This window comes from Bradyrhizobium sp. USDA 3240, assembly GCF_054063295.1.
Map to the genome: position 1 here is coordinate 1 of NZ_JBSSGD010000002.1, position 111,245 is coordinate 111,245.

A 111,245-nucleotide genomic window follows, 5' to 3' on the forward strand; every position below is an offset into this window, starting at 1 on the left:
TACTCCGCGGGTTGCAGGTTCGACTCCTGCCGGGATCGCCAGTTTTCAGCGCCCGAAATTCCTTAGATTTCAAAGGCCTTTAGCTGGCTTGCAACGCAAAGCAAATTCACGGTTTGTGGAGCAGATGCCGATCAATGCAGCTGTTTGTCGCCGAATGCTGCACCAAATCCCCGGACCTATTCCGCACAGCGAATCGATTGTTTGATATTGAACGACCCAATGACAAAAAGGCTCATTTACTGAGGAGCTTGAAAAAACCTTTCGAGAAGGAGTGAAGCGGGTCGGAACGGCGCTCGAGTTTGGCGCGCAGGACCGCGCCCTCCCAGCCGATCCAGAAGAATTCGGCAAGCCAATCGCAATCGTGGCTGGAAGAGATCGCACCCGTGGCTTGAGCAGACCTCAAGCACTTGGCTGTGCGCTGCTGCCAGTCGATGAACACGGCGAATAGTTGCTGACGAAAAGATTGTGGAAGTGCGCCCATCTCCTGGCCAAGGTTGCCGACCAAACAGCCGCGCGTATAACGGAAGCGCTTCATGGCAAACGCAGCATCGTCGGTGAAACCCCTAAGCCTCTCCAGCGGGGGGTGTTGCTCGTTCAGGAAGAAGCCGTCGAGTTTCCGCGAAAAATAGGCAGCGTAGCTGTCGATCAGTTCCGCTCCAAATGCTTCCTTGCTCGGAAAGTAGTGGTAGAACGAACCCTTCGGCACGTCGACGCTACGCAAGACTTCCTCGATTCCCGTCGCGCAATAGCCCTTCTCCGTCAGCATGACGACACCTGCACGGACCAGCGCGTCACGGGTCGCGCTAAAGCCGGCAAGTTCTTTCGGCGGGCGCCCGCGACGGCGAAGAGGCAACGTCTTGCTCATAAAAAGTCAAATAGACCGGTCGTCTAGGAGAAGCAAGCGCCAGGCGGGAGATCTGTTTTTAGCCCCGGCAACGGACATCTTCGCCCGTTCAGTTCGAAAGTGCCGCTAACAATCGTCATACTCGTCGAGATATCGCACGTGATCCGGGCGTCCCTCAGCGTGGCGCGTCATTCGCGGGGGCGGGCGCGAACAGTTTGCTCGACGCGGCTTCCTGAACGATCACCGCCGCATCTTCCGGCAGCACGAAGCCTCGCCTCACGAGGTCCAGCGCGGCGATCCGGATCCGGTTCACATAATCGTCGCGGCCGTGGTAGCGCTCCTCGATCGACGGGCGGGCGTCGCCGGTGCGTTCCCGTTCGGCTTTCGTCGCTGCGAACGGGGAGAAGGTCCCAATCAGCATGCAGGTGAATGTCTGCGGCGCGTTCTGTCCGCCATTGGTGCCGGTCGGCACGGCGACATCCGGCATCCGCACTCCGCCGAGCGCGTTGCCGTCCTGATCGCGCTTCGGCACCTGGATCACGGCAGCGGAAAGCGCGGTCGGTGCGCGCAGCGCGGGCGGATCGCCGCTCGCGGTATCGAGCGGCATCAGTTCGCTGGCGGGCGGCTCGGCGTTGCGGCTCACCCAGTCATCGAGATGCAGCAACAAGGCCCGCGACAAGGGAGCCCAATCGAGACGGCCGGGCGATTGCGTGCACGTGGGCGCCTTTAGAACCACCAATGCGAGCCGCCGGCGACATCGTACATCCGCACATTGGCGGGGAGCGGCTGGTCCGCGGTACCGGACGCGCCGGTGCGGCCGAGCGAAGCGCGCAGCGAGTAGTAATCCGTGGTCGAGTTGATCAGCACCATCTTCGGCGGCACCTCGCCGCGCGCCGCGACCATGGCGGTGATCTCGCCGATCGTGAGCGGCCCGTCATTCACGCCGGGAAAGTCCGGATTGGCGAAGGTGGGAGCTCCCTCACCGCTCGACATTGGTCCAAGGCCGGTCTGCAGGATCGGAAGAAGACCAGCAGCCGAGACGAACACATGCATGCCGTCGAATACGCGCCGGTTGCCCACCATGTTGAAGCCGTTCAAGAGAAAGGACTTCAGGAAGCGTCCGTCCTGGGATTTGCCGCTCGCGAGCACGCGGCTGATAGCGCCCTTGAGCGGGTTCGGCGTTCCTCCGGCGTCAGTGGCTGCGTGCGCGAGGAAATCCGCGGCATCGCGCACGATCGCAAAGCCTACCCCCTCGACGTAGCGCGTCTTGCCGTCGCTGTCGGCGAACGAAGGTAGCTCCGCGCCCTGTCCGAGCTCCCAATGCACCTCGGCGATCGCAAAACCGTGGTCCTGGAGAAAGCCGGTGCCCTGCTCCAGCGTGCCGGAGAGAAACGGCGCGTCGCGCGGCGAGTTGTAGAGCGCCTCGGCGTAGACGCGACCGCGGTTGGGCACATCCACCAGCAATGCGCCGTTGCCGGCGCGCAGAGCTGCCGGCATCATGAGAATGATCTTTGCCGCGTAGTCGACGCGCCCGCGTTCATTGCGCGCCGCCTTGTCGATGCCCGGAATGGCCTCTTGCGGCGCCAGGTCGCCATGGATCATGCCCTGCCAGATCACATAGTCGCCGGTGCGAAACGTGCCGTACGGCTGTTTCGAGGTGAATTCGATTTTGGTGATTTCCGCAGTTGCAGATCGCGTCACAGCGATGAGGCCGAGCAGGCAGAGCAGAAACGACACGATGGGCCTGTTCAGGTGCAACATTGGAATCCTCCCGGCTTGATCGCCATGACGTTTTTGGTGTTGCGGTGCCCAGATATCGTCACTGGGGAGACATCATGGAAACGGACATAATGGACTGGCAATTTCTCACCGGTCCATCGCCTGTGGCGAAGACCTTCTCACTCCATCCAATAATCGATGTCGGTCTGATTGGCATTGACGCCGGCTTTCGGCTCGGACGGCCCATGGCTGCTAATGATGCCACGAATCCTGGCGAGGCTACCTGTGCCTCCCGTAATGACGCCCGATGTCATGTTTGTAAGCTTGCCGTCTCCACTGCTTTGGGCGACCAGAGATGTCCTGACGAAAAACTTGTCGCCATTCTCCAGTATCCAGACGTTGTAGATGAGGGCCGGACCATTGTTATCGATGTAGTCCGACATGCCGCGCGTCCACTGCTCCTTCAACCTCGACCCGTTGATGAGGGGGGCATCGTTCCCATAGATCCGCCGGATTTCGAAGAGCCGAGCTTGATGTCCCGGAATATCGCCAACATCGATGACGTGTTGTTGGGTGTATGTCGTCTGAGTTGCCGGGGTATCATAGCTGACATGGTGCTTCTGCTGGGCCATGGCCACCGGAGCGGTCAGAGCCATTGCGAGAGCGATCGTCATTCCAAGCGCGATCTTGCGAACCATACGTGACCTCTCATGTTGGAAACCAGCCAACCGCGTAGGAGTCGGCGGACGTTGTTCATTGGAGATGTCTCGATCAATCCGTCAGCGCTCGAACTCCGCCAAAGCCGAGATCACTGCATTTTACCGAGACCATTAAATTAGACCGGTCGTCTAATACTTGGCTGCGAGCGATTTCGCTATTCACTCTTTATTGACGACGCGCGTTGTCGGGACACGTTTCCTGCCGCGAAGGCAGCGTCTCGATGCCCGACGTCAACGACGAAGGCGAGCGCCACGCGCGGATCAAATATCAGGACGTCTACGGCACCTGACCTGCGGACGCGCGAGCTGCAGCAAGAGCGACGCGCGCCGCGAGCGTGACCGGGCATGGGCAGCGCGCCAGGCGCGGCAGCTCAATGCCGATTGCGAGGAGGAGATCGCGCGGCGGCACGGCGCCCGATCCCCGGAAAAATCACCGGGCCGCACGGACGATGCGCGCTAACGATTGGAGGTGTCGCGACAATCGCCGCGGCGCCCGGGTTACTCCGCGGGTTGCAGGTTCGAATCCCGCCGGGATCGCCACCCCACTCCCCTTCGATGAAGCCATTTTCCGGACGCCGCGAAGCCGGCCGGAAACAAACCCGGTCTAGCGTCCCGCCATTGCACCAAAAGGGGATTCGGTCATGTGGGATTTCATCAACGAATTGTATCGGGATTTCTGCCTGGCTCGCCTGCAGGAGATGCGGAAGCTGGAGCATCATATCTGAACGGGCGCCGAGCATGGACAACGATCGGCCCCTGGCCGGCGCCATCCTGACGGCGATCGTGATTGCCGCGGTGGTCTGGGTCACCATCGGACCGCCACCGGGGCACAAGAGGGTCAGCAGCCAACCCCAGACTTTCGCGAGACGCTAACGCCCGTATGAATACGGGTTACTCGAACCTCGACGCCAGTCTCGCAGACAGAACATGAATGGGATTGCGGGCCCAGATTGAAACAGGCCGCCGTCGGGACAATTCATTTCGAGCCCGGCGGCGTAGTTTCGTTGGCCGCCCCAATTCTAAGGATCCCTTAACCACGAGCGAAGGCCGCACGCGAGAGCGTGGACCGATTGCGCTTCCCTCCACGTTGTACAGCGCCATGCGTACAAAGGGTCATTGGATCATCGTTGCGGTGTGTAGCGCGGCCGTTCTCGCCACGCCCGTCGCAACCGCCGAGGCACAACAGGTGCAGGCCGGAACGCTCGCCTGTCGTGGCGGCCCCGATACCGGTTTCACCCTGGGCCCGGTTACCAATCTCGATTGCGTGCTGCAGGCCGATAGCGCACCGGACGGTCACTACGTCGCAGCCATTCCCAACCTCGGCATTTTCATCGGCGACGAGGAGGTCGCACTGGCCTGGAAGGTGATGGCGCCAGCGCCGTGGCTCGGGCTCGACCAACTCGCCGGCAGCTACACCCACGAAAGCGGCGCGCGCGACAATGTCCTCACCGGCGGCACGACTACGCCGATCACGCTGCATCCGTTGAACGAGGATGCGTTCTCGAGTCCGCCGGTCAAAATCGAGAGCCTGGAAATTCGGCCGATGGATCGCTGATCCTGATCGAAGCCGCGTACCTGCCGCCGAAACGCACAACGCCGCCCGCTTGAAATGTGTGCGGACGGCGTTGCTCTAGCCCCAGGAAGGTGATGCAAAATCCTGACAGCTCCAAGCTTGCACGTCTTGTGCCAACGATCATGGCCCATATGGGCCATTTGGCTGGAGAGAAACGAAGGTAGGTTAAGCACCGAGGCATCGGTGACGGTGCCTCACGACCAAAGTGTCAACTTGGCCTCAGTGTGTCCCACGCGCTGAGGCCTTTCTTTTTCTGATGTTCACGATCTGCTCTGAAATCGCGTCTTGTTCCTTATCAATCAGCGCACGCAACGTTTCCGTAGTTCTCCGTGCGTGAACAAAGTTCCGACGGCGCCTGAGATGCCGAACGTATTCTGTTCGTCACGTTGCAGGTTCCGATTCTCGCGATCTTGCGCGGCGTGCTTCGTGATTTGTTAATCCGGAATTGCTTCCTTGAAGAGATTGTCAGCGCTCTCATTGTTCGTCGATATTTGGGGTCGATATGGAAGACTCCGTCCAGATCCGTTGCACACGCTGCAAGAACGTCTTTCGTGATCGCGCCAAGCGGCTGCAGAACGGTTACTCGCGCCAGTGCCCGAGCTGCGAGATCGTCCTCTTCTTCGACGAAGACTCGCATGATTCAAACATCAAGCGAGCGATGCGAACCGCGCGGCGCGCACGGAAGGAACTGCGTGAGAGCGAGGGCGTGAGCGCGAGAAGGGCCGCGGGCGTGCCCCGGCAATACAGCGGGCGCTCGGCATCGAACGCTCGGGGAACCGAGGACGACGGCGCCGATTGAGCTTGGCTCCGGGGAGTTGCCGCACTATCCGCCTCGGCCGGCATTTTCCGACGCGCGGTCGAGCCATTGCCGCGTCGATTCGTCACTCCAGCCGGGAACGGCGAAGCGCCCAGACGGCGGCGCATCCGCGGGCGCACGAACAGTTGCGGGTTGGCGTGCGTGGGAGTGACGCCGTGTTGCGGCGTTCGCAGACACGCACAGGATGACCAACAGGCCAAGTGCCAAGACACAACGCATCGCATTTGCTCCTGACGACTATTGCGACCGCGCCGAGAGAACGATCACCTCGCCCGTTTGCTCGGCCGGTGCGCCATTCCCATATAGACCCCGCCGGCCTTCAATTCTTCCAGCATCTGGTCGATCCGCTTGCGCCTGGTGGCAGCCCGCACGCTGCGTTCGATCCAGTGCAGATAGTCGTTGCGTTGATACGGCGGGCGCTCCTTGAACGCCTGCATCAGGCCGCTCGCGTCGAGCTCGCGACGGATCCCCGCCGGCATGGTCGCGCGCGGTCGTTTCAGCATCACGCCTTCCGCTCGCGCGGAGCTGCGACCTGGCCCCGCGGGCGCTCCGCCTCCGGTACCAGCCATTCGGTGACGAAGTGGTCGGAGGCATGGACGTCGACCTGCGGGAGGCGGCCCGGCCCGGGATTGATGAAGGTGTGAGCCGCATGCGCCGGCGCCACCACGACCGAGCCGGCGGAAGCCTCGACGTCCCTGCCCTCGATCGTGAAACGTGCGCGCCCCTCGAGCACGATGAAGGTTTCAGCATAGGGATGGCGGTGCAAGGCCGGTCCCGGCCCGGGCGGCATGTCGACGACGATCACCGAAGTCTCGGATCCGGTGGTCCGTCCCTCGATCTCGCTGGCAGCGCCAAGCTGCCAGACCCTTGCTGCATCGATCACGTCGCCTCCGATGGCCGGATCAGGACCGCCGCTTTGCCTCGACGTAGCGCTTGAAATTATCCAGGATCGCCTGCCAGCCGCCGCGCTGCTGCTCGACCGAATGGGTGTCCTCGCCGTCGAAGGAGACCTCCACCTTGACGCCGCCCGCCTCAGGAGCGAACGCAACCTGCGCGGTGCGGTCGCCGAACGAATATTCGAGCAGGCGGGGCGCCTCGACCTTGGTGTAGGTGCCGGCGAAATCGAACCCCATGCTGCCGTCCTTGGCTTCCATCCGCGACGAGAATGCGCCGCCGGCGCGCAGGTCCACCGTCGCAGCAGTGGTGTGCCAATCGTCGGACGCCGCATTCCACTGCTTGATGTCCTCGGGCGTGGTGTAGGCGCGCCAGACATCGGCGATCGGCGCGGCAACGATCGTTTCGACGGCAATCCTCATATGCGTTCCTTCGTCGTTTCTTGAATGAAGCAGATGGGCGCATGGCGCCCAGCCCATGCGCCACTCTACTAGGGCTATTCGCCCTGATCCACAAATCGCTCCGCCGGAAGACAGCGCCTTCCCGGGCCGCCGGGACCATGAAGAGACCGGCGACGCGGTGCAACGAACCAGATGGTGTGTGGCCGGCACAAGAATTTCGTCAGGAATGACCGTGTATGGAAGACGGGTCCGACGGCCGGAGAGGACGACATGCGGAACCTGAATACTGTGCTGAGCAAGCTGAACGACCGCCTGCTGCGGTTGGAGGGCGAGCTGTTCGTGCTGAGATCGATCGCTCGCGCCGCCCTCACCTCCGGCGACGAGTCCGCCATCCGCACCCGCAAACTGCTCGAAGGCGCCAAGCTCGCGCTGGCAGACGAAGCCGAACGGCCGCTGGACGCCGCGACCGGAAAATACGTTGCGGCCGCGATCGCCATGGTCGAAGAGCTGCTTGAAAATCCTCGCGAGGCGGCGCCGCTGTTCAGGGTGATCGACGGCGGTAAGCGGGACGATTAGCCCGCACTCAAGGATTGCGGACCCGGCCTAGCTCGCGCCCTGCACGGCGCTGTCGTACGCCTCGATCGTGACTTTCGCCCTGACCGCAACGTCCGCGGCCGACATGCCCGGCTTGTAGAGGCTGCTGCCGAGACCGAAGGCGCGAATACCCGCCTTCACATACTCCGCGAAATTCTGATCCGAGACGCCGCCGACGGCGGCGAGCATCACATCCGGCGGCAGCACGGCGCGGATCGCCGAAATGCCGGACGCGCCGAGCACGCTTGCCGGAAAGAATTTCAGGCTCGAGGCGCTCGCGCGTGCGGCGAGCAGCGCTTCCGTCGGCGAGAACACGCCGGGCATCGTGATCATCGCGTGGTGCCGGGCGCGCGCCAGCACGTCGACATCGACGTTCGGCGACACCATCAGGCGCCCGCCGACGCCATGGAGACGATCCACATCTGCTGCGGTCAGCACCGTGCCGGCGCCGATCAGGACATCAGCCGGCGCCCGCTTCGCCGCGATCTCGATCGAACGGAACGGCTCGGGAGAGTTCAGCGGAATCTCGATCGCGGTCATGCCGGCCTCGAGCAGCGCGCTCACAATCTGCAAAGCCTCGTCCGGCTTGACGCCGCGCAGGATCGCGACCAGCGGACGCTTCATCGGCGGAAACGGAATGCTCATGCGTTGATCCCTCAATGGTTCCAGATCGCCGCCGCGGCACCGGCGAGGCCGCGGCGAACCGCCTCCTCCGCATCCATCACGCGGAGCGGAATCGAAAGGCTTTCGAGCGCGATCTGATAGAGCCGCTGCAAGCGGCCCGATGCGATCAGCGTCACCGGCGTTGCTTGCTCCCGCTCCGCGAGGCCGGCCGCCAGTTCGGCACCGATCAACGTGCCGGAGATCGTCTCACGGCCCGCCTGCGCACTGCCGCCGAACAGCAACTGCCGGGATCGCACCCGAAACAGCAAATTGGCGGATAGCGCCGGCGCGGCGAACGCCGCGGCGACGGCCAAGCGAAACGCATCGGCATCAACTGCCTCGTCCGCGCCGGCAACAGCGTGCGACAGGATGGTGTCGCGCGCAACCACGCTGAACAACTCGCCGGTCATGAAGGTCGCAAATCGCGCGACGGTTCCACCGCGCAGGCGCACCCATTTGGAATGGGTTCCCGGCATGCAAACGAGGGCCTCACCCGACGCATCCAGACCGAGCGCGCCGAGCAACTGGGTTTCCTCGCCACGCATCACGTCGGGGGCCGCGGCATCGCACTGCGCAATCCCGGGCAGGATGCGGATATCACGCGGCTGCCCGCTGACCACGACGGCGCCCTTGAGGATCTCGGAGAGATGCGCCGGCGTGTCGACATAGCCGGCCTCGACCCAGCCCTGCCGCGCCCCCGCCATGCCGCAGATCACGACCGGCAGATTGGCCGCCACGCCCAGCGCGTCGAGATGCGATTGCAGCACGGACGCGAAGCCGGCCCTGGCGGCCACCGTCATGCCCTCGTCACTGCGCCGTTCGCCGAACACCTCGCCGCCGGCGCTCATCAGCCAGAGCCGGAAGCTGCTGGTGCCCCAATCGACCGCGACATAGGAAGGCCGGCTCATCGCGCTCTGTTCCACGCTCTGGGTTTCCGGCGCTGCGATGGCGCCGCTGACCAGACGCGATAACGGCGTTCATCACGCCGCGCAAGGCGCGGCAATATCGCGAGGCCACGCGATCCACGCGAGCGAGCGTACGGCCGCTTAGCCCGGTTCGCGTCAGTGAATGCGCGATCGATTACCGCGCGCCCTTCAGCGTGCACGAGGTCGTGCAGGTCGTGACGTTGCCGTGGTCACACTTGATGCAGGCGTTGACGCACTGATCCATGACCTTGGGATTGTACTGGCTATAAAGATTGGCCGCGCAGCTGTTGGTCGATCCCGTGACCTCGGGGTCGGACCAGCAACCGGACAGTAAAAACGCTGCGGCACTCAAAATGGCGACCTTGCGCATAAGGCCTCCTGCCACGCTCTATCGATGTAAACCCTGCAAGTAACCTTGATAGGTTAGGTTAAATTCCGGTTTCAATTGCGACCTTACCTAGAAGCAGTATTGCTTATCCACCGGACATTTCCCCAAGGTCCGGGCCCACACCGGCAAGGCCGTCAGGCGTCCCCGCCTGGCGGCTTTGTTGCCCAGCAGTGCACAAGGATACCAACAAGATGGCCCGAAAGCCGCGGTGGTCGTTCAAGGAGGACCGACGACTGATGGAATTGGCGCGCTCCTCCAAGTCGCTGGAGGAGGTCGTGAAGGCGACCGGCCGTTCGCCGGAGCGAATCAAGAAGATGGCGATGCGCCTTGGCCTCTCCATCAAGCCGCGCGGCGCCACCAAGAAATAATTTGAAATGCGGCCGCGGGCGCAGCCCGGCCGGAGCGCTCTCGAGCGAAGTGGGCCGTCGTCAGCCTGAAGACCATACCTCAGAAACCAGAAATCTAGGGTTCCGGCGGACAGTCGTCCCTGGCGCGCACCGGGATCGCCTTGACCTCGCCCTCGGTCTTGACCTCGCGCTCAGCGTTGACCTCGCGCTCAGCCTTGGCCTCTTGCTCATCCTCGCCCGCCCGCGTGCAGGTGGTCAGCACGAAAGCCACCCGGCTGCACTGCCACGCCGGCCCGAGCGCGGCGCTGGACACCGGCTCTGGCGACGCCAGCGTCAGGGATAGATACGCTACCAAAACGGCACCCGCCGCGGCTGCGGCAGCCAGTGCCGCGCCCGTTCCGGACCACAGCTTGGACATCATGGCCTAGGTTCCCGCCGATCTCTGGGAGTCGAGGCAGCCCGCCTGTCCGCGTGTGACCAGAATCACAACCGGGACCAAACAGTTCAGCCCGAATCTTTGGGGTTGATGTGGGAGCTATATTGCACTGCCGCAAGGCAGGGTCAGCGCGCCGGCTCGATCACATTACAGTTGGTCCTGCCCGACATCAGGCAGTCCTGCATCCTGCTCGCCGCCGTCAGGTCATGCGCAAGCCAGAGACCGACCGCGAGCATGACCACCGCGACCAGCAGTCCGATCAGCGCCCCGCGGCGGTTGCCTCCGTCTTCGGATTCGCTCATGGCCGCTTCGGTTCCCTGTTGCCATCGCCCGCATCATGACCTTTTGCACGGTTGCGTGCGATCAATTCTGCAACAGTCGCACAACGAAATGCGCGCCGGCAGCGATCGGCGATGCAATTCCGTTGCGGGCTCGCGCGACTCGCGAAAAACTGCTCGCTGAAGTGGAGCGCGTGTGCGGGGCGTGCCGGTGAGCGAACACGAAGCGAATTACGATTATCAGCGTTACAGGCAGCTGCTCTCGGAGGCTGTCGACGAGACCAGCAGACTGCGGCTGATCAGCCTCCTGATCACCGAAAAGGCGCGCGACAGGCTGGAAGCCCAGCGCGCCTCGGACCGCAGCGCGATGACCGCCGAGACGGTCGCCAAGGTCCTGGGCACAAAGCTCTCGGGCAACGGCCGGCGCGAGCAGTTTCAGCGCGGCTAGGCGTATCTGCAGGTTCGGTGACCAACCACTCACCACGCCGGTCGCCAGCCGGGCAACCACTGCCGTCGGCCGTTTGCTCTCCGCTCATATCTCCTTTGCTCCACAGCCCCCCGTTCGCCACTGGCCTTTTCGCCGCTATTCACTTATTGAACGCCGAACCGAACCCCATCCATCAACGAACAGAAAGCAGCAGGCTTCCTCTATGAGTGGCTTCAAGGAACCGGGTTTTGCCGACCGCCAGAAAGCGGCCCTGCAGGCGCGGCAAAACCTCCTCAACAAGTTTCGTACCCAGCCGGGCGCTGACGATCCGACCGTGAAGGCACGGGCCGAGGAGCGCGCGGCGATCGCCGAACGCCGCGCCAAGGCCAGGGAATCCCGTGAGATCGAGAGGGCCGAGCGGAAGCGCCGCGAGGAAGAGGCCGCCGCAGCCGAGGCCGCCCGGATCGCGCGGGAGACAGAGAAGGAAGAGGAAACCGAAAGACTGGCTGCGCTCGAGGCCGAGCAAAAGGCCAAGCGCGACGCGCGCTACGCGGCGCGCAAGGAGCGCGGCAAGAAGAAGCGCTGAGGCGCAATCAGGCCCGCCACGACGGCGGGCCTGTGAAGGATGAGCGGTGGCGGCGGTCAGTTCTTCTTCATGCCGTCGTCTTTCTTCATCATCGCGCCGCCGTCCTTCTTCATGGCGTCGTCCTTCTTCATCATGCCATCGTCCTTCTTCATGGCATCCTTGGACATCGTGCCTTCCTTCTTCATTGCGTCGTCCTTGCCCATCTTGTCCTGAGCGAAGGCGGCGGGCGCCAGCGCCAGGCTGAAGGAAAGCAGCGCGGCGGAAAGGCCGAGGCGGGTCTTGGTGGTCATGATGAGTGATCCCTTGTGTGGTCAAATGTGAGCGCGACGACTTGCCGCTCTCTCCTCGACGCACTTGCGCGGCCGGTTGTTACCTCCAATAACGAATTCTTGAAGCATGCCGCCGCGTACGCCCGTCGCTCATCACGCGAGGCCCGAACGACGACGCTGCTTCAGCGCAGTGTGCGCCGCAGCAACGGCAAGACTTGAATGACAAGAGTTGCGACCTCGTGTCGGCCCGCACTATCAGGGCGCCTCGAACTATCAGACTAGAGAAGTTTCACGCTAAGACCGGCTAAACTAAAGCTCCGCGCCGGCCTAACAGCCACCCAAGAAGCTCTTCAGGGGAAGAACCATGCTCACACGCCGCCACGTCCTCGCTTCCGCCCTCGCCGCGCCCGCCGTCCTGCGGATGGGTGTCGGGACCGCGCATGCCGCGACCACGCTGAAGATCTCGCATCAGTTCCCGGGCGGCACCATCGACAAGGGCGACTTCCGCGACAGGCTGTGCCGGATGTTCGCGGCCGAGGTCGCCAAGCGCTCGGGCGGCGACCTCACCGCCGAGATCTATCCGAACTCCTCGCTGATCAAGACCAACGCGCAGTTCTCTGCGATGCGCAAGGGCGCGCTCGATCTCAGCCTCTATCCGATGCCCTACGCCGGCGGCGAGTTGCCGGAGACCAATATCGGCCTGATGCCGGGCCTGGTCACGACCTACGACCAGGGCCTGCGCTGGAAGAAGGAGCCTGTCGGCAAGGCGCTGAGCGACTTCCTCGCCGACAAGGGCATTCTGCTGATCTCCTGGGTCTGGCAGGCCGGCGGCGTCGCCAGCCGCTCCAAGGCGATCGTGGCACCCGAAGACGCAAAGGGCCTCAAGGTGCGCGGCGGCTCGCGCGAGATGGACATGGTGTTGCAGACCGCCGGCGCCGCCGTGCTGTCGGTGCCGTCCAACGAGATCTACGCCGCGATGCAGACCGGCGCCTGCGATGCCGGCATCACCTCCTCCACCAGCCTGATCTCGTTCCGCCTGGAGGAAGTTGCGAAGTCGCTGACCTCGGGCGCCGGCGCGTCCTACTGGTTCATGCTGGAGCCGCTGATGATGTCGAAGGCGATCTTCGACAAGCTGCCGAAGAACCAGCAGGACATCATCCTTGCCGTCGGCGCCGAGCTCGAGGCCTTCGGCCGCAAGGGTGCGCAGGACGACGACATCGAGGTCACCAAGGTCTATGAGAAGGCCGGCGCCAAGGTCAGCGCGCTCGATGCCGCTATTGTCGGCAAGTGGCGCGACATCGCGCGCGATACCGCCTGGAAGGACTACGGCGCCAAGACAGCGACGGCCGCCAATTTGCTGAAACTCGCAAGCGACGTCGCCGCATGATCCATGGTCCGGTCCCGGATCAAGGTGAAAGCGCAAGCATAGCCGCGGGCAATACGGCCGTGGCGATGCTCGCGCGTGCGCTGTCCGTCTGCAACAATATCATCGTGGTGTTCGCCGCACTTGCCTTGATCGCGGCCTGCGTGATCCTGAGCTACAGCGTGCTCGGCCGCGCCGTGTTCCACAGCCCGAACTACTGGCAGGACGAGGCCGCCGTGTTCCTGCTGGTCGGCGCCACCTTCATGTCCTCGGCCTATGTGCAGAGCCAGCGCGGTCACGTCAGCATCGAGGCGTTCGTCGGCCTGCTCTCGGCGCGCGCCAACAGCATCAGGCTGTGGCTGGTCGATGTCGCGAGCTTCGCGTTCTGCACCTTCTTCGCCTGGAAGTCCTGGACCCTGGCGCACGAGGCCTATGTCGACGGCCAGGTGTCCAACTCGATGTGGTCGCCGCCGCTCGCCATCCCCTACGGGCTGATGGCGCTCGGCATGACGCTGCTCTGCGTGCAACTCCTCTTGCAAATCCTCATTCCGCTGACCGGTGGCCCGCGCCGATGACCGTGTTTGGTATTGGCATCTCCTACGGGCTTGCCACCCTGTTTGCGATGTTCTCCGGCATGCCGATCGCGTTCGCGCTCGGTGCGGTCGCCGTCGTGTTCATGGCGATCTACATGCCGGCGGCCTCGCTCGATACGGTGACCCAGAACGTCTACGAGGAGATGGCCTCGATCACGCTGCTGTCGATCCCGCTGTTCATTCTGAAGGGCGCGGCGATCGGCAAATCCCGCGCCGGCCAGGATCTCTACTCGGCGCTGCATGCCTGGCTGCACCGCGTGCCCGGCGGCCTCGGCGTCGCCAACGTGTTCGCCTGCGCGTTGTTCGCGGCGATGGCCGGCTCCTCGCCCGCGACCTGCTCGGCGATCGGTTCGGCCGGCATCCCCGAGATGCGCAAGCGCGGCTATTCCGGCGGCTTTGCCGCGGGGATCATCGCCGCCGGCGGCACGCTCGGCATCCTGCTGCCGCCCTCGATCACGATGATCCTGTTCGCGGTTGCGGCCGAAAAATCGCTTGGACGGCTGTTTCTCGCCGGCATCGGCCCCGGACTGCTGCTGGTGTCGTTGTTCGGCGTCTACGCCGTGTTCCGCTTCCGCAAGGAATACGCCATGGCCAAGGCCGCCTATGACGCGACCGGCAAGGATGCGGCGATCCTGCAGCGCGACGAGTTCACCATGGCCGAGCGCTTCAGCGCGCTGCCGCGCGTGATCCCGTTCGTGCTGCTCTTGACCGGCGTGATGATCGCGCTTTATGGCGGCTACGCCACGCCGTCGGAAACCGCCGGCCTCGGCGGCCTGCTGGCGCTCGGCCTGATTGCCGTGATCTACAGCGTGTGGAAACCGAGCGACCTGTCGCCGATCCTGAAATCGACCATCCGTGAATCCACGATGCTGATGCTGATCATCGGCATGTCGCTGCTCTATTCCTATGTGATGAGCTATTTGCACATCTCGCAGTCGGCAGCGGAGGCGATCGTCGCGATGCATCTGCCGCGCTGGGAGCTGTTGTTTGCGATCCTCGTGATGGTGATCGTGCTCGGCTTCTTCCTGCCGCCGGTCTCGATCATCCTGATGACCGCGCCGATCATCCTGCCGCCGCTGCGTGCCGCCGAGTTCGACATCATCTGGTTCGGCGTCGTCATGACCATCGTGATGGAGATGGGCCTGATCCACCCACCGGTCGGCCTCAACATCTTCGTCATCCGCAACGTCGCACCCGACATCCCGCTGAGCGAGGTGATCTGGGGCACGCTGCCCTTCGTGCTGCTGATGATGTTCGCCGTGCTGATGCTGTGCTTCTTCCCGGAGATCTCGACCGGGCTGCCCAATCTGGTGATGGGGCCGGACGGCGGGCGTTAGAGCGGTCCTGAAGCTATCGCGTCAACAGGAGCTTCAGGCCGCCTCCTGCTCCCGTGCCGCCAGGGCCTGCTCGATCCGGCGAACCAGCAACGCCGTCGGACGTCCCTCGCGCTGCAGACGGCGGAGCTCATTCCATAGCCTGATGATTTCGCGGTCTCGCTCGGCGTCCATGGCAGCATTCTCCGGGAGAGCCTCTCTATGAACGAAACAAGAACAAAACTCAAGTCCCAGGATGCCGTGGCTGGCGCTGGAACCCGGACGACACAACGCAACTGGCGCCGTCAGGGATAGCCGTCACCCGGTGTCTCGACCTCGACCACATCGATCCGCGATACCGATTTGCCCTTCCGCAGCTCCTCATAGGACGTCTCCGCGCTCAGGCAGAACAGCGTCCTGCGGTCCGCACCGCCGAGTGCACAAGCGAGCGCACGGCGGCCGGGGACCGCGACGCGTGCACGCTCCACACCATCGCGATCGATCCGGACAAACGCGTCTTCGGTGAACGACGCGACCCAGACTGCGCCGTCGCCATCGAGACAGATGCCGTCGGGTTCATTGACGCGACCGAACCGCCCGCGGAGGCTCAAGCCGCCGTCCGGCGCGATGTCGTAATCGGCGAGACCGGCACCATCCATCTCCGCGACGACGAGCCGGCGATGGTCGGAGGAGACGGCAATGCCGTTGGGAAAGCGCAAGCCGTCGGCGACGACGCGGGCGCTGCCGTCGGGCATCACCAGGATAATGCGGCCGACGGCGCCGCGGCCCTCCGGCGGCGGCAGATTGAAGCCGAGATCGCCGACATAGGCCCGCCCCTGCCCGTCGACGATCATGTCGTCGATCGTGCCGGTCGCAATCCCGGAGAGATCGGCATACAGCGACAGCGCTCCGCCGGAGAACCGCAGCAGCCGCTTTTTGAACATCGTCAGCACGACGATGTCGCCATCAGGCAGCACGCCGAGACCGCACGGCGTGTCGTCGGTCACCACCGCATGCTCCTGACGGTCGCCTGACGGGCTGATGCTGATCAGCGTCCGCGCCATGCAGTCGACGAACCAGAGCCGCCCGCGATGCCAGCGCGGCCCCTCGAAATAGCGGCCGCCATCCAGGATGGTTTTGAGTTGATCTGACATCAGAGTGCCCCGCTGCCGCACGTTTCAACGAGGATATATCGCCGCTGGAACCGGTCAAACTGGACCCTCAGCCCCACAAAATGGCCGCCAAATCCTCGGTTCCCGCGGGTTCCACACGCATTGTGCCTTATTTTGTCGTGTTTTCCCTGTTGAGTTGCGCCAGCATTAACACTCGAGAATCGAGGGTAGTGGTAATCTGCGGCGATTGTGCCGCCGTATGACGCGTTCTGTTTGTGCCTCGTGGTTTCTCAGGGGGGACCAGGGAATGAACCGGTGCCTACGTCCGCTGGCGTGTTTCGCCACCGCCGCCGCGCTTGCGCTGCTTCCCGTTCAGGCAGCCGCTAAACCACATCACCAGCACCAGGCCAAGAGCGGCCACGGGGACAAGAATGTGCATGGCGCCAAGGCCGGCATCAAGGCCGGCACGAAGGCTGCGCGCGAAAACGCCTCCGGCAAGCGCCGGCACGCCAGGCACGGCGCCGACAAACACAAATCCGCGAAGGCCAAATCCGCTCCGTCCAAATCGGCTGAGACCTCGAAGGCGTCCGAGGCTGAGAAGTCCGCCGGGCCGCAGCTGTCGGGCGATCTCGCCGCGGTCAGGGACGCGATCACCGCGGCGCGCCGGGGCAAGACCAGCGACGCCACCGATATCCAGGCAAAGATCACCGATCCAGTCGGGCGCAAGCTCGTCGAGTGGTATCTGCTGCGCCACTCCGAGTCGAATGCGCCGTTCAGCCGCTATGCGGCGTTCGTCACGGCCAACCCGGACTGGCCAAGCGTCACGCTGTTGCGCAAACGGGCTGAAGCGCGGATCTGGCAGGAGCGCAGCGATCCGGCCACAGTGCACGCTTTCACGCTCGACCAGCCGATCAGCGCCAAGGGCAAGTTCGCGCTCGCACGCACGCTGCTCGCCGAAGGCGATCGCGACGGCGCCACGCGGCTGGTGCGCGAGGCCTGGCGCTCGGAAGAACTGCTGGACCGAACCGAGAGCGACGCCTACGACGCGTTCAAGGACCTGCTGACGCGCGACGATCATCGCGCGCGCATGGACAAGCGGATCGGCGCCAAGGATCTCGCCGGCGCCAGGCGCGCGGCACAGCACCTCGGCAGCGACGAGCTGGCGATCGTGAAGGCCTGCGGCGCGGTCCGCGGGCAATCCAGCAAGGCGGAGGACACGCTCAACGACGTGCCGGCGGACGCCCGCGGCGACCTCGGCTACACACTGTGCCGCATCCAGTGGCTGCTGGCGAAGAACAGGATCGACGATGCGGCGCGCGTGACGATTGCGGCGGCGCCCGAGACGATGGCGCAGCAGGACACCGACCAGTGGTGGCGCGAGCGCCGCGTCCTCTCCCGCAAGCTGCTCGACCAGGGCGAGTACCAGGCGGCCTATGACGTCATCCGCGCCGCGGCGGCGCCGGACAATCCGTATTACCGCTCCGACATGCACTTCATGCGCGGCTGGATCGCGCTGCGCTATCTCGACGATGCCAGGACCGCGGCGGCGCATTTCGCACGGATCGACGAAGGCCAAACCAACCCGACCGTGCTGGCGCGCGCCGCCTATTGGCGCGGCCGCGCCGCCGAGGCGCTGGGCAACAGCGTGGCGATGCGGGCCGACTACCAGGCCGCGGCGCGCTACCCGACCGCCTATTACGGTCAGCTCGCGCTCGCCAGGCTCGGCCGTGACGGCATCGAGCTGCGCGCGCCCTCGCCTGCGGCCAGCGCCGGCAGCATCGCTGCCGACGAGCGCGTGCGTGCCGCGGACATGCTCTACGCGATCGGCGAGCCCGATATCGTGCTCTATTTCGCTGCCGACCTCGCCGAGGAAAGCGCAGATGTCGGGATGCTCGAGGCGCTCGGCGAGCTCACCGGCCGCCATAACGATGCCCGCGCCATGCTGCAGATCGGCAAGATCGCGCTCGCGCGAGGCTTTGCCTTCGACCATTACGCCTTCCCGGTCATCGGCATTCCCAAGCACACCCCGATCGCCCCCGATATCGGGCGCAGCATGACCTACTCGATCGCGCGCACCGAAAGCGCGTTCGATCAACGCGACAAGTCGGCGGCCAATGCCGTCGGCCTGATGCAGGTGACACCCGAGGCCGGACGCGACACCGCCAAGCGCTTCGGCGTCGGCTATGACTGGAGCCGGATGGTCTCCGATCCGGTCTACAACACCCAGATGGGCGCGGCCGAACTGAGTGCGCTGCTGGCGGAATATCGCGGCTGCCACATCATGACGTTTGCCGGCTACAACGCCGGCCGCGGCCGCGTCCGCGACTGGATCAAGGCCTATGGCGACCCGCGTGATCCCAAGGTCGATCCGGTCGACTGGGTGGAGCGGATTCCGATCTCGGAGACGCGCAACTACGTCCAGCGCGTGATGGAGAATTTCGCGGTCTATCAGGCGCGGTTCGAGGACGCAGGCACGGCGTTGGCGGCAAAGAGCGGCGAGCGCGTCGTGACCCAGGAGAGCAACGCGGCGCCGGCGCAGACAATGCCGTCGCAATAATGCCGCGTAATGGGCAATCGGCTCGACGATTTGCGGACATACTACAGCGGTGGCTATGGGTCCCGGCCTTCGCCGGGACGACGTGGAGGGACCCGCCTTCACTCCACCTTCACATTAGCGGCCTTGATCATCGGCCACCATTTTGCGATCTCCGCCTTCTGCCAGGCGCCGAGCGCGTCCGGCTTGAGCTGGTCCTTTGGCGGCATCTGCAAGCCGAGATTTTCGAGCTGCTTCTTCACGGCAGGATCGTTCATTGCCTGGATCGCCGCGACGTTGAGCTTGTCCACGATCTCCTTCGGCGTGCCCTTCGGCACCCAGAGGCCGGACCACAGCGTCATGTGGAAGCCCGGCAGGCCGGCCTCATCGACCGTCGGGACCTCAGCCGCATTCGCGACCCGCTTGGAATCGGTGACCGCATAGGCACGGATGTTGCCGGCGCGGACCTGGTTGATCGAGTTCGACGTCTGATCGACGATGATATCGATCTGGCCGGCGACGAGGTCGTTCAGCGCCGGCCCGGTGCCGCGATAGGGCACGTATTGCAGCTTGATTCCGGAGACGTTCTCGAAATAGAGCCCGGCGATGTGGCTGCCGCTGCCGGCACCCGCAGTGCCCGCGGTCGGCGGCGCCGGTCGCGACTTCAGCCACTCCAACAGCTCCTTCAGCGACTTCGCCGGCACGGCGTTCTTGCTGACGATGATCATCGGATTGCTCGGCAGCAGCACCACCGGCTCGAGATCATCGACGAGGTCGTAGCCGAGCTTGTAGATCGCGCCGTTCGCGACATGGGTGCCGAGATGGCCGAACGAGACGGTGTAGCCGTCGGGCGCGGCGCGCACCGCGCGACCGACGCCGAGCGAGCCGCCCGCTCCGGTCACGTTCTCGATCAGAACCACTTCGCCGAGCGACTGCTTCATGCGCTCGGCGAGGATGCGCGCCATCGCATCCGACGGACCGCCGGCGGCGAACGGCACGACGATGGTGATCGGGTGCGCGGGCCAGGTTTCCGCACGCGCAAAACCCGCAAGTGCCAGCATCGCCAACACAGTCACAATTGCTCTACGCATCATTCCCACCTCTCCAAAGATTTCTGGCCGTCATTGCGAGGAGCGAAGCGACGAAGCAATCCATGCTTCAGCGCAAGCGGTGCAATGGATTGCTTCGCTACGCTCGCAATGACGACGCAGCAGCAGCGTCAGAACTGCGAGAAATCGATCGGCTTGTGCCTGTCGAGCGCGCGGGTCACCGGCGGCAGCGGGTATTTCAGGCCGCTGGCGCAATTGAACAGCATCACGCGGTCGGCCTTGGTGACGCGGCGGTCGGCAAGGCTCTGCTTGTAGGCTGCATAGGTCGCGGCCCCCTCGGGGCACAGCAACAGTCCCTCCTCGCGCGCGACCTCGTTGAGGGCGGCGGTGATCTTGTCGTCATCGACCGCGATCGCAAATCCCTTGCTCTCGCGCACCGCGCGCAAGATGAGAAAGTCGCCGACCGCCTGCGGCACGCGGATGCCGGAGGCGATGGTGTGAGCGTCCTCCCAGCGCACCGCATGCTCGGTGCCGGCCTCGTAGGCGCGCACCATCGGCGCGCAGCCGGAGGCCTGCACCGCGACCATCCGCGGGCGCTTCGAACCGATGAAACCGATCTTCTCCAGCTCGTCGAACGCCTTCCACATGCCGATCAGGCCAGTGCCGCCACCGGTCGGATAGAAGATCACGTCGGGCACGTCCCAGCCGAGCTGCTCGGCGAGTTCGAGGCCCATCGTCTTCTTGCCCTCGATCCGGTACGGCTCCTTCAGGGTCGAGGTATCGAACCAGCCGACCTTGGCCTTGCCCTCGCCGACGATCTTGCCGCAATCGTCGATGTAGCCGTTGACGCGATAGACGGTGGCGCCCTGCAGCTCGATCTCGCTGACATTCACCTCCGGCGTATCCGCCGGGCAGAAGATCGTGGTCTTGATCCCGCAGGAAGTCGCGTAGGCCGCGAGCGCCGCGCCGGCGTTGCCGTTGGTCGGCATCGCCATGTGCTTGATGCCGAGCGCCTTGCCCATCGACACCGCCATCACAAGGCCGCGCGCCTTGAACGAGCCGGTCGGCAGCCGCCCCTCATCCTTGACGATGATCTCGCCGCCGCCGAGCCTTGTGGAAAGCTTCGGCAGCCGGATCAGCGGCGTCGTGACCTCGCCGAGGCTGACGATGTCCTTGCACTTGCGCACCGGCAGCAGCTCGCGGTAGCGCCACAGGTCGGCGGGGCGCTCGGCCAGCGCGTCCTTGGTCAGCGCCTTCTTCACCCCGGCGAGATCGTAGCGCACCAGTAGCGGCTTGCCGGCCTTGGAGAGGTTGTGCACCTGATCGGCCGCATAATGATCGCCCTCCATCGCGCATTCGAGATGGGTCACGAAGGTCGGGCGTTCGATGGTGAGGTTGTCGTTGTCTTTCACTGGCTCTGTTCTTTCTTGCTGTTCATTGTGACCGGTGTTTGAGCCGTCACCCTGAGGAGGCCGCAAAGCGGCCGTCTCGAAGGGCGACAGGCCCCGCTGCTTGATCTCGGCCGTGCATCCTTCGAGGCTCGCTGCGCGAGCACCTCAGGATGACGGGGCTGCTATGGGTACGCGGCCTTCCGTGTCTCACTCGTTAGATATTCAGCACGCGCCCGTAGGCGTCGAGCACAGCTTCCTTCATCATTTCCGACAGAGTCGGATGCGGGAACACGGTGTGCATCAGTTCCTCTTCCGTGGTCTCCAGATTCATCGCCACGACATAGCCCTGGATCAGCTCGGTGACCTCGGCGCCGATCATGTGCGCCCCAAGCAGCTGCCCGGTCTTCTTGTCGAACACCACCTTGACGAGACCCTGGTCCTCGCCGAGCGCAATCGCCTTGCCGTTGCCGACGAACGGGAAGCGGCCGACGCGGATCTCGCGGCCGCCTTCCTTGGCCTTGGCTTCGGTGAGGCCGACGGAGGCGACCTGCGGGTTGCAATAGGTGCAGCCCGGGATCAGCAGCTTGTCCATCGGATGCGGATGCAGGCCCTTGATCGCCTCGATGCAGATCACGCCCTCATGCTCGGCCTTGTGCGCGAGCATCGGCGGTCCCGCGACGTCGCCGATCGCGTAGATGCCGGGGACGTTGGTCTTGCCGAGACCGTCGATCATGATGCAGCCGCGGTCGGTCTTGACGCCGAGCTTCTCCAGCCCGAGATTCTCGATGTTGCCGACCACGCCGACCGCCGAGATCACGCGCTCGAATTCCTTGGTCTGCGGCTGGCCCTTGCCGTCGTCGATGGTCGCGACCACGCTGTCGGCCTTCTTCTCCAGCTTCGTCACCTTGGTCGAGGACATGATCTTGATGCCCATCTTCTCGAACCGCTTGCGCGCCAGTCCCGCGATCTCTGCGTCCTCGACGGGCAGGATCTGCGGCAGCACCTCGACCACGGTGACGTCGGCACCCATGGTGTGGAAGAACGAGGCGAACTCGATGCCGATCGCGCCGGAGCCGACCACCAGCAGCGACTTCGGCATCCGCTCCGGCACCATCGCCTCGAAGTAGGTCCAGATCAGCTTCTTGTCGGGCTCGAGCCCGGGCAGCACGCGCGGCCGCGCGCCGGTCGCGACGATGATGTGCTTGGCTTGGTAGACGCCCTCGCCGCTCGCGCCCTTCGGCGCCTCGACTGCCGATTTCTTCACCGTGATCTTGCCGGGCGCATCGATCGTGGCATCGCCCCAGATCACCGTGACCTTGTTCTTCTTCATCAGGAAGCCGACGCCGTCATTGAGGCGCTTCGAGACCCCGCGCGAGCGCTGCACCACGGCCTTCGGATCGAAGCTGACATTGTCCGCCGACAGCCCGTAATCCTTGGCGTGCTGCATGTAGTGGTAGATCTCGGCGGAGCGCAGCAGCGCCTTGGTCGGGATGCAGCCCCAGTTCAGGCAGATGCCGCCGAGATAGGATTTCTCAACGATCGCAGTCTTGAAGCCGAGCTGCGCGGCGCGGATCGCGGTCACGTAGCCGCCGGGGCCCGAGCCGATGATGATGACGTCAAAGGATGTATCGGCCATGGCGGCTCCCGTTCAACTCAATGTGTGGTGCCGCGCCCGCGGCTTCTTGCGATCAACGACCTGACCAGCCATTCGAGCCCGACCACCAGGGCCATGATGGCCAGGGCGGTCAGCACGATCGGCTGGGCGATGTTCCGCGCCAGCTGTTCGCCGGCGAAGAACGCGGAGTGCAGAAAATCCAACCCGACCGGACTGAACACCAGTGCGGCCGACAGCATCAGCGAGATCCACGGCCAGCGCGTGCGAGCCGTGCCGGCCATCTATCTGTACTCCTGCCATACCGCACCGAGGAACACGGTCCACGCCAGTGTCAGCACGGCGGCGCCGATCAACATGCCCCTGAACTGGATCGTCGAAATCAGGTCGCGGTTGACCGCGACGAGCAACGCGACGGCGATGGCGGCGAGCAGGACGTACGGACCGTAGATCGCGTACATGGCGGATGCCCGTCACACCATCATCATCACGGGGTTTTCAATCAGCTGCTTGAAGGCGCCGATCAGCTCGGCGCCGAGCGCGCCGTCGATCGCGCGGTGATCGCACGACAAGGTCACGCTCATCATGTTGGCGATCTCGATCTTGCCGCCGCGCACCACCGGGCGTTCCTCCGAGGTGCCGACCGCGAGGATCGAGGCATGCGGCGGGTTGATCACGGCGGTGAAGTGATTGATGCCGTACATGCCGAGGTTGGACACCGCGGTGGTGCCGCCCTGATATTCTTCCGGCTTCAGCTTGCGGGCGCGGGCGCGCGCGGCAAAATCCTTCATCTCGTTGGAGATGGTCGAGAGCGTCTTGGTCTCGGCCTTGCGGATGATCGGCGTGATCAGGCCGCCCGGCATCGCCACCGCGACGCCGACGTCGGAATGCTTGTGCTTAAGCATGCCGCCCTCGGTCCAGCTGACGTTGCAGTTCGGGATCTTCTGCAGCGCGACCGCCATTGCCTTGATGACGAAGTCGTTGACCGAGATCTTGTAGAGCGGCTTCTTCTCCTTGTCCTTCGGCGCAGCCGCGTTGATCTCCTCGCGCGCGGCGAGCAGCTTGCCGATGTCGCAGTCGATCGTGAGGTAGAAGTGCGGAACGTTCTGCACCGAGGCGGTGAGACGCTGTGCGATGGTGCGGCGCATGCCGTCATGCGGCACGACCTCGTAGGAGCCCGGCTCGAACAGCGCGAGAATCTGCTTGTCGGACATCGACGGCGCGATGCTCGGCCCCGCGGCAGCGGGCGCAGCCGCCGGCGCCTTCAGGCCCTTGCCGGACTTGGCGTCGTCGACGTCGCGCGCGATGACGCGGCCGTGCGGACCGGTGCCGGTGATGCGTCCGAGATCGATGCCGGCTTCCTTCGCCAGACGGCGCGCCAGCGGTGACGAGAACACGCGGGCATGGCCGTTGGCCTGCGCGGCCGGTGCAGCAGCCTGAGGCGCCGCTGCGGGGACCGCAGCCGGTTTGGGCGCAGGCGCAGCCGCCGGTGCGGGAGCCGCGGCAGGCGCGGCCTGGGCGGCAGGCTTCGGGGCCTCGGCGGCCGGTGCTGCGCCCGCTCCGGCGCTGGCTGCCGCCTTCACATCCTCGCCGTCACCCGCCATGACGGCGATGACGTCGTTGACCGGCACGTCCTGCGTGCCCTCGGGCACCAGGATCCTGGCGATTGTGCCTTCATCGACCGCCTCGACTTCCATCGTCGCCTTGTCGGTCTCGATCTCCGCGATCACGTCGCCGGACTTGACCTTGTCGCCCTCTTTCTTGAGCCACTTGGCGAGGTTGCCCTTTTCCATCGTCGGCGACAGCGCGGGCATGAGAATATTGATCGGCATTGTCAGTGACCTTGTTGCGACCGCGGTTTGGTTTGGCCCATGTCGGTCGGCCGGGCGATTTCGGCTTCGAACATCTCGACGACGCGCGCGAGCGCCTCGTCTTCAGTGAACTCGCTCTCGCGCGAATAGGCGCGGGCAGCGTGGCGGGCGATGTCGACGAGCATCAGCCCCCACATGTCCGGCTCCTCGAAGGCACGCTGGAACGCGATCGACAGGCCGCCGTCGACGACAAAGGCGCGCAGCACCTCGACGGCGTCGTCGCGGCCCATCACATCAGGCGGCAGCGGCTGCTCCTTGGGACCGGCCATCGGCGTTACCGGTACGACACGGCCTTGGCGGCCGCGACCACCTCGGCGACGGACGGCAGAGCGAGCTTTTCGAGGTTCGCGGCATAGGGCATCGGCACGTCCTTGCCGGAGACGCGCGCGACCGGCGCATCGAGATAGTCGAAGGCATGCTCCATGATGCGCGAGGCGACCTCGGAGCCGACGCCGCTCTGCTGCCAGCCCTCCTCCACCGTCACCGCGCGGCCGGTCTTCTTCACCGAGTTGATGATGGTCTCGGTGTCCATCGGACGGATGGTACGGAGATCAATCACCTCGGCCTCGATACCCTCCTTGGCGAGTTCATCGGCCGCCTTCAGCGCGTAGGACATGCCCATCGCCCAGGAGACGATGGTGACGTCCTTGCCGGCGCGCGCAATCCGCGCCTTGCCGATCGGCACCACGAAATCGGGCAGCTTCGGCACCTCGCCGGTGTGGCCGTACAGCATCTCGTTCTCGAGGAAGACCACCGGATTGGGATCGCGGATCGCGGCCTTGAGCAGGCCCTTGTAGTCGGCGGCCGAGTACGGCGCGATCACCTTGAGGCCCGGGATCTGCGAGTACCAGGCGGCGTAATCCTGGCTGTGCTGGGCGGCGACGCGCGCGGCGGCGCCGTTCGGGCCGCGGAACACGATCGAGCATCCCATCTGGCCGCCGGACATATACAGCGTCTTGGCGGCGGAGTTGATGATCTGGTCGATCGCCTGCATCGCGAAATTCCAGGTCATGAATTCGACGATCGGCTTCAAGCCCGCCATCGCCGCGCCGACGCCGACGCCGGCAAAGCCATGCTCGGTGATCGGCGTGTCGATCACGCGCCGGGCGCCAAATTCCTGCAACAGGCCCTGCGTCACCTTGTAGGCGCCCTGATACTCGGCGACCTCCTCGCCCATGATGAAGACGTCGCCGTCGCGCCGCATCTCCTCGGCCATCGCATCGCGCAGCGCCTCGCGAATGGTCTGGGTGACCATCTCGGTGCCCGCCGGAATTTCCGGGTCGGGCAATGCTTCGCTGACCGGCGCGGCCGGCGCCTTCGCCGCGGGCTGCGGCGCTTCCGCCTTTGCATCCCCCTTGGCTTCCGCAGCAGGAGCCTCCGCGGCCTTCGGCTGCGGCGCCGGTGCCGCAGGCGCCTTGGCGAGGTCGGCGGCGCTTTCGCCGTCGGCCAGGATGGTCGCGATCGGCGTGTTCACCGCGACATCGGCGGTGCCTTCCGGAATCAGGATCTTGCCGAGCGTGCCCTCGTCGGTCGCCTCGACCTCCATCGTCGCCTTGTCGGTCTCGATCTCGGCGATGACGTCACCGGACTTGATGGTCTCGCCTTCTTTTTTCAGCCATTTGGCGAGGTTGCCCTTCTCCATGGTGGGCGACAGCGCAGGCATGAGCACTTGAATGGGCATATCAGCTCCCGAAATCGGTCTTGAGATTCTTCTGCGCGGGTGGGATCAGCGGTAGATGTCGGTGTAGAGCTCGGACGGATCGGGCTCCGGATCGTGCTGCGCGAAGTCGGCGGCTTCGTTGACGATCTCGCGCACCCCGGCGTCGATCGCCTTCAGATCCTGCTCGCTCACGCCTGCCGCCAGCAAGCGGTTACGCACCTGCTCGATCGGGTCCTGGTCGTGGCGAACCTTCTCGACTTCCTCTCGGGTGCGGTACTTCGCCGGATCGGACATCGAATGGCCGCGGTAACGGTAGGTCTGCATCTCGAGAATGATCGGACCGTTGCCGCCGCGGCACCATGCCACGGCCTCATCGGCGGCGGCCTTGACTGCGCGCACGTCCATGCCGTCGACCTGCTTGCCGGGAATGTTGAAGGAGACGCCGCGCTTGGAGAAGTCCTGCTGCGCCGAGGCGCGCGACACCGCGGTGCCCATCGCATAGCGATTGTTCTCGATGACGTAGATCACCGGCAGCTTCCACAGCTCCGCCATGTTGAAGCTTTCGTAGACCTGGCCCTGGTTGGCCGCGCCGTCGCCGAAATAGGTCACGCTGACGTTATCGTTGCCGCGATAGCGGTTGGCGAACGCAAGGCCGGTGCCGAGCGAGACCTGCGCGCCCACGATTCCGTGACCGCCGTAGAAATGCTTCTCCTTGCTGAACATGTGCATGGAGCCGCCCTTGCCGTGGGAATAGCCGCCGCGGCGTCCGGTCAATTCCGCCATCACGCCCTTGGCTTCCATGTCGCAAGCCAGCATGTGGCCGTGGTCGCGGTAGCCCGTTATGACCTCGTCGCCCTGCTTCAATGCCATCTGCATGCCGACCACGACGGCTTCCTGGCCGATATAGAGATGGCAGAAGCCGCCGATCGCACCCATGCCGTAGAGCTGACCGGCCTTCTCCTCGAAGCGCCGGATCAGGAGCATGTCCCGCAGTGCCTTGAGCTCCTGCTCCCTGGAGAATTCGGGGGGAGAGCCGGCCGTCTCGTGCCCTGATTCTTTTGCGACGGTTTTCTTGGGTGCGGCCATGGCAATTCCGGGTGAGAGAAGTCGAAGAACCCTCTCTAACCCAACTCAAATCGCCTTGAAAGGATTGCGTTCGCCCGATGGAATTTTGCTATGCCGCACTGCAGCGCGGCGCGACACTTTTGTGATAGTGCGCGAACGTTTTTGAAATTTGCGAACGCGTCAGTTCGGCTTGTTGACCCGAACGAGATCGCGCGGGTTGGCGTAGTCGAGTTGGAAGCGCGCACGCTCGTCCAGCATGTCGGGATCGACCCGGTCCGACCGCAGCAGTGACACCCGCTGCTCGCCCTCGGCCCGTTCCTTCTTCAAGCGCGCCAGCTCCGAGGTTAGCGCGATGATTTCCTGGTCGAGCTCCTGCCGCGCGTTCAGACCGTATTTGCCGGTGTAGGCGTTGACGCCGAAATAGCCGACCATCAGCGCCGCCAGCGTGTAGAGGGCGAGCCCGGTCAGAATCGATTTGAGGCGCGTGCGCGAGACCATGGCCGCGAAGATGCGGCCATGGGGTTAACGAACGCTAAACTTGCTCAGCCGTTCTGCTTCGCGACGAAAGCCGCGAAGGCGTCGAGGTACTGCTGCAACACTGTCTTGAGCGACTCCTTGGTCAGTTCGCCCTTGTCGTCGAAGGCATCGCCGATGCCGTTGAGATAGGTTTCCGGCTGACCGAGGATCGGGCCGGAAATGCCCGGCAGGATGTTCTGCAGGTGCTTCGCCGCGCTGACGCCGCCGAGCGGGCCCGGCGAATTGGAGATGATGCCGACCGGCTTGCCGATGAACGAGCTCTTGCCATAGGGCCGCGAGGCGACGTCGATCGCGTTCTTCAGCACGCCCGGGACCGAGCGATTGTATTCGGGAGTCACGAACAGCACGCCGTTCGACTTCTGCAGCTTCTCGCGGAAGGCAAGCCAGTCGGCCGGCGGCGCCGCCTCGAGGTCCTGGTTGAAGAAGGAAATGCCCTCGAGGGTCGTCACATCGAGCTTCAGCGAGGCCGGCGCGAGCTTGGCCAGCGCATTGGCGATCTTGAGCGAGAAGCTCTGCTTGCGGATGCTGCCGACGATGGCGACGATGTTATAGGCCATTGCAAAATTCCCCTCGGGTTGCGCGTAAGACTGGTGCACATCACCTACCGGCACGCCAAGAAAGATGCAAGTGCATGGATCGCTCAATTCCGGAAACGCAGCGTTCGCGAATCTTGGACGAACGGCCCTGAGGCCCCGCGGCTCGAGCGCCGTCAGCTCGCCGCCGGACAACGCCATTCCGCCCGAAAGCTGCGCCGAGCGCAACCGGCGGCAAATTGTCGACACGTTCCTCGCAACATACTGTACCGGTTCCACGCAGCATCGAGCCGACCGAAGAGCAGCTGATGGCAGAGCGCAAGATCCGGGTTGCAATCCTGTTCGGCGGGCGATCGGCCGAACATGACGTCTCGCGGGCGTCAGCCGCGAACGTGCTTCGCTCGCTCGACCCGGATCGCTATGACGCCACGGCGATCGGCATCACCCGCGATGGCCGCTGGCTCGTCACCGATGCGGGAAACGGCGCCGGCACGGGAAGCGGCGCGCTGATCATTCCGGACAACGCACCGCAACTCGCTCTGCTGCCGGGCGGACAGGGCCGCGTCGTGGTGCTTCAGGGACCGGCGGCGGGGCCAGCGGAATTGCCGGCGTTCGACGTCGTCTTCCCGGTGCTGCATGGACCGAACGGCGAGGACGGCACGGTGCAGGGTGCGCTGGAATTGTCCGATGTCGCCTATGTCGGCTCGCGCGTGATGGGCTCGGCGGCCGGCATGGACAAGGACATAGCCAAGCGCCTGATGCGCGAGGCCGGATTGCCGATCGTCCCCTTTGTCGCGATGTCGAGCACGGTGCCGATCGGCTATCACGACGCGGTCAGCGCCCTCGGGTCGCAGGAGGTCTTCGTCAAGCCCGCCAACATGGGATCATCGGTCGGCGTGTCGAAGGCACGCACCGCAGAGGAGTTCGAGGCTGCTTGCAGACTGGCATTCCGCTTCGACAGCAAGATCCTGATCGAGCGCGGCGTCGCACCGATCCGCGAGGTCGAGTGCTCAGTGCTCGAGGATGCCGAGGGCCGCATCCGGGCCTCCCAGCTCGGCGAGATCGTTCCGTCCGACAAGCACGGATTCTATTCTTACGACGCCAAGTATCTCGATGCGGATGGCGCGTTGCTACAGGTGCCGGCCAACGTGCCGGCTGCCGTCGCCGAAACAATCCGGGAGCTCGCCATCAAGACCTTCCGCGTGCTCGGCTGCGAAGGCATGGCGCGGATCGACTTCTTCCTGCACGGCGAGCAGGCGTTCGTGAACGAGGCGAACACCCTGCCCGGCTTCACCAACATCAGCATGTATCCACGGCTGTGGGAGGCCAGCGGCCTGCCGCAATCCGAGCTGATGGATGTCCTGATCGGCCACGCCCTGGAGCGCCACAAGCGCTCCAGGAAGCTGGCATTCGAACGCGAGTAGAGCGTTTTCGAGCGAAGTGGGTACCGGCTCGCGTGAAGAAAACGCGTCAAAACAAGAAGCAAGAGCGTCGGTTCTGATTCAATCAGAACCGACGCTCTTGACGAGGCTGCGTTACGCGCCCTTGTTCGGGTTGATCAGGAATTTCTCACCGGTGGCGCGCTTGCCGTAGACCGCGATGTTGTCGAGCTGCAGGGTCTCCTGCAACGACACCACCTTGGTGTAGTGGCTGGCGAAGGTCGTCTTCAGCTCGGCGACCACGCGCTGGCGCAGCTTGTTGCCGGCCTCGGGACCGATCTTCATCAGGAACGGGAACAGCAGCCAGCCGCCGATGCCCCAGGCCATGCCGAAGCCGCGCGGCAGCTCGATGTCGCGGGTATCGAGGCCGCCATAGACGTAGACCTGCTTGTGCACGTTCGAGCCGTAGCGGCTGTAGACCTTGGCGGTCTTGTTGATCGCGGTCTCCATCGCGACCAGGATCTGGCCCGCGAGCTTGCCGCCGCTGATCGCATCGAAAGCGATGGTCGCGCCGGTCTCGACCAGCGCGCCGGTGAGCTTGTCCATGAAATCGGACGCACTGGAATCGACGACATGCTTGGCGCCGATCTTGTGCAGGATGTAGGCCTGCTCCCTGTTGCGCACGATGTTGACGAGGCCGATGCCGTCCTTGAGGCAGATCTTGTTGAGCATCTGGCCGAGGTTCGACGCCGCCGCGGTGTGCACCAGCGCCTTGTGTCCCTCGCGCCGCATCGTCTCGGTCATGCCGAGCGCGGTCAGCGGATTGACGAAGCAGGACGCGCCTTCCGCCGGCGTGGTGCCGTCGGGCAGCGGCAGGCATTCGCCGACGCGCAGCGTGCGGTATTGTGCATACATCGCGCCGCCGATCATCGCGACGGTGCGCCCCATCAGCGCTTTCGCCGCGTCCGACGAGCCGGTCCTGATCACGACGCCGGCGCCTTCATTGCCGACCGGCATCGACTCGTCGAGCCGCGCGGCAAGGCCAGGCAATGCCGCTTCCGGCACGCGCGCGGTCACCACGGGCAATTCCTTGCTGCCGGTGACCTTGGCCGCCGCCATGTTGGCCGGGCCGATCAGCAGCCCGAGGTCGGACGGATTGATCGGGCTGGCCTCGACCCGGACCACGACCTCGTCGGGACCGGGCTCGGGGGTCGGGACATTGACCAGCGATATCTCCAGTTCGCCATCCTTCTTGAGCAGCGAACGCAGCTGCAGACCGCTCTTGCCGTCACTCATCCCGACCTCCCTTTTTTGCGTTTGTTCAGTCCCGATCAGTTGGGGCGCTAGGCTAGCGCCTTCAAGGCCGCCCTGCCCGCGTATTTCGCCTGGGTGCCGAGCTGCTGCTCGATGCGCAGCAGCTGGTTGTACTTGGCGGTACGGTCGGAGCGCGCCAGCGAGCCGGTCTTGATCTGCCCGCAATTGGTCGCGACCGCGAGGTCGGCAATCGTGGAGTCCTCGGTTTCGCCGGAGCGATGCGACATCACGGCGGTGTAGCCGGCCTTGTAGGCCATCTCGATCGCCGCAAGCGTCTCGGTCAGCGTGCCGATCTGGTTGACCTTGACCAGGATCGAATTGCCGCGGCCGTTCTTGATGCCGTCGGCAAGCCGCGTCACGTTGGTGACGAACAAATCGTCGCCGACCAGCTGGCACTTGTTGCCGATCGCATCCGTCAGTTCCTTCCAGCCGTCCATGTCGTCTTCCGACATGCCGTCCTCGATGGTGACGATCGGATAGCGGCCGACGAGATCGGCGAGATACTTCACCTGCTCCGAACGCGAACGGGTCTTGTTCTCGCCGCCATAGACGTAGGCGCCTTCCTTGAAGAATTCGGTGGAGGCGCAGTCGAGGCCGAGCACGACGTCGTCGCCCGCCTTGTAGCCGGCCTTGCCGATCGCGTTCATGACGAACTCGAGCGCGGCGTCGGCTGACGGCAGGTTCGGCGCAAAACCGCCCTCGTCACCGACATTGGTGTTGTGGCCGGCCTTCTTCAGCTCGCCACGCAGCGTGTGGAAGATTTCCGAACCGCAACGCAGCGCTTCGGCAAACGACGTGGCGCCGACCGGCAGGATCATGAATTCCTGGAAGTCGATCGGGTTATCGGCATGCACGCCGCCATTGATGATGTTCATCATCGGCACCGGCAGCGTCCGCGCCGAGGTGCCGCCGACATAACGATACAGCGGCATGTCGAAGGACTCGGCTGCGGCCTTGGCGCAGGCCAGCGAGACGCCGAGGATGGCGTTGGCCCCGAGCCGGCTCTTGTTCGGCGTGCCGTCGAGCTCGATCATGATCTGGTCGATCGCGACCTGCTCCTCGACCGCCTGGTCGCTGAGCGCCTCGAAGATCTCACCATTGACGGCGGCGACCGCCTTTTCGACGCCCTTGCCGAGATAGCGCGACTTGTCGCCGTCGCGCAGTTCGACCGCCTCATGGGCGCCGGTGGAGGCGCCCGATGGCACCGCCGCGCGGCCGATTGACCCATCCTCCAGCACCACATCGACCTCGACCGTGGGATTGCCGCGGCTATCCAGGATTTCGCGGCCGATGATGTCGACGATGTCAGTCATGAGAACCTCTTGTGGCAGTCAGGGGGGCGGATGGCGGTGCTTCTAGCGCAATGCATCGAGGGGGAAAAGGCCGCGTGACGGGCCCCCCGGCATTGGCTAAGAGAGCGCCACGGAGACCCCGAATGGCGAAGAAATCCAGCAAATCAACGACCTCCCCCGGCCTGCAACTCGGCCGTGCGGTGGAATGGCCCGACGCGCCGGAAAAGGCGCAGCTCGACCGCGTGCCCAATCCGCAGGCTGGTACCGATTATCTGGTACGCTTCACAGTGCCGGAATTCACCTCGATCTGCCCGGTGACGGGCCAACCGGATTTCGCGCATCTGGTGATCGACTACGTTCCGGGCCGCTGGCTGTTGGAATCCAAATCGCTGAAGCTGTTCGCCGCGAGCTTCCGCAACCACGGCGCATTCCATGAGGATTGCACGGTCATGATCGGCAAGCGGATAGCAGACGAGATCAAGCCGAAATGGCTGCGCATCGGCGGCTACTGGTATCCGCGCGGCGGCATCCCGATCGACGTGTTCTTCCAGACCGGCCGGCTGCCGAAGGGCCTCTGGGTTCCCGACCAGGGCGTCGCGACTTATCGCGGGCGGGGTTAGGCTGGGGCCCCTTCAGTTCGCCACGTCTACTGACCCTCGAAGGCGGCGCAGAAGCCAAAATGCATGTTCGGCCTTAGACCAGGAACCGACGTGGCGCCCCCTTCGATGTATGATATGTTCGATGATGGCTGCTCCGATAATGGCTGCGCCAATGTGGTCGAAGCGACCACGATCGACGACGATCGGCACGCTCGTTGTAGGCGGCACGTAAGCTGGCCGGCCATGAGCAATCATTTGAAGAAGTCAGGCTTAGTCAGCAGACGCGGGAATTATCGTGAGTGGAGTAGTTCAGCACGGCGAATAGTTTACTCGTATTGATGGAGGCAGATTTGGGTAGAATGTTTGTAGATTGCCGAGATTACCCAAGCGAGATGAACTGCACGATCGCGATTTCGGCTGATACTCAAAAGGAACTTCTGGAAGCGGCGGTGCAACACGCTGTCGCGGTGCATGGCCATCACGATAGCCCGGAATTGCGCCATGAATTGGCGAAGATGATAAAGGCCCAGTAGGCAGGCCAATCGATCTGTGACCGCCGCGAAGCGGAAGTGAACGCATGCGCTTTCAACTTGCGCGCCCCACGTAAGCGCGCTTCCTCTAGCGTCTCAGTGCTTTGGGAGAAGACGGTGACCGCTTTCAATGCTGTGCGTTTTCGAGTGAAGCCGGGGCGCGATCAAGAGTTCCTGGACGCTCACAAGACAATTGGAGCAACCTGGCCGGGTCTATTGCACGCCAGCATCATTAAAACCGGTGACCGCTCCTACTGCATCATCGCCGAGTGGCAAAACATGGACGCGTGCATCGAGGCGCGGCCAGCCATGATCTCCACTCTAAATTCATTTCGCGACACGCTCGAAGACCTCGGCAACGGTCTCGGCGTGACCGATCCGGTTGCGGGTCCGGTCATCTTATCTTTGAAATAGGTTGTGGGAGTCCGCGGACCGAGATGACCTGGGATCGCTAGGGCTCGACATCCGGCCGCGCGGCGGCATCGGCCGGTCGCGTCTGCTTCAGGAATCTCGCACAGATAAATCCGAGCACCACCATCACGGCGGCGGCCGAGACCAGCGTCGCGGTCTTGCCGGCGTGTTGCAGGCCGAAGCCGTAGGCGATCGGGCCGACGGTCTGGCCCATGAAGAAGAAGAACGAGTGCAGCGACAGTGCGGTGGCGCGCGCCTCGACCGATAGCTCGCTGGCGAACACCTGCAGGCAGCCGTGGATCATGTAGAAGCCGAGGCCCATCACCAGGAGGCCCGCCATCTGCAGCTTCCAGTGCGGCCCGAAGGCGACGCCGACGAGCTGGATGCCGACCAGCGTGGCGCCGACGATCATCATGCCCCTCACCCCGATCAACGGCAGCAGGCGCGCCACCGTCAGCGTGTAGAGCAATCCGCCGATCGCAAAGCCCGCAATCACGATGCCGGCGATCGACAGCGAAGTCTCGCCGAGTTCGAACAGGAACGAGGCGATGAAGGGGAACAGCCCGAGCACGCAGCAGCCTTCGATGAAGACCGCCGAATAGCAGATCCGCGCGTTCGGATTGGTGAAGATGGTGCGATAGCCGTGGCGAAGCGCCTTCAGGCTGGTGCGCGGCGGACGGTTCAACGCGGCGCCGCGGAAGCCCGCCGCAACCGCCACCGCGACGATGATCACGAGGCCGCCAAGCACCGCGAGCACGCCGCGCCAGCCGAGGAAGTCGCCGATCAGGCCGGAGGCCGTGGCGCCGAGCAGATTGCCGGTCATCGAGCCCGCGAGCGTTCGCCCGATCGCAAGCTGCCGCTTGTCGGGGCCGACCAGATCTGAGGTCAGCGACAGCGCCACCGGAAACACGCCGCCCGAGCCGATGCCGGCGAGGATACGGGTCACGAACAGCATCGGAAACGAGGTCGAGAGCGCGCCGAGAATGCTGGCGACGCCGAGCAGGCCGAGGCAGATCGTCATCAGACGCGCCTTGCCGAACAGATCGGCGGCGGCGCCGATCGCCGGCTGGATGATTGCGAAGGTGAAGGCGAATACCGCGGCAAAGCTCGCTGCGGTCGCGATGCTGACACCGAAATCCTCGGCGACATGCGGCAGCACCGGATCGAGCGCGCGCACCGACAGGCTCGCCGCGAAGGTCGCCAGCGTGATGACGTTGAGAACCGGCGGCATGCCGCTCTTTGCGGTCATGTCGTCGTCACCCCGTCAGGCTGCGGTCTTGGCGAGCGCGTCGAACTGCATCAGGCGCTTGACGAGGGCTTCGAAGTCGCGAAGCGGCACCATGTTGGGGCCATCCGACGGCGCGTGATCCGGATCGGGATGGGTCTCGATGAACACGCCGGCAACGCCGACCGCGACCGCCGCGCGCGCCAGCACCGGCACGAATTCGCGCTCGCCGCCCGAGGAAGTCCCCTTGCCGCCCGGCTGCTGCACCGAATGAGTGGCGTCGAAGATCACGGGCGCGCCAGTGGTGCGCGACAGGATCGGCAGCGCGCGCATGTCCGACACCAGCGTGTTGTAGCCGAACGATGCGCCGCGCTCGGTGACCAGCACATTGGCATTGCCGGCACCGGTGATCTTGCTGACCACATTGGTCATGTCCCACGGCGCCAGGAACTGGCCCTTCTTGACGTTGACGACCTTGCCGGTCGCAGCAGCAGCCAGCAGGAGATCGGTCTGCCGGCACAGGAAGGCCGGGATCTGCAGCACGTCGACCGCCTGCGCCGCTTCAGCGCACTGGTCGGGTTCATGCACGTCGGTCAGCACCGGCAGTCCGAGCGAAGAACGGATCTCGGCGAAGATCGGCAGCGCCTGCTTCAGCCCGATCCCGCGCGCGGCCGACGCGCTGGTGCGGTTCGCCTTGTCGAATGAGGTCTTGTACACCAGGCCGATCTTGAGCCGGGCCGCGATCTCCTTCAGCGCGGATGCCACTTCAAGCGCGTGTGCGCGGCTCTCGAGCTGGCAGGGACCAGCGATGATCGAGATGGGCAAGGCATTGCCGAATTTGGCCGATCCGATGGCAACGATCGGCGCGGCGGCGGCCGCGGAAACCTGATTGGTCAAAATGCTGCATCCTTTTGCCGGCGACCATGCAATCCCGCGCTGGATGGATCAAGCCATCCCGCACGATGAGGGGGTTGCGCTGACGCCGTGGGTGCGCCGTGCTATTACAATCCCGCCCCAACCGCCCCTTCTAGAGCGTTTTCGAGCGAAGTGGGTACCAGTTCGCGTGAAGAAAACGCGTCAAAACAACAAATCTAGAGCCCCGTTCCGATTCAATCGGAACGGAAATGGCTCTAGACTGGCGCGGACCAGATTCCCATGAGGGACGAAATGCACATTTCGCTGATGATTGGAGCTGTGGCCGCGCTGTCGGCGATGTCGAGCCTGGCACACGGCCAGACCAGCAGCCAGCCCAGGGTCGTCACCAGCGGCGCCGCCGGCGTCACCGTCAACGGCAAGCCGGCCGCGCGCAGCGGCGACACCACCAGCAATGGCGGTGCGCTGGTCGAGGGCGTGCCCAACGTCCTGATCAACGGCAAGCCGGCCGTGGTGATGGGCGACCGCACGCATTGCGGCGGCAAGACGACCTCAGGCAGCCACGGCGTCTTCATCAACGGCAAGCCGATGGTGACCCAGGGCGATCAGACCTCAGGCTGCCCGCAATAACTGCCCGGTGACCGGGCGCGACGAGGCCTCGTCATCGCGCCCCGATCGCTACCGCATCACTTGACCGCTGAGAACGACGTCGGCACCAACAGCTGGTTGACGATGTTGAGAACGATCTGGCCGTCCTCTTCAGTCTTGGCGCGCGCGGTGATCCATTCCGGATCGGTCGCGAACGCGGTCCATTTCTTCTCGCGCTCGGCAAGCGATTCCCAGGCCAGCAGATAGGTCAGTTCCTGGTTGGATTCGCCGACCAGCGTCGTGAAGAAGCCAGCCTGCCTGATGCCGTGCTTGTCCCAGAGCTTCAGCGTAACGGTCTCGAAGCGCTTCAGCAGCGCCGGCAGCCGGCCCGGCAGGCAGCGATAGACGCGGGTCTCGTAGATCATTGGCAGTCCTCCCAGATCCAGTTGTGCGGGCGGTTATAGCCAGCGGGTTCCAGACTGTCTTGAGGGGGCGACAACATGGCACCCCTGCTCGTCGGTAGCGGCCATTTCCGCAATGTTGTTGCAATGTTACCTGCCCAAAGCATGTCCCCGGAAAAGTGCGAAGCGGCTTTCCGAAATGGGGCATGCTCAAGCAAATGGCTAAGGCGCGCCTCATAGCGCTTTAGCACCGGCCGTACGGGATCTGGACCCAAAAGCACATGCGGATACTGCTGGTTGAAGACGAGGCCGAAATGGCGGCGGCGCTGGCGCAGGCGCTGAAGGGCTACGACATGGTCGTCGATCATGTGCCGACGCTTGCCGAGGCCGAGGAAGCGATTTCCGCCGACGTGCATGGCGCCGTCCTGCTCGACCGCCAGCTGCCCGACGGCGACGGCCTCACGCTGATCCCGAAGCTGCGCGCCAAGGCCGCCGGCGTGCCGATCATCGTGCTGACCGCGCGCGGCGAGCTCGCCGACCGTATCACCGGCCTCGACAGCGGCGCCGACGATTATCTGGCCAAGCCGTTCGCGGTCGAGGAGCTATTGGCGCGGCTGCGCGCCGTGCTGCGGCGGCCCGCCGGCGTGCAGTTCGAAATCATCAAGGCCGGCCGGATGGCGTTCGATTGCAGCCATCGCGAGGCCAGCGTCAATGGCCGGCCGTTCGACCTGCCGCGGCGCGAGCTGCTGGTGCTGGAGACGCTGTTGCGCCGCATGGGCCGCACCGTACTGCGCGGGACGCTCGAGGAAGCCGTCTACAATTTCGAGGACGAGATTCAGTCGAACGCGCTCGATGCCCACGTCTCGCGGCTGCGGCGCAAGCTCGCCGACTCCGATGCCGGCGTCGAAATCCATAGCATCCGGGGCGTGGGCTACCTGCTGAAGCAGGTATCATGAGCGAGCCCGCCGACCACTACTGCCTGCACTCGCAACTGAGCTGGCGCCTGGTTGCGCTGCAGGCGGCCCTGCTGGCCGGACTCGTGCTCACGGTGCTTGGCGCTCTGTGGGCCTCGGGCTTCCTGCTGGTCAATCGGGATGAAGATCGCGTCATCGACGTCGTGCAATCGGCCGTCGCGCGCGACGCCCAGGGCGAACTCGTGCTGCGTCCGACCGACGATCTCAACAAGCTGCGCGCCGAGATTCCCGATCTCTGGTTCGCCGTGCGGGACCGCGACGGACACACGCTCTCCGAAGGCGACGTGCCCTCCGATTTCGCGCGGATCGGCAATGCCCTCGATCATATCAGCCAGGCGCGGCTCGGTTACCAGATGCTGGAGGACAGCCCGAGCAAGCCCGCGGCGCGGCTGAAGCGCGTCAACACGGATGCCGGGAACGTCCAGATTCTCACCGCGACGCAAGGCCGGATGACCGGAACCAAGGCGCTGCTGGTGATGGCGGCGACGTGCCTGGGCTCTACCCTGCCCGGCCTGTTGCTGATGGCGTGCGCCACCTTCATCGCGACGCCGATGGTGGTGCGGCGCGCGTTTGCCGGCATCGAGTCCGCGTCCGACGAGGCCCGCCGGATCGACTTCCGCCAGCGCGGCAGCCGGCTGTCGGCCGACCATCTGCCGCTCGAAGTCGCGCCACTGGTGAGCGCCGTCAACGACGCGCTGAAACGGCTCGACGACGGCTATTCGCGCCATCAGCGTTTCGTCGCGGATGCCGCGCACGAACTGCGCACGCCGATCGCGATCCTCAACACGCGGCTGGAGTCGCTGCCGCCGGGGCCGGAGAAGACCCGCCTGCTCGAGGACTCGGCGCGGCTTGCGACGCTCGCCGAGCAGCTGCTCGACATCCAGCGCTTCGACCAGTGCCGCAATCCGTTCGGCCGCGTCGATCTCGTAGCGGTCGCGCGCAGCGTCGCCGCCGACCTCGCGCCGCTCGCAATCGCGGCCGGTTACGAATTGTCGCTCGATACGGCAACCGATCGGGTCGAGACGCTGGGCGACCGCGCCGCGCTCGAGCGCGCGCTGACCAATCTCGTGCAGAACGCCATCCAGCATGGCGGCCGCCGCGGCACCATCACCATCCATGTCGGCAGCGCCGCCACCGTCGACGTGTCAGACGAAGGCGACGGCATTCCGAAGGACGAGCGCACACGGATCTTCGATCCATTCTACCGGCTCGCGCCGCTCGATCGCGGCGCCGGCCTCGGACTCAACATGGTGCGCGAGATCGCAAGGTTGCATGGCGGTCACGTCTCCGTGCTCGACGGACCGAAGGGCGGCGCGAGCTTCCGTCTCACGTTACCGCCGGCACCGTTCGCGTCGTAACACACGCAACATCGCGCAATGTTGTCGCAATGCAGACCCCGCAAAGAAGAGATCGCGCCGCGCAATCGAGTCGCGGCGCTGCGACACTTTGCTGGGAATCCCAATGGCACATGATCTCCTGTCTTTCTTCACGGCGTGGATGGCGGCCCCCGGCCGCGTCGGCGCCATCGCGCCCTCGGGCACAGCGCTCGCCGAACTGATCACGCGCGACATCAGCGCCAACACCGGTCCGGTGCTCGAGCTCGGTCCTGGAACGGGCGCCTTCACCTATCAACTGCTGAAGCGCGGCGTGCGCCAGCAGGATCTCACGCTGATCGAATACGGTTCGGATTTCATGCGGCTGCTGCAGCTCCGCTTTCCCGGCGCGCGCATGCTGTGGATGGACGCCGCACGGCTGGCCTCGGAACGGCTCTACGAGGGCGCGCCGGTCGGCGCCGTGGTAGCGGACTGCCGCTGCTCAACATGTCGCCGCGCAAGGTGATCTCGATCGTCAGTGGCGCCTTCAGCTACATGCGTCCCGGCGGCGCGTTCTATCAATTCACCTACGGCATGCGCTGCCCGATACCGCGGCCGATCCTCGACCGGCTCGGCCTGCGCGCCACGTTGGTCGATCGCGCCATCCTCAATGTGCCGCCCGCCGCGGTTTACCGGCTGACGCGACGCCCGCAATACAAGCTGATCACGCGCGACGTCACGCCCGCGGCCGATGCAGGCGTCTCACCGATCAAGAAGGAACGCCGGGCCAACGAGGACTGCGCCGTCTGACCGCGCAGTCGATGGCGGCCTACATCAGCCGGCTCTGCTTCGCTGCCGCCTCGATGAACGACGCAAACAGCGGGTGCGGCTCAAACGGCCGCGACTTCAGCTCGGGGTGGAACTGGACGCCGATGAACCAGGGATGGTCCTCGTATTCGACGATCTCGGGCAGCACGCCGTCGGGTGACATGCCGGAGAAACGCAGGCCGTGCTGCTCGAGCCGGTCCTTGTAAGCGGTGTTCACCTCATAGCGATGGCGGTGCCGCTCCGAGATTTCGGTCGCGCCGCCATAGACCTGCGAGACGCGGCTGCCCCGGTTCAGCGCCGCGGGATAGGCCCCGAGCCGCATGGTGCCGCCGAGATCGCCGCTCTGCGAGCGCTTCTCGAGCTCGTTGCCGCGCAGCCACTCGGTCATCAGGCCGACCAGCGGCTCCTTGGTCGGGCCGAATTCGGTCGAATTGGCCTCCTCGATCCCGACCAGATTGCGCGCCGCCTCGATCACGGCCATCTGCATGCCGAAGCAGATGCCGAAATACGGCACATCACGCTCGCGCGCGAACTGCGCCGCGCGGATCTTGCCTTCGGCGCCGCGCTGGCCGAAGCCACCAGGCACCAGGATGCCGTTGACGTGCTCGAGGAACGGCGCCGGGTCCTCGTTCTCGAACACCTCGCTCTCGATCCAGTCGAGATTGACCTTCACCTTGTTGGCGATGCCGCCGTGCGAGAGCGCCTCGATCAGCGATTTGTAGGCGTCCTTCATCCCGGTGTACTTGCCGACGATCGCGATCGTCACCGCGCCTTCCGGGTTGCGGACGCGCTCGTTGATCACGTTCCAGCTCTGCAGCGCCGGCGGAATCTTCGCCGTGATGCCGAACGCGGCCAGCACTTCGTCGTCGAGGCCGGCGGCGTGATAGGCCTCCGGCACGGCGTAGATGTTGTCGACGTCGCGCGCCTCGATCACGGCGCTCTCGCGCACGTTACAGAACAGGCCAAGCTTGCGCCGTTCTTCCTTGGGGATTTCGCGGTCGGTGCGGCACAGCAGGATGTCCGGCTGGATGCCGATCGAACGCAGCTCCTTGACCGAATGCTGCGTCGGCTTTGTCTTGAGTTCGCCGGCACTTGGAATGTACGGCAAAAGCGTCAGGTGAATGTAGACGGCGTGCTCGCGCGGCAGCTCGTTCTTGAGCTGGCGGATCGCCTCGAAGAACGGCAGGCCCTCGATGTCACCGACGGTGCCGCCGATCTCGACCAGCACGAAATCGTACTCGTCGTTGCCCGACAGCACGAATTCCTTGATCGCGTTGGTGACGTGCGGGACCACCTGGATGGTGGCGCCGAGATAGTCGCCGCGGCGCTCCTTGGTGATGATGTCCTGGTAGATCCGCCCGGTCGTGATGTTGTCGGCCTTGGTGGCCGGACGACCGGTGAAACGCTCGTAATGGCCGAGATCGAGATCGGTCTCGGCGCCGTCGTCGGTCACGAACACTTCGCCGTGCTGATACGGCGACATCGTTCCGGGATCGAGGTTGAGATAGGGATCGAGCTTGCGAAGGCGGACTTTGTAGCCCCTAGCCTGCAGCAAAGCGCCGAGCGCCGCTGAAGCCAGACCCTTGCCGAGCGAGGAGACCACGCCGCCGGTGATGAATATGTACCGCGCCATGGGACTTTACCTTTAAGCCGCTTCCTGCGATTCGCAAAACGAATCGGCTGTTCCCGGCAAACAAATCACCGGGCTGTGGGTTACGTTAAACTGAGAGCGATTTCAGAGCATTAATGGGGGTTTCGGATGCAGGATGCCAGCGCTGCATCCTGCATGGCGCCCCTGCTTTATTGCGACCGTGGTGCCTGCGGGCCGCTCGGAGCCTGCTGCCCCTGCTGCTCGTCCGTCTTCTTCAGCGAATCGAGGATGCCGCCGGAGGTCGGAGGCGTCAGCGGCGTGCCGCCGGCCGGCTGGGTCTGCGCCGGTGCGCCGGTGCCGATGATCGAGCTCGGCTTGCGGTCGTAGCCCGCATACCAGGACAGGAACAGGCTGGTGAGGAAGAAGCCCGCCGCGAGGATCGCGGTGGTCCGCGACAACAGATTCGCGGTGCCGCGGCTGGACATGAAGCCGGCGCCGCCGCCCATACCAAGGCCGCCGCCTTCGGATTTCTGCAAGAGCACTGCGCCGATCATGACGGCGACGATCATGAGATGGATAATGATAACGACAGTCTGCATCGCAAGCCTTCCGTCACAAGCCGCCAAGCGGCCAGACAAACGGCGCTATCGGCTTTGCGGTTTTTCGTGAAGTCGCGCCCTGTTACACGATTGGACCGGGCATTGTCACCCCCGAGATAGTCGCAATGGCCGACATCTCAAGCGGTGCCGTTGGCATCAGTCCGAGGCTTGATCGGAACCCGGAATTTCCATTATAATAGACATATGGATACTTTGATAGACGATCTGAGCCAACGCCTGGCGCAGCGGATCAGGCTCGAGCGCGACGGCCGGGGCTGGTCACTGGCCGAGCTCGCCGAACGCGCCGGCGTCTCGAAGGCAACGATCAGCAAGATCGAGCGCGCCGAGGTCAGCCCGACCGCGGTCGTGCTGGTGCGCCTCGCGTCGGCCTTCGACCTCACCCTGGCCGGGCTGATGTTGCGCGCAGAAGACCAGGGCGAGCGGCTGTCGCGCGCCGCCACCCAGCCGGTCTGGCGCGATCCAGAAACCGACTATCTGCGCCGCCAGGTGTTCAGCCGCCCCGATCATCCGGTCGAGCTGGTGCGGGTGGACATGCCGCCGAAGCAATCCGTGACGCTACCCGCCTCGTCCTACGCCCATATCCGCCAACTGGTCTGGGTGCTGAGCGGCAGCCTCGTCATCACCGAGGGCGGCGCGCGCCATGTGCTCGGTGCCGGCGATTGCCTCGGCTTCGGCCCGCCCGCTGAGACTACCTTCGCCAACGAAACCAATGCCGGCTGCACCTACGTGGTCGCACTGGCCCGGAGCTGATGCATGTCGCAGTTTGCCATCAAGCCGCTCGCCGATGGGCCGGCGATTCGCAGTACGCTCGGCGAGCTGTTGATCGAGACCGTCGCCAGCGGCGGCTCTGTGAGCTTCATGCATCCGCTGTCGCCGGATGACGCCGAGGCGTTCTGGCAGGATTCGCTCGGCGCCGCCGCGCGCGGGGAGCGGGTCGTGCTCGGCGCGTTCGACGGCAATGATCTGATCGGCACCGTGACGCTGCTGCTGAAGATGCCGCCGAACCAGCCGCACCGCGCGGAGATCGCCAAGATGATGACGCGCGTGAGCCACCGCAACCGCGGCGTCGCCACCGCATTGCTGCGCGCCGCCGAAGCACTCGCGATCGGGCACGGGCGCACACTGCTGGTGCTCGACACCGCCGTCGACGACGGCGCCGCGCCGCTTTACGAAAAGCAGGGCTTTCAGCTCAGCGGCATCATCCCGGACTACGCACTGAAGCCGCATGGCGGCCTCACAGGGACGTTGATTTATTGGAAGCGGATAGGAGCGGCCGCTGCCTAACCCGCCCCGTCATTGCGAGGAGCGAAGCGACGAAGCAATCCATCGATCCGCATATGCGGTGAAATGGATTGCTTCGCTTCGCTCGCAATGACGTGGATAGCGTGGCGGCTGAGGCCTCCTAACAGCCCGCCGCGATCGCCAGGAAGTCAGCCGCCTTCAGGCTGGCGCCGCCGACCAGCGCGCCGTTGACATTGGCGACGGCCATCAGCTCGGCGGCGTTCGACGGCTTCACCGAGCCGCCATAGAGGATCTTGATCCGGTTTCCCTCGCCCTTGAAGCGATCGGTGAGCTGACCCCGGATAAACCTGTGAACTTCCTCAACATCCTTGGCGGTCGGGGTCAGGCCGGTGCCGATCGCCCAGACCGGCTCATAGGCCACCACCAGATTGGCCGCGGTCGAGCCGTCGGGCAGCGAGCCCGCAAGCTGGGTGCCGCAGACATCGAGCGTCTTGCCGGCGTCGCGCTGCTCGCGCGTCTCGCCGATGCAGACGATCGCGGTCAGGCCGGCACGCCAGACGGCCTCCGCCTTCTGCCGAATCAAGCCGTCGGTCTCGCCATGGTCGGCGCGCCGCTCGGAGTGGCCGACGATGATGGCGACCGCGCCGAGATCCCTAAACATTTCCGCCGAGAGGTCACCGGTGTGCGCGCCCGACGCCTTCGGGTGGCAATCCTGGGCGCCGACGGCGACCTTCGAGCCGCGCGCCTTGTCGGCAAAGGCCCCGACCAAAGTCGCCGGCGGACAGACCAGGAGATCGGCCTTCCCGGCGACAGCGCCGGCACCGGCCAGCATCGCGTCGAACTCTGCAAAAGAGGATTTCAGGCCGTTCATTTTCCAGTTGCCGGCGATCAGCGGCCGGATGGCGTCGGTCATGTCGGATTTCCCATCGTTCAAGCGTGCCCCTGCGCTATCAGAGCCGGGCGGCGACTTCCAGAGTGCGGCTTCGCGCCTGCCGTGCGACGCTTCCGCCCGCGCGCTCGAGGTTGCGGGGGGACACGAGCCACTTTATAAGCGTTTTCAATTCGGTGACGCCCTGCTGCCGGACAAAAAGTCCCCACTTTTGGTCCGATTTGGGCACGACCCGGTTCCCCTCCTGTAAAACAAGTTGGACCCATGCTTCGAGGAATGCGGAAAGCCTCATCAAACTGGCTCGGCAAGACCATTATGGCCGTGGTGATGGGCGTTTTGATCGTCAGTTTCGGAATTTGGGGCATTGCCGACATCTTCAAGGGGTTTGGCCAATCGACCTTCGCGAAGGTGGGCGGGACCGAAATTTCGGCCGAGCAATTCCGCCAGATCTATACCGACCGGCTACAGCAGCTTGGCCGGCAGTTCGGCCGGCCGCTGACCCCGGACCAAGCGCGCGCCTTCGGCATTGATCGCCAGGTGCTGCAGCAGACGCTCGCGGAGGCCGCACTGGACGAGGAAGCGCGCCGCATGGGCCTCAACCAGTCCGATGCCGAGGTGCTGCGCACGATCTACAACGATCCGAACTTCAAGGGCCTCAACGGCCAGTTCGATCCGCAGCGCTTCCAGTCCGTGATCCGCAACTTCGGCTACACCGAGGGCCGCTACATCGCCGAGCAGCGCCGCGTCGGCCTGCGGCGGCAGATCGCCGGCACCATCTCGTCCGGGATCGAGCCGACCAAATCGATGGTCGAGGCACTGACCCGTTTCCAGAACGAGCAACGCTCGATCGACTTCGTCACGCTCGGCGCCGCGCAGGCCGGCACCATCGATCCGCCCTCACCCGAGGCGCTGGCCGCCTATTTCGAGGACCACAAGGTCCAGTTCCGCGCGCCCGAGTACCGTAAGATCGCCTTCGTCGCGATCACGCCGGAAGAAATCGGCAAGTGGGAAACCGTGTCCGACGAGGACGCCAAGAAGATCTTCGAGGAGCGCAAGGACCGGCTCAGCACGCCCGAGAAGCGCGAGGTCTCGCAGATCGTGTTTCCGGACGCCGGTGAGGCGCAGGCCGCCCGCGCCCGCATCACCTCGGGCGCCTCGTTCGACGACATCGCCAAGGAGCGCAAGCTCAATCCCGCCGACGTCAATCTCGGGCTGGTCGCGAAATCTGCGATCCTTGATCCGGCCGTCGGCGACGCCGCCTTCTCCCTGCCCACAGGTGAAGTCAGCCAGCCGGTCCAGGGCCGCTTCGGCGTGGCGCTGGTCAAGGTCGGCAAGATCGAGCCCGGCGTGACCCCGAGCTATGAGAGCCTTGCGCAGCAGGTGAAGAACGAGATCGCGACCGAGCGTGCCCGCACCAAGGTCGCCGAGCTCCGCGACAAGATGGAAGACGAGCGCGGCGGTGGCTCCAGCGTCCTCGACGCGGCGCAGAAGCTGAAATTGACCGCGGTCACCGTCGACGCGATCGATCGCTCGGGGCGTCTGCCGAACGGCCAGGTCGCTTCAAACATCCCGCGCGGCCTCGACGTGGTGTCGCAGGCCTTCAACAGCGACGTCGGCGTCGACAACGACCCGATCCAGTTCAACAACGGCTATGTCTGGTACGACGTGCTCGGCATCACGCCGTCGCGCGAGCGCACCCTCGACGAGGTCCGCGACCAGGTCGAGGCCAAATGGCGCGAGGACCAGATCTCCGCCAAGCTGCGCGCCAAGGCGACCGAGATCGTCCAGAAGCTCGACGGCGGCGCCAAGCTCGCCGACGAGGCCGCCGCGGCCGGCGTCAAGGTCGAGACCGCTGCGAACTTCCGCCGCGAGGCCACGCTGCCCAACGTGCCGGCCGGCGTGCTCGCGGCCGCATTCCGCACCGCCAAGGACAGCGACGGACAGACCTCCGCGGCCGGCGGCAGCCAGTGGGTGGTGTTCCGCGTCACCGACGTGACGGTGCCCCCGGTCGACTTCGCCTCCAATGAGGTCAAGCAGCTCACCGAGGCGCTGCGGCGCTCGCTCAGCGACGAGCAGGTCGCGCAATATGTCGCGAAGATCGAGACCGACATCGGTGTGACCGTCAACCAGGCAGCCTTCGCACAGGTGACAGGCGCGAATAATTGAGCATGATCGGGACAGCGCGACAACGCGCTGCGCGGCGATCAAGCTCCAACAACAGACCCTGAGCCAGCGAATGGACGACCTGAAATCGATCATCGGAAAAGTCGCCACCGGCGCCACGCTGACGCGTGAAGAAGCGGCGTCAGCCTTCGACAGCATGATGTCGGGCGAAGCCACGCCCTCGCAGATGGGCGGGCTGTTGATGGCGCTGCGGGTGCGTGGCGAGACCGTCGAGGAGATCACCGGCGCGGTGACCCGCGATGCGCCGCAAGATGCTGCCGGTCACCGCACCGGCGGAGGCCGTCGACATCGTCGGCACCGGCGGCGACGGCTCCGGCTCGGTCAACGTCTCGACCTGCGCGGCCTTCATCGTGGCCGGCGCCGGCGTGCCCGTTGCCAAGCACGGCAACCGCGCGCTGTCGTCGCGTTCCGGCGCCGCCGATGTGCTGGCCGCGCTCGGCGTCAAGCTCGACCTGACGCCCGCGCAAGTCGGGCGCTGCGTCAAGGAAGCCGGTATCGGCTTCATGTTCGCGCCTTCGCATCATCCGGCCATGAAGAATGTCGGCCCGACCCGGGTCGAGCTCGCCACCCGCACCATCTTCAACCTGCTTGGGCCGCTGTCGAACCCGGCCGGCGTCAAGCGGCAGATGGTCGGCGTGTTCTCGCGGCAATGGGTGCAGCCACTGGCGCAGGTGCTGAAGAACCTCGGCTCCGACAAGGTCTGGGTCGTGCACGGCTCCGACGGCCTCGACGAGATCACCCTCACCGGCCCGACCTTCGTTGCAACGCTCGAGAACGGCGAGATCAGGACATCAGAGGTGACGCCCGAAGATGCCGGCCTCGGCCGCGTCGGCGGCGAGGCGCTCAAAGGCGGCGATGCCGATGCCAATGCGATCGCGCTGTCGAGCGTGCTCCAGGGCAAGCCGAGCGCCTATCGTGACGTCGCTTTGCTCAACGCGGCCGCAGCCCTGATCGTGGCCGGCCGTGCCAAGGATTTGAAGGAAGGCGTGGCGATCGGCGCCCAGTCGCTCGACAGCGGCGCGGCCGCGGCGCGGTTGAAGCATCTGGTCGCGGTTTCCAACGGCTGAGAGCGCGAGACATGTCCGACATCCTGACCAAGATCGAGGCTTACAAGCGCGAGGAGATCGCCGCCGCGAAGCGCGCGCGTCCGCTTGCCGACGTCGAGGCGCAGGCGAAGGCGGCCTCGGCCCCGCGCGGCTTCGTCCGTGCGCTGAAGGACAAGCATGCACGCGGCGACTACGCGCTGATCGCGGAGGTGAAGAAGGCCTCACCCTCGAAGGGGCTGATCCGGGCCGACTTCGATCCGCCCGTGCTCGCGAAAGCCTATGAGGCGGGCGGCGCGGCGTGCCTGTCGGTGCTGACGGACGCGCCCTCGTTCCAGGGCCATCTCGACTTCATGGTCGCGGCCCGCGCTGCGACCAATCTGCCGGTGCTGCGCAAGGATTTCATGTTCGACACCTACCAGGTGGCGGAGGCGCGTGCCCACGGCGCCGACTGCATCCTGATCATCATGGCCGCGCTCGACGACACGGCGGCAAGGGAGATCGAGGATGCCGCGCTCGGCTACGGTATGGACGTGCTGATCGAGATCCACGACCGCGCCGAGCTCGACCGTGCCCTAAAACTTCGCTCGCCGATGATCGGCGTCAACAACCGCAATCTGCGCACCTTCGAGACCACGCTTGCGACCAGCGAGACGCTGGCGCCGCTGATCCCGGGCGACCGGCTGATGGTCGGCGAAAGCGGCATCTTCACGCCAGAGGACCTCGCACGGCTCGAGCGCGTCGGGATGTCGACCTTCCTGGTCGGCGAGAGCCTGATGCGCCAGCAGGACGTCACCGCGGCCACCCGCGCGTTGCTGACGCGGCAGACGGCACCGCGCGCCACCGGCACGCGCTGACGCGATGGCGCGCAAGGCCAAAGCCGGATCGAAGGGACCCGGCACCGCCCTCACCCATATCGACGCCAAGGGCGAGGCGCGCATGGTCGACGTCTCGGCCAAGCCGGCAACCGAACGGACCGCGGTCGCCGAAGGCCGCGTCCTTATGAGCAAGGCAACGCTGGCACTGATCGAGTCTGGACAGGCCAAGAAAGGCGACGTGCTGGCGACCGCGCGGATCGCAGGCATCATGGCGGCAAAGCGGACCTCGGAATTGATCCCGCTTTGCCATCCGCTGGCGCTGACCAAGGTTACGATCGATATCGCAACGGACGACAAGCTGCCCGGCTGCATCGTCCGCGCCGGCGTCAAGGTGACAGGCCCGACCGGCGTCGAGATGGAGGCATTGACCGCGGTTTCGGTTGCCTGCCTGACGATCTACGACATGGTCAAGGCGGTCGACCGCGGCATCCGGATCGAAGGCATTCACCTGGTCGAGAAGATCGGCGGCAAGTCCGGGCACTATCGCGCGGGCAAGTGATCGCGAGTGCGTTCGATCACTTCAGTGAACCGCTTATCGTATTGAAGGTGCCCGAGAGCTTGGTACCGACGCCCTTGACCGCGGCAATGATCGCGATCGCGATGCCGGTTGCGATCAGCCCGTATTCGATCGCGGTCGCGCCGGTTTCGTCGGCGCAAAAATTCTGCACAAGCTTCTTCATTATGACAACACTCACGTACTGAATCTTGCGAGACGACACGCAAACAATGTGCCGACGATGACGTCGAGTATGGTCATGGACTTAGATCGTAAACGGATGATTACATCGACTTCGTACGCGGCAAGAGATTCCGTGTAGCCGCACCGACCGGCAAAAATTGCAGTTCCGTTTCGGGAACTAATTGTCCCGTTGTGGATTATCGACGACGTGCCGCACCGATCTCAGGACGATAAGCGGTGGCGATTATCCGTTGTTCGAATCCAATCAAGGTGAGTGCGGTCTACCGCACTTGGAAATCCCAAATCGGAACACACAGAACTTCCGCCGGTTATTGCCAGAGCGATGATGACGAGGAGGGTCTGGTGAAAGGGCTGCTTATTGCCGTCGGAATTATCTTTGTTCTTTACATAGCCGATCAAAAATTTTCCCAGGGTCGATATACCGATGCTGTCCAGCGCATGACTACTCAGATGCGACATTCTTTCGGGGTCTAGTCGCGTTGGCTCCACCTCTTTCGGATTCACTTCCGGATCATCCAGAGAACATGACTTCTCGCGGCCACCCGCAAGCATTCGTTAACCAATCTCGCTAACCGGCGCTCCACTTCGTTTGGATACGACTTTCGCGGGCCGGAGGTGCGTGAAAGCTACTTCCGGGTGAAACGCCTGGAAGCGATAGCGTCAGATGAAGCAAAACGGCAGCGCCTCGTTCAACGTCACCTCAGTGATCGGCAGCGGTCCGATCCGCTGGCTGATCCTTGGCGGCGCGGTGCTGATGGCCGCGATTGCGATCGGCGCCACCTTGATGGCGGAGAATTTCCGCGAGCGCGCCCTGCACAACAGCGAGCGCGAGCTGGAGAATACCGTGCTGCTGCTGGCGCGGCATTTCGACCAGCAGCTCGACGACCTCGAGGTGGTCCAGCGCGACCTGATCGCATTCATGCGCGACAACGGGATCGCGACGCCGGAGAACTACAAGCGCCGGATGTCCGCCGCCGACATCCATGCGATGCTCAAGTCCAAGATGGACGCGCTGTCCAATGTCGGCAGCCTCAACGTGTTCGACGCCGACGGCGCGCTGATCAACAGCTCGGGCGCCTGGCCGCTGCCGCAGGCCTCGATCGCCGATCGCGACTACTTCAATATCTTCAAATCCAGCCCCTACTCGCCCGACATGATGGTCGCGCCGGTGGTCAGCCGCGTCAGCGGAAACTGGACCACCGCGATCGTCCGCAAGGTCACGGGCCCGCATGGCGAGTTCCTCGGCGTGGTCGGGCGCGGCATCGAGCCGGCGACCTTCGAGAAATTCTTCTCGACCGTTGCGCTCGGCGAAGGCGCCGCGATCTCGATGCACCATCGCGACGGCACGCTGCTGGCGCGCTATCCCCATGTCGAGGAGATGATCGGGAAGAATTTCCGCACCGGTCCGGCCAATCAGCAGCAGGTGTTCGAGCAGCCCGAGAGCACCTCGCGCATGACCAGCCCGGTCGATGGCAAGGACCGCCTGGTGTCGTCGCGGGCGCTCACCAAATTCCCGATCGTCGTCGTCGCCACGACCACTACGGAAGCGGCACTCGCCAACTGGCGCGAGCAGATCGGCATGCTGATCGCGGTGACCGCAGCATCGGTGCTGGCGATCGCGATCCTGCTGACGCTGGTGGTGCGCAAGCTGTTGCAGCAGCACCGAACCCAGCAGCAGCGCCTGACGCTGGAGAAGCTCCGGCTCGACACCGCCGTCAACAACATGACGCAGGGGCTGTTGCTGTTCGATGCCGCGCAGCGGCTGGTGATCTGCAACAAGCGCTATATCGAGATGTACGGATTGTCCGCCGACATCATCCGGCCTGGCTGCAGCTTCCGCGACGTCATCGTGCATCGCCACCTGACCGGTTCATTCCAGGGCGACGTCGAGCGCTACGTCAACCTCGTGCTGCGCGACGTCGGCATTCGCAACACCATGGTGATCGCGACGCCCGACGGGCGCTCGATCCAGGTCGTCAACGAGCCGCTGGCCGATGGCGGCTGGCTTGCGACCCACGAGGACGTCACCGAACGCCGCCGCGCCGAGGAGCGCATCACGCATCTTGCCCACTATGATGCGCTCACCGACCTGCCGAACCGCGCGCTGTTCCACGAGGAGATCAAGCGCGAGCTGCCGCATGTCGCCCCCGACAGCCAGCTCGCGGTGCTCTATATCGACATCGACGAATTCAAGGGCGTCAACGACTCGCTCGGTCACATGGTCGGCGATGAGCTGCTCAAGTCCGTTGCGCGGACGCTGAGCGGCGTGATCGGCGACGGCGATTTCGTCGCCCGGCTCGGCGGCGACGAATTCGCGATCGTGCAGACCGGCGTGAAGAACGACATCGAGGTCACCGACCTCGTTGCACGCATCTACGAGGTGATCCGTTCGCCCTATCAATGCCTCGGCCACCAGGTCACGACCGACGCCAGCATCGGCATTGCGCTGGCGCCGAGGGATGGCACCGATCTCGACCAGATCATGAAGAACGCCGACCTTGCGATGTATGCGGCGAAGTCAGCGGGCCGGCGCGTCGCGCGTTTCTTCGAATCGGCGATGGACGCCGATGCCCGCGCCCGCCGCGAGCTCGAGGTGGAGCTGCGGCAGACCATCGCCGCGGGCAGCGGGCTCGAAGTGTATTACCAGCCCTGCGTCGACCTGCGCAGCAACGAGATCACCGGCTGCGAGGCGCTGGTGCGCTGGCGCCATCCGGTGCGCGGCATGATCTCGCCGGCTGACTTCGTGCCGATCGCCGAGGAGACCGGCCTGATCAACCAGCTCGGCGAATGGGTGCTGATGACGGCCTGCAAGGAAGCCGTGAACTGGCCCGATCACGTCAAGCTCGCGGTCAACGTCTCGCCGGTCCAGTTCCGGACCGGCACGCTGGCGCTCAAGGTGATCGGCGCGCTGGCGGCATCAGGCCTGTCGGCGGGCCGGCTGGAGCTCGAGATCACCGAGGCCGTGCTGATCCGCGACGACGAGACGGCGCTGGCCGCGCTGCACCAGCTTCGCGCCATCGGCATCAGGATCGCGCTTGACGATTTCGGCACCGGCTATTCGTCGCTGAGCTATCTGAAGCGCTTTCCGTTCGACAAGATCAAGATCGACCGCTGCTTCGTCACCGATATCGCCGATCCGCAAGGTTCGGCCGGCATCGTCGAGGCCGTCGTCAATATCGCCGCCGAGCGCAGCATGACCACGACGGCGGAAGGCGTCGAGACCGCACAGCAGCAGCAATTGCTGCGCGAGCTCGGCTGTTCGGAAATGCAGGGCTATCTGTTCAGCCCGCCGAAGCCGGCCGCCCAGATCCGCGAGCTCCTGGCCGGGCATCGCCGCGGCCCCGCTGCGGGTCCAACCGCCACGCGCCGGCGCAAACCCGTCGCCGGCGCGGCGTGACCGCCTGATCAGGAGACCCCCCGCGCTTGGCTCCGTCGAACACCGACCTCGATGCGGTTGCCGCTGCGGAGCACGCACTTGCCGCGGCGCACCTGACGCTCGACCTGGATGTGATCGATCGATTGATCCACCCGGACTACGTCATCGTGCAACCCGGCGGGGCGATCGAGACCAAAGCGGACGTGCTCGCCTCGTACCGGAGCGGAACGCGCCATTGGGACGCCGCGCGCGTCGACGAGCTTGATATCCGGCTGTACCAGGACACGGCGGTCGTCGTCGGACGCTGGCTGGCGTCAGGCCGCAACGGTCCGGCCTCGTTCGATTATCGAGCGCGATTTCTGTCCGTTTGGGTCAGGCTCGGCGGCCGCTGGCAAAATCTCGCCTACCAGGCCACCGAGATCGCGCAAGATCACGGACGCGCAGTACCCAATTGACGCGCAAGGTGTCGGGTCGGATCCAGCCGGCAAGGTCCATGGACCTTGCCGCAGCGAGCGGCTTCGACCGGAAAACGACGGCGCCTAGTTCGGCACCGGCCGCTTCTGCGCGGCCTTGGTGTCCGCGTTCTTGGCGTCGGCGTTCACGGTGACGCCGCGCAGCTGGTTGAACGCCGCGGCCAGCGCCTTGTCGTTCTTCTCGTCCGGCGGCACGTAGGATTGCGAACCGGTCTGCTCGCCGCCTTCGGCCGCGAGGTGGCCGCGCATCGAGGCCTCGCCCTTGATCTCGGAGCGGGTCTTGAACTCGTCCGGCACGTCCTGCAGCACCTCGATGTCGGGCTTGATGCCAAGCGCCTGGATCGAATGGCCCGACGGGGTGAAATAGCGCGCCGTGGTCAGCGCCAGCGCGCCATTGCCGGCGCCGAGCGGAATGATGGTCTGCACCGATCCCTTGCCGAACGAGCGGGTGCCGATCAGGGTCGCGCGCTTGTGGTCGTGCAGCGCGCCGGCGACGATTTCGGAGGCCGAGGCCGAGCCACCATTGATCAGCACCACCAACGGCCTGCCCTTGGTCATGTCGCCGCCATGGGCGGTGAAGCGCTGGGTCTCTTCCGGATTGCGGCCGCGGGTCGAAACCACCTCGCCGCGCTGCATCAGCGTCGAGGTGACCGAGACCGCCTGGTCGAGCAGGCCGCCCGGGTTGTTGCGGAGGTCGACGACATAACCGTCGAGCTTGTCCTGCGGGACCTGCTTCTGGATCTCGCCGATCGCCTTGCGCAGGCCCTCGGTGGTCTGCTCGTTGAACGAGGTGATCCTGATGTAGCCGATGTCGCCGCCCTCTACGTGATACTTCACCGGGCGGACGCGGATGATCTCCCGTGTGATCGAGACCTCGATCGGCTTGTCGGCGTCCTTGCGGATGAGCTTCAGCCGGATCGAGCTGTTGGGCGCACCCTTCATCTTGTTGACGGCCTGGTCGAGCGTCAGGCCCTGAATCTGCTCATCGTCGATCGAGGTGATCACGTCGCCCGACATGATGCCGGCGCGCGAAGCCGGCGTGTCGTCGATCGGCGCCACCACCTTGACGAAGCCGTCCTCCATCGTGACCTCGATGCCGAGGCCGCCGAACTCGCCATGCGTGGTCTCCTGCATCTCCGCCCAGCCCTTCTCGTTCATGTAGCGGGAGTGCGGATCGAGCGAGGAGATCATGCCGTTGATCGCCCCTTCGACGAGCTTGGAGTCCTCGGGCTTCTCGACGTAGTCGGTCTTGATCTTCTCGAACACCTCGCCGAACAGATTGAGCTGCGAATAGGTGTTGTCGGCATGCGCGGCGGCATTGGCGACGGCGAACAGATGCGCCCCCTGCGGCGAGGCCACGAGCAGGGTGAGACACGCTCCCGCAACCGTCCCGAGGAAGAAGCCAACATGTTTGCGCATTATCCGCGATCCTTTTTCGTATCGGCCGGCAACGTTCCGCAACGTTCGCCTGCCCCACCCCGACGGGGGCACCACACAACGGCTTTTTGGTCGGATCAAGGCCGCCACGTCACTAGACCATTACGGTCCTGTCACGATGCCCTGGTCAGCCCCAAATCAGCATTTAGTCACCCCAAAGCCGGCCTCAAGTCAGCTCCCGGTCGGTCTCTGGCCCAGCCTCCCGCAACCCGTTCTGCCAGGTCGATGGCCGAGTCCCGAATCCGCGCTTGGCCCGAGTGCCCAGCCAATAGCCAAACTGCGGAGGAACATTGCGAAATGGCCCTTCAACCCCGAGTTTTAGCGCGGCATCCATCGGCCAGTTCGGGTTATTGAGGATCTCCCGGCCGACCGCGATCAAATCTGCTTGTTTATTGCGCAGGATTTGCTCGGCCTGGTCACCATGGATGATCAGGCCGACCGCCATGGTCATGATATCGGCATGCCGGCGCACATATTCCGCCAGCGGCACCTGATAGTTGTATTTGATCTCCTTGCCCAGGATCGGCGCCATCTCGCTGATTCCCCCCGACGAGCAGTCGATCACGTCGACGCCCTTCCCCTTCAGGATCGCCGCCAGCCGCGCGCTCTGCTCCGGACCCCAGCCGGCATTGTCCTCGACCGACAGCCGCACGAACAGCGGCTTGTGATCCGGCCAGTGCGCGCGCACCGCCTCGGTCACCTCGATCAGGAAGCGCATCCGGTTGGCTTCCGAGCCGCCATATTCATCGCTGCGCTGGTTGGAGCGCGCGGAGAGGAATTCGTGCACGAGATAGCCATGGGCGCCGTGCAGCTCCAGCACCTCGAACCCGGCCTCATGCGCGCGCCGCGCCGCCTGCCCCCAGGCCGCGACGAGATCCTTCACCTCATGCGTTTCCAGCGCGCGCGGCGCCGGCCAGCGCTCGCTATGGGCGATCGCGCTCGGCGCCACCGGGGTCCAGGCGTCCCAGTCCTCGATCGCGGCGCTGCGTTCGAGCGGACGGTCGCCTTCCCAGGGACGGCTTGCGCGCGCCTTGCGGCCGGAATGGCCGAGCTGGATGCCGGCCACCGCGTTCTGCTGCTTGATGAAGCTGACGAGCCGGCTGAGCGGCGCGACGAACTTGTCGTCCCAGATACCGAGATCGCCGATCGTTCCGCAACCGCGACGCTCGACCTTGGTCGATTCGACGATCACGAGGCCGGCACCGCCGGCGGCGAACTTGCCGGCATTCATCAGATGCCAGTCGGTCGGAAAGCCCTTCTCGGCGGAATACTGATGCATCGGCGGCACCACGATGCGGTTCTTCAGCGTGACGCCGCGGATGGTCATCGGCGAAAACAGCAGCATATCGGACATCGCTTCCTCACCTCACGTCGTTACCCGGCACGCGGGACCGATCTTGTGTTTGCCGCCAACGATATACGCGCCGCGCGACGGCCGATAGAGGCGCGCGGCGCGCACCACCGAGGCGACATCGGTCAACGGGCTGTTCCTATTGTGCGGGCTTCCGGTTCGCCGACAGGTCGGTCGGGCAGTCCAGCCCGCATGCGATCGCCTTCTTCTGGTCGGCGACACGCCAGACCAGCAGCGCGACCAGGACGATGATGGTGACGGTGAGCTTGGCCAACGTGTCGTGATTCAATTTCGGCTCCGGGCAACAATCAGCATGAGCGACAATCATCCGCTGCAAACAAAACTGGCCCGGCCCCTCGGAGGCCGTGCCCGGCCCGTTGACCAGACCCGCATTCGAACCGCCCACTATCATGGTACGGACCTGGCGCGGCCCGCAAGCTTTCCGGCCTGCATGGCAGCACGGCACAAGCCGGCGGCGATCGCGCTGGAACTTTCTCGTCTGTTTTGCGACGAAGAATGCCGCGATCTCCGGGAACCTGCCCGTCGATCACCTAGCCCATATGGGCTACATCCTCACGACGGCCGTCAACTCCGCGCGAGCTTTGCTGCGCCCGCAGCGATCGCGTCGTTGAAGCTCGTATCCCAGAATTTTCCGACCTCCGCGCGCGCGTCGAGCACGCCGAGCTTGAGGAAGGTGTCGGCGACCTTCTGGTGGGTCTCCGGCACGTCAGGGCTCACGCCGGCGAGCGAGAAGTCGTCGCTGCGGCGGGCGAACTGGTCGAGGATGTCCTGCAATGGCAGATGGGTTTCGGCCACCTGCGCCGCCGCATAGAGAGGAAAATTCTTGTTGGCGAACGCATAGGCGCGCTGGATCCGCAGCAGCAGATCGCTCACGGCCGCGTGGCGCAGCGGATCGTCGACCGCCTTCGGATTGGCGTAGATCGGGAAGTTGCCCGAGAGATAGCCGACGCCGGTCTTGAGCAGCCGCGCGCCCTGCTTGGCGATGGCGAGCTGGCCGTTGTAGCCGTAGATCGCCCAGGCATCGAGCTTGCCGGAGGCGAACGCCGAGTAGCCGTCCGACGGTGTCAGATTGATGGCCTCGATATCGCCGAATGCAAGCCCTGCTTCCTCGAGCTGCTTGGCGAGGAAGTAGTGCGCCGTTGTCGCGCGCACATAGCCGACGCGCTTGCCCTTGAGATCGGCGATCGAATGGATCGGCGCATCCTCCGCCGCCACGGTGACCTGGATATTGAGATCCTCATGGGTGACGGCGATGAAGCGCACCTTGGCGTTCTGGCGCGCGGCAAACATCGCCGGAATCTCACTGCCCGAACCGACGTCGAGCGCATCGCCGTTCAGTGCCTCGATGTGGAGCACGCCATTGTTGAGCTCCTTCCACTCGATCCGGTAGGGCGTCTTGTCCTCGCCGGCGGCCTGCAGCAGCGGACGCCAACCGCCTTTGTAATACGCCACCCGCAACGTGACGCCGCCGAGATCGGGACCCGCGCCCGCCCCGCCCTCTGCGCGAACGCCGCTCACAACCAGACTTCCGGCAAGAACGCCGAGCACAGAACGTCGAGAGAGAGGTGGCGTGGTCACCGGCGCAGGCTCCTGATCAGCAGTCAAAACTGGTGCAAGATTAGGAGAAAACCCGCCGATGTATATGAGGCGCTATTTCGTTTTTGGCCGCGCGCGCGAAAAGCCGTTCCAAAGATTGACGGCCTGGCGCGGTGATCTGTTCTCCGGTTGCACTATTGCGCCTCGGCGTAGCCCGGATGAGCGAAGCGACATCCGGGGGCCGCTCCGTCAGCTCCCACGATTGACACCCCGCATATCGCATCGCTCATGCGGGCTATGGTAACCGCGCTACTTCGCAACCTCGTACACGTCGGGATCGAAGCTCGAGCTCGGATGGGCGAACGCATTGCGCAGCGCCGGCGAGATCGGGACGTTGTAGTTGATGCCGTTCGGCGGGGTCGGCTGCTCCAGCCACTTCTTGTACATGACCTCGATCTCCGGGCTCTTGTAGAGCTCGGCCGGCGCGCGGTCCGCGAGCGCCTTGAACGGCGCGTCCTCCCGGCGCAGCATGATCCCGAACGGTTCGGCCTTCGAGAACGCCTCCTCGCTGATCATGTAGAGCGAAGGCTGCTTGGATCGCGCAATCGCCACCGCAAGCTGGACGTCGTCGAGTGCATAGGCTTGGGCGCGATCGGTCTCCAGCATCAAAAACGCCTCGGCCTGGTCCTTGGCCGGCAGAACGTTGATGCCGAGCTTGCGTTCGGTGTTGACCTTGACGAGCTGCGTCAGGTTCACCGAGCCTGCAACGGCGGTGACCGACTTGCCCTTGAGGTCGTCGATGGTGTTGATGCCGGCGGACTTTTTGGCGGCAAATCGCGTCGCGCTCAGGAAGTGCGAGTTGGTGAAGGTCACCTGCTTCTGGCGCTCGGCGCTGTTGGTGGTCGCCGAGCAATGCAGGTCGATCGTGCCGTTGACCATCAGCGGGATGCGGTTCGACGAGGTCACCGGCAGATAGTCGACCGCGATGTCGGGCAACCCCAGCTCCTTCTTCACGGCATCGACGATCTTGAGGCAGATATCGAGCGCGAAGCCGATCGGCCGCTGATTGTCGTCGAGATAACTGAAGGGAACGGAGGCTTCCTGAAAGCCGAGCGTGACCTTCCTGGTCTCCTTGATCTTTTGCAGCGTACCCGACGGCTCTTCGGCCGCCACGGGGCTTGCAGCGAGCGAGAGCGCGAAAAGGACGGCGGGCAAACGCATCGGCGGCTCCTGTGCGGTGATCGGATGGCGGTGATAGCCCACACACAGGCCCGGCGATAGAAGATGATGTGTCTATCAGCTATCGCGCTTTGCGATGGTCCGGATCGCTACTGCTGCGCCCCGCCCGCGAGCAGGCGGTCGCCGACCAGGTGAACCGCGCCGCGGGTCCAGGAATAATCGGCGCCCATCCGCAAGCCGCTGTCGCCGCGCGAGACGACCACGCCGCTGCGAGCGTCGCGCACCTGGAAGCCGACCGTGTATTCGGTTCGGCTGACCCGCCTGATCACGCCGATCAGCGATTGATCGGCGCCGAGCTTCTGCGCGATCGCCGCCTCGCAGCCGTCGCAGTCGCGCAGCGCCCGCACCTTGGCGGGCTCAGCCATTGCGCCGGCGGTATCGACCAGGCGGTAGCGGCCCGATTGCGCAAGCCGGTCGCGGACGCCCTGGGTGACATCGGCCAGCGTGGCGGCGTCCGAGCCTGCAAGGCCGGATGACGGTGCCGCGGAATTATCCTCGAGCTCGAACGCGAACACGGCGAGCCCGATCGGCGCCACGGCGGCGGCCGGTGCAGTCGGCAGCGCAGCCGCAAGAACGGCGCGCACCTCGCGCGACACGAACATCCGCGCATGGTCCCATGCCTCGTCATTGTCGCCGCGAAACGTGTAGAGCTTTTCGTACAGCACACGGCTGGCGCCGACATCGATGACGGCCACCTTGGCCCACTGCACCAGCGTGCTCATCTTCTGCACGCCGCCGACCACCTTGATCCGGGCCTCGCCTGTGGGCGCCGTGGGCGCGACCAGGCGATAGCGCGGCTCGGCGGCGACGTCGGCGCGCAGCGCGGCCATGAACGCATCCAGCCGTTTCCGATGGGTGGCGGTCTGATCGATCACCTCGCCCGAGGTGTCGGTATAGCTGAAATCATCGATGCTGACGCCAAGCGGGGAAGCCGCAGCGGCACCGGTCTCGGCGCGCAGCGGACAATATCCGGCCAGAAGGCCGATCAACGCGAGGACGTGCAAGACGAGGCGGGACTGGCGCATGATCGAAGCCTTTCAGTGCTGGTGCGGGTTCGATCGCAGCCTAGGCCGGCAGGCCGCCGCGCCGCAGCGGAACGCCTCCCGGCCGCTGCCGGGAAATTTTCACGACCGAGGTCCGCACCCAAGGCAGTGCTTCTCGCTGCTTCCGTTCTGCCGTTTAATGGGCATGACGGCCCTGCCCGCAACCACGCGCCGAAGGTCGTCTGCGACCTCTGAGGATACGCCAATGTGGAATTGGTCCGGAAGCGATCTGAAGCTGCGGCTGACGTTGCGTGTGGCTGCGGTGTCGATGCTGTGCTTTGCAGCGATCTCCGGCTACTTCCTAATCGAGGCCGACCGCTCGGTGCGCGCCAGAATCGCTGCCGTTGCCGATGTCGCCGCCAGGACGCTGGAGCTGCAGCAGAGCAAGATCCAGTGGCTGAACAATCCGCGCTCCGATTTCCCCGATCTCGACAGCGTGGCCGCCTCGGTCATGGCGCCCGGCCTGTGCCTCGCGTTTCGCAGCAACAGCGGCGAGATCAGCCAGCGCTTCTGCGGCGGCACGCAGACCGATACGGCCGCGCCGCCGCAGGCCTTTGCGGCGCTCTATCGCCGCCTGTTCGATCCCGGCCGGGAGACCGTGCGCCCGGTGATTGCGCGCGGCCAGGCGATCGGCGAGGCCGTGGTCTGGGTCGATCCGGCGGTGCTGACGGCGGAAGCCTGGCACGACGCCGGCCGGCTGATGGCGGTGCTGATGATCGCGCTGCCGCTGCTCTGTGCGCTGGTTTATGCGGCGCTGGCGCGTGCGCTGCGTCCGACGCGGCTGATCCGCGACGGGCTCGAGCGGATCGCCGCAGGCGACCTCGCCGCGCGGCTGCCGCCGTTCGACCTCGCCGAATTGTCGGCGATCGGCGACGTCTTCAACCATCTCGCCGAACGCCTCGCCACCGCGCTGTCCGACCGCAACGCGCTGACCCAGAAACTGATCGTGGTGCAGGACGAGGAGCGTCGGCATCTTGCGCGCGAGCTGCATGACGAGTTCGGGCAATCGCTGGCCGCGATCCGCGCGCTTGCTGCCTCGGCGCGTCTGACCGCGGTCCAGGATTGCCCGCCTTTGCTCGCCGAATGCGACGGCATCGCGCGCACCGCGACCGACATGATGGAGACGTTGCGCGGCGCCCTGTTCAGGTTGCGGCCTCCCGATGTCGACGAACTCGGCCTTGCGGCGAGCCTGGAGGGCCTGATCGCCGGCTGGAACGGCCGCAGCCGGGGACGTCAGCGGTTCGAGATCGCCATAGCGGGATCGTTCGAGCGCATCCCCGCCTCCACCGGCGCCAACCTCTACCGCATCGTGCAGGAGGCGCTCACCAACGCGGCCAAGCACGCCGGCGCCACCCGCGTCACGCTGCGGCTTGAGATGCGCGAGACGGCGTCAGACGGCGGCGGCAGCGAAATCGTGCTCGCGATCGACGATGATGGCAGACCCGGCGATCCCCAGGGCGATCCTCACGTGAAGTCCGGCATGGGACTGCTCGGCATGCGCGAGCGGGTCGCCGCGCTCGGCGGGCGGCTGAGCTTCGAGGCCGGACAGCCCAACGGCGCTTCGCTCCGTGTCAGCGTTCCCGTCGCGGCCGGTCGAGAGGCCGCATTCGTGGAACGCGCGGCATGAGCAATACGGCGCGAACCATCATGCTGGTCGACGACCACGCCGTCGTTCGGGAGGGTTATCGAGCGATGCTGCAGAAGCAGCCGGGCCTCGCCGTCGTGGCCGAAGCCTCCGACGGCGTCGAGGCCTATCGCCTCTACAAGGAGACCGGACCCGACCTCGTCATCATGGACCTGTCGATGCCCGGCATCGGCGGCATCGAGGCCATCCGGCGCCTCAGGCAGTGGGACAAGCGCGCAAAGATCCTGGTATTCACCATGCACCAGAACGCAGCTTTTGCCGTGCAGGCGATCCGCGCCGGCGCGAGCGGCTATGTCACCAAGACCAGTCCGCCGGAGACGCTGGTGCATGCGGTGATGGACGCGCTGTCAGGCAAGATCGCGATCAGTCCGGATATCGACCACGAACTCGCGCTCAGCCACCTCGCCGGCGAGAGCGCCGCCGCCGATCTCCTGACCGCGCGGGAATTCGAGGTGCTGCGCATGCTGCTTGCGGAAAAGACCACCGACGAGATCGCCGAGGCGCTGCATCTCAGCCCCAAGACGGTCGCGAACCTGCATTCCCTGATCAAGGACAAGCTCGGCGTCGGCACGGACATCGAGCTGGTCCGCCTCGCGCTGCGCCAGGGCATCCTGACGCAGAACGATATGGGCGAACCGTGAGCCCGCATCGCCGAACGACTGAGGCTGCGCCGCCCGGGACCGCGCCGCCGACCGCACCACTACCGGCCGCTCGAACTGATGTCCGGGGACTTTTTCGCGTAGCGGTCGCTCCTCCGTCGTCGCGATGCCCGTCCCGTCATCCTGAGGTGCGAGCGGAGCGAGCCTCGAAGGATGCACGGCCACAGCTGGGCCGTCGATCCTTCGAGACGCCGCTTCGCGGCTCCTCAGGATGACGGGCGTGATCCGATTCACATTCCGCGAGGTCGTGGCAGCTTCGTCCTACGGGCAGGTTGACGAGACCGGCGAGACAATCCAGAATAGCGACATGCGCAACATCTGTTCCATGTCTTCGACCACCGCGACGACCAGCCTTGGCGGGTCGTCTCCTGGTCGTATGCGGTAACAGACTGCACAACCAGACAAGGCCCCGCCGGCGACGGACGGGGCTTTTTTCATGCGCAAACTCGTCCGCGCTGCTTCCAATCAGGAGAGCAAGCTATGGACGATCTCGATCACAGAAGCCTCGGAACGCGTCTCGATCTCTGGCACATCCAGGAGGATGCGCCGGGGATGGTGTTCTGGCATCCGCGCGGCAACACGCTTTATCGGGTGCTGGAGGACTACATCCGCCGGAAAATGCGCCGGTTGGGCTATGCCGAGGTTCGAACGCCCCAGCTGCTGCCCCGCGAGCTTTGGATTCGAAGCGGCCATTGGGAAAAATTCGGCGCGCATATGTTCGGCTTCGCCGACGGCGAGCGCGCAATGGCGCTCAAGCCGATGTCGTGTCCTGCCACGTCCAGATCTTCAACAAGGGCCTGCGCTCCTGGCGCGACCTGCCGCTGCGCTATGCCGAGTTCGGCGTCTGCCACCGCGATGAGCCGTCCGGCTCCCTGCACGGATTGATGCGCACGCGCGGCTTCGAGCAGGACGACGCCCATGTGTTCTGCCGCGAACAGGACGTGCCCAGTGAAGTCGCCCGCTTCGTTGCGCTGCTGTCGGAAGTCTATGCCGAGTTCGGCTTCCCTGAGCCTGAGGTGTCGCTCTCCACCCGGCCTGCCGCGCGCGCCGGTTCGGACGAATTATGGGATTGGGCGGAAGCGAGCCTTGCCGCGGCCGCCCGCCAATGCGGCCTGTCGTACGAGATCCAGCCCGGCGAAGGCGCCTTCTATGGGCCCAAGCTGGAGTTTGCGCTGCGCGATCGGCTGGGCCGGTCCTGGCAATGCGGAACGGTTCAGCTCGACAGCGTTCTGCCGGGCCGTCTCGACGCGTCCTACGTCGGACCGGACGGCGATCGCGCGATCCCGGTGATGATCCACCATGCCGTGTTCGGTTCAATCGGCCGCGTCATCGCGATGCTGCTTGAACATCATGCCGGCGCGCTGCCGTTCTGGCTGTCTCCGGACCAGGTCGCCGTCGCGCCGATCTCGCGTGATCATTCCGATTACGCGGTCAAGGTTCTCGATGCGCTCGAAGCTGCCGGCATCAGAGGCGTCCTGTTCGCCGGCGCCGACACGCTGTCGCGACGGATCGTTGCCGCGCATGAGGCGAGTATTCCAGTCGTCGCCGTCGTCGGACAGCGTGAAGCGCAACAAGGCACCGTGAGCCTCCGAGCGCGCGCCAGGGCCGTTTCTGTGATGCCGTTGGCTGACGCCGTCGCCGCGCTTCGAGAGCGCGCTCGTCCGGGCAAGGACGCCAAGTGAACCTCGCTGTGCGCTGCCCCGCGGCGCCGATAAATCGGCGGCCTCAAGAAAGGGCCCCAGCGAGGGGGTACACGCTGAGGCCAGTACAACTTGGTCACACCATCGTAGACCTCGCCCCGACAGTTTCCTTTGCTCCTTCGGAGTACCGGAATCGTACGGAGCCGTAGACTGAACCTTATTGCTCTGTCGTGCGTATCCATGATGTCAGGATTTTGCCATTCCTCCTGGGGCTAGAACCAACGCCGCCCGTCGTATTTCAATGCGGGCGGCGTTGTGCGTTTCTGGCCTGCAACGAGAAGCGACCCCGACGCGCCCGCGCAGCTGACATCGATGAAAGTTCCCGGCCAGGAACCGGAACGGATATCAGCCGACGTGAGTTGGACCGTATGATTTTGAAGGATGGAGCGTCATCGCCGTGAGCCGAAAAACTCTGCAAGCACGTTCGGAACAGGCGCTCGTCGTCGTCATTCTCAGCACCGGCGCGCTGATCGCCTACCTCGGCCTGGCGCTTTCCAGGATGTGAGTGGCCCATGGCGGCACCCGGCTTTCCTGTGCCCTCTGCTTTCAAGCGGCGAAACGAGAAGCAAAGCTCAGACGATTCATGTCGAGAGATTTTAGGGCTGCGTCCCCACCACAACTGACACCGCGTGATGTGACAACTTGAATCGCGCACGATCCTCATCGTTGCCCCTGCGAAGGCGGGGACCCATAACCACGAATGGTCATGGTTAGGCGAAGTGGGTACGAGGCGTCCCTTCAACAACACCCGCCGCGGAGTATGGGTCCCCGCCTTCGCAAGGACGACACCCCGCCCCTGTCGTCGCATGCCTGCCGCACAAATCGAGGACATTGCCGCCCGCCCGCAATTTTCGTACAGGGTTTCACGCAATGACCTCGCAACTCTCCCCCGATTCCGTCGACGTGCTGCTGTTCGATATCGGCCGCGTCGTGCTCGATATCGACTTCGAGAAGGTGATGGCGCACTGGGCGCGGCATGCCGGCTGCGCGCCGGCCAATCTCGCCGCGCGCTTTGTCGTCGACGACAGCTTCAAGCATCACGAGATCGGCCGGATTGACGACGCGGCGTTCTTCGCAAACCTGCGCCGGACGCTCGGTATCGACATCACCGACGCGCAGTTTCTCGAAGGCTGGAATGCGATCTTCACCGGCGAGATGCCGGGGATAGCCCCCTTGCTCGCGACCGCCGCGAAGCGGATGCCGCTGTACGCCTTCTCCAACACCAATCCGGCCCATGTCGCGCATTTCTCAGCCGTCCATACCGAGTTGCTCGGCCATTTCCGAACGGTCTTCCTGTCCTCGACGATCGGCCACCGGAAACCCGACGCCGAGGCCTACGATCATGTGGTAAAAGCCATCGGCGTGCCGGCGTCGCGGATCCTGTTCTTCGACGATCTGGCCGCCAATATCGACGGCGCGCGGGCGCGCGGCCTTCATGCCATCCACGTGACATCGACGGATGACGTGGCAAGGGCTCTGACCGCACTTGGTATGTGATTAGGAATTGAGGAGCTCTGAGCGTGGCCCTGATGCCGGTTGCCGATGCCCTGTCCGCCGTCCTCGCCGGCGCCGACCCGCTGCCGGAGGAGATGGTCGCGCTCGATGCCGCCTACCATCGCACCCTGGCGCGCGACCTCGCCGCGCGCCGCACCCAGCCGCCGCAGCCGATGTCGGCGATGGACGGCTATGCCGTGCGCGCGGCCGACGCCGGTGATCTGAAGGCCCGGCTCAAGGTGATCGGCGAAGTCGCCGCCGGCCGGCCGTTCGAGCGCACGGTTGGCCCAGGCGAAGCGGTCCGAATTTTTACCGGCGGCGTGATCCCCCATGGCGCCGACGCCGTCATCATCCAGGAAGACACCGCCGTCGACGGCGACCAGATCACGATCACAGAGCTGGCTGCCGCCGGGCGGCACATCCGCCCGGCCGGCGTCGACTTCCGTGAAGGCGACGTGCTGCTCGCCGCCGGCAGCCGCCTCTCCGACCGCGCGCTGTCGCTGGCGGCCGCCATGAACTATCCGGAGCTGGCGGTGCACCGCCGCCCGAAGGTCGCGGTGCTGGCGACCGGCGACGAGCTGGTGATGCCGGGCTCGGAGCCCGGTCCCGGCCAGATCGTCTATTCCAACGGCTATGCGCTGCGGGCGCTGGCGCGCGCCGAAGGCGCCGAGACCGTCGATCTCGGGGTTGCCGCCGACACGGTGGAAGCCACCACCGCCGGCATCCGCCGGGCACGCGAGACCGGCGCCGACATCCTGATCACGACCGGCGGCGCCTCGGTCGGCGACCACGACCTGGTCAAGCAGTCGCTGGAGGCCGAGGGCGTCGAGATGGCGTTCTGGCGGATCGCGATGCGGCCCGGCAAGCCGATGATGCATGGCCGGCTAGGGGCGATGCGGGTGATCGGGCTGCCCGGCAATCCGGTGTCCTCCTATGTCTGCGCCTTCCTGTTTCTGGTGCCGTTGATTCGGGCGCTGAGCGGCCAAAAGACTGTCCATCATGTCCGCGCCAGCGCATTGCTCGGCCGCGACCTCGCCGCCAACGACCAGCGCGAGGACTATCTGCGCGCACGTCTCGAGGCGCGCGACGACGGCACGCTGGTCGCAACGCCTGTGATGCAGCAGGACTCGTCCCTGCTCGGGAATCTCGCTGCGGCACGGGCACTTCTCGTGCGTCCGCCGTTTGCGCCTGCCGCCGGCAAAGGCAGCGAATGCGAGATCCTGACACTGCCCGAGTGACGGCGCAGACGGCATCGCTTGAGCGCTTGCCCGTTACGTTCACCGGAAATTAAGTGGTTGCGGAACACATATCGAACATATAGTGTCCGTTCATGATTTGTTTCGAGTACTGGTGTCTACAAACGGGAGACCATCCAGGAAGCGCTTGTACCGAGCACCGCGCTCCTGAGGTCAGGCCCCGCCTGCAGGCCCACCTGAAGAGTCTCGGAATCGAACGACGCTACCAACCGGGGGAATACTCGAGATGCTCACGCGCAAACAGTACGAACTACTGCGTTTCATCAATGAACGTCTGAAGGAGGCCGGCGTACCGCCCTCCTTCGACGAGATGAAGGATGCGCTCGATCTGCGCTCGAAGTCCGGAATCCACCGCCTGATCACTGCGCTGGAGGAGCGCGGCTTCATTCGCCGCCTGCCCAACCGCGCCCGCGCCATCGAGGTCATCAAGCTGCCCGAGCTCTCGGCCGGCAGCGGCAACGGCCGCCGCGGCTTTACCCCGAGCGTCATCGAAGGCACCCTCGGCAAGCGCAGCAGCTCGCCACCGATCGCCGAGGACGACGGCAACCGTCCGGTCGCGGTCCCGGTGATGGGCCGGATCGCCGCCGGTACGCCGATCGAGGCGCTGCAGACCCGCAGCCACACCATCAGCGTGCCGCCCGACATGCTCGGCGCCGGTGAGCACTATGCGCTGGAAGTGCGCGGCGACTCGATGGTCGATGCCGGCATCCTCGACGGCGACATGGCGCTGATCCAGCGCAACGACGTCGCCAACACCGGCGACATCGTGGTGGCGCTGATCGACGAGGAGGAAGCCACCCTGAAGCGCTTCCGCCGCCGCGGCGCGTCGATCGCGCTGGAGCCGGCCAATACCGCCTATGAAGTGCGCATCCTGCCGCCGAACCGGGTCCGCATCCAGGGCAAGCTGATCGGCCTCTATCGCAAATACTGATGGCGGCAGGGAACGAGCAACACATCGGATCGTTCCTTGAAAGATAGCGTAACGTGCGGCCTGCCCGATGCGCTCCGATACCTCTCACGCAGCGTCGCGTGTTTGTGATTGGGGCGTTCGGCGGCCAGTCGTACAATCGCCCAGAAACGAGGAGACACTCGTTCGCTATCGTCCACTCTGGTAGAGGCCCCATGCCTCAAGGAGAGGCACGGGTCGCTACCTCGAATAGAGGAGCCATCCGATGTGTGACTATAGTCTGCACGCCGTGGCGTCGCGCCCCGCCATTGTTGGAGAGACGCTGATCACCACGACTTTCCGCGGCACGTCGACCCGCGGCTTTGCTTCGGAGAACGATCCGACTGTCGCGGTCTGCATGCTGCCGGGCACCGAGCTCGCTTTCGCCGAGAACGTTCGCTACGACAGCCGCTGGATCTGGACCAAGACGATGAATTTCCGCGTCGGCGTGTTCAACGAGGTCGAGCCCGACGTTCCCGATCGCCATCATGACGCGGTCGAATTCCCCGACGGCAGCCATGTGCTGGTGACCCAGCTGGTCGAGGGACAACGCGTCAGCGTGCTGCAATTGCCGGCGCTGCATCCGCCCGTCGAGCAGAAGCCGAAGGTTGTGGAGCGGCGGCCCTCCGCATTTGCGTCGCTGTTTTTGGGTTGAACGCATCGTCGCCGCGGAATGAGTAATCCGGCGGCGAAGGACCTAACCGATTTCGAGCGACCCCGGACGCCGGGCTCCGGGGCGCAGCAGGAGAATTGCGTCGGCGCGCGCCTTGGCGCATCATTGGGCACGGAGGACGTGCACTCACGGAAACCTGCTCAGTGGTCGACAAGGTCACATGGCAAAAGGCTGGACGCGTCACGGAGCCGGGCCGCTACATGTTCCGGTTCGGCTGGCTGACGGTGACGGCTGACGACCTGAAGGTCTGGGAGCAATTTCCGGAGGCTTCCTTCACCCTCGTCAAGAAGCCCGACGCCGGCCCCGACTCCGACGAGTTCCACCTCGGCCTGTTCGAGCTGCCGACCGGCCCCCCACCCGACAACTGCTAATCCTGGGCGGCTAGTCTTCGCCCTGCAAATCGGTCTCGGCCGGCGTCGCATCGACGGCGGGCCGCGGCGCGCTGGCGGGTGTGCGCAGCGTGGTCTCGCTCTCGCCATCGCCGGGAACCGCCGGTGACCATGGCCGGTCGATCCCGCCGGGCTTGACCGCGTCGATGGCGTAGCCGTCCCTGATGCGCCGCAGCACCAGCGCGCCGTGGCGCCGCAACCGCTCGGCATCGATCACCGAGGCCGCGCAATCCTTCGGCGCCGGTCGCGCGCTCACGATCAGCGCCGCACGCTCGCAGTCGTCGGCCAGCGCCTCGGGCCGACTCGCCAGCGCGACGAAGGCGCCGCCGGGACCCTGCGTCACGCAGCCGCTCGGATCGCAGGAGACGCCCTCGCCGAGCGAGGCGTCCGTGGCGGTCCGCGCATCGGCGTCCGCCGCCAGCCACTCCTTGACCAGGAAGGCGTCCTTCGCGCTGTGCATCAGATGCAGCCGGCCGTCGCCGCCCCGCACGGCGACGTTGCGGCCGTCGGCGGAGACCAGAACGTCCGGCTGCGGCACCCGCACCGCCCAGACCGAGGCCACCACCAGCAGCACCGCACCCGACCAGCGCAGCGGCGAGCGCAACAGCCCGAGCAGGATCAGGCCGGCGCTTGCAACGATCATCGGCCCGACCCCGAACGCCGCCATCCGGCCGACCGCGCCCGGCAGCGCCGCGACCCATTGCGTCACCAGGATCATCCAGTCGATGCCGAACCCCATGATCGCCCAGAACACGCCGTCGAAGCCGAACGGCATGGCGAGCAGCCCGAGCAGCCCGGCCGGCATCACGACCGCCGACACCACCGGCATCGCCGCGAGGTTCGCCAGCAGCCCGTAGGGCGTCACGCGATGGAAATGGAACGCGGCGTAAGGCGTCGTCGCGAGCCCTGCGACCAGCGAGGCCAGCATCAGCATCGTGAGCTCACGCCCGCCCCACAGCGCAACCCGCGCGGTCGCGGAATGGTCCGGCGACGCCAGCAGGTTCGGCAGCCCGATCTGCACCAGCGCCACCAGCCCGAGGGTCGCCGCAAACGACATCTGGAAGCTCGGATGCACCAGCGCCTCCGGCGCGATCGCGAGCACGATCAGCGCCGCCACCGCCAGCGTGCGAAAGGTGATCGCGCGGCGGTCGACGATCACGGCGATCAGCACCACGGCGGTCATGAAGAACGATCGCTGGGTGGCGACCTCCGCCCCCGACAGCAGGAGGTAGAACGCCGCCGCGACCAGCGCGGCCGCGGCCGCCCATTTCTTGATCGGGTGTCCGGCCGTCAGCGCCGGAAACAGCGCGAGCAGCGCGCGGATCGTGAAGAACACGACGCCCGCGACCACGGCCATGTGGTAGCCGGAGATCGACAGCACATGGCCGAGCCCCGAGATGAACATCGCGTCGTTGACCGGCGTCGTGATCGCATCGCGCCGGCCGGTGAGCAGTGCCGTTGCGATCGCGCGCTGGTCGCCGTCCAGCATGGTGCGGATCCGCGCGTCGATGGCGTCGCGCAGCCACTGCATGAAGGCAGCATAACGCAGCGCGAGGCCGCCGCTCGCCGGCGGCTCCCTGGTCTTCACCGCGCCCATCACGAAACCGGATGCGCCGATGCCCTGGAAATAGAGGTCGCGGCCGAAATCATAGGAGCCCGGACGCTGCGGCCCGAGCGGCGGCATCAGCCGCGCCTTCAATTCGACGAAGCTGCCGACCTCGGGCGCGGTGCCCTTCTTGACCGAGAGCCTGACGCGCTCGAGTTTTGGAACCTCGCGCTGGCTTTCCATCGACACGACGCGCAGCACGAAGCGGTCCGTCTTCTCTCTGACGTCGCGCGTTTCGACAAAGCCGGTCAGCGCCACGGAATATATCGGCCGCGCCAACACGCCATGGGCGATCCGCGCGGTCTTCCATGTCGCCGTCGCAAATCCCGCCGCGACCGCAGCCAGCATCACGACGGCGGGAAACACCCGGCGCCGCCGCAGCAGCAACGCGAGCAGGCAGAGCGCGATCGCGACTGACGCCGCGACCGAGAGCAGCGGCTCGTGCTCGGCCGCAAAATAGAACGCAATGCCGGTGCCGAACGCCACCGGCACCCACGGCAACAGCCGCCCGGCCCCCGTCTCCGCACGCACCCATTGCCGCAATGCCTCGACGAGAGGACGCCAGATGCTGGCGCGCACCGGAATATAGCCGCCGGCCGGCGCAGCCGTGCGCGGCGGCCACGTCCCCGCGTAGCCACGTCTGCCGCCCGGCGTCGTGCCCTGCTCCGCCATACCGCTTGCGATCCCTGCCGGGCCACGAAGCTAGCGGAAGCTCCCGCCGGCCGCCTAGCGGAACGCAACCGGAACACGAAGGTATCCGGCAGCACGAGCTGCGGCTGCTACGGGGTTCGGCGGAAGCGGAAATCGCAACACGAAGCCCCCTCCATCAAGGTCTGGGAACGGGAGAGCTGCAGGCCGTCGTCGAAGCCTGCGAGCATGGCATGGTCGCGCTTGCAGTGAACCTCGTAGCCGATGTCGGCGAGGCCGAGATCCTTGTAGAACTCGGCATAGCCGCAGCGCTTCACATTGAAGGCAAACTGCTCCTCCGACTGGTCGAGGATCTGGACCTCCATGGCGCCGCCGCCCGCCCACAATTCATCGACGATCCGCCTCAACGACCCGATGCCCTGTCCGTAGGTGGAGGCCCATGTTGCGCCGTCCTCGGCCGCGAGCCGGCGTATCGTGGCATCGACGAGCTCCCGCGTGGCGTCGTCGCCGAGCTTGTCGCGCAGCGTCTGGATGAAGGGGATCAGAACGCGGCCCTCGATCTTGCGCCGCTGCAAATGACTGATGGCCACGTCGTGAGTGTCGGGCATGGATGCTCTCCCTGGCAAAAACCGGTCGGGCTATTTCTGCGGGAGCGGACCGGCGGGATCAAACCAATCCTTCTCGGCCGTTGACTTAGAAAATCTATCCCTGAAAACTGCGGCTCGACAGAACCTGAGAAGTGCCGACCATGAGCTACCGTCTCCCTCCCCTGAACGGACTGCGCGCCTTCGAGACGTCCGCGCGGCATTTGAGCTTCAAGCGCGCGGCCGACGAATTGTGCGTGACGCCCGGCGCGGTCAGCCAGCAGGTCAAGGCGCTGGAGACCGCGTTGGGGATCGCGCTGTTCCGGCGGTTGCCGCGCGGATTGCTGCTGACGACCGCCGGCGAAGAGTACCTGCCGTCGATCAGCCGCGCCTTCCGCGAGATATCGCATGCGACGCATCGCACGGCGCCCGCGCTTCGCGGCAGGCGGCTTCGGCTCGGCGTTGCACCGGTCATCCTGTCAAGGAAGTGCCCTGCGATCCAAAGCTTGACGCGGCAGGATCAACGGCAATTGCGCGTCAATCTCTCCCCGACCGGCGATCTCGGCGAACTGATCGACGGCAGGCTCGATGCCTTGGTGCGACCCACCACGCGCTCGCATCCGGGACTGCATCTGGAGCAGATTGAACTTCGCTCGCCGAAGGGCGTGACCGTGCCGGCCACCCTGCTCACGCTGCCGGGATTGGCCGGCTGCCTGGAGCACCGGGCGCTCGTCAAAATCCTGCAAGAGCAGAACATGTCCGCCGAGACGTGATGCGGGCCCCGGCTTGCGGGGGCGGGCCTGCATGATTTCGGAATAATAGAAGAATACCGTTGATTTGCCCGACGTGTCAAGTTGCCATGTCGAACGCCGGCGGCTACTTTGCATGGGGTTGTTTTCGATATTTTGGCGGGCGCTAGATCAATGGCGTCTGCGACGAGACGTGATGGCAGGCGATCTTCCAGTCGCCGTCCTCCCTCGTGATCACCCAGGTGATCTTGACGGTAAGCGAAGGCGCATCGCCGTCGAGGAAGAACGACGCGATAGCAGCCATATTGACGAGATCGGCATTCACGCGCTCGGCCCTGACTTCGCTGAACTGAACGCGCGGTGCGTGCCAGCGCGGCAGGCCGTTGAAGTAGGCCTTCACACCGTCGCGGCCGCGATAGAGCGTCGGGTTCGAGCCGAAGAAGAACGCGTGCCGCGAGTAGAGCGCGGCCAGCGTATCCGCATCGAGCTTGCCCAAACCTGCGGACCATCTGGCGATGATGGCGGAGGCGATATCGTCGGCTTCATCAGGCATCGATCGCCTCCGTCCGTTGTCCGCGCAGGATTGCGCTAACCTTTGCCGCCGACTTCCTTGGCGAAGGTATCGCGCAGGCCGATGGTGCGGTTGAACACCAGCCGGTCCGGCGTCGAATCCGCATCGCGCACGAAATAGCCCTGCCGCTCGAACTGCATCGCCTCTAGCGAATTGCTCTCGGCGATCGCAGGCTCGACCCGCGCATCGCTGAGCACCTCCAGCGACTGCGGATTGAGGTCGGCAGCGAAATTGGCGGCGTTCGGGCTCGGATTGGCGAACAGCTGATTGTAGATGCGGATCTCCGCCGGCTTCGACTGCGCCGCCGGCAACCAGTGCATCGTCGCCTTCACCTTGCGGCCATCGGGCGCGTTGCCGCCCTTGGTCGCGGGATCATAGGTGGCGCGAAGCTCGACGATCTCGCCGGCGTCGTTCTTCACGACGCCCGTGCACTTGATGAAGTAGGCGTAGCGCAGCCGCACCTCACTGCCGGGCGATAGGCGGAAGAACTTCTTCGGCGGATTCTCCATGAAGTCGTCGCGCTCGATATAGAGCTCGCGGCCGAAGGCGATCTTGCGGGTGCCGGCGTCCGGATTGTCGGGATGGTTGATCGCCTCGATCTCCTCGACCTGCCCTTCCGGATAGTTCTCGATCACGACCTTGAGCGGCCGCAGCACCGCCATCCGGCGCAGCGACGTGCGGTTCAGCTCCTCGCGGATGCAGAACTCGAGCATGCCGACATCGACCACGCTGTTAGCCTTGGCAACGCCGATGCGCTTGATGAACTCGCGCACCGCCGCCGGCGGCACGCCGCGCCGCTTCAGGCCTGCGACGGTCGGCATGCGCGGATCGTCCCAGCCCGCGACATGGCCCTCACGGACGAGTTGGGTCAGCACGCGCTTGGACAGCAGCGTGTAGGTCAGGTTGAGGCGCGCCATTTCGTACTGGCGCGGCTTCGAGGGCACCGGCAGCTTGTCGAGCAGCCACTCATAGAGCGGGCGGTGATCCTCGAACTCCAGCGTACAGATCGAATGGGTGATGCCCTCGATCGCGTCCGACTGGCCGTGTGCGTAGTCGTAGCTCGGATAGATCGACCATTTGTCGCCGGTGCGCGGATGGTGGGCGTGCAGGATGCGGTACAGCACCGGATCGCGCAGGTTGATGTTGCCGGCGGACATGTCGATCTTGGCGCGCAGCACGCGGGCACCGTTCGAGAACTCGCCGGCCTTCATGCGGCGGAACAGGTCGAGGTTCTCCTCGACCGACCGGTCGCGGAACGGCGAGTTCTTGCCGGGCTCGGTCAAGGTGCCGCGGGAAGTGCGGATCTCCTCCTGCGACTGATCGTCGACATAGGCATGGCCAGCCTTGATCAGGCCCTCCGCCCAATCGTACAGGCGCTCGAAATAGTCCGACGCAAAGAAGAGGTTTTTGCCCCAATCGTAGCCAAGCCAATGCACGTCGGCCTGGATCGAGTCGATGTACTCCTGCTCCTCCTTGGTCGGATTGGTGTCGTCGAAGCGCAAATTGCACTGGCCGCCGAATTCCTGCGCGATGCCGAAATTCAGGGCGATCGACTTGGCGTGGCCGATATGCAGGTAGCCGTTCGGCTCCGGCGGAAAGCGGGTCACGATCCGGTTGTGCTTATGGGAGGAGAGATCGGCCTGGACGATGTCGCGGATGAAGTCGCGCCCTGCCTCTGCCGTCGTGTCAGTCGTCATCAAAGGGTTCCCCGGAGGATTAAGCTTAACCTTCTGCCAAATTCGCGCCGTCCGGCCAAGCCTGGTTTCAGAGCCTGGTTTGACCGGCAAAAGGTCAGCCGGGGCTTTAGTTATGTCCGGTTCCTGATATACACCACCGCCCATTCCAGCATACGTCGCAATCGATCATGACCAATTCCGTCGTTACCCGCTTCGCCCCCTCGCCGACCGGCTTCCTCCATATCGGAGGCGCCCGCACCGCGCTGTTCAACTGGCTCTATGCCAGGAAGCTCGGCGGCAAGATGCTGCTCCGGATCGAGGACACCGACCGCGAACGCTCGACCGAGGCGGCAATCGACGCCATCCTGGACGGCCTGAAATGGCTCGAGCTCGATTGGGACGGCGACGTCATCTACCAGTTCAGCCGCGCTGCGCGCCATCGCGAGGTCGCCGAGGGCCTGCTCGCCGCCGGGCGGGCCTATTACTGCTACGCTACCCCGGAGGAACTGGCCGCGATGCGCGAGAAAGCGCGCGCCGAGGGCCGCACCCGCCTCTATGACGGCATGTGGCGTGACCGCGATCCGGCCTCCGCGCCTTCCGACGTCAAGCCGACCATCCGCCTCAAGGCGCCGCAGACCGGCGAGACCGTGATCGAGGACCAGGTCCAGGGCCGCGTGGTCTGGCAGAACGAGAACCTCGACGACCTCGTCCTGCTGCGCGGCGACGGCACCCCGACCTACATGCTCGCGGTCGTGGTCGACGACCACGATATGGGCGTCACCCACATCATCCGCGGCGACGACCACCTAATCAACGCCGCGCGTCAGAAGCAGATCTACGACGCGCTGGAGTGGGAGCTGCCGAGCATGTCCCACATTCCGCTGATCCATGGGCCCGACGGCTCGAAGCTGTCGAAGCGCCATGGCGCGCTCGGCGTCGATGCCTACCGTGCGCTGGGCTATCTGCCGGCCGCCTTGCGCAACTATCTCGTCCGGCTCGGCTGGAGCCATGGCGACCAGGAGATCTTCTCGACGAAGGAGATGATCGACGCGTTCGATCTCTCCGGCATCGGCCGCTCGGCGGCGCGGTTCGATTTCGCCAAGCTGGAGAACCTCAACGGCCACTATATCCGGCAGAGCGACGATCAATCCCTCGTGACCCAGTTCGAGGACGTACTGGATTATGTTCCTGAAGGCGCCGCGCTGAAGGCCAAGCTCAATGACACCACCCGCGCGCAATTGCTGCGGGCGATGCCAAACCTGAAGGAGCGCGCCAAGACGCTCATCGAGCTGATCGCCAGCGCCTACTTCATTTTCGCCGATCGCCCGTTGGAGCTCGATCCGAAAGCATCCGCGCTACTCACGCCGGAAACGCGCGCATTGATCGGCCGGCTGCGCACCGCGCTGGAAGCCGTCAACGACTGGACGGCGGAAACCACCGAGACCGCCATGCGGAATTTCGCCGAGCAGAACAATCTGAAACTCGGTGCTGTTGCCCAGCCGCTGCGGGTGGCGCTGACCGGGCGGACAACGTCGCCGGGCATATTCGACGTGCTGGCCGTGCTGGGCCGCCAGGAGTGTCTTGCTCGTCTCGCCGATCAGGCGGTGTGATCCTGCATGGACCCCCTCCAGGGTCCATCTTGCAGCGCACATTGCAATGAGCTACCCATCCCCGGACGCTTTCTCCACAAGCCGTTCCGCCCCGCCATGGGCCGCAAATTAGCGACTGGGCAAGGTCGGTTTTCGCAACGATTTCATCGGGGATATCACGATGGACGCAAAATCCAGCAAGACAGCCACACTCACCATTGGCAACAAGAACTACGATTTCCCGATCCTGAGCGGCACGGTTGGGCCTGATGTCATCGACATCGGCAAGCTCTACGGCCAGGCCGGGGTGTTCACCTACGACCCCGGCTTCACCTCGACCGGCAGCTGCCAGTCGAAGATCACCTATATCGACGGCGACGCGGGTATCCTCGAATACCGCGGCTACCCGATCGAGCAGCTCGCCGAGAACGGCGACTTCCTCGAGACCTGCTACCTGCTGCTCTACGGGGAGCTTCCGACCCCGGCGCAGAAGAAGGACTTCGACCATCGCGTGATCCACCACACCATGGTGCACGAGCAGATGGCGCGCTTCTTCCAGGGCTTCCGCCGCGACGCGCATCCGATGGCGATCATGGTTGCTGCTGTCGGCGCGCTCGCCGCGTTCTACCATGACTCCACCGACATCAACGATCCGAAGCAGCGCATGATCGCTTCGATGCGGATGATCGCGAAGGTGCCGACGCTGGCGGCGATGGCCTACAAATACACCATCGGCCAGCCCTTCGTGTATCCGAAGAACTCGCTCTCCTTCGCCGAGAACTTCCTGCAGATGTGCTTCGCGGTGCCGTGCGAGGAATACAAGATCAACCCGGTGCTCGCCGACGCGCTCGACAAGATCTTCATCCTGCATGCCGATCACGAGCAGAACGCTTCGACCTCGACGGTGCGTATCGCCGGCTCCTCGGGCGCCAACCCGTTCGCCTGCATCGCGGCCGGCATCGCCTGCCTGTGGGGTCCGGCCCATGGCGGCGCCAACGAAGCCGCGCTCGCCATGCTGTCGTCGATCGGAACGGTCGACAAGATCCCCGAGTTCATCGCCAAGGTGAAGGACAAGAACAGCGAAGTCCGCCTGATGGGCTTCGGTCACCGCGTCTACAAGAACTATGATCCGCGCGCCAAGATCATGCAGAAGATGTGTCACGCGGTGCTGGCCGAGACCGGCCATGGCGATGACCCGATGCTGAAGGTTGCGCTCGAGCTCGAGAAGATCGCGCTCAGCGATCCCTACTTCATCGACCGCAAGCTCTACCCGAACGTCGACTTCTATTCGGGCATCACGCTGAAGGCGATGGGCTTCCCGACCTCGATGTTCACCGTGCTGTTCGCAGTCGCCCGCACCGTCGGCTGGATCAGCCAGTGGAGCGAGATGATCGAGGATCCGCAGCAGAAGATCGGCCGTCCGCGCCAGCTCTATACCGGCGTGGCGCGCCGCGACTATGTGACGATCGACAAGCGCAAGTAAGCTTCATCTCCGACGAGTTCGAGACGGCGCCATCAGTCCCGATGGCGCCGTTTTCGTTTGCCGCGCGCGACCTCGGTCGCGAGCGCATCGAGACGCGGCAGCCAGAACGCCCTGAACCGGTCGAGCCAGTCGTCGACCTCGCGCAGCCGCGCCGGCTCCACGCCATAGATCCGGCGCGTGCCGTCGGCGCGCACCGACGCGAAACCGGCGTCCCGCAGGACCCGTAACTGCTGCGAGACCGCCGATTGGGTGATGCCGAAATCGCGCTGCACGACGGCAACGACGTCGCCCGAACTATGCTCGCCGGTCGCCAGCAGTTCCAGGATGCGCCGGCGGACGGGATCGCCGAGGATGTCGAAGGCGTGCACGGCTAGCCTCCACCGCCGCCCGGCTCAGGCTCGCCGCAATAAAACGCCGTCGTGCTGGCCCCGGCCCGACGTGCCGCCGCCTCGTCCGTTCCCGCCGTGATCGACGCCCTGCACCAGTCCGCGCTGCTGCGGCGGATGAAATCCTTGCCGTCCCCGGAGCCGGGCCACGCCTCCGCCGCTGCCCGGTCGAACTGCCCGCCGGGGCCTGCCGCGACATAGAGCGCGAGCCCGATCAAGGCGAGGTCCCAGCCGACACCGACCGCGCCGGGCCCGTAGCGATCCCAGAAGTCGCCCTCGATCAGTGAAAGATGCTCCAGCTCGAGCCGCGTGCCGCCGGCGCCATCGTCGGCCAGGGTCACGGTGACCCAGCTGACGGCGCCCATCGCCTCCCAGGTCACGGCAAGCCGGCGCGGCGGCTCACACGTCGTGATTTCCCCGCCCGCCTGACCCTGGAACTGATAGCGGCCGCCGAGCCTGAGATCGCCCGAGATCGGCAGGAACCAGCGCGGAATGCGCTCGGGGTTGGTCAGCGCGTCCCAGAGATCGGCGATGTCGGTGTCGTAGCTGCGGGTCGCGATGACCGCCCGCGCCGGCTTGCCATCGCGCTCCCGGACCGCGACTTCGCGAACGACGGCTCCGACATAGGCGACAGGATCGATCTTCATGACGGCGCTCCGCATCAATATTAGCTATTACTAATATTAGTGCAGCCTAAATTCCCGAAGCAAGCGGAACCGTTGCGGCCACATGTCGCCGCGGCACCACGATGACCGAATGACTAGGTTGAACGCCGGCTCATTTCCGCGAGCACTATGTCGGCGGCGCGGACACTCGGCGGCTGGTCGCCGGTCGACATCTTCCCGTCCATCGTTCCGAACGCCACGAGCTGCCGCAGACGGTCGGGCGTATCCGCGAGGACATCACCCAGCGCGTGCGCGAGCTTATCCGGCGTGCAGTCCTCCTGCAGGAACTCGGGAATGATGTCGCTGCCGATCACGAGATTGGCGAGGATCACCGACGACACCCGGATCGCACGGCGCAGGATGAACGCTTCCGCAGCACCGACGCGATAGGCCGTCACCATCGGAATGCCTGACAGCGCGAGCTCCAGCGTCACCGTGCCCGACTTTGCGAGCGCCGCGCGGGCCACGCGGAATGCGGCGCGCTTCTCGACCTCGCCGACGGCAAGCCGCGGCACCACGGGCCACGACGCGACGCCTTCGCGCACCATGGCCTCGAGATGCGGCATGGTCGGAAGCACGAGCTCGAACGGGGTTTGCTTGTTGAGCTGGCCAAGCGCCGCGCCGAACAGCGCCAGATGATGCCTGATCTCGCTGCGCCGGCTTCCGGGCAGTACCAGCAGCACCGGCGGCTGCGCATCGCGCCGCTTCTGTTCCTCCTCGTTCGGCCGGAGCGCAGTGAGCTGCTCGGTCAGGGGATGTCCGACATAGCTGCATGGCGGCCCCTGCAGCTTGCGATATTCCTCCGGTTCGAACGGCAGCAGTGCGAGCACGTGATCGACATAGCCTCGCATCGCGCGCGCCCGGCCCGGCCGCCACGCCCAGACCGACGGCGACACGTAGTTGACGATCGGAATGTTCGGGTTGCGCGCGCGAACGCGGCGCGCGACGCGATGGGTGAAGTCAGGGCTGTCGATGATGACGAGCATGTCAGGGGCATCGACGAGCACGGCATCGGCCGTGCGGCGGATCAATTGCAGGATCTTCGGCAATTGCTTCACCACGGCGGCAAAGCCCATGATCGAGAGATCCTCGATCGGAAACAACGGATCGATGCCCTCGCCGGTCATCTGCCGGCCACCGACGCCGGAAAATTGCACGACATCGCCGAGGCGCTGGCGCAGCACCTTCATCAGTGCCGCGCCAAGGCGGTCACCGGACTCCTCGGTCGCGATGAGGAAGATCTTGCGGCGGCTGCTGGGACTATGCGCCTGCATCAGCCCGCCAGTCCGATGACAAACAGCCCCTTTGCGTCGGCGGCCTCGATCAGCGCCTGCGGCTCGGCGGCGAGCGTGTTGCCAGCGATCACAGCGATGCCGGCAATGCCCGCCGCTGCGGCGCCCTCGACCGTGCGAGGGCCGATGGTCGGAAGATCGAAGCGCAGATCCTGCTTGCTCTTCGGCGCCTTCACCAGCACACCGCGGCCGGCCTTGGCGCGGATACGGCCCTCGGCGCGCAGCCGCGCCACCCGCGCCAGCAGCCCGTCGGTGCCTTCGATGTCTTCGACCGCAACGACGTGGCCGTCGATCACCACGGCCGCCTGACCGATGTCGAACGGACCGAGCGCATCGAGCACACTGCGTCCGCGTGCGATGTCGGCGAGCGCGCTCGAATCCGGCGTTGTGCGCGTCACGGCGCCCTCTGGCATCAAGAGATCGGGCGCGACATCCTTGATTCCGACCATGCGAAATCCCTGCTGCTCGAGGATGCGGCCAACGCTCGACAGCAAATGATCGTCGCCGCCACGAAACGCGCGCACGACGTGGCCGAGCAAACGCAGCGTGCCCCAGTCGAGCCGGATCTCCGACAGCGCGGGACGTACCAGGGTGCCGATGAAGATCAGGTCGCGGCAGCCTTCGTCGCGGAACAGCCGGGTCGCGCGTCCGAGCTGGCCGACCGAGATCCAGCGATGACGAAACCGCTGCGCGCGCGCCGGATCGCAGGCGCCGCGCAGCGCGAACAGCACCGGCGTGATACCGCGCGCGGTGAGCTGATCGGCGACCGCGAACGGCATGGCGCCGCCGCCGGCGATCACGCCGACCGGCGAGGAAAGCGAGGGAGCCGCTGACGTCATGCTGGCGGCCATCCCCTGCTCAATTGACGTCGGCGGGAAGACAGAGCGGCCGGAGCTTGCCGCCCTCGATGAAGGCGAGGATCTCCGCGATTGCAGGATCCTCGCCCGCGAGCGGCTGCACCGACACCAGCCGCTCGGCGAAGATGCCGGGGCCGTGGAACAGCTTTTGATAGAACGCGCGCACCGTCGCGAGCCGCGCCTTGGTGAACTGGCGCCGCCGCATGCCGATGATGTTGAGCCCTTCGAGCACCGCATATTGACCGTTGGCGAGCCCGAACGGGATGATGTCGCCGCGCACGCCGCAGACGCCACCGATCATCACCTGCGAGCCGACGCGGGTGAACTGGTGCACTGCCGACAGGCCGCCGATATAGACGGAGTCGCCGATCTCGCAGTGGCCGCCGAGCGTCGCCGAGGTCGCGAAGATCACGCCATTGCCGACCATGCAATCATGGCCGACATGGCTGTTGTTCATGAAGAAGCCGCGGTCGCCGACGCGGGTGAGCCCGCCGCCCTTGATCGTGCCGACATTCATCGTCACGCCTTCGCGGATCGTACAGGCTTCGCCGACTTCAAGACGGGTCGGTTCGCCGCGATAGCTCAGATCCTGTGGCGGCCCGCCGAGCGCGGCAAACGGCGAGATGACGCAGCCGGCGCCGATCTTCGTGTGCCCGCTGACGGTGACATGCGCGATCAGCTTGCAGTTCTCGCCCAGCACGACGTTGGGGCCGATGATGCAGTACGGACCGATCTCGGTGCCGGCCCCGATCACAGCGCCATCCGCAATCCGCGCAGTGAGGTCGATCATGCTCATGTCGTTACGGTCCGGAATTCGTTAATCACGCCAAGGTGGTATCAGTCGATTTGAGCGGTCGTTAGCGCGACTTTGCCCGCCCTGTCCAGTGACGTATGATGACCGCCTGTTGCAAACGAGAAGGTCGCAACCGATCCATGGTCCGGGCCGCCGCACTGATCCTCAGCCTGTTCTCCGCGCCGGTCGGTCCGGAGACCGTCGATCTCGGCAACAGCACGACCGTCAATCTCTCGAGCTTCGACTGTCGCGACATCAACCGCAGCACGATCGTCCAGCGGGTCTGCTACAGCGCAAGCGAGCGCACGCTGCTGGTCGCGGTCAGGGGCAGCTACCAGCACTATTGCGGCGTGCCTACGGAGACCTACGACGCGCTGATGATCGCACCATCGATGGGCGTCTTCCTCAATCGCGTGCTGCGGATCGCCGGCGCGGACGGCCGATATGCCTGCAGCACGTCGTGACGGCGGCGAGCTGACGTTGCTTTAATCCGTCAGCATCGCACCGACATCGGCCTCGGCGACGACCTGGCCGTTGACCTTGGCGTCGCCGTGAAACCACCACATCGTCTTGCGGCGGCCGAGCGAGCGCATGTGGTACTCGATGGTGTCGCCGGGCATCACCGGCTTCCTGAACTTGCACTTGTCGATGGTGAGGAAATACACCGCGCGCGGCTTCTCGGTGCCCTCGACCGACTTGATGCCGATCACGCCGGCGGTCTGCGCCATCGCCTCGATCATCATCACGCCGGGATAGACCGGACGATCCGGGAAATGCCCCTGGAACGGCGGCTCGTTGAAGGTGACGTTCTTGATGCCGATGCCGCTGTAGTCGGTGCGGATCTTGATCACCCGGTCGATCAGCAACATCGGAAAGCGATGCGGGAGCGTCTTCAGGATATCGTTGATATCCACGAGCTCGAATTTGACCGGTGCCTCCTCCATCACTCCTGTTCCTTGCCTTTGGCTTCGTTGTCGCGCACCAGGCGCTCCACCGCGATAATTTCCCGGAACCACTGCTTGGTCGGCTTGGCGAAATGCCCGCCCCAGCGACCATTGGCCGGAATGTCGTCCTTGACCGCGCTCATCGCCGTCACCTGGGCGCCGTCGCCGATCTTGAGGTGGTTGTTGATGCCCACCTTGGCGCCGAGCGCAACATTGTCGCCGATCGTCAGACTGCCGGCGAGCCCGATCTGGGCCGCGAGCAGGCAGTGCCGGCCGATGGTCACATTGTGGCCGATCTGGACCTGGTTGTCGATTTTGGTGCCCTCGCCGATCACGGTGTCGCGCAGGGAACCGCGGTCGATGGTCGAGGCGGCGCCGACCTCGACATTGTTCTGGATCACCACGCGGCCGGTCTGCGGCACCTTCACGTGCCCGGCCGGCCCGAAGAAGATGAAGCCGTAGCCGTCCTGGCCGATATTGCAGGCCGGGTGGATCAGCACGTTGTTGCCGATCAGCGCGAACTGAATGGTGGTCTTGGCGCCGACATTGCAGTCGCGGCCGATCTTGACGTCGGCGCCGATCACCGCGCCGGCGCCGATGATGGTGCCGGCGCCGATCTCGACCCGTGGGCCGATCACGACCAGCGGATCGACGATGACGCCGTCCTCGAGGCGCGCGGTGGGATCGATGATCGCCGACGGGGCGATGCCCTCGGTCCCGAACCAGGATTGCGGCCGCAGCGCATCGGCGTGCCATTCGCGGGCAAGCTCGACGAACACCTGGAACGGTTTCGCGGCCCGCAGCACGGCGGTGCCCTTCGGCACCTGCGCCTCGAAACGCGCGCTGACCAGGCAGGCGCCGGCCTTGGTCGCGGCAAGCTGGTCGGCGTATTTGAGATTGTCGAAAAACGCGAGATGCATCGGACCGGCCTCGTCGAGCGAGGCCAGCCCCCTGATCTGAAGCGCGCCCCTCTCGGGGTCGACCAGTTGCGCCTTCGTCAGCGCGGCAATTTCAGCCAGCGATGACGAAGGAGGACTCTTATAGAAGATCGGCTGCGCCATTCCATCCGTCGCAGTCCGGTCGATCAGCGGTGTTAGAAAGTCGTACCGCCGCCAAACCGGAATTCTTGCACGCGGTCATACGCACCCTTGGTCAGCGGTACGGCGTAATCGAAGCGCAGCGGACCAAACGGCGACTGCCAGATCAGGCCGACACCGACCGAGGTACGGACAACCTTGCTGTCGTCATAGCTCAGACCCAAGCAGGTACCCGGAGACGGCGGGTTGTTGGTCGGCCTGACGCAGCCGGGCGTGTTGACTTCGCCGGTCGCCGCCCACGAGGTCGGTCCCTTGTAGTCGTACAGGCCGCCGGCGTCGGCATAGACCGCGCCCTTGAGCCCGACTTCCTTCGGCAGGAACCAGAACGGCATCTGCAGTTCCGCCGACACGCCCCAGTACTTGGTGCCGCCAACGGCGTCCATGGTGCCGTACGGGTTGATGTCACGCGGACCGATGCCGTTCGGCGCGAAGCCGCGGACCAGGTTCGGGCCCATCTGGAAGTGATCCAGCATGCGCAGTTCGTCGCTGCCCAGCTTGTTCAGGATGCCGCCCTGGGCGTGGATCACGCCGACGATATCAGACACCAGCGGGGTGTAGTACTTCGCGTCGATCGCGCTCTTGATGTAGCTGACGTCGCCACCGACGCCGGCGAAGTCCTGCTTGAAGTCGACGATCAGACCGTCGGTCGGGTTCTTGTTGTTGTCGAGCGTGTTGTAGTTGAGCGTATAACCCAGCGCCGACGTCAACGTCTTGCCGCCAGCCAGTTCCTTGCGGACCGGCAGCGAGGCTTCACCGTCGCTGTAGCAGCCGAGACCATTGGTCGACACCAGGCTGATCCCGTTCAGGTTCGCATAGGCCGGGCTCGGATTGAATGCGGGATTGGGCGTTACGCCGTCAGCCAGGAAGGGATTGTTGTTACAGTTGTTGAGCGTCGACGGCAGGGTGATTTCCTGCTGATAGATCGAGTAGCGCAGCTGCAGCGACAGGTCTTCCCGCAGGCTGAAGCCGAGACGCGGGCTGAAGCCGAGCGTCTTGGTGCCGTAGGCGATGTAGTTGTTGGACAGCTGCTGGCGCTGATAAAAATCGAGGCCGAGCGCGACACGATAGTCGAGCAGATAGGGCTCGACGAACGACAGCGAGTAGCCGCGGGCATACTGGCCATAGGTCACCGACGCCTTCGCGAACAGGCCGCGGCCGAGCAGATTGCGCTCGGAGACGCTGACTTCAGCCAGCGCGCCGTCGGTGGTCGAATAGCCGCCCGACACCGAGAAGTCGCCAGTCGACTTCTCCTCGAGATCGACGATCAGGATGACGCGATCGCTGGAGGATCCGGGTTCGGTGGTGATCTTCACTGTCTTGAAGAAGTCGAGGTTCTTCAGCCGGCGCTCGGCACGGTCCACCAGCGCACGGTTGTAGGCGTCGCCTTCCGAGATATCGAATTCGCGGCGGATCACGTAATCGCGCGTGCGGCTGTTGCCGCGGACGTTGATACGCTCGATATAGGTGCGCGGACCTTCATCGATCGCGAAGGTGATCGACACCGTGTGATTGTCGAAATTGCGATCGCCGCGCGGCCGGACCACCGCGAACGCATAGCCGCGGCGCGATGCCTCGATCTGCATCTCCTCGACTGACTTCTCCAGCGCCTCAGCGTTGTAGAGCGAGCCGGTATTGACGCGCGAGTACGAGCGCAGCGCGTTCGGGTCGAGTGTTGCGATCGACGAGGTGAAGTTGACGGCGGCGACGCGGTACTGCTGGCCCTCTTCGATCTTGAAGGTAACCAGGAAGCCCTTCTTGTCGGGATCGTATTCGGTCAGTGCGGCCACGACCTGTACATCGGCATAGCCGTTCTTGAGGTAGAAGCGGCGAATCAAGTCGCGGTCGGCTTCGACGCGGTCCGGGTCATAGACGTCGTTGCCGCCAAGGAAGCTCAGGAGGTTCGATTCGCGGGTCTTGATGACGTCGCGCAGGCGGGACGCCGAATAGGCATTGTTGCCCAGGAACTCGATCGACCGCACACCGGTCTTCACGCCTTCGTTGACCTCGAAGATCAGGTCGACGCGGTTGTTCGGCTGCTCGATGATCTGCGGATTGACCCGCACGTCGTAGCGGCCGGAGCGGCGGTAGATTTCGGCGATGCGCAGGGCATCCGACTGCACCATCGGACGCGAGAAGGTGCCGCGCGGCTTGGACTGGACTTCGGCGGTGAGTTGCTCGTCCTTGACCTTCTTGTTGCCTTCGAAGGCAACGCGGCCAATCACCGGGTTCTCGACCACGACCACGACGAAGCGCCCGCCCCGCTGATCGATATGGACGTCCTGGAACAGGCCGGTCTCGATCAGCGCCTTCAGGCCGTCATCGATCTGGGCCTGGCCCAGCCGACCGCCCGGTCCGGGATGGAAATAAGAACGAATGGTTTCGAGCTCGACGCGACGGTTCCCCTCCACCGCAATCGAATCAACAGTCTGCGCTTGCGCAGGCGCAGAGACAGCAACGGCCGCCAAGGTGGCCGCCGCTGGCGCGGCGAACATGACCAAGGCGGCGAACAGCCCCCCCCTCACTCGCATTCCAAACATCATGCGCAACGCGCCCTTATCTTTAGCAATGCCGGACCGTTCCCCAACGACCCGACAGATTCCCAACCTGCCGCTCAGCTTGTAGCCAACTTTGCCGAGGGGGCAAACTTACTACAGCTGAACATTTCCATTTTCATACCAAGACGTTGCCCATTGGCAACGCCACAGAAAAGCCCCGTTTCAGGACCCAGCGATTCTGAGGATGTCGTTATATGTCGCAAACACCATCAGCATCAGAACCAAACCCAGACCGATTCGGAAACCCACCTCCTGCGTCCGCTCCGAGAGCGGGCGTCCACGAAGCGCCTCCGCGCTGTAGAACAGGAGGTGTCCACCATCCAAAAGCGGGATCGGGAACAGATTCAACAACCCGATCGAGACCGAGAGGATGGCGCAGAGATTGACGACGAACTGGAACCCGGCGCTCGCGGCCTGACCCGACAGCTTCGCGATTCCAATGACCCCGCTCACCTCGGCCGGATTGCCGGTCCCGACGAACAGCGACCCCAGGAACTTGAACGTGCTGGAAATAATGTACCAAACCTGCTCGACACCGATCTTCATCGCTTCCAGCACGCCGACCGGAGCACTGGATGATTCGCCGACCTGAGCCTTGTGCTCGATTCCAAGCACGCCGATTCGGTGGGCATTGCCGAAGGGGTCCTTGACCTCCTTCAGCGCCGGCGCCGCCTTCAGCGAAACGATCGCGCCGTCCCGCTTCACTTTGAAACCAAGCTCTGAACCAGCATTCGAAGCTACGATCCGCTGCATGTCGGCGAAACTCTGGATCGCACTGCCATCGATATCGACGACGACATCACCGACCTTGAAGCCTGCGTTCGCAGCGACGCTTTCGGCGACCAGGCCATCGACCCGGGCGATCGTGCTGGGCTTGCCGTAATAGAGCGCCATGCCCGCGAAAATCAGGGCGCCTAGAATGAAGTTCGCCACCGGACCGGCCGCGACGATCGCGGTACGCTTGCCGACCGACTTGTGGTGGAAGCTGCCTTCGCGCTCCTCCGCCGTCATGGCGGCGAGCGTCTCCATCGAGGGCGTCGATGCCTCGCTGTCGTCGCCGAAGAATTTGACGTAACCGCCGAGCGGAATTGCCGAGATCTTCCAGCGCGTGCCATGCCGGTCGTTGAAGCCGGCAAGCTCCGGTCCGAACCCCAGCGAGAACGTCAGCACCTTCACGCCGGCCCAGCGCGCGACCAGGAAGTGGCCGAGCTCGTGAAAGAAGACAACGATGGTCAGGACGAAGAGGAAGGGAACGATATAGCCGAGGAGCCCATGGCTCAACGCATTGATACTATGAAGAAAATACTCGGGCATTCGAATTCCCCTCGACAAGAGCCATAGGCTCCGTCCCCAACCCTCTAGGTTGCCTTTAAGGCAATTTGAGGCAAGAGGGCGGCAGCTTTATTTCGCGCGATATGGTCAACGGAAATCGCATCATCCGCCGAGTTCAGTGGTGGCTGATTCCCCGACCTGATCCAATCGTTCATGGTCGCCTCGACCAGCCGGGCGATCGCACCGAACTTGATCTTGCCGGCGATAAACGCGGCGACCGCGATTTCGTTCGCGGCGTTGTAGACCGTCGTCGCGCCATGCCCGAGGCGCAGCGCCTCGTAGGCGAGCCGCAGCCCAGGGAAACGCTGAAAGTCCGGCGCCTCGAAGGTGAGCTGTCCGATCTTGGCGAGATCGAGCTTGGCTGACGGGCCCACGATCCGGTCCGGCCAGCCGAGGCAATGCGCGATCGGGATCCGCATGTCGGGCGTGCCGAGCTGGGCCATCACGGAGCGATCGGAGAACTCGACCATGCCGTGGATGATCGACTGCGGGTGCACCAGCACGTCGATCTCGTCGGGCGACAGGGCGAACAGGTAGGACGCCTCGATCACCTCAAGGCCCTTGTTCATCATCGAGGCGGAATCGATCGTGATCTTCTGCCCCATGCTCCAGTTCGGATGCTTGAGCGCCTGTTCCAACGTCGCCTGTTCGATGTCCGCGGGAGCCCAGGTGCGGAACGGCCCGCCGGACGCAGTGATGATCACCCGCGTCAGTTCCTCGCGATTGCCGGAAGCCAGCGCCTGGAACAGCGCATTATGCTCGGAGTCCGCCGGCAGGATGCAGGCGCCGGCCTTCTTGGCCCGCTCCATGAAGATATCGCCGGCACAGACCAGGCACTCCTTGTTGGCGAGCGCGACGGTTGCGCCGCGATCGACCGCGGCAAGTGCCGGCTTCAATCCGGCAGCGCCGCTGACCGCGGCCATCACCCAATCCGCCGGCCGCGCGGCCGCCTCGATGATGGCGCTCTCCCCGGCCCCGCATTCGATCCGGGTTCCGGCCAGCGCGTCCTTCAATTCGGAAAGCCGCGCCGGATCGGCGATGGCGGCGAACCGCGCGCCGAACTCCTTGGCGAGCTTGGCCAGTCCCTCGACATTGCTGTTCGCGGTCAGCGCCTCGACCCGGTAGCGGTCGCGCGCGCCACGCAGCAGATCCATCGTGCTGTCGCCGATCGAGCCGGTGGCACCGAGGACGGTCACGGATCGCGCGGCGGATGCCGCCGCGGCCTTGTTGTTACGCAACGGAACTGCGCTCATCTCATCACCAAACCATAAGACCGCGTCCGACGCCATCGGCGCCACCACGGAGAAAGCCGAAAATCGCCGCCACAACGACGGCCGCGACAAATCCGTCCAGGCGATCCAGAAGGCCGCCATGGCCGGGAATGATGTGGCTCGAGTCCTTCACCCCGAACCGCCGCTTCACCGCGGATTCAAAGAGATCGCCAAGTTGCGAGACCACCGACAGCACGGCTCCGAGCATCAGCAGCGGCCCGGCCGTGCCGATCTCGAAGGCGGCAAAGCAGGCCGCAACCAACAGGCTCGCGACGAAACCGCCGGCCGCGCCAGCCCATGTCTTCTTGGGGCTGACCCGCACCCAAAGCTTCGGCCCGCCGATGCTGCGGCCCGCGAAATAGCCGCCGATGTCGGTGACCCACACGATCAGCAACACGAACATCAGCGCGGCAAAGCCCTTCGCCGTATCGAGACGCAGCAGCACCGATGCGATCTCGGCGGCCGCAGCATAGAGCAATCCCGCAATCGCCCAGTTGCGCCGCGCGCCCGAGGTCAGCGCCACGGCTACCGCACCGACCGCAAGGACCGCCAGCGCCGCATCGATGCGGCCGGCGATCAGGCAAAGTCCGGCGAGCAGCAGCGCGACAACACCAGGCACCATCACGCGGAGTTCGCGTCCGAGCCCGGTGACCATGAGCCATTCCGCGAACAGTCCGACCGCAATCAGCGTCACCAGCAGCGACCAGGCCACGCCACCCAGATAGGCCAGCCCGATCGCGACCGGCGCCAGTACCAGCGCTGCAACCACGCGCATCGCGAGGTTGCGCGAGCCCTGCTCGCTTGATGCCGGCGACTGCTCGCTTGCTGCCGCCGGTGCGGCTTCGCGCTCGCTCACGATCCGGTTTTCGCGGCGAGGCCGCCGAACCGGCGCTCACGCTTGCCGTATTCCGCAATCGCGCCTTCGAGCGCCGCCTTGTCGAAATCCGGCCAGTGAATCGGCACGAATACGAGCTCGCTATAGGCGGCCTGCCACATCAGGAAGTTCGACAGCCGCTGTTCGCCGCTGGTGCGGATGATCAGGTCGGGGTCCGGAATGTCGGGCGCATCGAGATATTGCCCGAGCGTATCGGCATCGATGGAGTTAGCGTCGCGCTTGCCCTCGGCGACCTCGCGCGCAAGGCGCCGCGCGGCGGCAGCGATCTCCGCCCGCGAGCCGTAGTTGAAGGCGACTACAAGGTTGAGTTTGACGTTGTTCCGCGTCAGCTCCTCGGCCTCGTTGAGCAGCGCGCAGATGTCGGGGTCGAGCCCGGCGCGCTCGCCGATCACGCGCACCCGCACGCCGTCACGATGCAGCGTCGCCAGATCGTTGCGGATGAAGCGGCGCAGCAGGCCGAACAGATCGCCGATCTCGCTGGCCGGCCGCGACCAGTTTTCCGAGCTGAACGAAAAGATCGTGAGATAGACGATGCCGAGTTCATGGGCCGCACGCACCACGCGGCGCAGTGCCTCGACGCCGCGGCGGTGGCCCTCGACGCGCGGCAGGCCGCGCGAAGCGGCCCAGCGCCCGTTGCCGTCCATGATGATCGCCACATGCAACGGACTGCCGGAGCGATCCGGTCCGTCAGTTGCTGGGGCGGCGGCATTCGACATCGGCTCTTTCCCGTAGCGCCTTCAGACCGTCAGGATTTCCTTTTCCTTGGCGGCAAGCAGCTGATCGACTTCGGCGATCACGCCGTCGGTCGCCTTCTGCACCTCGTTCGACAGGCGCTCCTGATCGTCCTCGGAGATCTCGTGATTCTTCTCGAGCTTCTTGATCACGTCGAGGCCGTCGCGACGCACGTGGCGTACCGCGACCTTGGCCGCTTCCGCGTATTTGTGCGCGACCTTGACCAGTTCCTTGCGGCGCTCCTCGTTGAGTTCGGGAATCCGCAAGCGCAACACCTGTCCTTCGGTTGCAGGTGAAAGGCCGAGATTGGAATCGACGATCGCCTTCTCCACGGCCTTCACCATCGACTTGTCCCAGACCTGCACCGAGAGCAGGCGCGGCTCGGGCACGCTGATGGTCGCAACCTGGTTGAGCGGCATATGCGAGCCGTAAGCCTCGACCTGGACCGGCTCCAGCATGGAGGCCGCGGCGCGGCCGGTACGCAGACCGCCGAGTTCGTGCTTGAGCGATTGTGTGGCGCCCTGCATGCGGCGCTTCACGTCGTTGATGTCAAAACCAGCTGCGGCCATGACGCTTCTCCCTTTACTAGAAACCGGCTGTCGACGCCCTCGGGTCCAAAGTCTGGACCCGGAGGCGCGGCAATCAGCCGGCGACGACCGTGCCGTGTCCGGTACCGCGCAGAATCGCACCGATCGAACCGGGCTCCGCGATCGAGAACACGATGATAGGCAGCGACGTCTCGCGGGCAAGTGCGAAAGCGGTCGCGTCCATGACCTTGTAACCGCCCTCGATCGCCTGCGAATGGGTCAGGCGGTCAAAGCGCTTGGCTTTGGGGTCCTTCTTCGGATCGGCGCTGTAGACGCCGTCGACATTGGTGGCTTTCAGCACCGCCTGCGCGCCGATCTCGGCCGCGCGCAGCACGGCGGTGGTATCGGTGGTGAAGAACGGGTTGCCGGTTCCGCCGCCGAGCAGGACGATGCGTCCCTCGGCGAGATATTTGTGCGTCGCACTACGGGTGAACAGCTCGGAAATCTCCGGCATCACGAATGCCGACAAGGTCCGCGCCGGGGTCCCCTTGCGCTCGATCGCCGCCTCGAGCGCGAGGCAGTTCATCATGGTGGCAAGCATGCCCATGGTGTCGCCGGTCGGCCGGGACACGCCGCGCGAGGACACCTCGACGCCGCGGACGATGTTGCCGCCGCCGATCACGACGGCGACCTCGATGCCGAGCTTGCGGGCCGCGATCAGGTCGTCGGCGACGCGGTCGACGGTCGGTTGATCGATACCGAACCCGTGGGAGCCGGCCAGATATTCGCCGGACAGCTTGATCACCACGCGACGATAGATCGGCTCAGCCATGATGCGATCGCTTTCTTATCCCGCGCAGGCAGGCCTCCGGCGTGTGCGCCGGACGCCTTGATGTCAGCGGTTACTTCTTGCCGCTGGCGGCCGCGACTTCGGCGGCGAAGTCGCTTTCCTGCTTCTCGATTCCCTCACCGAGAGCATAGTTCACAAAGCCAGCGATTTTGATCGGCCCGCCAACCTTACCCTCAGCTTCCTTCACCGCCTGGGCAACGGACTTGCCGCTGTCGTGGATAAAGGCCTGATCGAGCAGGCAGACTTCCTTGTAGTAGGTCTTCAGGCCGGAATCGACGATCTTCTCGATGACGTTCTCCGGCTTGCCCTGCTGGCGGTACTTGTCGGCCAGCACGTCCTTCTCGCGCTTGACGGTCTCCGGATCGAGCCCGGCCGGGTCGAGCGCCAGCGGCTTTGCCGCAGCGACGTGCATCGCGAGCTGGCGGCCGAGCACGGCAAGCTCGTCGGTCTTGCCGGGGGACTCCAGCGCCACGATGACGCCGATCTTGCCGGCGCCTTCGACGACGGCGTTGTGGACGTAGCTCGACACCACGCCTTTGCTCACCTCGAGCGAAGCAGCGCGGCGCAGCGACATGTTCTCGCCGATGGTGGCGATCGCGTCCGAGATCGCCCGCTCCACCGTGAAGTCGCCAACCTTGGCGGCCTTGATGACCTCGACGTCGGAGCCGTGCTTCAGCGCGACCTGCGCGATCATCTTGACAAGGCCCTGAAACTGCTCGTTGCGGGCAACGAAGTCGGTCTCGGAATTGACCTCGACCAGCACACCCTTGGTGCCGGAGGTCAGCGCGCCGATCAGGCCCTCGGCAGCGACGCGGCCAGCCTTCTTGGCGGCCTTGGAGAGGCCCTTCTTGCGCAGCCAATCCTGCGCGGCGGTCATGTCGCCGTCGGTCTCGGTCAGCGCCGCCTTGCAATCCATCATGCCCGCGCCGGTCGACTCGCGGAGTTCCTTGACCATCGCTGCTGAGATCGTTGCCATCGTTCAATGTCCTTCTTGCCTGTACAGAAACCGCGGCGCCCGATGGCGCCGCTGTCAGCGACAGGGAAATCGTTGTTCGTGGAATTGAAGCGGCGGCCGGGCGAGACCCGGCCACGCCGCGTAACTTTTATTCCGCTTCGGCGAGCGTCTTGGCCTGGGCAACCCAAGCGTCGGCACGGCTCGGCAGACCGACTTCTTCGCCGATCTTGTGCGCGGTGTCGTGGTCGAGCTCGGCGAGCTGCCAGTAGTGGAAGATGCCGAGGTCGTTGAGCTTCTTCTCGATCGTACCGGACACGCCGGTGAGCTTCTTGAGGTTGTCGGCGGTGCCGCGCGGACCAGCGAGGCCCTGGAAGCCGGACGGCGCAGCCGCCGGGAGATCTTCCTGCACGGGTGCAGCCGACGCACCGATATCGATTCCGGAATCGCCCTGCGCGCGCGAGATGCCGTCGATGGCGGCGCGCGCCACGAGATCGCAATACAGCGAGATCGCGCGGCCGGCGTCGTCATTGCCCGGCACCACATAGGTGATGCCCTTGGGGTCCGAATTGGTGTCGACGATCGCGGCGACCGGTATGTTGAGCCGCTGGGCTTCCTGGATCGCGATGTCTTCCTTGTTGGTATCGATCACGAAGATCATGTCGGGAAGACCGCCCATGTCCTTGATGCCGCCGAGCGAGCGGTCGAGCTTGTCGCGCTCGCGCTGCAGGGTCAGGCGCTCCTTCTTGGTGTAGGAGCTGGCGTCGCCCGACGACAGCACGTCGTCGAGATGGCGCAGGCGCTTGATCGAGGCCGAGATCGTCTTCCAGTTGGTCAGCGTGCCGCCGAGCCAGCGCGAGTTGACGAAGTACTGGGCCGAACGCTTGGCCGCATCGGCAACGCCGTCCTGGGCCGAGCGCTTGGTGCCGACGAACAGGATACGGCCGCCCTTGGCGACGGTATCGCTGACCGCCTGCAGAGCACGGTGCAGCATCGGCACGGTCTGCGCGAGGTCGATGATGTGGATGTTGTTGCGGGCGCCGAAGATGTAATCCTGCATCTTCGGGTTCCAGCGGTGGGACTGATGGCCAAAGTGAACGCCGGCTTCCAAAAGCTGACGCATGTTGAATTCGGGCAGCGACATAGATCTAATTCTCCGGTTGGTTCCTCCGGAAACGTGTGAGCAAACGAGCCTGAATGGCCCGGTTGCCACCGGACGGCCTTTGAGAGCCATGTTTCCGTGTGAGATGGCGCGCTATATAGCGCGATTTGCGCCAGAAGCAAGGAAATACGGCCGGTTACGCCGGCCGGATGGGCTCTTTGAGCCCCGGAACTGGCCCGTTTTTGGCCAAAACTGGTCCGATGTGGCCGACAAGAGCCCCTGTCAGGAGCCCGGCCGGACGCCCCCTATTGCGCCAATTGCAGGTCCGCCAGCGTCGTACGCGCGGTCGCCTCGTCCAGTGCAACGAAATCGCCGGGCCCGGGATTACCGGCGGTCGAAGTCGCGGCCGATGCAACGACGGCACCGACCAGACCTCCCACCATCGTCACGCCGGTGACGGCATCATGCCGCTCGCTCGATTTCACCAGAAAGAAATAGGTGCGACCCGGCTCGGTTGTGAAATTGTGCGTGGTCTCGCCGGGAAACATCACCTCGCTGGCGACCAACTGGTGCCGGCCGGCGGGCCGATCGGCGAATGCATAAGTGCCGATGGCGACCTTGCCGATCGGCTCGCCATCGAGCTTCACGTCGCAGGCACAGATCGCCATGCTCAGGCCCTTGCGTTTCTCCTGCAGCACCACGACGCGGGAATGTCCCGGCTTCGGTGGCCCTTCTGCGAGATCGCCGCATTGTTGGTGCCGACACCATCGCTCACGCAGCCCGACACTATCAACACACCGGCCAGCAAGGCCGCGTAACGTCCGATCATCCCGCCCCCGAAATTCCCAGCAGGCGCAACCATAGAAAGAAGCACGGTGTGGTTGCAATAGTGCTTAAGCCGAAGCCATTGGTTTTCCGCAGCGTCGCCGGGATCGTCGTCTACAGCGTCTGCACGTCGACCACGCCCATGACCGCCTTGATCGCGCCGGCGATCTGCGGCGAGACCTTGTAGCGGCCGGGCAGCTTCATTTCGACCTCGGTCTCGAGGTCCAGCATCATCACCAGCGAGACGTCGCCGTCGGCCGCACCTGCCGGCGCTGCCGACGGTGCGGGCTTGACGGTCGGCGGCCTTGCGGCGCCACCCGCACCCGGGGCGGGCGCGGCGTCCGGCATGTTGAGCCGGCGCGCGATCGACTCCAGCGGCTTGGTGTCGCGCACGAAGATTCGCAGGCCCTTTTGCGTCTTCGCCGCGGCGTGATCGAGCGGCTCGGCGTGCAGCACCCGCGCTCGCACGTCCTCGCCCTGCAGCTCGGCGCCGAGCTGCAACAGCACGGCCGCCCCAGGCTCCAGCACATCGCGGTACTGCGCGAGGCCCTCGGAGAACAACACCGCCTCGAAATGGCCGGTCGGATCCGACAGCCCCATGATGCCCATCTTGTTGCCGGTCTTGGTGCGCCGCTCCATCCGCGACACCACGGTTGCCGCGACCTTGCCGGCCGTGGCGCCGGTCTTCACCGCACGCGAGAATTCCGCCCAGGATTGCACGCGCAGCCGCTTCAGCGCGGTCGCGTAGTCGTCGAGCGGATGACCGGACAGGAAGAAGCCGATCGCATCATATTCGCGCCGCAGCCGGTCCGCGGGCAGCCATGGCTCGACCTGCGGCAGCATGATGCTGGGCGCATCCGGAGCGCTGCCGAACATGTCGTTCTGGCCCGAGGTGGCCGCCTCGTGGCTGCGCTGGCAGGCGGCCAGGATCGCATCGGCGCCGGCGAAGACGCGGGCCCGGTTCGGGTCCAGCGTGTCGAACGCGCCGGCCGCCGCAAGGCTTTCGATGATCCGCTTGTTGACGGCGCGCGGGCTCACCCTTGCTGCGAAATCGGCGAGCGAGGTGAAGGCGCCCTTCTTGTTGCGCTCCTCGATGATCTGCTCGACCGCCTGGATGCCGACCCCCTTCAGCGCGGCTAGCGCGTAGTAGATCGTGTTGCCGCTGACCTCGAAGGTCGGGCCGGAGCGATTGATGTTGGGCGCTTCGACCTTGATGCCGAGGCGTTGCGCCTCGGAGCGGAATTCGGAGAGCTTGTCGGTATTGTTGAGTTCGAGCGTCATCGACGCCGCGAGGAACTCGACCGGATAATGCGCCTTCATATAGGCGGTGTGGTACGACACCAGCGCATAGGCCGCCGCGTGGCTCTTGTTGAAGCCGTAGTCGGCGAACTTGGCGAGCAGTTCGAAGATCGTCTCCGCCTGCCCCTTCCCAACGCCGTTCCTCATCGCGCCGGCGACGAAGATGTCGCGCTGCTTGTCCATCTCGGCGCGGATCTTCTTGCCCATCGCGCGGCGCAGCAGGTCGGCCTGGCCGAGCGAATAGCCCGCCATCTGCTGCGCGATCTGCATCACCTGTTCCTGATAGATGATGACGCCGAAGGTCTCCTTCAGGATCGGCTCGAGGATCGGATGCAGATATTCCGACTCCTCATCGCCGTGCTTGCGCGCGCAATAGGTCGGGATGTTCGCCATCGGGCCCGGGCGATACAGCGCGACCAGCGCGATGATGTCCTCGAAGCGGTCCGGCCGCATGTCGATCAGCGCGCGCCGCATGCCCTGGCTTTCCACCTGGAACACGCCGACGACGTCGCCCCGCGCCAGCATCTGGTAACTCGGCGCATCGTCGATCGGCAGCGTCGCGAGGTCGACATCAACGTCGCGCTGCTTGAGCAGCTTCACCGCGACATCGAGCACCGTCAGGGTCTTGAGGCCGAGGAAGTCGAACTTCACGAGGCCCGCCGGCTCGACCCATTTCATGTTGAACTGGGTGACCGGCATGTCGGATTTCGGATCGCGATACATCGGCACCAGCTCGCTCAGCGGCCGATCACCGATCACGATACCTGCGGCGTGGGTCGAGGCGTGGCGCGTCAGACCCTCGAGGCGCTGCGCGATGTCGAACGCGCGCGCCACCACCGGATCCTCGTCGCGGAACGCCTGCAGCTTGGGCTCGCCTTCGATCGCTTGCGCCAGCGTCACCGGAGCCGCGGGATTTTGCGGCACCAGCTTCGTCAGCTTGTCGACCTGCCCGTACGGCATCTGCAGCACGCGCCCGACGTCGCGCAGCACGCCGCGCGCCTGCAGCGTACCGAAGGTGATGATCTGCGCCACCTGGTCGCGGCCGTAGCGCTCCTGGACGTATTGGATCACCTCGCCGCGGCGGTCCTGGCAGAAGTCGATGTCGAAATCCGGCATCGAGACGCGCTCGGGATTGAGGAAGCGCTCGAACAGCAAGGCGAAGCGCATCGGATCGAGGTCGGTGATGGTGAGCACCCAGGCGACCAGTGAGCCCGCACCGGAGCCGCGGCCCGGTCCGACCGGAATGCCCTGCGCCTTCGCCCATTTGATGAAGTCCGAGACGATCAGGAAGTAGCCCGCGTATTTCATGCGGGTGATGACGTCGAGCTCGAAGGCAAGCCGCTTGGCGTAGTCCTCCTCGGTCATGCCCGGCGAGAGACCGTGCACCCGCAGGCGGTTGGCGAGGCCCTCTTCGGCCTGGCGCTTCAGCTCGGCGGCTTCGTCGGCGGCGGCGTCGGAGCTCGCCGCGGCACCGACGGTGAAGAACGGCAGGATCGGCTTGCGGGTCTTCGGGCGGAACGAGCAGCGCTCGGCGATCTCCACCGTCGAGGCCAGCGCCTCCGGAATATCGGCGAACAGCACCGCCATCTCCGCACGGGTCTTGAAGCGGTGATCGGGGGTCAATTGCTCGCGGTTGGTCTCGGCGATCAGGTGGCCGCCGGCGATGCACAGCAGCGCATCATGCGATTCGTAGTCGTCACTGGTGGCGAAATACGGCTCGTTGGTCGCAACCAGCGGCAGGCCCTTGCTGTAGGCGAGATCGATCAGGCCGCCCTCGGTGCGGCGCTCCTTATCGATGCCGTGGCGTTGCAATTCGACGTAGAGACGATCGCCGAACAGGCTCGCCAGACGTTCGCAGCGGGTCGCGGCCAGCGCCGCCTGCTCGGCACGCAGCGCCAGCGCGATCGGCCCGTCGGGCCCGCCGGTCAGAGCGATCAAATCCTCGGCGGCGTCGGTGAGCCAGTCGAGCTTGATGTGAGGCGTCTGGTTCACCGGCGTCTCCAGGAACGCCCGCGAGTTCAGCCGCATCAGGTTCTGATACCCGCGCTCGCGGGCTGCCAGCAGCACGATTCGCGTCGGCCCGGTCGTGGCCAGGATGCTCCGCGTATTGGGGTCGACGTCGCCAAAATCCACCGCAACTTCGCAGCCGACGATCGGCTGGATGCCGTAGCCGGCCATCTTGTCGGAGAATTCCAGCGCCCCGAACATGTTGTCGGTGTCGGTGAGCGCCAGCGCCGGCTGGCGGTCAGCCTTGGCGAGCTCGCCGAGCTTGGCGATCTTGATCGAGCCCTTCAGCAGCGAATAGGCGGAATGGACGTGGAGATGAACGAATCCGGCATTCGGCATGGCTGCTTACGGGATCTCTTGAAGTCAGGGATGGCGCGAGTGCCAAAGCCGGAACTCGAACGCTTCAGACCCGACTCGCATCCCCATCGTGGGGCTTGGGCCCTGCCAAGTCCACGCCGAACCCGGCGTGGCGGCAGGTCGTCCTGCTTTTCCCCAGAAGCAAGCTATGCCCCTGCCCCCGCGGGCGCATTTTCAGAACTGGGTGATCAGCTGGGCCCAAACCGCGATCATCCCGACGAACAGCGTGATCGATGCCAGCGCTGCAGCTTCCTGCACGAAAATCTTCAACATGGCCGCTCTCCCTGAATTGGAACGTATGCAGAACATTGTTCCTTTTTTGTTCTTGGAGTCAAGCGAGGGTGGTGGGTCAGTTTGAAAACTGCCCCCGAAAGAAAATCCCTTGGTTAATCGTGGCGGGAGCTGGCAGCGCCATTGGTTCTATTCTCCAGCCCTGCGACTTCGCGCGCGCTCATTCCAGCGCTTCATCCCCGCTCTTTGCCCTCTTCCTCCGGCGTAGGATCGCTGTCAGGCGCCTCGCCCGTAGCGATATCAATGATCCGCTTGGCGAACTGGTTGGGCCTCTGGGCCGCTTAGGGTCATTTGTGCGATTTTTTATGCGCCACGATGGTCTGGACGACGTCATCGTCATCAGCATCGAAGGCCAGGTAACCAATGACCATCCATCCGGCGCACAAGCCGAAAATGACCAAGGCCGCCTTTAGCCACTGTCCCATGGGAACAAATATGCCCCCATTTTTCGTCCCCGCCCACTTGCCACAATGGGTAATCCGCCAGGCCAACAAAAAACCCCGGGCCGAAGCCCGGGGTTTTCGATGCCGCTTGGATTAAGCGAGCGATCAGTAACGCGCGATCATCGGGCCACCGAACTTGTAGTTCAGACGGCCGAGGACCATGTCGGTGTCGCCACCGGTGTGGAAGCCGGCCACGGCAACGCCAGCCGGGGTCACGAAGGTCGCACCGTGCGTGTCTTCGAAGATGTGGTTGTATTCGATGCCGAGCGACCAGCCCTGCGAGAAGGCGAACTCGAGGCCAACGCCGACCGTCGGGCTCCAACGGGTGTCGTAACCGGTCGAGGAAGCCAGCGCGCCGCCGGGAGCCAGGAACTGGTAGTTGCGATCGGTGACCGCAGCACCGCCCTTGGCGTACAGCAGGACGTTGTTCCAGGCGTAGCCGATCTGACCGGTGAACAGGCCGAACGCATCGGTCTTCGAGCGGACGGTGCCGCCCGGGACGAGCAGGTTGCCGGTGCTGCCGGAGAAGTCAGCCCAGTTGCCCTGAGCTTCCAGACCCCAGACCCAGCCGCCGGTCTGCCAGCGGTAGCCAACCTGGCCACCGACGGTGCCGCCGTTGGCATCGTAGCTGCCAGCCTGGCCGATGCCGTCGACCGAACGGTTGTCGTGGCTCTGGCCCCAACCACCGTTGATACCGATGTAGAAGCCGGTCCAATCATAAACAGCGGCAACCATGGGCGGCGGAGCCTTCGTGTAAGGGCGAGCCGCGAGGTCAGCCGCAGAGGCAGCGGTCGCGCTGAGCGCGAGCAGGCTGGCGGTGACAAGCAAAATCTTTTTCATTTTCCCGTTCCAACTTTTTCTACAGGCCCCCAAGGCCGCGAGACACCGTCATAGCAGCCCCCGTCGGAATTGCTGTAACTTCGCTGCAACAGGCAGGCCCAAACGACTTCGCTCAAATTTGAAGTTAATACTGCGTTACAAGCACTTCTTGGAACTTTTGCCACATAACTGCCGCACAATTTTCACAATTCAAAACTGCGTGGGCAAGCTGCCCGCAAGATCGTGTTGACCGGAACCGGCTTGTCCGATTTGGATCGTCGCCGAGATCGAATCCTCGCAGCGATAAGGAATGCACATGCGGACGATGATTCTTGCTGCTACGGCGTCTGTGGTCGCGCTCGCTACGCTTGGTACTACGCCCTCCTATGCCGTCGGCGTGCGCTACCCGTTCTGCATCCAGGGCGACCGCTATCCCGGCCTGAGCAACTGTTCCTATCCGTCCTATGAAGCGTGCCTCGCAACCGCCTCGGGCATCGGACAGAACTGCATCGCCAACCCCTATTATGCCGGCGACAACGACCCGCGTTCCTATCTGCACGTCACCCCGCGGGACCGCCGTGAAGGCAATTTTTTCGACCTGTTCATTCACTGACACCCGGCGGAGCGTCGCCGCCGCGGGAATGTGAGTTGATCGCTCCGGCACGCCGGTGCCTATTCGCACGGATGTTCGGCGCGAGCGTTGCCGGCGTCAAATCGACTGGAGCTTCTGATGCGAAACCTGATTCTGGTACTGTTTCCGGCGCTCCTAGGGCTGGGTGCCATCGCAAGCACGCCAGCCGATGCCCAGAAATACGATTCGACGTCACCGGTCTGCAAGACGAACTACCGATGGGGCGGTGAGGATACCGACTGCGGCTACACGTCACTGGAGCAGTGCCGGGCCTCAGCGTCCGGCCTCGCCGCGATGTGCATCAACAATCCCTATTATGCCGGGCCGCCGATCGATCGTCGGACGAGCCAGTCTGGCAAACGGCCTCGCCCCGCATATTGAGGGCTCAAGCACTTTCTATTTCGATTCAATCTTCGATTCAATCAGAGCGGAAAAGGCTCTGGATTCCTACGCTTAGCGAGCGCTCTTCACACGAACCGCGACCCACTTCGCGCGAAGCGCTATTCGAGTTCGACGACCTGTCCGTTCGACAGCGACACCCGACGATCCATCCGCGCGGCGAGATCCATGTTGTGGGTCGCGATCAGCATCGCTACCCGGGTCGCCTTCACGAGCTGCATCAGCGCGTTGAAGACGTGATCGGCTGTTCCCGGATCCAGATTTCCAGTCGGCTCGTCCGCAAACAGCACCCGCGGTGCGTTCGCAACCGCGCGCGCGATCGCCACGCGTTGCTGTTCGCCACCCGAGAGTTCGGCGGGACGATGGGTGATGCGGTCACCAAGCCCGAGATAGGCGAGAATCTCAGTCGCGCGTTTCACGGTCTCGGAGCGCTTGAGGCCACGAATCATCTGCGGCAGCATGACGTTCTCGAGCGCCGAGAACTCCGGCAGCAGCCGGTGCGACTGATAGACGAAGCCGATATCGGAGCGGCGAATCTGCGTGCGGTCGATGTCGGACATCTGCGAGGTCGGCGTGCCCGCGACATAGACCTCACCCTCATCGGGACTCTCCAGCAGGCCCGCGATGTGCAGCAGCGTCGACTTGCCGGATCCCGACGGCGCCACCAGCGCCACCGATTGACCGGGCCACAGCGCGAGCTTGGCGCCGTTCAGGATCGTCAGCGTCGCTTCGCCCTGCCTGTATTCCCGCTTGATATCATGAAGATAAACAACCGGTACGTCTTCCGCCCCCTCTGCCATGTGCGCCCCTATTCGTACCGGAGCGCTTCGACCGGATCGAGGCGCGCGGCGCGCCACGACGGGTAGAGCGTCGCCAGGAAGGACAGCGTCAGCGCCATGATCACGACGGCAAGCGTCTCGCCGAAATCGACCTCAGCCGGCAGCTTGGAAAGGAAATACAGCTCCGGCGAGAACAGCTCGGTGTTGGTGAGCCATGACAGGAACTGCCTGATCGATTCGATGTTCAGGCAGATCAGCATGCCGACGGCAAAGCCGGTCAGCGTTCCGACCACGCCGATCGAGGCGCCGGTGATCAGGAATATCCGCATGATCGATCCCTGCGAGGCGCCCATGGTGCGCAGGATCGCAATGTCCTGGCCCTTGTCCTTCACCAGCATGATCAGTCCCGAGACGATGTTGAGCGCCGCGACCAGTACGATCATGGTCAGGATCAGGAACATCACGTTGCGTTCGACCTGCAGCGCGTTGAAGAACGTCGAATTGCGCTGCCGCCAGTCGACAAGGAAGACCGGCCGGCCGGCCGCCTCCGTCACCAGCTTGCGGTAGGTGTCGATCTTGTCCGGATTGGTGGTGAACACTTCGATCGAGGACACGTCGTTGTTGCGGTTGAAATAGGCCTGCGCCTCGGCCAGCGGCATGAACACGAAGGTCGAATCGTATTCCGACATGCCGATCTCGAACACCGCCGTGATCTTGTAGGGCTTGATGCGCGGCGTGGTGCCCATCGGCGTCACCGCACCCTTCGGCGAAACCAGTGTGATCATGTCACCGGCGTGCAGCGAGAGCTGGTCGGCAAGCCGGCGGCCGATCGCAACCCCCTGCCCCTCGTCAAAACCCTCGAGCGTGCCCTGCCTGATGTTCTTGGCGATCGAGGTGAGGTTGTTGAGATCGTCGGCGCGAATACCGCGGATGAAGACGCCGGCGGCGTTGAACGGCGATGATCCGAGCCCCTGTCCGTCCACGACGGGCGCGGCGAGACGGATGCCCTGTACCTGGCTGATGCGATCGGCGACGTCCTTCCAGTCGGTCAGCGGCGATTCCAGCGGCTGCACCAGAAGGTGGCCGTTGAGGCCGAGGATCTTGTCGAGCAGTTCCTTGCGGAAGCCGTTCATGACGGCCATCACCACGATCAGCGTCGCAACGCCGAGCATGATGCCGAGGAACGAAAAGCCGGCGATGACCGAGATGAACCCTTCCTTGCGGCGCGCGCGCAGATAGCGTCCGGACAGCAGCCATTCGAATGGCGCAAACGGCGGGGTACGGACTGGCTCGCTCATGGTCTCATCCATCTCTCGATAATCCCATGATTCGGGTCAAATGTGGCCGGATTACCCCGCCGATTGATACGGCGTGAATAAACTTTAACCCGCGAGCTTCGCGACCACGTCCGCGGGGCTCATGTTCTCGCGTGAACCGTCGCTGCGGCGCTTAACCTCGACCTTGCCCTCCGCGAGCCCCTTGGGTCCGACGAGAATCTGCCAGGGGATACCGATCAGATCGGCGGCGGCGAACTTGGCACCGGCGCGCTGATCGGTGTCGTCGTAGAGCACGTCGACACCCTTCGCCGAGAGCTCGCGATAGAGCTGCTCGCAGGCGCCGTCGACCGCGGCATCGCCCTGCTTGAGGTTGAGGATCGCGGCGCGGAACGGCGCGACCGCCTCGGGCCACTTGATGCCGGCGTCATCGTGGCAAGCCTCGATGATGGCACCGACCAGGCGCGACACGCCGACACCGTAGGAGCCGCCATGGATCGGCACGTCGACGCCATCGGGACCGGCCACCATCGCCTTCATGGTGTCGGAATATTTGGTGCCGAAATAGAAGATCTGGCCGACCTCGATGCCGCGGGTGTTGAGCCGCTTTGCTTCCGGCACTTCCTGCTCGAAGCGCGCAGCCTCGTGAACGTCCTCCGTCGCAGCATAGACCGAGGTCCACTGCTTGATGATCGGCGTGAGATCGCCGTCATAATCGACGTCCTCGCCCGGCACCGGCAGGTCCAGCACATCGCGATTGATGAAGACGCCGGACTCGCCGGTTTCCGCCAGCACGATGAATTCGTGGCTCAGGTCGCCGCCGATCGGGCCGGTCTCGGCCCGCATCGGAATCGCCTTCAGGCCCATCCGTGCGAAGGTGCGCAAATAGGCCACGAACATCTTGTTGTAGGAGCGCCGTGCACCGGCCTCGTCGAGGTCGAACGAATAGGCGTCCTTCATCAGGAATTCGCGGCCACGCATCACGCCGAAGCGCGGACGCTGCTCGTCGCGGAACTTCCACTGGATGTGGTAGAGGTTGAGCGGCAGGTTCTTGTAGGACTTGACGTAGGAGCGGAAGATCTCGGTGATCATCTCCTCGTTGGTCGGTCCGTACAGCAGCTCGCGCTTGTGACGATCGAGGATGCGCAGCATCTCCGGACCGTAGGCGTCGTAGCGGCCGCTTTCACGCCAGAGATCGGCAAGCTGCAGCGTCGGCATCAGGAGCTCGAGTGCGCCGGCGCGGTTCTGCTCCTCGCGAACGATCTGCTCGATCTTCTTCAGCACCCGGAAGCCGAGCGGCAGCCAGGCATAGATGCCGGCTGCCTCCTGCCGCATCATGCCCGCGCGCAGCATCAGCCGATGCGAGACGATCTCCGCCTCTTTCGGGTTTTCTTTCAGGATGGGCAGGAAAAACCGCGACAATCGCATGGCGTTACTCGGGAATCAGGAAAGCGTGGGAAGCGCAGCAGTGAAACCGGATCGGCTGTGAAAACACAAGGCCGCCAAATGACAAAAGCCCTTCAAATCAGGCGATTTTCCGCCATTTCGGCGATTTGCGTCCCACCGGCGTGCCCGGCGCGCTGATCGTGCGTTTACCTGACCTCGAAATCGTCTTCCAGCGTCACTTTCCTGAAATCGGTCACAAGGGCGTCGATCTGCATGTGCCAGCGGCCCGGGACCGGCAACGGCACCTTCTTGACGTGCCAATAGCCGTCGGGACCGAGCGCTGCGCTGCGTTCCAGCGGCTCGATGCCGCGATCCGGCAGGCTCAGCGTCAGCGTCGCCTCCTTGGCCGCGAACGGGCTGGCATCGCCGTTCATCAGCTGCAGCACGAAATCGTTCTGCCCGACCTTGCCCGGCGCGATCAACACCTGGAACATCGCGGCATCGGTGTGGATATGGACCGCGAGCGGGACGTCGTCCGACATCGCCAGCACGCGCGGCGGCGGCGTGAAGCGCCACAGCGCGACGAGGCCGAGGATCGCGATCATCAGTACGAACTCGAGCGCGATCGAGCGCTGCAGCGGCCGCGTGCGGTGAAATTCGCGCGCGATGGCCGGCGTGAACACCAGCCGGTTCAGCGCAGCGAGCGTGAGCAACAGCGACACCAGCACAAGTTTCGCGAGGAGGATGTTGCCGTATCCGGTGTCGATCAGTGCGCCAAAGCTTTCGAGCTGAACGACGGCAAGTGCGAGGCCCGACAGAGCGATCAACGCGACGACAGGCACGGCGAGCGTCGAAAAGCGCCGGAGCACCCGCAGCAGCGAATCCTTGCGCTGCCAGGCCAGTACGGCGAGCGGCCCGAGCGCCCCCATCCAGAAGGCGAGGCCAACACCATGGATGAACAGCGCGGTCCGCGTCAGCCATTGCGGAGAGGCGGTAGCGGCATGGCCGCTGACCGAAAGCGACAGCCCGACGCAGATCATTGCCACCGCGGTGCTGATCCAGGCCGCGCTGAACGACGGACTGCGCCAGGCGATCGCCGCGATCAACATCGCGGCAATCGCTAGCAGCAGCGCGGGAAACAGACTGGTGCCGGCGGCACTGGCCCATGCCGCCCATGTCAGGATGCCCGTGATCGGCAGGTTCAGCAGGTCGACACCCTGCAAGCCAAGCGAGGCGATCGCGCCAATGAGGCCGAGCGCCAGCGACCACATGATCAGCCGTCCACCCGCTGCTCCCTGCCCGATCCTGGCGGCAAAGAACACACCACCGACGCCGGCAAACAGTCCGAGATAGAGCCCGAGCCGTGCCAGCCAGATCAGCGCATGCAGCACGCCGTCGCCAGTTGGCGCCGCCGAGCCGGTGACGACGCCGATCGAGAACAACAACGAGCCCGCAACCGGATGGCCGTCCTGCGACACCACGCGATAGCTGACCACCTGTGTACCCTGAGGCAAGTCCGCCGGCAGGGTCACCATGACAGATTGATCGACGGCGCGGATCGTGACGTCGCGCGGCTTGCCCGCAGCGTCGAGCAGGCTGACCGCGGTCGGCGCCACCGCTTCGTTGAAGCGGAGCACCACCGTCTTCGGTGCCTCCGTCGCCACGCTGCCGTCCGCCGGCTCAGCGGCGATCAGGACGGCATGCGCATCGGCCGAGGTCGCAAGACACAGCGTCACGAGCAACGCGGCAAGACTTGCAACGACAAGACTTGCGACCGTCCGCACGGCTTACGACTTCGGCAGCAGCTTGAGGCCGGGCGCCGGCGTCTTGCTGCCATGGTCGTGCCCGCCGCCCTGCCCTTCGGCCGGGATGTCGATCCAGCGGCTGACGCCCTGTTCGCATTCCTGCACGACGGGAAAATACAACGTGGTGTTCGGCTTCAGCGTGTCGGTGAGAAACGTCTGCATCACAAACTCGTCGTAGTTCTGGTCGGAGAGCTTGCCACCGCTCCAGGCGACTTCCTTCACGCCCTCGGTGAGCTTGGCGCCGTGAAAGTCGTACTGGGCAGCATATTTGCCGGCAACCGTATCGAGGGTCCAGCCGGGCTTCGGCATCGGCTTCACCCCGATCACGCCTTCCGGAATCTGCACACGGATCTTGATCGTCGCCGATCCCGCGCAGCCATGCGGCACGGCAAAGACCGCCTTGTAGTACGAGCCGACCGCCGCCTGTTTTCCCTCAAGCGTGATATGGGCGACCGCAGGCTGCGCTACGAGCAGCGCCGCCGTGGCAATGAGGAGCGTGTGTGATCGCATGGCTTCCTCACATCTTCTTCATGTCCATGTGCCCGGAATGGTCGCCATGGCCGGAATGATCGCTGCCACCAGGCGCCTGCGCGCCGACGGCCTGGACATCCAGCGAGACCGAGACCTTGCCGGCCTTCTCGAATTCGAGCGTGACCGGCACCTTGTCGCCCTGCTTCAGCGGGTTCTTGAGGTCGAACATCATGAGGTGATAGCCGCCCGGTGCGAGCTTCACGGTCTTGCCCGGCTCGATGGTCAGTCCCTTGTCGAGCGCACGCATTTTCATGACGCCGTTGTCCATCGACATCTCGTGGACTTCGATCTTGCCTGCGACGTCGCCGGAGCCTGAAACAAGCCGGTCGGGCGTCGTCCCCTTGTTCTCGATCGTCAAATAGCCGCCGCCGATCTTGGCGCCGTTCGGCGTGGCACGCGTCCACGCCTGCGTGATCACGAGGTCGCCGGCCTTGACGTCCTCGGCGCGTGCGGAAGTAGACGCGAGTGCGGCCGTCAGCGCGGCGAGAGCGAGGATGCGAGAAAGCATCTTCATTGGACGAATTTCCTTTCAGGTTGAAGTTTGCGGCGTTATCGAATCGTTGCGGCCTGGGCCTCGGACCATTTGTTCAGATCGGCGATTTCGGCCGATCCCTCGATCGTTGTGATCGTTCCGTCACGAGCGATCAGCATGGTTCGCGGGATATCACCTTGCCACGCCGGGTCGATCTCAAATCTCAATCGCTCGGCAAAGCCGTCGCCGAAAATCCAGTTCTCGGCTGACCCAAGCCCGGCGTGGTCCAGCATCGAGCGCGTCGCCTCCGGAAGGTTCGGAACCAAATCCGCGCTGATCGTGACGACGTCGATATCGGGATGATCCGTCATGAACCGGCCAAGCTGCGGCAGCTCGACCTTGCATGGTCCGCAGGTCACACCCCAAAAGTGCACCAGGGTCGGATGACCGGCGTGCGCATGCAGCAGCTTTTGCCAGCTGCCGCGTTCGAACGGCTTCGGCGCGCCCTCGCCCGCCGCCAGTGCGGAGGGCAGCGTTGCGAGCAGGACAAGGGCCGCGAGCAAATGACGTTTCATGGTTCGCCCTCGATCGCTTGAAAGTGGTAGCCGTCGGCCTTCGTCATCCACGACAGGTAGGTCTGCCGGCTGTCCGAGACCAGCAGCGGATGGTCGGAGCTGTCGGCTGTGTCGGCGATATCAGTTGGCTTCGACCACGTCGCACCATCGTCGTGTGATGTCATCAGATGGATCGACGTCTTCTGCCCGTCGAACTCCTTCCAGGCCATCGCAAGCCCCTGCGGCCCCGCGACGATCTGCGGCCGCGACGGGCTGCGGTTCGGCTGACCGACCGGAAGCGGATCGGAGAAGGTTTTGCCGCCGTCGCGTGACCGCGCATAGAACAATCCCTTGCGCGCCTTGGCATTCGTGTACCAGGTCACATGGTAGGTTCCTGCGGACGAAATGGTCAGGCTGGGACCATGGTGCGGACATGCCGCGATCTGCCAGTCGTCGCGGCTCACCCGATACACTTCGCCGGGCGTTGCCAGATCGTTGAATGTCACGATCGCGTGGTCGCGCACGCCGCCTTCGAAAATATTCCGGAACACGACCACCGGATGGCCGGCAACATCGAAGGCCAGGGCGAGACGGCAGCACTCGCAGGTGTTGTCGGCCACAAGCTGCGCGTCGGAATAGGTCGCGCCGCCATCTTTCGAGGTCGCAAAGAACAATCCCGCACCGTCATACTTCTGGCCGCGCTGCTGCGCCGGCACGCGGTTGCGCTTATCGAGCCAGACGGCGAACACGGCACCCGCTGGATCGAAGCCGATCGCCTCGAAGCGCTGGCTCTCGTTGTTGGTATTGATCGGTTTCGGCGGATCGAAGCTACGCCCGCCATCGGTCGAACGCGAGGTCAGCACCTGGCCGTTGAAGGCCAGATCGCGGAAGGTCGAGAAAGCCAACGCGATGCCTCCCTTGGCGTCGATCGCAAGCTTCGGGCGCGCATCCGGCCCCCAATCCAGGTTGATCCGCTCCCGCGTCACCTGCACCGGCGCGGAAAAGCTCTTGCCCTGATCCTTCGAGCTCGCGACGGAGATCTGACCTCCGGCCATCCATGCGAGCCACAGTGTCCCGTCCGGCGCGAAGGCGGGCGTGACCTTGGTCGCGCAGCGCAGGACGGTTTCCTCGCACGCCGCTTCCGAGGCGTGCTGGTGGCTCATCTGAGCGACGGCAAGGTTCGGCAAGACCGCAAGCATGACCGTTGCCAGCACCGTCAGAGTCGCAGGTTTGCGGTATGTCATCGATGCGCTCCTCACTTGAACGCGATCTTCATGCCCGCCACGAAGGCGCGCGGCGATCCGGCATAGATCGAGTTGGTCGAGTTCGCCAGTACGCTCGCGGGATTTTGAATGCCCGCTGCGTTCACCGAGTTGGCGATATTGTTCGCCGAGGCGATGTAGGTTCGATCGAACACGTTCCGCACCTCGAGATACAGATTCAGCGACTTGAAATAGTCGGAGATCAGATCCGTCGTGTAGTGAACGTTGAGATTGACCAGCTCGTAGCCCGGCGCCTTCAGGAGATTGGCGTTGTCCATGTAAAAGCCATCCTTCCACTGGACTTCGACGAACCCGCCCAGTCCCTGAAACGGACCCGACAATTGGTCGTAGCCCAACCGCGTCGTGAGCTCGTTCGGCGAGATGCCGGGGATTTTGTTACCAGCACGATTGAAGCTGAAGACCGCGCCGTTCGTGATGTTCTCGACGTATTCCGTGTAAACCTCGTCGAGATAGGTGTAGGCAGCCGAGAACCGCCAGCCAGGCAGGAACTTCCAGTCGGCGGCCAGTTCGACGCCACGATGTTCCGATCGCGGCGCGTTGAACGTGTAGGAGATACCCGATTGCGGTGTGGCCTGCGAGACGAGCTCGTCCTTGAAGAACTCGTAGAACCCGGTGACGCTTACCTTGAGCGCATTGTTCGGTGTCCAGTCTGCTCCGATGTCGTAACCCAGATTCTTCTGCGTCTGCAGTTGGGTGTTATTGCCCGAAGCACCGCTCGGCAGGATGAAGAGATTGCTGACTTGTGGTGTGCCATATCCGGTGGCCACCCGCCCGCGGAATTGCCAATCGCTGCTCAGCCGGTAGAGCAGCGCAAGCTCGGGCGCCGTATTCTGGAATTGCCGGTCCGCGGTCGTGATCGCCGTGGTCGTGGCCCCGGCCGCGCCGGTGTAGGTATAGGCGGTGTTTCGCCCCGTGAGATTGGTGGTTTCCCAGCCGATACCGGCGACGGCTGTCAGGGCAGAGGTGAGCTTCAGTTCCTCGCGCGCGCGGACACCGTAGTTCGTCGTCGTGCTGAACAGGTTGCTGGACAGGCTCCCGAGCGTGGCATTTCCGCCCGGCATCACGTTGCGCGTATCGCTCGAGGCGGTGAGCGTATTGTAGAAGCCGCCGAAATAGGCCGTCGAATCCATCCCGAAGATGTCGCCGCGTCTGACGATATCGCTCATGTAGTTGTAGGACGGGAAGTCACCGATCGCACTCGTCGATCCCGTCGGTTGGCTGATATTGCGATCGTCGAAGACAAACTGGTTGCGCCAAGTGGTCTGGTTGTCGAAATCGTGCTCCCAGCGGCCACCGACGATGGTACGGCGGTCATCGCGCCCGAGGCCCGCCTGGACCGCGGTTTCCTTGTCGGTCCCTGCTGCCGAATTGAATCCGTTGTTGAACAAGGTCACGGTCCCGCAGCCAGGGGCAGCCGTGGCGCCGGTGGTGCAGCCCTGCTGGAACGGGTTCTGGTTGAACTGGTTGAGCGACGAGCGGATCGGCAGGCGCGCCGTCAAATCGTTGTTGATCAGCTTGAACGTGAAACGGTCGTCCGGCGTCACCTGAAGCGTGCCGAGGAAATTGACGGTCTGGGTATTGAACCAGCTGTTGCCGATATAGCCGTCGCCACGCGCGTCGCTCGCAAACAGCGAGCCCTCGAAATTGCCGACCTTCTTGCCCGCGGCCAGATAGTTGTTGAGATAGCCGAAGCTGCCGCCGTCGACGCCGTATTCGACGCCGTCGATCGTGCCGCCCGGCCGGGTCCGGAAATTCAACGCGCCGCCGGTCGCATAATTGCCGTAGAGCGCCGATGATGGCCCGCGGACCACGTCGATCGCGCCATAGGCGTGCGGATCGATCAGGTCGCTGCGAGACAGGCCGTCCGGCTGAGTGACCGGAAAGCCGTCGTCGAAGATCACGAGGTTACGGATGCCGAAGCCATTCCTCGCATTCGACCCGCGGATCGAGATGCCGAAATCACGCGGACCGTTGCCCTGCTTGATCGAGATGCCGGGACTGTCCCGCAACACGTCCGCCACCGAGAACGACGGCCGATTGTCGAACTGGCTGCGGTCGATGGTGGTTTGGGTCTGACCGGCCGGCCCCTGGTTCAGGCTATCCCGCGCCGCGCTGGGCGTGATGCGCTGCGCACGGCCGGCCGCCGCCACGGCCAGGGGCGCCAGCGGCCTTGCCGGCCGCCGGGCGGCAACCGCGCGCGTCTTCGGCTTGGACCTTGCCGGTTTCGCGCGCGCGGCCTGCGGTGCGTCGACCGTGACGGACGGCAGCGTCGTCTGGGCCTCTGCCCAACTTGTAAGCGTGGAAAGCGC

The 111,245-nt window shown here is 64.8% G+C and carries 115 protein-coding genes and 2 pseudogenes (1 of these 117 running past the window's edge); 43 read left to right on the forward strand and 74 right to left on the reverse strand.

Annotated features, from left to right (window positions below; translation table 11 throughout):
• Positions 1–205 (forward strand): hypothetical protein (locus tag ACVIGA_RS00295; RefSeq protein WP_456664885.1); only part of this gene is annotated, 205 nt, incomplete at its 5' end.
• Between the two features lie 27 nt (positions 206–232).
• On the opposite strand, the gene acuR is transcribed toward ACVIGA_RS00295, so the two are convergent.
• The 4 genes from acuR to ACVIGA_RS00315 form a co-directional block, all read right to left on the reverse strand.
• Positions 233–865, reverse strand: a complete 633-nt coding sequence (acuR, locus tag ACVIGA_RS00300; RefSeq protein ID WP_456664886.1) for an acrylate utilization transcriptional regulator AcuR — start codon at positions 863–865, stop codon at positions 233–235.
• A 154-nt stretch (positions 866–1,019) separates the two neighbouring features.
• Positions 1,020–1,580 (reverse strand): alpha/beta hydrolase domain-containing protein, encoded by a 561-nt coding sequence (locus ACVIGA_RS00305; RefSeq protein ID WP_456670707.1) that lies wholly within the window; start codon positions 1,578–1,580, stop codon positions 1,020–1,022.
• Positions 1,571–2,605, reverse strand: a complete 1,035-nt coding sequence (locus ACVIGA_RS00310; RefSeq protein WP_456664887.1) for an alpha/beta hydrolase domain-containing protein — start codon at positions 2,603–2,605, stop codon at positions 1,571–1,573. The genes ACVIGA_RS00305 and ACVIGA_RS00310 overlap by 10 nt, the downstream gene beginning before the upstream one ends.
• Positions 2,606–2,742: 137 nt before the next feature.
• Positions 2,743–3,261, reverse strand: coding sequence for a hypothetical protein (locus tag ACVIGA_RS00315; protein ID WP_375774873.1), 519 nt, complete (start codon positions 3,259–3,261; stop codon positions 2,743–2,745).
• Between the two features lie 1,120 nt (positions 3,262–4,381).
• Between ACVIGA_RS00315 and ACVIGA_RS00320 the strand changes: the two genes are divergently transcribed.
• Both ACVIGA_RS00320 and ACVIGA_RS00325 read left to right on the forward strand, forming a co-directional pair.
• On the forward strand, positions 4,382–4,837 hold the full coding sequence (locus ACVIGA_RS00320; protein ID WP_375774875.1) for a DUF992 domain-containing protein: 456 nt from the start codon (positions 4,382–4,384) through the stop codon (positions 4,835–4,837).
• A 520-nt stretch (positions 4,838–5,357) separates the two neighbouring features.
• Positions 5,358–5,654: a Zn-ribbon domain-containing protein gene (locus ACVIGA_RS00325; protein WP_223966378.1), complete on the forward strand. Its 297-nt coding sequence runs from the start codon at positions 5,358–5,360 to the stop codon at positions 5,652–5,654.
• A gap of 281 nt (positions 5,655–5,935) precedes the next feature.
• Here ACVIGA_RS00325 and ACVIGA_RS00330 read toward each other — a convergent pair whose 3' ends face one another.
• The 3 genes from ACVIGA_RS00330 to ACVIGA_RS00340 are packed head-to-tail and all read right to left on the reverse strand — an operon-like array spanning position 5,936 to position 6,988.
• Positions 5,936–6,175 (reverse strand): YdeI/OmpD-associated family protein, encoded by a 240-nt coding sequence (locus ACVIGA_RS00330; RefSeq protein WP_308444383.1) that lies wholly within the window; start codon positions 6,173–6,175, stop codon positions 5,936–5,938.
• Complete coding sequence (locus ACVIGA_RS00335) at positions 6,175–6,555, reverse strand: cupin domain-containing protein (protein WP_456664888.1); 381 nt, start codon at positions 6,553–6,555, stop codon at positions 6,175–6,177. Before ACVIGA_RS00335 ends, ACVIGA_RS00330 begins: the two co-directional genes overlap by 1 nt.
• 19 nt (positions 6,556–6,574) lie before the next feature.
• Complete coding sequence (locus tag ACVIGA_RS00340; RefSeq protein WP_456664889.1) at positions 6,575–6,988, reverse strand: SRPBCC family protein; 414 nt, start codon at positions 6,986–6,988, stop codon at positions 6,575–6,577.
• 249 nt (positions 6,989–7,237) lie between these two features.
• Between ACVIGA_RS00340 and ACVIGA_RS00345 the strand changes: the two genes are divergently transcribed.
• Complete coding sequence (locus ACVIGA_RS00345) at positions 7,238–7,543, forward strand: hypothetical protein (RefSeq protein ID WP_092114532.1); 306 nt, start codon at positions 7,238–7,240, stop codon at positions 7,541–7,543.
• Positions 7,544–7,570: 27 nt separating this feature from the next.
• Here the strand turns inward: ACVIGA_RS00345 and ACVIGA_RS00350 are convergent, their stop codons facing one another.
• The 3 genes from ACVIGA_RS00350 to ACVIGA_RS00360 form a co-directional block, all read right to left on the reverse strand.
• The gene (locus ACVIGA_RS00350) at positions 7,571–8,206 is read right to left on the reverse strand and encodes a 2-dehydro-3-deoxy-6-phosphogalactonate aldolase (protein WP_456664890.1); all 636 of its coding nucleotides are present in this window, start codon (positions 8,204–8,206) and stop codon (positions 7,571–7,573) included.
• 11 nt (positions 8,207–8,217) lie between these two features.
• Positions 8,218–9,132, reverse strand: coding sequence for a 2-dehydro-3-deoxygalactonokinase (locus ACVIGA_RS00355; protein ID WP_456664891.1), 915 nt, complete (start codon positions 9,130–9,132; stop codon positions 8,218–8,220).
• A 172-nt stretch (positions 9,133–9,304) separates the two neighbouring features.
• Complete coding sequence (locus ACVIGA_RS00360) at positions 9,305–9,520, reverse strand: hypothetical protein (protein ID WP_050402491.1); 216 nt, start codon at positions 9,518–9,520, stop codon at positions 9,305–9,307.
• A 209-nt stretch (positions 9,521–9,729) separates the two neighbouring features.
• On the opposite strand from ACVIGA_RS00360, the gene ACVIGA_RS00365 reads away from it, so the two are divergent.
• A complete protein-coding gene (locus ACVIGA_RS00365; RefSeq protein ID WP_171947593.1) occupies positions 9,730–9,906 on the forward strand; it encodes a hypothetical protein in 177 nt (58 codons plus the stop codon).
• Between the two features lie 94 nt (positions 9,907–10,000).
• Here the strand turns inward: ACVIGA_RS00365 and ACVIGA_RS00370 are convergent, their stop codons facing one another.
• Entirely contained in the window at positions 10,001–10,306 is a 306-nt protein-coding gene (locus tag ACVIGA_RS00370) for a hypothetical protein (RefSeq protein WP_456664892.1), read from the reverse strand.
• A 140-nt stretch (positions 10,307–10,446) separates the two neighbouring features.
• Positions 10,447–10,623 (reverse strand): hypothetical protein, encoded by a 177-nt coding sequence (locus ACVIGA_RS00375; protein WP_456664893.1) that lies wholly within the window; start codon positions 10,621–10,623, stop codon positions 10,447–10,449.
• Positions 10,624–10,810: 187 nt separating this feature from the next.
• Here ACVIGA_RS00375 and ACVIGA_RS00380 point away from each other — a divergent pair, with 187 nt between their 5' ends.
• Entirely contained in the window at positions 10,811–11,047 is a 237-nt protein-coding gene (locus tag ACVIGA_RS00380; RefSeq protein WP_375774883.1) for a hypothetical protein, read from the forward strand.
• 202 nt (positions 11,048–11,249) lie between these two features.
• Positions 11,250–11,612, forward strand: coding sequence for a DUF6481 family protein (locus ACVIGA_RS00385; RefSeq protein ID WP_456664894.1), 363 nt, complete (start codon positions 11,250–11,252; stop codon positions 11,610–11,612).
• Positions 11,613–11,668: 56 nt separating this feature from the next.
• Here ACVIGA_RS00385 and ACVIGA_RS00390 read toward each other — a convergent pair whose 3' ends face one another.
• Positions 11,669–11,902: a pentapeptide MXKDX repeat protein gene (locus tag ACVIGA_RS00390; RefSeq protein ID WP_092114537.1), complete on the reverse strand. Its 234-nt coding sequence runs from the start codon at positions 11,900–11,902 to the stop codon at positions 11,669–11,671.
• Between the two features lie 343 nt (positions 11,903–12,245).
• Here ACVIGA_RS00390 and ACVIGA_RS00395 point away from each other — a divergent pair, with 343 nt between their 5' ends.
• Genes ACVIGA_RS00395 through ACVIGA_RS00405 form a run of 3 tightly spaced genes read left to right on the forward strand, consistent with a single transcriptional unit; the run spans position 12,246 to position 15,174 of the window.
• A complete protein-coding gene (locus ACVIGA_RS00395) occupies positions 12,246–13,268 on the forward strand; it encodes a TRAP transporter substrate-binding protein (protein WP_375774885.1) in 1,023 nt (340 codons plus the stop codon).
• Complete coding sequence (locus tag ACVIGA_RS00400) at positions 13,265–13,819, forward strand: TRAP transporter small permease (RefSeq protein ID WP_212314702.1); 555 nt, start codon at positions 13,265–13,267, stop codon at positions 13,817–13,819. Before ACVIGA_RS00395 ends, ACVIGA_RS00400 begins: the two co-directional genes overlap by 4 nt.
• Positions 13,816–15,174, forward strand: a complete 1,359-nt coding sequence (locus ACVIGA_RS00405) for a TRAP transporter large permease (protein WP_223966358.1) — start codon at positions 13,816–13,818, stop codon at positions 15,172–15,174. Before ACVIGA_RS00400 ends, ACVIGA_RS00405 begins: the two co-directional genes overlap by 4 nt.
• A 33-nt stretch (positions 15,175–15,207) precedes the next feature.
• Here the strand turns inward: ACVIGA_RS00405 and ACVIGA_RS00410 are convergent, their stop codons facing one another.
• Complete coding sequence (locus tag ACVIGA_RS00410; RefSeq protein WP_158231348.1) at positions 15,208–15,345, reverse strand: hypothetical protein; 138 nt, start codon at positions 15,343–15,345, stop codon at positions 15,208–15,210.
• A gap of 110 nt (positions 15,346–15,455) precedes the next feature.
• The gene (locus ACVIGA_RS00415; RefSeq protein WP_456664895.1) at positions 15,456–16,304 is read right to left on the reverse strand and encodes an SMP-30/gluconolactonase/LRE family protein; all 849 of its coding nucleotides are present in this window, start codon (positions 16,302–16,304) and stop codon (positions 15,456–15,458) included.
• A 265-nt stretch (positions 16,305–16,569) separates the two neighbouring features.
• Here ACVIGA_RS00415 and ACVIGA_RS00420 point away from each other — a divergent pair, with 265 nt between their 5' ends.
• Positions 16,570–18,819, forward strand: coding sequence for a lytic transglycosylase domain-containing protein (locus tag ACVIGA_RS00420; protein WP_456664896.1), 2,250 nt, complete (start codon positions 16,570–16,572; stop codon positions 18,817–18,819).
• A gap of 98 nt (positions 18,820–18,917) precedes the next feature.
• Here the strand turns inward: ACVIGA_RS00420 and ACVIGA_RS00425 are convergent, their stop codons facing one another.
• From ACVIGA_RS00425 to ACVIGA_RS00475, 11 genes are all read right to left on the reverse strand, one after another.
• Positions 18,918–19,886 (reverse strand): tripartite tricarboxylate transporter substrate binding protein BugD, encoded by a 969-nt coding sequence (locus ACVIGA_RS00425; RefSeq protein WP_375774890.1) that lies wholly within the window; start codon positions 19,884–19,886, stop codon positions 18,918–18,920.
• A 128-nt stretch (positions 19,887–20,014) separates the two neighbouring features.
• Positions 20,015–21,256, reverse strand: coding sequence for a threonine synthase (locus tag ACVIGA_RS00430; RefSeq protein WP_456664897.1), 1,242 nt, complete (start codon positions 21,254–21,256; stop codon positions 20,015–20,017).
• Between the two features lie 193 nt (positions 21,257–21,449).
• Positions 21,450–22,871, reverse strand: a complete 1,422-nt coding sequence (gene lpdA / locus ACVIGA_RS00435; RefSeq protein ID WP_456664898.1) for a dihydrolipoyl dehydrogenase — start codon at positions 22,869–22,871, stop codon at positions 21,450–21,452.
• A 17-nt stretch (positions 22,872–22,888) separates the two neighbouring features.
• Positions 22,889–23,131: a hypothetical protein gene (locus ACVIGA_RS00440; protein ID WP_456664899.1), complete on the reverse strand. Its 243-nt coding sequence runs from the start codon at positions 23,129–23,131 to the stop codon at positions 22,889–22,891.
• Positions 23,132–23,308: a hypothetical protein gene (locus tag ACVIGA_RS00445; RefSeq protein WP_456664900.1), complete on the reverse strand. Its 177-nt coding sequence runs from the start codon at positions 23,306–23,308 to the stop codon at positions 23,132–23,134.
• Between the two features lie 12 nt (positions 23,309–23,320).
• Positions 23,321–24,679, reverse strand: coding sequence for a pyruvate dehydrogenase complex dihydrolipoamide acetyltransferase (locus tag ACVIGA_RS00450; RefSeq protein ID WP_456664901.1), 1,359 nt, complete (start codon positions 24,677–24,679; stop codon positions 23,321–23,323).
• 2 nt (positions 24,680–24,681) lie between these two features.
• The gene (locus ACVIGA_RS00455; RefSeq protein ID WP_456664902.1) at positions 24,682–24,987 is read right to left on the reverse strand and encodes a DUF5076 domain-containing protein; all 306 of its coding nucleotides are present in this window, start codon (positions 24,985–24,987) and stop codon (positions 24,682–24,684) included.
• A 5-nt stretch (positions 24,988–24,992) separates the two neighbouring features.
• Complete coding sequence (locus ACVIGA_RS00460; protein WP_456664903.1) at positions 24,993–26,399, reverse strand: pyruvate dehydrogenase complex E1 component subunit beta; 1,407 nt, start codon at positions 26,397–26,399, stop codon at positions 24,993–24,995.
• A gap of 45 nt (positions 26,400–26,444) precedes the next feature.
• On the reverse strand, positions 26,445–27,464 hold the full coding sequence (pdhA, locus tag ACVIGA_RS00465) for a pyruvate dehydrogenase (acetyl-transferring) E1 component subunit alpha (RefSeq protein ID WP_223966344.1): 1,020 nt from the start codon (positions 27,462–27,464) through the stop codon (positions 26,445–26,447).
• 159 nt (positions 27,465–27,623) lie between these two features.
• A complete protein-coding gene (locus ACVIGA_RS00470) occupies positions 27,624–27,941 on the reverse strand; it encodes an FtsB family cell division protein (protein ID WP_456664904.1) in 318 nt (105 codons plus the stop codon).
• 44 nt (positions 27,942–27,985) lie between these two features.
• Positions 27,986–28,537 carry an NADPH-dependent FMN reductase gene (locus ACVIGA_RS00475; protein WP_375774897.1) on the reverse strand — a complete coding sequence of 184 codons (552 nt, stop codon included), beginning with the start codon at positions 28,535–28,537 and terminating at the stop codon, positions 27,986–27,988.
• A gap of 284 nt (positions 28,538–28,821) precedes the next feature.
• Between ACVIGA_RS00475 and ACVIGA_RS00480 the strand changes: the two genes are divergently transcribed.
• Complete coding sequence (locus tag ACVIGA_RS00480; protein WP_456664905.1) at positions 28,822–29,937, forward strand: D-alanine--D-alanine ligase family protein; 1,116 nt, start codon at positions 28,822–28,824, stop codon at positions 29,935–29,937.
• Between the two features lie 111 nt (positions 29,938–30,048).
• Here ACVIGA_RS00480 and ACVIGA_RS00485 read toward each other — a convergent pair whose 3' ends face one another.
• Both ACVIGA_RS00485 and eno read right to left on the reverse strand, forming a co-directional pair.
• The gene (locus tag ACVIGA_RS00485; protein ID WP_456664906.1) at positions 30,049–31,188 is read right to left on the reverse strand and encodes a zinc-binding dehydrogenase; all 1,140 of its coding nucleotides are present in this window, start codon (positions 31,186–31,188) and stop codon (positions 30,049–30,051) included.
• Between the two features lie 47 nt (positions 31,189–31,235).
• A complete protein-coding gene (eno, locus tag ACVIGA_RS00490) occupies positions 31,236–32,519 on the reverse strand; it encodes a phosphopyruvate hydratase (RefSeq protein WP_223966336.1) in 1,284 nt (427 codons plus the stop codon).
• 122 nt (positions 32,520–32,641) lie between these two features.
• On the opposite strand from eno, the gene queF reads away from it, so the two are divergent.
• The 3 genes from queF to ACVIGA_RS00505 all read left to right on the forward strand — a co-directional run bounded on the left by queF (position 32,642) and on the right by ACVIGA_RS00505 (position 34,041).
• Entirely contained in the window at positions 32,642–33,118 is a 477-nt protein-coding gene (gene queF / locus ACVIGA_RS00495) for a preQ(1) synthase (protein ID WP_456664907.1), read from the forward strand.
• A gap of 338 nt (positions 33,119–33,456) precedes the next feature.
• Positions 33,457–33,630: a DUF1059 domain-containing protein gene (locus tag ACVIGA_RS00500; protein ID WP_456670708.1), complete on the forward strand. Its 174-nt coding sequence runs from the start codon at positions 33,457–33,459 to the stop codon at positions 33,628–33,630.
• Positions 33,631–33,744: 114 nt separating this feature from the next.
• Complete coding sequence (locus tag ACVIGA_RS00505) at positions 33,745–34,041, forward strand: antibiotic biosynthesis monooxygenase (RefSeq protein WP_456664908.1); 297 nt, start codon at positions 33,745–33,747, stop codon at positions 34,039–34,041.
• A 37-nt stretch (positions 34,042–34,078) separates the two neighbouring features.
• On the opposite strand, the gene ACVIGA_RS00510 is transcribed toward ACVIGA_RS00505, so the two are convergent.
• Together ACVIGA_RS00510 and kdsA are read right to left on the reverse strand one after the other, a co-directional pair.
• Positions 34,079–35,287 (reverse strand): MFS transporter, encoded by a 1,209-nt coding sequence (locus ACVIGA_RS00510; protein WP_223966333.1) that lies wholly within the window; start codon positions 35,285–35,287, stop codon positions 34,079–34,081.
• Between the two features lie 15 nt (positions 35,288–35,302).
• Positions 35,303–36,160, reverse strand: coding sequence for a 3-deoxy-8-phosphooctulonate synthase (kdsA, locus tag ACVIGA_RS00515; RefSeq protein ID WP_456664909.1), 858 nt, complete (start codon positions 36,158–36,160; stop codon positions 35,303–35,305).
• 270 nt (positions 36,161–36,430) lie between these two features.
• On the opposite strand from kdsA, the gene ACVIGA_RS00520 reads away from it, so the two are divergent.
• Positions 36,431–36,766, forward strand: a complete 336-nt coding sequence (locus tag ACVIGA_RS00520; RefSeq protein ID WP_456664910.1) for a PAAR domain-containing protein — start codon at positions 36,431–36,433, stop codon at positions 36,764–36,766.
• A gap of 56 nt (positions 36,767–36,822) precedes the next feature.
• On the opposite strand, the gene ACVIGA_RS00525 is transcribed toward ACVIGA_RS00520, so the two are convergent.
• The gene (locus ACVIGA_RS00525; protein WP_456664911.1) at positions 36,823–37,149 is read right to left on the reverse strand and encodes an NIPSNAP family protein; all 327 of its coding nucleotides are present in this window, start codon (positions 37,147–37,149) and stop codon (positions 36,823–36,825) included.
• Between the two features lie 257 nt (positions 37,150–37,406).
• On the opposite strand from ACVIGA_RS00525, the gene ACVIGA_RS00530 reads away from it, so the two are divergent.
• The 3 genes and pseudogenes from ACVIGA_RS00530 to ACVIGA_RS00540 all read left to right on the forward strand — a co-directional run bounded on the left by ACVIGA_RS00530 (position 37,407) and on the right by ACVIGA_RS00540 (position 40,222).
• A complete protein-coding gene (locus ACVIGA_RS00530) occupies positions 37,407–38,081 on the forward strand; it encodes a response regulator (protein ID WP_456664912.1) in 675 nt (224 codons plus the stop codon).
• Positions 38,078–39,457: a sensor histidine kinase gene (locus tag ACVIGA_RS00535; RefSeq protein WP_456664913.1), complete on the forward strand. Its 1,380-nt coding sequence runs from the start codon at positions 38,078–38,080 to the stop codon at positions 39,455–39,457. The genes ACVIGA_RS00530 and ACVIGA_RS00535 overlap by 4 nt, the downstream gene beginning before the upstream one ends.
• Positions 39,458–39,560: 103 nt before the next feature.
• A pseudogene (locus tag ACVIGA_RS00540) lies at positions 39,561–40,222 on the forward strand (class I SAM-dependent methyltransferase).
• Between the two features lie 19 nt (positions 40,223–40,241).
• Here the strand turns inward: ACVIGA_RS00540 and ACVIGA_RS00545 are convergent.
• Entirely contained in the window at positions 40,242–41,873 is a 1,632-nt protein-coding gene (locus ACVIGA_RS00545; protein ID WP_097676323.1) for a CTP synthase, read from the reverse strand.
• Positions 41,874–42,040: 167 nt separating this feature from the next.
• Positions 42,041–42,430, reverse strand: a complete 390-nt coding sequence (gene secG / locus ACVIGA_RS00550; RefSeq protein ID WP_223966319.1) for a preprotein translocase subunit SecG — start codon at positions 42,428–42,430, stop codon at positions 42,041–42,043.
• Between the two features lie 204 nt (positions 42,431–42,634).
• Here secG and ACVIGA_RS00555 point away from each other — a divergent pair, with 204 nt between their 5' ends.
• Positions 42,635–43,201 (forward strand): helix-turn-helix domain-containing protein, encoded by a 567-nt coding sequence (locus tag ACVIGA_RS00555; protein WP_456664914.1) that lies wholly within the window; start codon positions 42,635–42,637, stop codon positions 43,199–43,201.
• Positions 43,202–43,204: 3 nt separating this feature from the next.
• A complete protein-coding gene (locus ACVIGA_RS00560; protein WP_456664915.1) occupies positions 43,205–43,735 on the forward strand; it encodes a GNAT family N-acetyltransferase in 531 nt (176 codons plus the stop codon).
• 118 nt (positions 43,736–43,853) lie between these two features.
• Here ACVIGA_RS00560 and tpiA read toward each other — a convergent pair whose 3' ends face one another.
• The gene (tpiA, locus tag ACVIGA_RS00565) at positions 43,854–44,606 is read right to left on the reverse strand and encodes a triose-phosphate isomerase (RefSeq protein ID WP_456664916.1); all 753 of its coding nucleotides are present in this window, start codon (positions 44,604–44,606) and stop codon (positions 43,854–43,856) included.
• 240 nt (positions 44,607–44,846) lie between these two features.
• Between tpiA and ACVIGA_RS00570 the strand changes: the two genes are divergently transcribed.
• The 4 genes and pseudogenes from ACVIGA_RS00570 (at position 44,847) to moaC (ending at position 49,186) form a co-directional block, all read left to right on the forward strand.
• Positions 44,847–46,748, forward strand: coding sequence for a SurA N-terminal domain-containing protein (locus ACVIGA_RS00570; protein WP_456664917.1), 1,902 nt, complete (start codon positions 44,847–44,849; stop codon positions 46,746–46,748).
• A gap of 70 nt (positions 46,749–46,818) precedes the next feature.
• Positions 46,819–47,833 (forward strand): annotated as a pseudogene (gene trpD / locus ACVIGA_RS00575) (anthranilate phosphoribosyltransferase).
• 11 nt (positions 47,834–47,844) lie between these two features.
• On the forward strand, positions 47,845–48,666 hold the full coding sequence (gene trpC / locus ACVIGA_RS00580) for an indole-3-glycerol phosphate synthase TrpC (protein WP_456664918.1): 822 nt from the start codon (positions 47,845–47,847) through the stop codon (positions 48,664–48,666).
• 4 nt (positions 48,667–48,670) lie between these two features.
• Positions 48,671–49,186 (forward strand): cyclic pyranopterin monophosphate synthase MoaC, encoded by a 516-nt coding sequence (gene moaC / locus ACVIGA_RS00585; RefSeq protein WP_456664919.1) that lies wholly within the window; start codon positions 48,671–48,673, stop codon positions 49,184–49,186.
• A gap of 16 nt (positions 49,187–49,202) precedes the next feature.
• On the opposite strand, the gene ACVIGA_RS00590 is transcribed toward moaC, so the two are convergent.
• Together ACVIGA_RS00590 and ACVIGA_RS00595 are read right to left on the reverse strand one after the other, a co-directional pair.
• Entirely contained in the window at positions 49,203–49,367 is a 165-nt protein-coding gene (locus ACVIGA_RS00590) for a Flp family type IVb pilin (protein ID WP_223967310.1), read from the reverse strand.
• Positions 49,368–49,588: 221 nt separating this feature from the next.
• Complete coding sequence (locus tag ACVIGA_RS00595; protein ID WP_456664920.1) at positions 49,589–49,939, reverse strand: hypothetical protein; 351 nt, start codon at positions 49,937–49,939, stop codon at positions 49,589–49,591.
• A 112-nt stretch (positions 49,940–50,051) separates the two neighbouring features.
• Here ACVIGA_RS00595 and ACVIGA_RS00600 point away from each other — a divergent pair, with 112 nt between their 5' ends.
• Positions 50,052–52,784, forward strand: coding sequence for a bifunctional diguanylate cyclase/phosphodiesterase (locus ACVIGA_RS00600; RefSeq protein ID WP_456664921.1), 2,733 nt, complete (start codon positions 50,052–50,054; stop codon positions 52,782–52,784).
• Positions 52,785–52,810: 26 nt separating this feature from the next.
• Positions 52,811–53,218 carry a nuclear transport factor 2 family protein gene (locus ACVIGA_RS00605; RefSeq protein WP_456664922.1) on the forward strand — a complete coding sequence of 136 codons (408 nt, stop codon included), beginning with the start codon at positions 52,811–52,813 and terminating at the stop codon, positions 53,216–53,218.
• Between the two features lie 84 nt (positions 53,219–53,302).
• Here ACVIGA_RS00605 and ACVIGA_RS00610 read toward each other — a convergent pair whose 3' ends face one another.
• The 6 genes from ACVIGA_RS00610 to ACVIGA_RS00635 all read right to left on the reverse strand — a co-directional run bounded on the left by ACVIGA_RS00610 (position 53,303) and on the right by ACVIGA_RS00635 (position 59,845).
• Positions 53,303–54,655, reverse strand: coding sequence for a S41 family peptidase (locus ACVIGA_RS00610; RefSeq protein ID WP_456664923.1), 1,353 nt, complete (start codon positions 54,653–54,655; stop codon positions 53,303–53,305).
• A 184-nt stretch (positions 54,656–54,839) separates the two neighbouring features.
• Positions 54,840–56,027, reverse strand: coding sequence for an NADH:flavin oxidoreductase/NADH oxidase (locus ACVIGA_RS00615; protein ID WP_456664924.1), 1,188 nt, complete (start codon positions 56,025–56,027; stop codon positions 54,840–54,842).
• 136 nt (positions 56,028–56,163) lie between these two features.
• Positions 56,164–56,313 carry a hypothetical protein gene (locus ACVIGA_RS00620; RefSeq protein WP_456664925.1) on the reverse strand — a complete coding sequence of 50 codons (150 nt, stop codon included), beginning with the start codon at positions 56,311–56,313 and terminating at the stop codon, positions 56,164–56,166.
• Between the two features lie 296 nt (positions 56,314–56,609).
• Positions 56,610–57,623: an ABC transporter substrate-binding protein gene (locus ACVIGA_RS00625; protein WP_456664926.1), complete on the reverse strand. Its 1,014-nt coding sequence runs from the start codon at positions 57,621–57,623 to the stop codon at positions 56,610–56,612.
• Between the two features lie 267 nt (positions 57,624–57,890).
• Positions 57,891–58,802: an amino acid ABC transporter substrate-binding protein gene (locus ACVIGA_RS00630; protein ID WP_456664927.1), complete on the reverse strand. Its 912-nt coding sequence runs from the start codon at positions 58,800–58,802 to the stop codon at positions 57,891–57,893.
• A 107-nt stretch (positions 58,803–58,909) separates the two neighbouring features.
• Positions 58,910–59,845, reverse strand: a complete 936-nt coding sequence (locus tag ACVIGA_RS00635) for a DUF2380 domain-containing protein (RefSeq protein WP_456664928.1) — start codon at positions 59,843–59,845, stop codon at positions 58,910–58,912.
• 223 nt (positions 59,846–60,068) lie between these two features.
• On the opposite strand from ACVIGA_RS00635, the gene ACVIGA_RS00640 reads away from it, so the two are divergent.
• The 9 genes from ACVIGA_RS00640 to ACVIGA_RS00680 all read left to right on the forward strand — a co-directional run bounded on the left by ACVIGA_RS00640 (position 60,069) and on the right by ACVIGA_RS00680 (position 68,607).
• Positions 60,069–61,490: a histidine kinase gene (locus ACVIGA_RS00640; protein ID WP_456664929.1), complete on the forward strand. Its 1,422-nt coding sequence runs from the start codon at positions 60,069–60,071 to the stop codon at positions 61,488–61,490.
• Positions 61,487–62,149: a response regulator transcription factor gene (locus ACVIGA_RS00645; protein ID WP_456664930.1), complete on the forward strand. Its 663-nt coding sequence runs from the start codon at positions 61,487–61,489 to the stop codon at positions 62,147–62,149. The genes ACVIGA_RS00640 and ACVIGA_RS00645 overlap by 4 nt, the downstream gene beginning before the upstream one ends.
• Before the next feature lie 498 nt (positions 62,150–62,647).
• Positions 62,648–63,052, forward strand: coding sequence for a hypothetical protein (locus ACVIGA_RS00650; protein ID WP_456664931.1), 405 nt, complete (start codon positions 62,648–62,650; stop codon positions 63,050–63,052).
• Positions 62,989–63,849: an aminoacyl--tRNA ligase-related protein gene (locus tag ACVIGA_RS00655; protein WP_456670709.1), complete on the forward strand. Its 861-nt coding sequence runs from the start codon at positions 62,989–62,991 to the stop codon at positions 63,847–63,849. The genes ACVIGA_RS00650 and ACVIGA_RS00655 overlap by 64 nt, the downstream gene beginning before the upstream one ends.
• Before the next feature lie 888 nt (positions 63,850–64,737).
• On the forward strand, positions 64,738–65,364 hold the full coding sequence (locus ACVIGA_RS00660) for an HAD family hydrolase (protein ID WP_456664932.1): 627 nt from the start codon (positions 64,738–64,740) through the stop codon (positions 65,362–65,364).
• Between the two features lie 23 nt (positions 65,365–65,387).
• The gene (locus ACVIGA_RS00665; protein ID WP_456664933.1) at positions 65,388–66,599 is read left to right on the forward strand and encodes a molybdopterin molybdotransferase MoeA; all 1,212 of its coding nucleotides are present in this window, start codon (positions 65,388–65,390) and stop codon (positions 66,597–66,599) included.
• Between the two features lie 244 nt (positions 66,600–66,843).
• Positions 66,844–67,548 (forward strand): transcriptional repressor LexA, encoded by a 705-nt coding sequence (gene lexA / locus ACVIGA_RS00670; protein WP_375774931.1) that lies wholly within the window; start codon positions 66,844–66,846, stop codon positions 67,546–67,548.
• Between the two features lie 241 nt (positions 67,549–67,789).
• A complete protein-coding gene (locus ACVIGA_RS00675) occupies positions 67,790–68,218 on the forward strand; it encodes a hypothetical protein (protein ID WP_074130078.1) in 429 nt (142 codons plus the stop codon).
• Positions 68,219–68,379: 161 nt separating this feature from the next.
• Positions 68,380–68,607 (forward strand): hypothetical protein, encoded by a 228-nt coding sequence (locus ACVIGA_RS00680; protein WP_456664934.1) that lies wholly within the window; start codon positions 68,380–68,382, stop codon positions 68,605–68,607.
• Positions 68,608–68,617: 10 nt separating this feature from the next.
• On the opposite strand, the gene ACVIGA_RS00685 is transcribed toward ACVIGA_RS00680, so the two are convergent.
• Entirely contained in the window at positions 68,618–70,903 is a 2,286-nt protein-coding gene (locus ACVIGA_RS00685) for a ComEC/Rec2 family competence protein (protein WP_456664935.1), read from the reverse strand.
• Positions 70,904–71,010: 107 nt separating this feature from the next.
• The gene (locus ACVIGA_RS00690) at positions 71,011–71,487 is read right to left on the reverse strand and encodes an L-2-amino-thiazoline-4-carboxylic acid hydrolase (protein ID WP_456664936.1); all 477 of its coding nucleotides are present in this window, start codon (positions 71,485–71,487) and stop codon (positions 71,011–71,013) included.
• A 140-nt stretch (positions 71,488–71,627) separates the two neighbouring features.
• On the opposite strand from ACVIGA_RS00690, the gene ACVIGA_RS00695 reads away from it, so the two are divergent.
• Positions 71,628–72,236, forward strand: coding sequence for a LysR family transcriptional regulator (locus tag ACVIGA_RS00695; protein ID WP_456664937.1), 609 nt, complete (start codon positions 71,628–71,630; stop codon positions 72,234–72,236).
• A 142-nt stretch (positions 72,237–72,378) separates the two neighbouring features.
• Here the strand turns inward: ACVIGA_RS00695 and ACVIGA_RS00700 are convergent, their stop codons facing one another.
• Together ACVIGA_RS00700 and ACVIGA_RS00705 are read right to left on the reverse strand one after the other, a co-directional pair.
• A complete protein-coding gene (locus ACVIGA_RS00700; RefSeq protein WP_456664938.1) occupies positions 72,379–72,765 on the reverse strand; it encodes a YybH family protein in 387 nt (128 codons plus the stop codon).
• Between the two features lie 35 nt (positions 72,766–72,800).
• Positions 72,801–74,480: a glutamine--tRNA ligase/YqeY domain fusion protein gene (locus ACVIGA_RS00705; protein WP_456664939.1), complete on the reverse strand. Its 1,680-nt coding sequence runs from the start codon at positions 74,478–74,480 to the stop codon at positions 72,801–72,803.
• Between the two features lie 167 nt (positions 74,481–74,647).
• Between ACVIGA_RS00705 and gltX the strand changes: the two genes are divergently transcribed.
• Together gltX and gltA are read left to right on the forward strand one after the other, a co-directional pair.
• The gene (gene gltX / locus ACVIGA_RS00710) at positions 74,648–76,069 is read left to right on the forward strand and encodes a glutamate--tRNA ligase (protein WP_456664940.1); all 1,422 of its coding nucleotides are present in this window, start codon (positions 74,648–74,650) and stop codon (positions 76,067–76,069) included.
• 160 nt (positions 76,070–76,229) lie between these two features.
• Positions 76,230–77,531 (forward strand): citrate synthase, encoded by a 1,302-nt coding sequence (gene gltA, locus ACVIGA_RS00715; RefSeq protein WP_092114598.1) that lies wholly within the window; start codon positions 76,230–76,232, stop codon positions 77,529–77,531.
• Positions 77,532–77,563: 32 nt separating this feature from the next.
• Here gltA and ACVIGA_RS00720 read toward each other — a convergent pair whose 3' ends face one another.
• The 5 genes from ACVIGA_RS00720 to lpxA form a co-directional block, all read right to left on the reverse strand.
• A complete protein-coding gene (locus tag ACVIGA_RS00720) occupies positions 77,564–77,899 on the reverse strand; it encodes an ArsR/SmtB family transcription factor (RefSeq protein WP_456664941.1) in 336 nt (111 codons plus the stop codon).
• Between the two features lie 2 nt (positions 77,900–77,901).
• Entirely contained in the window at positions 77,902–78,564 is a 663-nt protein-coding gene (locus tag ACVIGA_RS00725; RefSeq protein ID WP_456664942.1) for an SRPBCC family protein, read from the reverse strand.
• 113 nt (positions 78,565–78,677) lie between these two features.
• Positions 78,678–79,856 (reverse strand): lipid-A-disaccharide synthase, encoded by a 1,179-nt coding sequence (gene lpxB, locus ACVIGA_RS00730; protein ID WP_456664943.1) that lies wholly within the window; start codon positions 79,854–79,856, stop codon positions 78,678–78,680.
• Positions 79,856–80,713: an LpxI family protein gene (locus tag ACVIGA_RS00735; protein WP_223967285.1), complete on the reverse strand. Its 858-nt coding sequence runs from the start codon at positions 80,711–80,713 to the stop codon at positions 79,856–79,858. The genes lpxB and ACVIGA_RS00735 overlap by 1 nt, the downstream gene beginning before the upstream one ends.
• 19 nt (positions 80,714–80,732) lie before the next feature.
• On the reverse strand, positions 80,733–81,527 hold the full coding sequence (gene lpxA, locus ACVIGA_RS00740; RefSeq protein WP_456664944.1) for an acyl-ACP--UDP-N-acetylglucosamine O-acyltransferase: 795 nt from the start codon (positions 81,525–81,527) through the stop codon (positions 80,733–80,735).
• 137 nt (positions 81,528–81,664) lie between these two features.
• Here lpxA and ACVIGA_RS00745 point away from each other — a divergent pair, with 137 nt between their 5' ends.
• Complete coding sequence (locus ACVIGA_RS00745; RefSeq protein ID WP_456664945.1) at positions 81,665–81,988, forward strand: KTSC domain-containing protein; 324 nt, start codon at positions 81,665–81,667, stop codon at positions 81,986–81,988.
• 21 nt (positions 81,989–82,009) lie between these two features.
• Here ACVIGA_RS00745 and fabZ read toward each other — a convergent pair whose 3' ends face one another.
• From fabZ to dnaE, 13 genes are all read right to left on the reverse strand, one after another.
• Positions 82,010–82,468: a 3-hydroxyacyl-ACP dehydratase FabZ gene (fabZ, locus tag ACVIGA_RS00750; protein WP_016841580.1), complete on the reverse strand. Its 459-nt coding sequence runs from the start codon at positions 82,466–82,468 to the stop codon at positions 82,010–82,012.
• On the reverse strand, positions 82,468–83,529 hold the full coding sequence (gene lpxD / locus ACVIGA_RS00755; RefSeq protein ID WP_456664946.1) for a UDP-3-O-(3-hydroxymyristoyl)glucosamine N-acyltransferase: 1,062 nt from the start codon (positions 83,527–83,529) through the stop codon (positions 82,468–82,470). The genes fabZ and lpxD overlap by 1 nt, the downstream gene beginning before the upstream one ends.
• A 32-nt stretch (positions 83,530–83,561) precedes the next feature.
• Positions 83,562–86,105: an outer membrane protein assembly factor BamA gene (gene bamA, locus ACVIGA_RS00760; protein WP_456664947.1), complete on the reverse strand. Its 2,544-nt coding sequence runs from the start codon at positions 86,103–86,105 to the stop codon at positions 83,562–83,564.
• 177 nt (positions 86,106–86,282) lie between these two features.
• On the reverse strand, positions 86,283–87,434 hold the full coding sequence (rseP, locus tag ACVIGA_RS00765; protein WP_456664948.1) for an RIP metalloprotease RseP: 1,152 nt from the start codon (positions 87,432–87,434) through the stop codon (positions 86,283–86,285).
• Positions 87,435–87,478: 44 nt separating this feature from the next.
• Positions 87,479–88,705 carry a 1-deoxy-D-xylulose-5-phosphate reductoisomerase gene (gene dxr / locus ACVIGA_RS00770; RefSeq protein WP_375774945.1) on the reverse strand — a complete coding sequence of 409 codons (1,227 nt, stop codon included), beginning with the start codon at positions 88,703–88,705 and terminating at the stop codon, positions 87,479–87,481.
• Positions 88,706–88,709: 4 nt separating this feature from the next.
• Positions 88,710–89,579, reverse strand: coding sequence for a phosphatidate cytidylyltransferase (locus ACVIGA_RS00775; protein ID WP_456664949.1), 870 nt, complete (start codon positions 89,577–89,579; stop codon positions 88,710–88,712).
• Positions 89,576–90,334: an isoprenyl transferase gene (locus ACVIGA_RS00780; RefSeq protein ID WP_223967277.1), complete on the reverse strand. Its 759-nt coding sequence runs from the start codon at positions 90,332–90,334 to the stop codon at positions 89,576–89,578. Before ACVIGA_RS00780 ends, ACVIGA_RS00775 begins: the two co-directional genes overlap by 4 nt.
• A gap of 21 nt (positions 90,335–90,355) precedes the next feature.
• A complete protein-coding gene (gene frr, locus ACVIGA_RS00785; RefSeq protein WP_176531045.1) occupies positions 90,356–90,919 on the reverse strand; it encodes a ribosome recycling factor in 564 nt (187 codons plus the stop codon).
• A 73-nt stretch (positions 90,920–90,992) separates the two neighbouring features.
• The gene (pyrH, locus tag ACVIGA_RS00790) at positions 90,993–91,709 is read right to left on the reverse strand and encodes a UMP kinase (RefSeq protein ID WP_038385104.1); all 717 of its coding nucleotides are present in this window, start codon (positions 91,707–91,709) and stop codon (positions 90,993–90,995) included.
• A 70-nt stretch (positions 91,710–91,779) separates the two neighbouring features.
• The gene (gene tsf, locus ACVIGA_RS00795; RefSeq protein WP_456664950.1) at positions 91,780–92,703 is read right to left on the reverse strand and encodes a translation elongation factor Ts; all 924 of its coding nucleotides are present in this window, start codon (positions 92,701–92,703) and stop codon (positions 91,780–91,782) included.
• A 127-nt stretch (positions 92,704–92,830) separates the two neighbouring features.
• A complete protein-coding gene (locus tag ACVIGA_RS00800) occupies positions 92,831–93,823 on the reverse strand; it encodes a 30S ribosomal protein S2 (RefSeq protein WP_456664951.1) in 993 nt (330 codons plus the stop codon).
• Between the two features lie 263 nt (positions 93,824–94,086).
• Positions 94,087–94,479, reverse strand: a complete 393-nt coding sequence (locus tag ACVIGA_RS00805) for a DUF2846 domain-containing protein (protein ID WP_456664952.1) — start codon at positions 94,477–94,479, stop codon at positions 94,087–94,089.
• Between the two features lie 241 nt (positions 94,480–94,720).
• Complete coding sequence (gene dnaE / locus ACVIGA_RS00810; protein WP_456664953.1) at positions 94,721–98,251, reverse strand: DNA polymerase III subunit alpha; 3,531 nt, start codon at positions 98,249–98,251, stop codon at positions 94,721–94,723.
• A 362-nt stretch (positions 98,252–98,613) separates the two neighbouring features.
• Here dnaE and ACVIGA_RS00815 point away from each other — a divergent pair, with 362 nt between their 5' ends.
• Positions 98,614–98,973 (forward strand): hypothetical protein, encoded by a 360-nt coding sequence (locus ACVIGA_RS00815; RefSeq protein ID WP_456664954.1) that lies wholly within the window; start codon positions 98,614–98,616, stop codon positions 98,971–98,973.
• Between the two features lie 135 nt (positions 98,974–99,108).
• Here ACVIGA_RS00815 and ACVIGA_RS00820 read toward each other — a convergent pair whose 3' ends face one another.
• Positions 99,109–99,843, reverse strand: a complete 735-nt coding sequence (locus tag ACVIGA_RS00820; RefSeq protein ID WP_223967271.1) for an outer membrane protein — start codon at positions 99,841–99,843, stop codon at positions 99,109–99,111.
• 295 nt (positions 99,844–100,138) lie between these two features.
• Between ACVIGA_RS00820 and ACVIGA_RS00825 the strand changes: the two genes are divergently transcribed.
• A complete protein-coding gene (locus tag ACVIGA_RS00825; protein ID WP_456664955.1) occupies positions 100,139–100,435 on the forward strand; it encodes a DUF3551 domain-containing protein in 297 nt (98 codons plus the stop codon).
• Positions 100,436–100,552: 117 nt separating this feature from the next.
• Positions 100,553–100,834 carry a DUF3551 domain-containing protein gene (locus tag ACVIGA_RS00830; RefSeq protein ID WP_456664956.1) on the forward strand — a complete coding sequence of 94 codons (282 nt, stop codon included), beginning with the start codon at positions 100,553–100,555 and terminating at the stop codon, positions 100,832–100,834.
• A 119-nt stretch (positions 100,835–100,953) separates the two neighbouring features.
• Here the strand turns inward: ACVIGA_RS00830 and ACVIGA_RS00835 are convergent, their stop codons facing one another.
• The 9 genes from ACVIGA_RS00835 to ACVIGA_RS00875 all read right to left on the reverse strand — a co-directional run.
• The gene (locus ACVIGA_RS00835) at positions 100,954–101,652 is read right to left on the reverse strand and encodes an ABC transporter ATP-binding protein (protein ID WP_092114618.1); all 699 of its coding nucleotides are present in this window, start codon (positions 101,650–101,652) and stop codon (positions 100,954–100,956) included.
• 8 nt (positions 101,653–101,660) lie between these two features.
• Positions 101,661–102,941: a lipoprotein-releasing ABC transporter permease subunit gene (locus ACVIGA_RS00840; protein ID WP_456664957.1), complete on the reverse strand. Its 1,281-nt coding sequence runs from the start codon at positions 102,939–102,941 to the stop codon at positions 101,661–101,663.
• A 72-nt stretch (positions 102,942–103,013) separates the two neighbouring features.
• Complete coding sequence (gene proS, locus ACVIGA_RS00845; RefSeq protein ID WP_456664958.1) at positions 103,014–104,333, reverse strand: proline--tRNA ligase; 1,320 nt, start codon at positions 104,331–104,333, stop codon at positions 103,014–103,016.
• Positions 104,334–104,497: 164 nt separating this feature from the next.
• Positions 104,498–106,075 (reverse strand): copper resistance CopC/CopD family protein, encoded by a 1,578-nt coding sequence (locus tag ACVIGA_RS00850; RefSeq protein WP_456664959.1) that lies wholly within the window; start codon positions 106,073–106,075, stop codon positions 104,498–104,500.
• Positions 106,076–106,078: 3 nt separating this feature from the next.
• Positions 106,079–106,606 (reverse strand): YcnI family copper-binding membrane protein, encoded by a 528-nt coding sequence (locus ACVIGA_RS00855; protein ID WP_456664960.1) that lies wholly within the window; start codon positions 106,604–106,606, stop codon positions 106,079–106,081.
• Between the two features lie 7 nt (positions 106,607–106,613).
• Positions 106,614–107,141, reverse strand: a complete 528-nt coding sequence (locus ACVIGA_RS00860) for a copper chaperone PCu(A)C (RefSeq protein ID WP_456664961.1) — start codon at positions 107,139–107,141, stop codon at positions 106,614–106,616.
• A 35-nt stretch (positions 107,142–107,176) separates the two neighbouring features.
• Positions 107,177–107,674 (reverse strand): TlpA family protein disulfide reductase, encoded by a 498-nt coding sequence (locus ACVIGA_RS00865; RefSeq protein ID WP_456670710.1) that lies wholly within the window; start codon positions 107,672–107,674, stop codon positions 107,177–107,179.
• A complete protein-coding gene (locus ACVIGA_RS00870) occupies positions 107,671–108,897 on the reverse strand; it encodes an exo-alpha-sialidase (RefSeq protein ID WP_456664962.1) in 1,227 nt (408 codons plus the stop codon). Before ACVIGA_RS00870 ends, ACVIGA_RS00865 begins: the two co-directional genes overlap by 4 nt.
• 11 nt (positions 108,898–108,908) lie before the next feature.
• On the reverse strand, positions 108,909–111,245 hold the 3' portion of the coding sequence (locus tag ACVIGA_RS00875; RefSeq protein WP_456664963.1) for a TonB-dependent receptor family protein. The gene runs 51 nt beyond the window's last position; the window shows 2,337 of its 2,388 coding nt (coding positions 52–2,388); the start codon falls outside the window, past its right edge — the gene reads right to left on this strand; its stop codon occupies positions 108,909–108,911.

Coding starts and splice junctions, on each gene's coding strand:
- acuR (WP_456664886.1), bottom strand. CDS start 865: ATGAGCAAGACGTTGCCTCTTCGCCGTCGCGGGCGCCCGCCGAAAGAA.
- ACVIGA_RS00310 (WP_456664887.1), bottom strand. CDS start 2,605: ATGTTGCACCTGAACAGGCCCATCGTGTCGTTTCTGCTCTGCCTGCTC.
- ACVIGA_RS00315 (WP_375774873.1), bottom strand. CDS start 3,261: ATGGTTCGCAAGATCGCGCTTGGAATGACGATCGCTCTCGCAATGGCT.
- ACVIGA_RS00320 (WP_375774875.1), top strand. CDS start 4,382: ATGCGTACAAAGGGTCATTGGATCATCGTTGCGGTGTGTAGCGCGGCC.
- ACVIGA_RS00325 (WP_223966378.1), top strand. CDS start 5,358: ATGGAAGACTCCGTCCAGATCCGTTGCACACGCTGCAAGAACGTCTTT.
- ACVIGA_RS00330 (WP_308444383.1), bottom strand. CDS start 6,175: ATGCTGAAACGACCGCGCGCGACCATGCCGGCGGGGATCCGTCGCGAG.
- ACVIGA_RS00340 (WP_456664889.1), bottom strand. CDS start 6,988: ATGAGGATTGCCGTCGAAACGATCGTTGCCGCGCCGATCGCCGATGTC.
- ACVIGA_RS00345 (WP_092114532.1), top strand. CDS start 7,238: ATGCGGAACCTGAATACTGTGCTGAGCAAGCTGAACGACCGCCTGCTG.
- ACVIGA_RS00350 (WP_456664890.1), bottom strand. CDS start 8,206: ATGAGCATTCCGTTTCCGCCGATGAAGCGTCCGCTGGTCGCGATCCTG.
- ACVIGA_RS00355 (WP_456664891.1), bottom strand. CDS start 9,132: ATGAGCCGGCCTTCCTATGTCGCGGTCGATTGGGGCACCAGCAGCTTC.
- ACVIGA_RS00360 (WP_050402491.1), bottom strand. CDS start 9,520: ATGCGCAAGGTCGCCATTTTGAGTGCCGCAGCGTTTTTACTGTCCGGT.
- ACVIGA_RS00365 (WP_171947593.1), top strand. CDS start 9,730: ATGGCCCGAAAGCCGCGGTGGTCGTTCAAGGAGGACCGACGACTGATG.
- ACVIGA_RS00370 (WP_456664892.1), bottom strand. CDS start 10,306: ATGATGTCCAAGCTGTGGTCCGGAACGGGCGCGGCACTGGCTGCCGCA.
- ACVIGA_RS00375 (WP_456664893.1), bottom strand. CDS start 10,623: ATGAGCGAATCCGAAGACGGAGGCAACCGCCGCGGGGCGCTGATCGGA.
- ACVIGA_RS00385 (WP_456664894.1), top strand. CDS start 11,250: ATGAGTGGCTTCAAGGAACCGGGTTTTGCCGACCGCCAGAAAGCGGCC.
- ACVIGA_RS00390 (WP_092114537.1), bottom strand. CDS start 11,902: ATGACCACCAAGACCCGCCTCGGCCTTTCCGCCGCGCTGCTTTCCTTC.
- ACVIGA_RS00395 (WP_375774885.1), top strand. CDS start 12,246: ATGCTCACACGCCGCCACGTCCTCGCTTCCGCCCTCGCCGCGCCCGCC.
- ACVIGA_RS00400 (WP_212314702.1), top strand. CDS start 13,265: ATGATCCATGGTCCGGTCCCGGATCAAGGTGAAAGCGCAAGCATAGCC.
- ACVIGA_RS00405 (WP_223966358.1), top strand. CDS start 13,816: ATGACCGTGTTTGGTATTGGCATCTCCTACGGGCTTGCCACCCTGTTT.
- ACVIGA_RS00410 (WP_158231348.1), bottom strand. CDS start 15,345: ATGGACGCCGAGCGAGACCGCGAAATCATCAGGCTATGGAATGAGCTC.
- ACVIGA_RS00415 (WP_456664895.1), bottom strand. CDS start 16,304: ATGTCAGATCAACTCAAAACCATCCTGGATGGCGGCCGCTATTTCGAG.
- ACVIGA_RS00420 (WP_456664896.1), top strand. CDS start 16,570: ATGAACCGGTGCCTACGTCCGCTGGCGTGTTTCGCCACCGCCGCCGCG.
- ACVIGA_RS00425 (WP_375774890.1), bottom strand. CDS start 19,886: ATGCGTAGAGCAATTGTGACTGTGTTGGCGATGCTGGCACTTGCGGGT.
- lpdA (WP_456664898.1), bottom strand. CDS start 22,871: ATGGCCGATACATCCTTTGACGTCATCATCATCGGCTCGGGCCCCGGC.
- ACVIGA_RS00440 (WP_456664899.1), bottom strand. CDS start 23,131: ATGGCCGGCACGGCTCGCACGCGCTGGCCGTGGATCTCGCTGATGCTG.
- ACVIGA_RS00445 (WP_456664900.1), bottom strand. CDS start 23,308: ATGTACGCGATCTACGGTCCGTACGTCCTGCTCGCCGCCATCGCCGTC.
- ACVIGA_RS00450 (WP_456664901.1), bottom strand. CDS start 24,679: ATGCCGATCAATATTCTCATGCCCGCGCTGTCGCCGACGATGGAAAAG.
- ACVIGA_RS00455 (WP_456664902.1), bottom strand. CDS start 24,987: ATGGCCGGTCCCAAGGAGCAGCCGCTGCCGCCTGATGTGATGGGCCGC.
- ACVIGA_RS00460 (WP_456664903.1), bottom strand. CDS start 26,399: ATGCCCATTCAAGTGCTCATGCCTGCGCTGTCGCCCACCATGGAGAAG.
- pdhA (WP_223966344.1), bottom strand. CDS start 27,464: ATGGCCGCACCCAAGAAAACCGTCGCAAAAGAATCAGGGCACGAGACG.
- ACVIGA_RS00470 (WP_456664904.1), bottom strand. CDS start 27,941: ATGGTCTCGCGCACGCGCCTCAAATCGATTCTGACCGGGCTCGCCCTC.
- ACVIGA_RS00475 (WP_375774897.1), bottom strand. CDS start 28,537: ATGGCCTATAACATCGTCGCCATCGTCGGCAGCATCCGCAAGCAGAGC.
- ACVIGA_RS00480 (WP_456664905.1), top strand. CDS start 28,822: ATGGCAGAGCGCAAGATCCGGGTTGCAATCCTGTTCGGCGGGCGATCG.
- ACVIGA_RS00485 (WP_456664906.1), bottom strand. CDS start 31,188: ATGAGTGACGGCAAGAGCGGTCTGCAGCTGCGTTCGCTGCTCAAGAAG.
- eno (WP_223966336.1), bottom strand. CDS start 32,519: ATGACTGACATCGTCGACATCATCGGCCGCGAAATCCTGGATAGCCGC.
- queF (WP_456664907.1), top strand. CDS start 32,642: ATGGCGAAGAAATCCAGCAAATCAACGACCTCCCCCGGCCTGCAACTC.
- ACVIGA_RS00500 (WP_456670708.1), top strand. CDS start 33,457: ATGTTTGTAGATTGCCGAGATTACCCAAGCGAGATGAACTGCACGATC.
- ACVIGA_RS00510 (WP_223966333.1), bottom strand. CDS start 35,287: ATGACCGCAAAGAGCGGCATGCCGCCGGTTCTCAACGTCATCACGCTG.
- ACVIGA_RS00520 (WP_456664910.1), top strand. CDS start 36,431: ATGCACATTTCGCTGATGATTGGAGCTGTGGCCGCGCTGTCGGCGATG.
- ACVIGA_RS00525 (WP_456664911.1), bottom strand. CDS start 37,149: ATGATCTACGAGACCCGCGTCTATCGCTGCCTGCCGGGCCGGCTGCCG.
- ACVIGA_RS00530 (WP_456664912.1), top strand. CDS start 37,407: ATGCGGATACTGCTGGTTGAAGACGAGGCCGAAATGGCGGCGGCGCTG.
- ACVIGA_RS00535 (WP_456664913.1), top strand. CDS start 38,078: ATGAGCGAGCCCGCCGACCACTACTGCCTGCACTCGCAACTGAGCTGG.
- ACVIGA_RS00545 (WP_097676323.1), bottom strand. CDS start 41,873: ATGGCGCGGTACATATTCATCACCGGCGGCGTGGTCTCCTCGCTCGGC.
- secG (WP_223966319.1), bottom strand. CDS start 42,430: ATGCAGACTGTCGTTATCATTATCCATCTCATGATCGTCGCCGTCATG.
- ACVIGA_RS00555 (WP_456664914.1), top strand. CDS start 42,635: ATGGATACTTTGATAGACGATCTGAGCCAACGCCTGGCGCAGCGGATC.
- ACVIGA_RS00560 (WP_456664915.1), top strand. CDS start 43,205: ATGTCGCAGTTTGCCATCAAGCCGCTCGCCGATGGGCCGGCGATTCGC.
- tpiA (WP_456664916.1), bottom strand. CDS start 44,606: ATGACCGACGCCATCCGGCCGCTGATCGCCGGCAACTGGAAAATGAAC.
- ACVIGA_RS00570 (WP_456664917.1), top strand. CDS start 44,847: ATGCTTCGAGGAATGCGGAAAGCCTCATCAAACTGGCTCGGCAAGACC.
- trpC (WP_456664918.1), top strand. CDS start 47,845: ATGTCCGACATCCTGACCAAGATCGAGGCTTACAAGCGCGAGGAGATC.
- moaC (WP_456664919.1), top strand. CDS start 48,671: ATGGCGCGCAAGGCCAAAGCCGGATCGAAGGGACCCGGCACCGCCCTC.
- ACVIGA_RS00590 (WP_223967310.1), bottom strand. CDS start 49,367: ATGAAGAAGCTTGTGCAGAATTTTTGCGCCGACGAAACCGGCGCGACC.
- ACVIGA_RS00595 (WP_456664920.1), bottom strand. CDS start 49,939: ATGCTTGCGGGTGGCCGCGAGAAGTCATGTTCTCTGGATGATCCGGAA.
- ACVIGA_RS00600 (WP_456664921.1), top strand. CDS start 50,052: ATGAAGCAAAACGGCAGCGCCTCGTTCAACGTCACCTCAGTGATCGGC.
- ACVIGA_RS00610 (WP_456664923.1), bottom strand. CDS start 54,655: ATGCGCAAACATGTTGGCTTCTTCCTCGGGACGGTTGCGGGAGCGTGT.
- ACVIGA_RS00615 (WP_456664924.1), bottom strand. CDS start 56,027: ATGTCCGATATGCTGCTGTTTTCGCCGATGACCATCCGCGGCGTCACG.
- ACVIGA_RS00630 (WP_456664927.1), bottom strand. CDS start 58,802: ATGCGTTTGCCCGCCGTCCTTTTCGCGCTCTCGCTCGCTGCAAGCCCC.
- ACVIGA_RS00635 (WP_456664928.1), bottom strand. CDS start 59,845: ATGCGCCAGTCCCGCCTCGTCTTGCACGTCCTCGCGTTGATCGGCCTT.
- ACVIGA_RS00640 (WP_456664929.1), top strand. CDS start 60,069: ATGTGGAATTGGTCCGGAAGCGATCTGAAGCTGCGGCTGACGTTGCGT.
- ACVIGA_RS00645 (WP_456664930.1), top strand. CDS start 61,487: ATGAGCAATACGGCGCGAACCATCATGCTGGTCGACGACCACGCCGTC.
- ACVIGA_RS00650 (WP_456664931.1), top strand. CDS start 62,648: ATGGACGATCTCGATCACAGAAGCCTCGGAACGCGTCTCGATCTCTGG.
- ACVIGA_RS00660 (WP_456664932.1), top strand. CDS start 64,738: ATGACCTCGCAACTCTCCCCCGATTCCGTCGACGTGCTGCTGTTCGAT.
- lexA (WP_375774931.1), top strand. CDS start 66,844: ATGCTCACGCGCAAACAGTACGAACTACTGCGTTTCATCAATGAACGT.
- ACVIGA_RS00675 (WP_074130078.1), top strand. CDS start 67,790: ATGTGTGACTATAGTCTGCACGCCGTGGCGTCGCGCCCCGCCATTGTT.
- ACVIGA_RS00685 (WP_456664935.1), bottom strand. CDS start 70,903: ATGGCGGAGCAGGGCACGACGCCGGGCGGCAGACGTGGCTACGCGGGG.
- ACVIGA_RS00690 (WP_456664936.1), bottom strand. CDS start 71,487: ATGCCCGACACTCACGACGTGGCCATCAGTCATTTGCAGCGGCGCAAG.
- ACVIGA_RS00695 (WP_456664937.1), top strand. CDS start 71,628: ATGAGCTACCGTCTCCCTCCCCTGAACGGACTGCGCGCCTTCGAGACG.
- ACVIGA_RS00700 (WP_456664938.1), bottom strand. CDS start 72,765: ATGCCTGATGAAGCCGACGATATCGCCTCCGCCATCATCGCCAGATGG.
- ACVIGA_RS00705 (WP_456664939.1), bottom strand. CDS start 74,480: ATGACGACTGACACGACGGCAGAGGCAGGGCGCGACTTCATCCGCGAC.
- gltX (WP_456664940.1), top strand. CDS start 74,648: ATGACCAATTCCGTCGTTACCCGCTTCGCCCCCTCGCCGACCGGCTTC.
- gltA (WP_092114598.1), top strand. CDS start 76,230: ATGGACGCAAAATCCAGCAAGACAGCCACACTCACCATTGGCAACAAG.
- ACVIGA_RS00725 (WP_456664942.1), bottom strand. CDS start 78,564: ATGAAGATCGATCCTGTCGCCTATGTCGGAGCCGTCGTTCGCGAAGTC.
- lpxB (WP_456664943.1), bottom strand. CDS start 79,856: ATGCAGGCGCATAGTCCCAGCAGCCGCCGCAAGATCTTCCTCATCGCG.
- ACVIGA_RS00735 (WP_223967285.1), bottom strand. CDS start 80,713: ATGACGTCAGCGGCTCCCTCGCTTTCCTCGCCGGTCGGCGTGATCGCC.
- lpxA (WP_456664944.1), bottom strand. CDS start 81,527: ATGAGCATGATCGACCTCACTGCGCGGATTGCGGATGGCGCTGTGATC.
- ACVIGA_RS00745 (WP_456664945.1), top strand. CDS start 81,665: ATGGTCCGGGCCGCCGCACTGATCCTCAGCCTGTTCTCCGCGCCGGTC.
- fabZ (WP_016841580.1), bottom strand. CDS start 82,468: ATGGAGGAGGCACCGGTCAAATTCGAGCTCGTGGATATCAACGATATC.
- lpxD (WP_456664946.1), bottom strand. CDS start 83,529: ATGGCGCAGCCGATCTTCTATAAGAGTCCTCCTTCGTCATCGCTGGCT.
- bamA (WP_456664947.1), bottom strand. CDS start 86,105: ATGATGTTTGGAATGCGAGTGAGGGGGGGGCTGTTCGCCGCCTTGGTC.
- rseP (WP_456664948.1), bottom strand. CDS start 87,434: ATGCCCGAGTATTTTCTTCATAGTATCAATGCGTTGAGCCATGGGCTC.
- dxr (WP_375774945.1), bottom strand. CDS start 88,705: ATGAGCGCAGTTCCGTTGCGTAACAACAAGGCCGCGGCGGCATCCGCC.
- ACVIGA_RS00780 (WP_223967277.1), bottom strand. CDS start 90,334: ATGTCGAATGCCGCCGCCCCAGCAACTGACGGACCGGATCGCTCCGGC.
- frr (WP_176531045.1), bottom strand. CDS start 90,919: ATGGCCGCAGCTGGTTTTGACATCAACGACGTGAAGCGCCGCATGCAG.
- pyrH (WP_038385104.1), bottom strand. CDS start 91,709: ATGGCTGAGCCGATCTATCGTCGCGTGGTGATCAAGCTGTCCGGCGAA.
- tsf (WP_456664950.1), bottom strand. CDS start 92,703: ATGGCAACGATCTCAGCAGCGATGGTCAAGGAACTCCGCGAGTCGACC.
- ACVIGA_RS00800 (WP_456664951.1), bottom strand. CDS start 93,823: ATGTCGCTGCCCGAATTCAACATGCGTCAGCTTTTGGAAGCCGGCGTT.
- dnaE (WP_456664953.1), bottom strand. CDS start 98,251: ATGCCGAATGCCGGATTCGTTCATCTCCACGTCCATTCCGCCTATTCG.
- ACVIGA_RS00820 (WP_223967271.1), bottom strand. CDS start 99,843: ATGAAAAAGATTTTGCTTGTCACCGCCAGCCTGCTCGCGCTCAGCGCG.
- ACVIGA_RS00825 (WP_456664955.1), top strand. CDS start 100,139: ATGCGGACGATGATTCTTGCTGCTACGGCGTCTGTGGTCGCGCTCGCT.
- ACVIGA_RS00830 (WP_456664956.1), top strand. CDS start 100,553: ATGCGAAACCTGATTCTGGTACTGTTTCCGGCGCTCCTAGGGCTGGGT.
- ACVIGA_RS00835 (WP_092114618.1), bottom strand. CDS start 101,652: ATGGCAGAGGGGGCGGAAGACGTACCGGTTGTTTATCTTCATGATATC.
- ACVIGA_RS00840 (WP_456664957.1), bottom strand. CDS start 102,941: ATGGATGAGACCATGAGCGAGCCAGTCCGTACCCCGCCGTTTGCGCCA.
- proS (WP_456664958.1), bottom strand. CDS start 104,333: ATGCGATTGTCGCGGTTTTTCCTGCCCATCCTGAAAGAAAACCCGAAA.
- ACVIGA_RS00855 (WP_456664960.1), bottom strand. CDS start 106,606: ATGCGATCACACACGCTCCTCATTGCCACGGCGGCGCTGCTCGTAGCG.
- ACVIGA_RS00860 (WP_456664961.1), bottom strand. CDS start 107,141: ATGAAGATGCTTTCTCGCATCCTCGCTCTCGCCGCGCTGACGGCCGCA.
- ACVIGA_RS00865 (WP_456670710.1), bottom strand. CDS start 107,674: ATGAAACGTCATTTGCTCGCGGCCCTTGTCCTGCTCGCAACGCTGCCC.
- ACVIGA_RS00870 (WP_456664962.1), bottom strand. CDS start 108,897: ATGACATACCGCAAACCTGCGACTCTGACGGTGCTGGCAACGGTCATG.